The organism is Enterococcus durans (genome assembly GCF_002277935.1).
Taxonomy (GTDB): domain Bacteria; phylum Bacillota; class Bacilli; order Lactobacillales; family Enterococcaceae; genus Enterococcus_B; species Enterococcus_B durans.
On record NZ_CP022930.1, the window covers coordinates 1,349,040 to 1,464,382 of the forward strand.

Sequence of the window (115,343 nt, forward strand, 5' to 3'; positions counted from 1 at the left end):
AACTGCCGACTGCTGTCTTGGATACATATATCCGAGAAACAATGTTGTGGCATTATCGGCCCAGACGTCTAAAAATAAAGGAAGAAAAGGCTGTGGGTTATCAACTGGCACAAATCAATAATGAACTGTATTTTTTTGACGGGCATATGCTGATCTACGATCAAGAACATCTATTGGCACAACAAAAAAAGATGTTGGGACACTCCCTCAGTCAGTTACTAGAACGGCTAAAAGAAACAACCATTGAACAATTTTCTTCTAAAAAATTTGACGAGACACAATTAGAATATTTGATGATCCAATATGCGAATGTTTTGATGATGATCGATTTTTACATTGCCAAGTCTGTCAAAATCGGGATCGATATCGACACATTGCCGATTTATCGAATTGCGTTCCAACAATTTTTACTTAGAGAACTTAAAGGGATCAGTGGAATCGATATTGAAAATGTGCGTGCAGACAAATCCTATGATCTAGTAATCACTTTTAATCAAGAAAAACAAAATCAACACTATTATTATTTATCAGAGTTTGCTTCAAACTATGATATCAAAAGGTTAAAACAGAAAATTGAGCAAGAGAAAAAAGCTAAAAATTAAGAAAACTGTCAAAAAAAGTCCAAATCGCTATTTTTTTGGCAGTTTGTTTTAAATAAATGGGTGTAAGATAAAAGCAGATTAAGAAAGCGTTTGCAAAAAATGGAGGAGATTATAATGACTGAATCAACGTATATCATGGCCATCGACCAAGGGACAACTAGTTCACGAGCAATCATCTTTGACAAAAAAGGGAGACATATCGGCAGCTCACAAAAGGAATTTACACAATTCTTTCCTAAAGAAAGTTGGGTAGAACATGATGCCAACGAAATTTGGAATTCTGTTCAATCCGTCATTGCGGGAGCATTTATTGAATCTGGGATCAAGCCGAATCAAATTGCTGGGATCGGTATTACGAATCAGCGTGAAACGACTGTCATTTGGGAAAAAGACACAGGCCGTCCCATCTATCATGCAGTTGTATGGCAATCTCGTCAATCTGCCGCTATTGCGGATAACCTCAAAAACGAAGGCTATCAAGAATTTTTCCATAAAAAAACAGGCTTAGTGATCGATGCTTATTTTTCAGCGACAAAAATTCGCTGGATTTTAGATCACGTAGAAGGAGCGCAAGAACGAGCAGAAAAAGGCGAGTTACTTTTTGGAACAATCGATTCATGGTTGGTTTGGAAATTAACAGATGGACAAGCCCATGTGACCGACTATTCAAATGCGAGTCGAACAATGCTATTCAATATCCACGATCTTGATTGGGATCAAGAAATACTTGACCTATTAAATATCCCACGAGTGATGTTACCGAAACCAACTTCGAATTCTGAAGTTTACGGCTACACGCAAGGTTATCACTTTTATGGTAGTGAAGCGCCAATTTCTGGAATGGCAGGGGACCAACAAGCAGCTTTATTTGGTCAAATGGCATTTGAACCAGGAATGGTCAAAAATACGTATGGAACTGGTTCATTCATCGTCATGAATACAGGGGAAGAACCGCAATTATCTAAAAACAATTTATTGACGACGATCGGTTATGGGATAAATGGCAAGGTTTACTATGCACTTGAGGGGAGTATTTTTGTAGCTGGGTCATCGATCCAATGGTTACGTGACGGCTTGCAAATGCTCCAAAAAGCGAGTGACTCGGAAGAAGCTGCGAAACGTTCTACGAGTGACGATGAAGTCTACGTTGTCCCAGCTTTTGTAGGTCTAGGCGCTCCATATTGGGATCAAGCTGCTAGAGGTTCGATGTTTGGTTTGACGCGTGGCACAACAAAAGAAGACATCATCAAAGCTACCTTACAGTCAATCGCATATCAAGTAAGAGATATCATTGACACGATGCAAGATGATACAGGAATCAAAATCCCAGTGCTGAAAGTAGATGGCGGCGCAGCAAATAATGAATATTTGATGCAATTCCAGACAGATATCTTGAATGTACCGATCCAAAGAGCGGAAAATTTGGAAACTACGGCATTAGGTGCTGCTTTCCTTGCTGGTTTGGCTGTCGGTTACTGGAAAGACACAGATGAAATCAGAGAATTTTATGAAGCTGGTAAAATGTTTGAAGTCGAAATGCCAGAAGAACGAAGAGAAAAACTATATAGTGGCTGGAAAAAAGCAGTCGCTGCTACACAAGCATTTGAGTAAAGGGAGGGAACGTTATGTTTTCAAGAGGAACGAGACAAGAAAATATTGAAAAAATGCAACAAGAAGAATTAGATTTATTGATCATCGGTGGTGGGATCACTGGTGCTGGTGTAGCCATCCAAGCAGCAGCTTCAGGAATCAAAACCGGTCTGATCGAGATGCAGGATTTTGCAGAAGGAACTTCTTCACGTTCAACGAAATTAGTCCATGGAGGCATTCGTTACTTAAAAACATTTGATGTGGAAGTAGTTGCTGATACAGTAGGCGAGCGAGCTGTTGTACAAAGTATCGCACCTCATATACCAAAACCTGATCCAATGCTACTACCTATCTACGAAGATGAAGGAGCGACGACATTCAATATGTTTTCAGTCAAAGTCGCAATGGATCTTTATGACAAGCTAGCAAATGTGACCGGTACCAAATATGAGAACTACACATTGACTCCCGAAGAAGTCTTAGAACGTGAACCTTTCTTGAAAAAAGAAGGTCTAAAGGGTGCAGGTGTATACTTGGACTTTCGCAACAACGATTCCCGTTTAGTCATCGAAAATATCAAGAAAGCAGCAGAAGATGGCGCTTATCTGGTAAGTAAAATGAAAGCGGTTGGCTTTTTATATGACAACGATCAGATCGTAGGCGTCAAAGCGCGGGATCTATTAACAGATGAAGTAGTAGAAATCAAAGCAAAAATAGTGATCAATACAAGCGGTCCATGGGTAGATAAGATCCGCAACTTGAATTTCAAACGAGCAGTTTCCCCTAAAATGCGTCCTACAAAAGGAATCCATTTAGTGGTAGATGCCAAAAAACTACCAGTGCCACAACCAACTTATTTTGATACAGGAAAACAAGATGGTCGTATGGTCTTTGCGATCCCTAGAGAAAATAAAACCTATTTTGGCACAACTGATACAGATTATCAAGGAGACTACACCGATCCTAAAGTGACACAGGAAGATGTGGATTATTTGTTGGAAGTTGTCAACCATCGCTATCCAGAGGCGAATATCACGTTACAAGATGTTGAGGCAAGCTGGGCAGGCTTACGTCCTTTATTGATTGGAAATTCTGGTTCAGACTATAATGGCGGTGACAATGGTTCGATTTCAGATAAAAGCTTTGGGAAAGTGATCGATACAGTCACAGAATATAAAGAAAACAAAGTAACACGTGTAGAAGTCGAAGATGTATTGAATCACTTGGAAAACAGTCGCGACGAAAAAGCACCATCAACGGTTTCCCGAGGAAGTTCTTTGGAAAGAGAACCAGACGGATTAGTGACACTTTCTGGTGGGAAGATCACCGACTATCGTAAGATGGCAGAAGGGGCATTGAAATTGATCCGTCAATTGTTAAAAGACGAATATGGTGTGACAGCCAAAGAAATCGATTCGAAGCATTATCCAGTGTCAGGGGGAGATTTTGACCCAACTAAATTAGAAGAAACAGTCGAAGAATTAACAAAAATCGGTGTTGAAGCAGGATTAGCGGAGGAAGACGCTGGTTATATTGCGGACTTCTATGGCACGAATGCGAAGAAAATCTACGCACTTGCAAAAGATATGACACCATATCCAGGGTTAAGTTTGGCAGAATCTGCTCGCTTACGTTACGGATTAGAAGAAGAAATGGTCTTGGCACCAGGTGATTATTTGATTCGTCGAACGAACCATCTATTGTTTGAAAGAGATCAATTGGATGCAATCAAACAACCAATCATTGATGCAATCGCCACATACTTTGCTTGGTCACCAGAAGAGAAGAAACGTCAAGAAAATCGGTTAGAAGAATTGATTGCTGAGTCGGATTTACGTGACCTAAAGGAGGAGAAATAAATGAATGCAGAGATGACCCAGATCATGGGTGAATTTATTGGGACGATGATTTTGATTTTATTAGGTGATGGTGTTTGTGCGGCAGTCAACTTAAACAAGAGTAAAGCACAAGCTTCAGGTTGGATCGTCATTGCATTTGGTTGGGGCATGGCTGTAACGATGGGTGTCTATATTTCTGGATTTATGGGACCAGCACATTTGAATCCAGCAGTATCTTTAGCTATGGCAATGACAGGAGCAATCGGTTGGAACCTCGTGATCCCATTTATTATTGCACAGATGTTAGGAGCTTTTGTTGGGGCGATTCTTGTTTGGTTAGCATATCTGCCACATTGGGGCGTGACAAAAGACCAAGATGCTATTTTAGGTACCTTTGCAACTGGTCCAGCTATACGTAATTATCCAGCTAACTTTATTACTGAATTGATTGGCACATTTGTCTTGGTTTTAGGGCTACTTGCATTTGGACAAAATGCTTTTGCAGATGGTACAAATGTATTTGCTGTCGGTGGGTTGATCTTGGCTATCGGTCTTTCATTAGGCGGACCTACCGGATATGCGATCAATCCAGCTCGTGACCTTGGTCCGCGTATTGCTCATGCAGTATTGCCGATCGGAAACAAAGGAACTTCAGACTGGGCCTATTCTTGGGTGCCAGTAGTTGGACCAATGGTTGGCGCTATTGTAGCAGTGGGAGTATACATGTTGATGGTCTAAGACGTTTGAATGTAGGACAAATCTAAAAATCAGGTTTGCTACAGACTCTCGAATAAACGGCGGGAACAGAAGTAACTCCTTCGGAAATAAGCCGAAATTCACAAAAATTTGAAAAGCAATTTTCGTTCATTTCTTCTTATTTCTCGGAGTTAAACACTTCTGTGCCAGCCTCTCTCAAATAAACGACGTCCAAAAGTCAGTCCTCATAAAAAAGTTTAGTAAAATAAGAGCAAATAATCAGGTGCCGACGAATCGGTTCTGATCATTTGCTCTTTTGCTTGATTCAAATAGATTTGATTTGAGAAATCAGTTATTTGTTAATTTATTCAAGACATCTTTAGGGATTTTTGATTCTTCAATCGCAGATGGTCCCTTTGTTATTCGTTTTTTACTTACTTCAGCCGTGATGTAAGAGTTTGGTTCTAAAGGCTGTGGTTTTTCAGAAGAAACGGCGTAGGACATATCGATTTTTTGACCGCTCTCAGTGACAAAGGTCAATTGATAGTCATAAGACTTTAAGTTATCCACTTTTTTTCCTTGATTATCCAGTGTATCTTTTAGTGGTGGAACTGTTTCTGGTATTTTTGCGTAGGCTGTTTCACTTTTATAGGTTTCTTCATAATATTTATACCCTTTATATCCACCAAAGGCTAATAGCAAAAGGACGATTACAGCAATTACTTTTTTCATTTGATTCACACTCTTTTCGTTTTTTTCTATTATCTACTAAGTGCCAATTAAAGGAAAGCGAAACAGGTAACAATTTTGTTAGTTGAACGAACAAATTTCTTTGTTTGGTAAAAGCGATTTCTTGTATTAGTTGACAGGCAAAAACAAAGTTGATATAGTTGGGGTGAAAATAAATAAAACCTAGATGAATGAGGTATTTTGATGAGTGTAGCAGGTATCTAACGTAGTCAGTTGAATAGCCAATAAAGCAAGAAGCTTATTTGGCGTGCGTATAGATGATACCTGTCAAAACCAATAGTTTGTATTCAACAAGGACGGGACATGTCTTATTTAAGTGGATGTCCTGTTCTTTTATTTTATCACTAGGTCTTATTTATTTGGGACAGGTATCTCTTCAATAAAGGAGAGAATATGAAAGATACACTCAATAAATTACAATTCGAAGAAATTAAAAACGAAGTCAAAAAACGAGCTATCGGGAATCACAGTAAAGAACGAATCGATGAAATGACCATCCAAACAAATCTGCAAACTGTTCGAACCCGACAAACAGAAACGAAAGAAGCACGGCTCATCTTAGAAAGTAATCAGCATGTTCCATTCATGGGATTGACGAGGATCGATGCATTAACGGCACAAGTAAAGAAAGGCTTGATTTTGACTCCCTCAGAATTGATCGAGTATGCTGATTTTTTAAGAAGTAGTCGGTTGATTACGAAATTCTTTGAAAAAAATTGCTATCAGACACCGCTATTGTATGCGTATAGCAAAAATATGCCCAACCTAGTTGAAATCGAAGAGTTGATCTATCAACAAATCAAGAATCAAAAGGTAAGTGATGATGCTTCGCGACAGTTGCGAAAGGTACGAAAACAGTTGCAAGTGACAGAAAAGGAAATCCAAGATCGCTTGTTGAAATTTTTGCGGCATCCCGCGAATAAAGAAATGATCCAAGAAACGATGATTGTTCAAAAAGGAGATCATTATACGATTCCAATCAAGGCAAGTTACAAAAACAAGATACCTGGAAGTATCATCGAGCAATCCAACAAAGGAACAACTGTATTTATTGAACCGACAGCTGTTGAAAAAGCAAGTGGGCACTACCAACTGCTAAAAGCAGAAGAAATTGCAGAAGAGTACCAAGTGTTGGCAGCTTTGACTGGCGCATTGGCTGAGAAAGAATATGCAATTGATTTGATCATTGAGACTGTCACACGTTTAGATATTCTTTTTGCTCGAGCAAAGTATAGTCGGGAAATCAAAGGTGTCACGCCTATCGTCAATAAATCGGAATATATCAACATTAAACAGGGAAGACACCCTTTGCTGACAGGAAAGGCTGTCCCATTGGATTTTGAATTGGGGAAAGATTACCGTGGGTTAGTGATCACTGGCGCGAATGCCGGTGGAAAAACAGTCGTTTTGAAAACTGTGGGACTACTTACCCTCATGGGGATGTTCGGGTTGCAAGTACCAGCAGATGAAGGTACAGAGTTAGCAGTCTTTGATGGTGTTTTTGTCGATATTGGTGATCAACAGAATATTGAAAATGCCTTGAGTACGTTCTCTGGTCATATGCACAATATTGCAGCGATTTTAGGTAAAATCAAAAGGAATACGCTGGTTTTACTAGATGAGATCGGTAGTGGGACAGAGCCAAATGAAGGGGCAGCTTTGGCGGTGGCTATCATGGAAGCAATGTATGAAAAAGGCGCTTTGGTTGTTGCAACTACGCATTATGGGGAAATCAAAAAGTTTGCCAAAGACCATGAAGACTTTATTCCTGCGGCTATGGCATTTGACCGAGAAAAATTGAAACCGAAGTATCTTCTGCGAGTTGGTGAAACTGGCGAAAGCCAAGCGCTGTGGATCGCCAAAAAAATGGAGATGTCTCCAGAGCTTATTCAACAAGCACAACATTATATCTACAATAAGGCCTATCAAACAAAGAAAAAAGCATTCCAAACGCTCGTCCAGAAGGAAAACGTGAAAGAAGAATTGGAACGATTTTCAAAAGGGGATCGAGTATTCTCGACCATCCATCAAAAAGAAGGTCTGATTTTTGAAGATCAAGGAGAAAACACATTGATCTTTTACTTGGACAGTGAAAAAATCGAAGTACCACGTTCCCGTGTGACTCTAAAAAGGCGCGCAGAAGAATTGTACCCAGAAAATTATGATCTGGACAGTCTATTTACAGATTTCAAAACGAGAAAATGGCAGAGGGATATCGAACGTGGCTCGAAAAAAGCCCACAAACAATTAGCTAAAGAAGCGCGTGAACGACAGAAAAATCAGCGACAAACGTAAAATAGGGATATTCAGCGGCAAGGTAAAAATTGGCACATCTATTTTGTTAGGTTAGAATAGACTAAAGTCTATTTAAGGGGCTGTAAAAGATGAAGCAACTATCCAATTGGCGTAAAGAAATACGAACGATCCCCAACCTATTATCTCTTTTTCGTGTTGTGTTATTACCTGTTTATCTTTATCTTGTCGCGCAACATTCTTTTTATTTAGCTGGTGTGATCATCGCTATTTCAGGTCTTACTGATTTTTTAGACGGTTTTATTGCTCGCCGTTTCAATCAAATCACGGAATTAGGAAAAATCCTTGATCCTGTGGCTGATAAATTGACTCAATTGTTTTTGATTCTATCCATGGCATGGCAACGTCCACTGATTTGGCTCGTATTAGGTCTATTCATTGTCAAAGAAGGCTTTATGTTACTAGCTGGAATCATTGGTCTCAGGCATCATGTCAAATTAGATGGTGCAAAATGGTATGGAAAATTAGCGACCGCCGTCATCTATGCAGGAATGGCAATTTTGTTACTCTTTCCTGACCTCACCGGTAGATGGGTCAACTGGATATTTGGTGTGATCACTTATTGTTTGGCACAATCATTTGTGCTGTATATAGGCACCTACCAAAAATTATTAAAATCAGTCGATGATTAAAAACAGAGATTGAGACAAAAGTCATTTAGGTTTGAGAAATTGGAGAAAAAAACGAACAATACGTTTTTTGTATTGCTCGTTTTTTTAAAATTTCCGAAAAGCCTGACTTTTAGATGCCGTTTATTTGAGAGAGGCTGGCACAGAAGTGTTTAACTCCGAGAAATAAGAAGAAATGAACGAAAATTGCTTTTCAAATTTTTGTGAATTTCGGCTTATTTCCGAAGGAGTTGCTTCTTTTACCGCCGTTTATCCGAGAGTCTGTAGCAAAACTGATTTTTAGATTTATCCCATATTCTATTTTTGTTTCATTATGGTTTGATATAAGCAAAGCCTTTTTCTTGTAATTCGATCAGATCTAAAACACCCGCTGGTACGATGACCACTTGTTCAGGTAATGCTTTTTCGCTGATTTCATTCGCACGTAAAGCGTTAGCACAAGCATGGAATGTTACATCTGGTAATGCGAGGAAATCCGCATTCTGGTTATCAAGATAGCCTGTTATTCCGTGACCGTTAACAGTAACGATGATCTCTGTTTTCGGTGCTGCTTTCAGTAGATTTTTGACGTTTTGCTTCGTTTCGAGCCACTTTGCTGTTTCGTCGATGTGAAAGACAACTTTCATTGTTTCGCTCCTTACTTTTTGATGATCATATTGATTGCTTGTTCCATTTTTTTTGCTTGTTCCTCTGGACTATTCTCAGGGTGTTCCAAACAATCCTTGAGATTTTCGGCAACGATCATTCCCATGACACGATCAATACTGGAACGAACGGCGCTCAACTGCGTAATAACATCCATACATTCTTTATTTTCGTCGATCATTTTTTGGATTCCGCGTATTTGACCTTCCGTGCGCTTTAAACGATTCATAATGTTTTTGTTATCGATTTCCATCTTGAATCCTCCTTGTTGTTCTATTTGGATAATACCTTATATAGGTATAGTTTGTAAATAAATAAGTCAATTTTTAAATTTAGGAATCGAATAGTTGACAAATATCAGTATATTGTGTTGAATATACCCCGTGAGGTATTTTAAAAAATTAAACGAGGTGGCATAAAAATGATGTTGTTCCAAACGATACAATCTATTACAATTGCTGAATTAAAAGGAAAACTAACAAGTTCTATTCAATTGATCGATGTGAGAACGCCAAATGAATACCGGGGTGGGCATATTCGACAAGCTAAGAATTTACCATTGCAAAGAATCACTAGTTTTAAAGGTGATCAGGAAAAACCTGTTTATGTGATCTGTCAGTCAGGTATGCGAAGCAAGCAGGCAACGAAAGAATTGAACAAAATGGGCTATCAGGCGATCAATGTACGAGGTGGCATGAATCAATGGTTGGATAAAACAATAGGAGGTAAGTAAATGAAAGTAGTGATTATTGGTGGTGTAGCAGGAGGAATGTCTGCAGCAACTCGATTACGCCGCTTAAAAGAAGATGCAGAAATCGTCGTTTTTGAAAAAGGGCCATTTGTTTCATTTGCCAATTGTGGACTGCCCTATTATGTTTCGGGGGAAATTGACGAACGTGAAAAACTTTTAGTCCAAACTCCTGAGACGTTAGCTGCTCGCTTTCAACTTGATGTCCGTCCAAATCATGAAGTCACAGCTATTTTAACAGATGAGAAAAAAGTCGAAGTACAGCATGATGGAATACGGACAATGGAATCATATGACGTGCTGTTGCTTTCTCCAGGCGCAAAACCGTTTGTACCACCTATTGCTGGTCTGTCAGAAGCGAAAAACGTCTTCACCGTTAGAAATGTACCAGACATTGATAAGATAATGCACGTCCTTGATATCCAACCAAAACAAGCAGTAGTTGTCGGTGCAGGATTTATTGGGCTTGAGATGGCAGAAAATTTGACCAAACGAGGACTTGAAGTAACAGTTGTGGAGAGTGCACCACATATTTTGCCGACCTTAGATGAGGAAATGGCTGCATTCGTTCATGCAGAATTAGAAGAAAAAGGTGTAACAGTCAAAACCAATCAAGCGGTCATCGCTTTTGAAGAGGAAGGCCAGTTATTGCGTTTAGCAGATGGTACTGCTATTCCTTCCGAACTGACGATTTTATCTGTAGGAGTAGCTCCTGACAGTACATTGGCAAAACAAGCCGGTCTTGAAACTGGAATCAAAGGCGGTATTCTCGTTGATGAATATTATCAAACGAGTGATCCTGCTATTTATGCAGTAGGCGATGCAATCATCGTCAAACAACAAATCACAGGTGAAGACGCGTTAATTTCGTTGGCCTCCCCAGCCAATCGTCAAGGACGTCAAGTAGCAGATAATATCGCTGGCACTGCACGAAAGAACCAAGGAAGTATCGGTACAGCGATTTTACGCGTATTTGATCTGACTGCAGCTTCTACAGGATTAAATGAACGAGCAGCTAAACAAGCAGGTCTCTCTTATTCAGTTATCCATGTCTCAGGAAAGGATCATGCAAGTTATTATCCAGACGCATCTGATCTTCTTTTGAAATTGATCTTTGATCCAAAAACTGGTGAAATCTACGGAGCGCAAGGAATTGGTGAAAAAGGCGTGGATAAAAGAGTAGATGTTCTGGCTACTGCAATCAAAGGAAAGTTAACCATCTTTGATTTACCGGAATTGGAATTGACTTATGCGCCACCTTTCGGTTCAGCAAAAGATCCGGTGAACATGTTAGGTTATGCAGCCATGAATGTTGCGGAAGGATTAAGTGAGCTAATCCAATGGCATGAGTTACCTGAAGCTTTGGCCAATGGAAAAGTATTATTGGATGTGCGAAATGAAGGTGAATTAGCCAATGGCGCATTTCCGCATGCTACAAATATTCCTTTGCACGAGTTACGTTGTCGCTTGAGCGAGTTAGAGAAGAACCAAGAATATATCGTAAGTTGCCATAGTGGACTACGAAGTTATTTAGCTGAACGTATCTTAAAACAAGCTGGTTTCCATGTTCAAAATTTAGACGGCGCATTTGCGCTTTATCGTGCAGTACGCCCAAATGAACTTGTTTATCCCCATCAATAAAAAAATCCGCCTCATTATGTGCAATGCTTTTCAACTTAAAAAAATAAGTGAGGAGATTAGTAAGAGTAGCTAGGGAAAAAGCGTATCACTCCAATTTTTTAGAGTGATACGCTTTTTCCCACTTTATTTTCCACCTTTTCTCAGATGAGTCATCAGTTTTTGAAATCATTGTTCCTTTATTTCTCAACAAATGGCTCTACGTGGACATCCGTTTCGTGGACTTGAAATTTTTCGAATAAACGATGTTCAATAATATCAGAAACAGTATGGCTTTCTTTTACTGTTAGATCAGAATCCATCAAGACTGTGATGTCAACATAGATATTTGAACCATAGTTTCGTCCTCGAATATCTTTCACTTGTCTTACTTCCGGAATTTTTTCAATTGTTTCTTTGTAACGAACAAGTTCAGCTTGATCGAAACCGTCGGATAATGAAAACGAACTTTCCCTAAAAATATCAACAGCCGTTTTTAAAATCAGTAGTCCGACAACCATTGCTGCTAGTGTGTCTAACCAACCCAACTGAAAAGATGCAGCAAAAACAGCAATTGCTGTACCAATACTTGTCCAGGCATCACTTCGGTTATCTTTTGCTGCAGCCAGAAGCCCAGGACTTTTAACTTTTTCGGCTAACTTTTTGTTGAAGTAATAGACGATGTACATAAGGATAGCGGAAAAAATACCTACGATCGCAGCAGTAATATCGGGACTCCCCGTCTCCTTGTCCATGAAAGAACGAATGGACGAATACAGGACCTCAATCCCTACCAGCAACATGATAAAGGAAGTAACTAGGCTGGCAATATTCTCTGCTTTCCAGTGACCGTAACGGTGTTCATTATCTGCAGGCTTCCGAGAAATCCGGAGGCCGATCAATACAGCAATCGATGCAAGGATATCTGTAAAATTATTCAATCCATCTGCTCTTAAAGCTTCAGAATCTGCGATATTTCCGATAGAAAGTTTTAGGATCGATACGATAACATAAGCCAGAATGCTGATGATAGCACCTAATTCGGCTTGTTTCAATTGTTGGTATCTTTCGTTGTTCATAAATGTTCACTCCAAAATAAAAATATTTTACTATCATATAATATTTTGAGTGTCTATTTAGTAAAGTGTGTAAAATATAATAGTTTTGGAGTAGCGAAATTTTGTACTATGCATCTCTTGAATCCATTAATAGGAAAGTCGAAGGAAGCTTTTTTGCCAACTAGAAAATCAGCAATGGAACATTTCAAACATGAAAAGCTGTTTTTCTCTGTTCATTCTTATTGCTTGATGCAGAACAGCCTTTTCACAACCTAATCTACGGTGTTCAAGAAGCAACTCCTCAACAATAAGGCCTAGATTTTCAAAATATGAGAAGCTATTTTAAAAATCTAGTTCTTATTTGCTCGGAGCTGAGCGCTTCTTTCACAACCTTATCCACGGTGTTCAAAGAGCTGACCTTCGGCAATAAGTCAAAAAATCTCAAAATATGAGGAACTATTTCGAGATTTTCTTCCTTATTGCTCAGGTCAAAACGCTCTTTTCACAACCTATTCCACGGTGTTCAAAGGCCTGCATCTTCAACAATAAGCCTAAACAGATGAAAAACATGAAAAGCTGTTTTTCTCTGTTCATTCTTATTGCTTGATGCAGAACAGCCTTTTCACAACCTAATCCACGGTGTTCAAAGCCCAACTCCTTGAAATAAGTCTGGATTTTTCAAAACATGGAGAGCTGTTTCGAAAAATCCATTCTTATTGTCGGCGGAGCTGAACAGCCTTTTCACAACCTTTATGCATATGTTTTGAGCTTTGCTTTTCTCCGTGTTAGGGTGGGATTGTACCGAATAAGAAGGAGGAAACTGACACATGGCAAAAATAGATTTACCACAAGTCGAAACTCATCTTTATATCAACGGCAAATGGCTGGAGGGATCGGAAGGTACTTTTGAGGTTAAGAATCCTGCAACTGGGGAGATATTAGCCACTGTTCAAAAGGGTGGAGAAAAAGAAACGAAAGAGGCAATTCAGGCGGCTAATAAAGCGTTTGAAGGCTGGTCACAAACTTCTCCTGCAGAACGAGCAAAATTAATGAATAAAATGGCAGATCTAGTAGAAAATGATAGTGAACGATTGGCAAAAATCATGACGATGGAACAAGGAAAACCGCTAAGTCAAGCAGCAGCGGAAATTCAAACAAATGTGGAGAATCTTCGGTGGAATGCGGCGGAAGGACAGCGTATTTTAGGGGACATCGTTCCTTCACCAACTACTAATCAATGGCAAGTCCGGAAACAGCCAGTCGGAGTAGTAGGAGCCATTACTCCTTGGAACTTTCCTTCTAATATGATCATTCGGAAGATATCGCCAGCAATCGCAGCGGGGTGTACGGTGATTTTAAAACCCGCAAAAGCGACACCGCTTTCAGCACTAGCGCTAATGGAACTATTTGATCAAGCTGGATTTCCTGAAGGAGTCGTCAATATCGTAATGGGGGATTCTTCAACGATTGGTAAGATCTTATCAGAATCTGATGACATTCAAAAAATCACTTTTACAGGTTCAACAGAAGTGGGCCAAATCTTGAATGAACAAGCGGCTCCGACATTGAAAAAAGTTTCAATGGAACTTGGCGGACATGCTCCATTTATTATTTTCCCTGATGCGGATTTAGAATTAGCGACAGAGATGTTGATCAAAACTAAGTTTATCAACAATGGACAAGTGTGTACGTCACCTAATCGAATCTTTATCCATAAAGAGATCAAACAAAAAGCAACAGATCTTATCATGGAAAAGATGAAAGATGTATCTGTAGGTAATGGGTTAGACGACCCAACAACAGGTCCGCTGATCAATGAAGAAGGAATCCAAAAAATCGAAGAACAGCTGAAGGATGCAGTTGATAAAGGGGCACAGATTCTTTGTGGTGGAAAGCGCTTGACAGAAGGCGAGTATGCGAACGGCTTTTTCTTTGAACCAACTGTTTTAGACGGTGTAACAAAAGAAATGGCGATCTTTTATGAAGAAACGTTTGGACCGGTCATTCCACTGATTACATTTGAAGAGGAAGATCAAGTGATCAAGGATGCCAATGATACGATTTTTGGCTTGGCTTCTTACTTCTTCTCGACCAATATCCACACAGTCGATCATGTCAGCAATCAACTGCAATATGGGATGGTGGGAGTAAATGATACAGCGATATCTAACTCTGCTACGCCTTTTGGTGGGGTCAAACATTCTGGATTCGGTCGTGAGAATGGAACCTATGGTGTCGAAGAATATATTGAGGTAAAATTTGTGACGATTCGGACGGCTAAGTAAAAGCACAGCAAATAGAAGAATACGAAAATCAGAAGAGGCTAAGACAGAAGTGTTCAACTCTGAGAAATAAGCCGAAATTCACGAAATTTGCTTTTCAAATTTTTGTGAATTTCGGCTTATTTAAGAAGGTGTTGCTTTTGCTCCCACCGTTTATTCGTTTTTGAAGGGTGAGCCAAAAGTGTTTCTTACTTTTGGCTCACCCTCTTTTCGAATAATCGATGTACGTAGTTTCACTAAAAAAAGCCAAAAAAACCAAAAAACGTAAGAAGTAATTTTGGTTTTCTTTTGACTTTTTCTTATAAGTGAACACTTATTTCTGAGTCTTGCTGTCCATCAATTCTTTTCGATATTCATGATAAACATGATAAAGATTCAATTCGTATTCTTTTTTCGCGTTTGTTACTACGGTGTCTAAAATCAGCCCGGTAACTAGTGAAAGTAAAGCCAGTATCATCAATCCAGTACTCAAAATAGCCGAAGGTACCCGTGTGATGAAGTGGGTCAACATATATTCACGAAGAACTGGTACGCCAGTGAATAGACCAAATAAAAAGAAGAAAAGTGTCCAGATCCCAAAGAACATCAGCGGTTTGTAATCTTTGCACATTTTGATGATCATCATGATCACTTTAAAGCCATCGGAAAAAGTATTTAACTTTGATTCACTTCCTTCTGGACGATCGCGATAATCAATGGGGATTTCTACTAACTTGAATTTTTTATCTAATGCATGGATCGTTAGTTCCGTTTCGATTTGGAAACCAGAACTCATGATAGGAAAGCTTTTGACAAAAATCCGATTAAATCCACGATAGCCAGTCATGACATCGCGTATTTTCGTTTTATACAATTGCGTGATCGTATTTTTAACTAGATTATTACCGAAATCATGGAAAGGACGCTTGTTTTCATCAAAATACGTACCGTTCGACAGTCGGTCACCAATGACCATATCCGCTCTGCCTGAACGAAGTTGATCGAGTAACTCATGGGCCGCTTCTGCTGGATAGGTATCATCACCATCGACCATTAGATAATAATCTGCTTCAATATCAAAAAACATTTGCCGAATCACATTTCCTTTTCCTTGGCGAGGCTCTTTTTTAACGATTGCACCACACTGTAGAGCTAGATCATACGTGTTGTCTGTCGAATTATTGTCATATACATAAATGTCTGCTTGTGGTAATTCTCGTTTAAAGTCTGCAATGACAGTCGAAATCGTTGCTTCTTCATTGTAACAAGGAATTAGAACAGCAATTTTTTCTTGTTGTTCCATTTTTCACTCTCCTTAAATCATCGAAAACACATTTTCCTTTTAAGAATACCGTATCATTTTCGTAAATACTAGTATTCCTAGAGAAAATTAACTTCTTTTTTAGCGCAATTCATAAAGAAATCCCTACGAAAAAACGAAGATGTTTTTTCAGAGAAGGGATAAGGAATCAATTCTATACAGTTAAGCAAATTCACTTTTTTTTCGTGTAATATCTAAAACAGTACCTGTGTAGGCATCCGCTAAGAATTCATAGTAGACAACTTCACCATCTTCGATTCGTGATATACCACCTCGATATGCCTTCGAATGGATCGCAAATTTTCGAGTAGGTTCTTTTTCAAAGGAAATCCAGGAACCTTCAATAGAGCCTTCTTTTAAAAATGATTCTTTGATTTGATGCAAGACTTCATCCGCAGATAAGGTCTTTTTTCGATGATACCAAATAGTTGAAGCAACACCGCTTAACAATCCAAGTCCGATTCCCACAGCAAGACCGCCTTTAAAATAGCTTAGTTCGCTTTCTTCATACATACGTCTTACCTCCTTTTATATCCAATAGCTTCTTTGTGTTTATTCTACCATACTATGGGTTTTTCTTTGAAATAAATAACCACTACTTGTGAAAATAAGTTATAATAAATCCAAGTGATTGGCTAAAAGCGCTAAGGTTTGCGTCAATCAACAATAAGTTTGAGAGGAGCATAGTCTGAATTTTAGACGAACTTTATATGGACGAAAAAACATTTCAACGTATCAAAGAACTAACAGAACTTCAAGGAACAAGTGGTTTTGAGCAAGACATCCGGGAGTATATGGGCGCACACATGGAGCCTTTAGTGGATGAATTACAACAAGACGGGCTAGGTGGGATCTTTGGTTTACGTCACCATGATGATGCGGATGCTCCGCGCGTAATGGTTGCGGCACATATGGATGAAGTTGGCTTCATGTTGACCCAGATCCAAGAAAATGGCTTATTTAAAGTCGTACCTTTAGGCGGATGGAATCCTTACGTCGTTTCTGCCCAACGTTTTACGTTAAAAACATCAACAGGAAAAAATTATCCATGTATTTCTTCCTCTGTACCACCACATTTATTACGCGGTACCAGTGGCCAAAAAGCAGTTGAAGTCACAGATATTTTATTTGATGCCGGCTTTGAGTCACGTGAAGAAGCAATGAGCTTTGGCGTATTACCTGGTGATACGATCGTTCCTTATGCAGAAACAGTCAAAACAGCCAATGGAAAAAATATCATCAGTAAGTCTTGGGATAATCGTTACGGCTGTACAATGGTCTTAGAAGCTTTGGAAGCATTGCAAAATGAAACATTAGGGCATACTTTGATCGCTGGAGCAAATGTACAGGAAGAAGTGGGCTTACGTGGCTCTAAAGTTTCTGTCAACAAATTCAAACCAGATCTTTTCTTTGCAGTTGATTGTTCAGCAGCGGACGATACAAGAACAAAGAATGGCACTTTTGGTCATTTAGGGGAAGGGACATTGATGCGTATTCAAGATCCAGGTTTGATCATGTTACCTCGTCTACGTGAGTATTTATTAGATGTTGCTGAAACGAATCACATTCCTTATCAATACTTTGTTTCAAAAGGCGGAACTGACGCAGGTGCGGCACATACTCAAAATGAAGGAATCCCAAGTACAGTGATCGGTGTTGTAGGACGTTATATCCATACACATCAAACGATGTTCAGCATCCGTGATTTTGAGGCAGCCAGAGAAATGCTGATCCAAACATTAAAAGGGTTAGACAAATCAACTGTTGATACAATCGTATATGGAAAATAAAATATAAGAGAAATGGAAAGTAGCGTATTGCTGAAATATTTATTTTTAACGATACTCTAGGGAACCTTAAAGTATGAGACAAAATTGTTTCTTACTTTTGTCCCACGCTCAAACATACCGAGTCTATTCCATATCTCTTAGAAAATAAGCCTTAACAATCTGAACATAGCTTTTTATGTTTTTAGGATCGTTAAGGCTATTTTTGTAGGAGCGGGACACATTTTTTACAATTTAGGCTTTGGGTTGGTCAGTTTTGGATAAAGGTGTATAATCTAGATGTAAGAAAAAGAAAAGAGGTAAACAGATGATTATTCCTGAGGGTTTAGAAGAATTAGCTAGTTATGTAGAAAAAGGAAATAATATCTTTTTCTTTACTGCAGATTGGTGTGGTGATTGTCGCTTTATCAAACCGCAGATGCCAGAGATCGAAAATGATTTTTCTGGATGGAATTTTATTGAAGTTGATCGTGACAAATACATAGATGTAGCCGCTGAGTGGAGCATTTTTGGAATTCCAAGTTTTGTTGTCATCCAAGACGGAAAAGAATTAGGCCGTCTGGTAAACAAAGACAGAAAAACAAAACAAGAAGTCGAGGATTTCTTAAATCGTGTGATTGAGGGTTAACATCTGCTAGGAGGGATCAAGATGGAACAAGAATATCAAAATATTTTAGTCGGTATCGATGGTAGTGAACAAGCACTTTTAGCGTTTAAAAAAGCGGTCGAAGTTGCTCGAAGAAATCGAGGTACTGTATACGTAGTGAATGTGATCGATCAACAATTTTATAATTTTATGGGCTATGCCCCAATCGATCAAACAGTAGTGGATCAACAAACAGAAGCAGCAAAACAAATGATTGAAGACTGCAAAGCTTACGGGAAAACCGTTGATTATCAAGATATCGAAGGAATCATTGCCTACGGTTCGGTCAGAGAAACAATGGCAATCAATTTACCTAAAAAATATAAAATCGATTTGATCATGGTAGGACAATCAGGTCTAAATGCAGTTGAACGCTTTATGACTGGAAGTGTGGCAAGCTATGTCATTCGTCGAGCACCTTGTGACGTCTTGATCGTGTCAGATGAAGAAGAAGCAGCAACAAAAGAATAAGAACATGCAAGAAGCGTGTTAACGCATTGTTTATCTGAATTTTTAAGAGGCCGGGACAGAAGTGGCTAGATTCAAGAAATAAGAAGGAAATTCCAAAAAATGTTTCTGCAATGTTTGTGGGATTTTGGCTGATTTCTCGAAAAGGCTACTTCTGGAACGCCATTTATCCGCAAAAGAGAGTGTGACAAGGATTTTGTCATACCCCTTTATTTTTTTGGAATCAGAAAAATGCTATAAAGTATGGCAAAAAGGTTTTATTTTTTGGATGAAAAAAATCTCATGCATCGATCAACAATTTTTGTTAAGATAAGTGACAGCAAATGATACTGGAGGAAAAAACATGATTTTTGCTTACAATAAAGCACATGTCGGTGATACTTTGATGGTGATCATAGCCGATGATAAAGGAACGGAAAATAGCGTTATCCGCAAAGGAAATGTCGCACAGGTAAAGGATGAATCAGGACAAATCGTTGCCTGGAATTTTTTCCATCTCTCTGACCACCTCGTTATTGAAGGAAACGGACAAGTTGAAGTAACGAAAGAACAATTAGCCGAATTGAACCGATTGATAAAAGAAGCAGGCTTCACGGAAACACTCGTTGAAGATAATGAGCCTAAAATCGTTGTCGGCTATGTTAAAACTTGTGTCCCACATCCTGACTCAGATCATTTATCAATCACAGAAACACAAGTAAGCGATAGTGAAACATTGCAAATCGTGTGTGGAGCACCAAATATCGAAGCTGGACAAAAAGTTGTTGTAGCGAAACCAGGTGCGATGATGCCTGATGGAATGATGATTTGGCCAGGTACTTTACGTGGGGTAGAAAGTTTTGGCATGATCTGTTCTGCGAAAGAATTGCAGTTGCCAAATGCTCCAGAAAAGAAGGGCATATTGGTATTGCCAGCAGATGCAGTGATAGGGGAAGATTTCTTAAAGACCCGCAGTGTTTAATATAAAAAAATAAAATTGACATGAAAAAACCTCCCAAGAAAATGATGCTTTCTTTGGGAGGTTTTTCGTTTTGGGGAAGACGATAGTTTCTATAGTTAATGGAATCAGTTTCCTGAATTCGATGATTGGTTTTGTTTTAATGCAGATTGATCGATCGTCAATTCAACTGTAGCAGTTTTTTCATCTTTTTCTTGGTAATAAGTGATTTTTACTGTGTCACCAACTTTTTTCTTATAAAGAGCTGATTGTAACTCAACACCAGATGAAACTTCCGTGTCGTCGATTTTAGTAATTACATCATATTGTTTCAAACCAGCTTTTTCAGCAGGTGTTGCTGGTTGGACACTTGCCACGATCACACCATTTGTGACTGAAGAAGGAATCTTCAAGACTTGTTCTTTTTGCTGCGTTGAAACATAAGATAAATCGTACATCGTAATTCCTAATGCAGGACGTGTCACTTTACCATCTTTTTCAAGTTGGTTGATGATATTGACTACATCATTACTTGGGATTGCAAAGCCCATACCTTCAACACTTACGCCAGATGAAGATTCAGAAGTAGTAGCGATTTTACTTGAGTTGATCCCAATCACTTGTCCTTCAATGTTGATCAGTGGACCACCTGAGTTACCAGGATTGATTGCAGCATCTGTTTGGATCGCATTGATATTTACAGTTTCGTTGGATTCATTTGTACTTGTCACTTGTCGGTTCAAAGAAGAAACTATACCTGACGTCACTGAATTGGCATATTCGGAACCTAAAGGAGAACCAATTGCAATTGCAGGTTCACCAACTTTTAAAGCACTAGAGTCGCCAAATGAAGCAACTTTATCCACTTTATCTGATTGGATTTTCAATACAGCTAAATCAGAATAAGCATCAGTTCCAACTAATTCTGCTTTGACTTTTGTCCCATCTTTGAGCAAAACTTCTAATCCTTGTTGCCCATCAACTACGTGGTTATTTGTTACGATATATGAAGTGTTGCCCTCTTTTTTGTAAATCACGCCACTCCCTTCACTAGAAGCTTCTAGATCACTATCTTCAGTACTTTGCTGCTGTTGCCCAAATAGTTTGCCAAAATCGTTCGATTGATTTTGACTTTGCAAGTTGATAACGGAAACTACCGCATCTTGTACTTTATCTACAGCACTAGTAATATCTGAATCTACATTCACTTTGACATTTTCTACAACAGTTTCACCTGACGAATTCTGGTTACCCCCAGCACTCGTATTGGAGTGACCATTTCCTAATGCAGCATAAAAAATACCCGCTGTTAATAATCCTCCAATCACACCACCGACTAAACCTAGTCCAAGTTTGCGCCAAAGACCATTATTTTTCTTTTTCATTTTTGATGTCACATCTTTTCTATCCATGTGGCCTGCCTCCAATTATTATTTTCTTTTATTTAAGTATAGACCTATTTGTTAAATTTAGTCTACTTTGAGACTATGAACTTTTTATGAAAAAGCTTAGGAAAAATCATTGATTTCAGATGAAAAAAATAAAAAAATACTTTTCCACAAGATATGTGTAAAAAACATGGGATAAACTGAGGAAAAACAAGAGTATTTTTTATCCACAATATGTGGATAAAGTGGATAAATCTGTGAGAAACATATGTTTGCTTAAGAAATACTTATAAAATAAGCAACGAATACCTCTCTTTCTGTGGATAAACCTGTGGATGTTGTGCATAACTATGTGGGAATCTTTGTAAAAATAAATCCGTCATTCCATGTCCTATCCGGAACGAAATTCTATTATAATGGAAGAAGAAATCAAATAGAGGAGTACGAGAATGTGAATATCAAAATAATTTCAGTCGGGAAATTGAAAGAAAAGTACCTGATCCAAGGAATTCAGGAATATGTTAAAAGATTACAGGCATATGCCAAAATCGAATTAATCGAAGTACCCGATGAAAAAGCACCAGAAAATCTAAGTGATGCCCAGATGCGCCAAGTGAAGGAAAAAGAAGGGGCACGGATCTTAGGTAAAATAAAAGAACAAGAGTACGTCTATGCCTTAGCTATTGAAGGGAAAAATCCCACTAGTGAAGCATTTGCCAAGCAAATCAATCAATTAGGCATCCAAGGAAAAAGCCACCTTGTTTTTGTCATCGGTGGTTCATTAGGCCTAAGCGAGGCAGTCATGAAAAGAAGCAACACCCAAATCTCCTTTGGCAAAATGACTTATCCACACCAACTGATGCGTCTGATCCTCGTCGAACAAATCTATCGTGCCTTTCGGATCAATACGGGGGCGCCTTATCATAAGTGATGCGGTTTTTATCATTGATCCTAAAAATCTTAGCAAGACAAAAAGTACGTAAGAAAGTAAAGACTAAATACTTCGGAGGAACAAATGAATAACAATGATAGGTTATTGCGATTGCGTTATGCGATTGATTTGAAAGATACGGATTTGATTAAAGCTTTTGAGCTAGGCGGTGTACCACTGACTAAAGAAGAAGCTCAGGCGGTACTGACCAAAGTACAGGATAAGAACAAAGATAATGCAGAAAATAATGTGTATGAAAAAACCATCAACAACCAAGTTTTTGACGCATTCCTAAATGGCCTGATTCTCTTGGCGCGTGGTCCGCAAAAAGATAAGCCGATAGTAGACACGCCGCAAAAAAGCAAGGAAATCAAATATATCAACAATGTGTTGCTAAAAAAATTAAAAATCGCCTTGTCTATGACCACTGATGATATTTTAGACGTTTTTGCTGAGGCAGAAATCTATCCATCAAAAGGCGAAATCGGGGCATTTTTGAGAAAAGAAGGCCAACGAAATTTTAAGCCTTGCGGAGATAAATATATGCGTAATTTTCTCAAGGGGTTAGGAATTTATAATCGGAGAAAAGTATAAAGAAATTTCATGAGAAATCAAAACAATGGTTGTTTTGATGAGAGCTAGTTTTTGTATGAGATTAAAATATTATCTTAATCGAGGAGCTGGATTGGTTTTATGAATGATGAATATAAGAATGATGAAGATAAGATGCTTTTTGAAGAGATAGAGAATCGATGTAGGCTCAATTTTGAGCTTCGGGGAAAGATGTCTTTAATACAACAAAAAAAGTATTTAGCGAATAAATCAGAGTTTACTCTGGGACATGTTGAAAAATTAATCTCGGATTGGATTAGTAGTAGAAGCGAATTTACAAAAATAAAACAGCCGATTAAATTTGACATGAAAAAACTTTTGTTAAATAAGAGTGAGATAGGTAATAGAGATCAATATATTAGAGCTAAAGGGCAAGAAATAATTGATTCATTAGGTGAAATGAGGTCATACAATTATTTGTATGTAACACATAGAGCTGATGGAATGGTCATTACTGTGGGGAAATCTTCTTCTAATGATATTTTTTTAGATGGAGATCTTTTTTATCAACTCAATATAAATCACTTGTCTGGCACTGAAAATATAATTTTAAGGACGGAATATGGCAATGAAATATTTGCAAAATATGATGAGATTTTAAAAAATTATTTAGACTGGGCTTGGATAATTCCGGTTGAGTCAGGAGATGCTAAGAAACTGGAGAGATTATTGGGCGATGAACTAATTAATAAAAAAGTACCAATTTTAAATTATTATTCCCATAGACAATAAAAGGCTATTTTTCATGATAATACTAGTTATAACTGTAAAAATGGAAGAAAATCTGGGAAAGAAGTTTTTAAATAAGTGTATTGTTCGATTTTAATAAATAATAAGCAATACCATCCGTCTGTGTTGCGCAACATCGTACTACAATGAATATTTTTTCACAAAAAGAAAATCATCCATCGAATGAATGGAAGGTTTTAGTATACACGAGGTTAATGCCCCCTCTTTTATAATCAGAGGAGTGAGATTTTTTCTATGAATGTTTCTATTTTCTTATTGCTAGTCTAGTTTCTCTTACGATGAAATTGGGATTCTATTCCAGTTTTTATTGATTTGCTGATAAAATAACTTGAATGGTGGATATAAACATGATAAATAAGAGAAGAATAACAAAACGAGGTTGTGAAAAGATTCTCAAATGAGTATAATAGAAAGAAAAAGGAGGAAGAATCAATGAAAATAGCAATTGCAGGCGCTGGCGCAATGGGAAGTCGCTTTGGGTTGATGCTTCACCAAAGTGGGAACGAAGTATTATTAATCGATGGCTGGGCAGAACATGTCCAACAAATCAAAGAACATGGATTACAAGCAAATTTTAATGGTAAAGAGGTAGAAGCAAAACTACCAATCGTTCTTCAATCCGAAGTAGAAAAAGAAGATCAAGTTGATCTGATTATTCTATTTACCAAAGCGATGCAGCTGGAAAAAATGCTGCAGGATATCCAATCATTAATCAAAAAAGATACAGAGGTCTTATGTCTATTAAATGGTATCGGGCATGAAGATATTATTGAGAAATTTGTACCAATGGAAAATATCTATATTGGAAATACCATGTGGACGGCAGGTCTTGAAGGTCCTGGTCAGGTCAAATTATTTGGAAGTGGTTCAGTAGAATTACAAAATTTAGGTGATGGAAAAGAAGCAGCTGCAAAAAAATTAGCAGACAAATTGTCTGAATCAGGATTAAATGCTCATTTTTCTGACAATATTCACTATTCTATTTATCGCAAAGCATGTGTGAACGGAACAATGAACGGACTATGCACAATCTTAGACGTTAATATGGCTGAGCTAGGAAAAACATCGACTGCTCATAAAATGGTGGCGACGATTGTCAATGAGTTTGCCAAAGTAGCAGCAGTAGAGAAGATTGAACTAGATGTCCCAGAAGTCATTGCACATTGTGAATCTTGTTTTGACCCGGAAACAATTGGGTTACATTATCCTTCAATGTATCAAGACTTGATTAAGAACCATCGATTAACAGAAATCGATTATATCAATGGCGCAATTTCTAGAAAAGGGAAGAAATATGGTGTTGCGACGCCTTATTGTGATTTCTTGACTGAGCTTGTCCATGCAAAAGAAGATAGTTTGAACGTAAAATAAAGGAGAGATTGAATGGAAACTTCACAAAAAATATCACCGAAAATTTTTCTGAATAAAGTCCTCGCTGGTACAGCAACAGGAATCATTATTGGATTGATTCCTAATGCAGTATTAGGTGCCATTTTAAAATATTTTAGTGCGTATCCCTTTGCGGTAACGATCGCACAGTTAGCAGTTATTTTTCAACTAGCAACACCTTTGATCATTGGTGGTTTGATTGCCTTACAATTTGGATTTGATCCGATGAGAATGATGGTTGTAGCCGGAGCTTCTTTTGTTGGTTCTGGTGTAGTCAAATTCACACCTGATTTGGGTGAAACGGGTGTTTACGTTGGTGCTGGTACAGGCGATATTATTAATACGATGCTGACAGCATCGATTGCTGTCGGGCTGATTTTACTGATTGGAAATAGTTTTGGGTCAGTGTCGATTGTGTTAACACCGATTGTTGTAGGTGTAGGTGCAGGTTTACTTGGTTTTTATTTATTCCCTTTTGTAACAGCAATTACTTCTGCAATTGGATCATTGATTAATAACTTCACTACCTTACAACCGCTGTTAATGTCTATCTTGATTGGTTGTTCCTTTGCCTTTTTGATTATCTCTCCTATTTCAACAGTAGCAATCGGAATGGCAATCCAACTAGATGGTGTTTCTGCTGGTGCGGCTGCGATGGGCGTAGCTGCAACCACTTTTGTTTTAGTAGTGAACTCTTGGAAGGTTAATAAGTCAGGTGTGACAATTGCGATTGCTTTAGGCGCTATGAAGATGATGATGCCTAATCTATTTAGAAAACCTGTGATTCTTATTCCTTGTTTAGTTAGTGCAGTGATTACAGCTATTCCTGTCGCTCTATTTTCTATTTCAGGTACGCCTGCTTCTGCTGGTTTCGGCGTGGTCGGACTTGTTGGTCCGTTGGCTTCTTTAGATGCAGGGCTAAATGGCTTTCTTGTTGTTCTTTGTTGGTTAGTCATCCCTGTTTTTGCGGCACTAATTACTCAATTTTTATGCGAGAAAGTATTTAAACTGTATGATCGAGAAGAAGTCTTCAAATTTTTAGGCTAGTAGATTTTACTAAGAAATTTTCAATCAATGGATGCGTAAGTGAGATGTCAACAACATCTGACTTACGTTTTTTTGCCTTTTTGAGTAGGAGATTGATGCTGACAACTGAACTCTTCAGTGCCATTCGATTTTTTAAAATGTAGAAGAAACTCACCTTTATGTTATTGATTGTTCAAAAGGCAACTAGAATAAAAATATGTGTTAAAATGAGAAAAAATTTGATTGTTGGATGTATCGAATAATCACTAAAAAGTAGGGGAAGAAAATGATTTTTTTGCAAAAATATGGTTTTTATTTTTTATTATTAGGTGTGATTAGTGATTTATCGACACCGTATATCCTTGGCCTTTTTTATCCCAAACTGAATCAAATGACTACCGTAATTAGTGTGTTTGGTGACGTAGATAGTCCAGTCAGACGTGCTTTCTTGGTCTGGTCAGTTGTATCTGGACTTTTTTTTGTTCTTTCGTTGCCTGCGTTGTATCACCTATTTGTTGGAACATCAAAAACACTTGCAATACTTGTTGTTGCAACAGTTGGTTTATATGGGATAGGTGATTGTATTTTTACTGGCTTATTCAGTATCAATACGAATGAAAGCTCTTGGAATCTATCGACTTGGATCCATAATATAGGTTCTGGGCTAGGCTATGCAGGCTTTCTACTTTTCCCATTGTTACTTGTTCTGCTTTATCGTCAAAGTGGTCAAGGTACGCTTAGCCATTTTTATCTTGTTTTAACAGTTATTAGTTTACTAATTGCAGGTCTTTACGGATTAGCACGGATTCCGTCGATTAGTCAGTTTGCCTTCTTTAAGCAATTGGGCTTCTTTCAACGATTAAGTTTTTTCTTTAACTATTTGCCGATGATTTGTTTAAGTTTTTTTCAACTACGAAAGTAGAAAAAGCAGTGTGAAGCTGATTAAGTGGTTCTATGATATTTGGTGTTGTTACTCAAGGCGAGTAAGGACACCAAATATCATAGAACCCTTCTTTTTTTGTATAGATAAACTGCTTCTATCACTGATCATCGATGTTGTCTAACTGATGTCGCCGAATGCAAGCATTACCTTTGTCAGATTAAAAAATACTCGTTACACTTAATATAGAACGACGAAAGAAAGGATGATCTCAATGAAAAAAATGTACGAAACAGCAATGATCAATCGTGGAGGCCGTGATGGCGAAGTTGAGGCACCAAACGGAAGTATGCACATGAAGATCGACCGCCCAGGAATCCATAGTGAAGGGACAAATCCGGAACAACTTTTTGCGGCTGGATACGCATCTTGCTTCAACGGCGCGGTTCAACACATGCTGGAAGAAAATAATCTTGAGTCTGATTCTGAAGTCAAAGCACGGGTATCTTTATTTCAATTAGAAGATGGGGGCTACCAAATCGGGGTCGTTTTAGAAGTTTCTTTGCCAGGACTTGAGAAGGACCAAGCAGAGAAAATCGCAGAAGAAGCCCACGCATTTTGCCCATACTCTAAAGCAACAAGAGGCAATATTGATGTGGAAGTGACTATAGTAGAATAAGGGATTCTTAATGTTACTATAAATGAGATTATGAAAGATCCTATAAAGAAACGCTAGTAAAAGAAACATGTAGTTACGGTAATTAATAGCGGTATATGGACGATTGATCGAATAGAACAAGGAGGCAAAAAAATGACACAGCGGGTAGCAATAATGATTTTAGTGTTGCTGGTCATTGGCCTCCTTGTTTACTATGTCCTAAAGTTTAAGCATTGGAAGCAGCAACGGATACATCAGGATATTGAAAAAAAGTTAAAACGGTATCCTATTGTTCAAGCAGCTTGGGAAAAGGCTGAAGCAAAACAATATAACATTCCTGGATTAACAGAAACAAGAATGGTGGTGCCGGAAACCGGCGAAAATGAGGTTTGTCAATGGATGACGCCGCAAGGGTTGGCTTTTTCTCAAGATTTTGTGTTTATTTCTGCCTACTGCTATGACCATCAGCATCATTCTATTATTCATGTACTGGATAGAGAAACAGGACAGCCGATCAAACTGCTGATTTTACCTAAACGGCCACATGTAGGGGGCTTAGTATATGATACAAAACGGGAACTTTTATGGTTGACAATCACAGGATCTGCTACTGGACGAGTAGCCGCTTTACGTTTGATCGATATCTTAGCAGATACATCTGAAGAGACGGGACAGCCAATCGCTTATTGGCTGACAACTGATCTCTCAGAGATTCCACAAGCATCGTATTTGACTCAAAACAATGATCAACTGGTATCTGGCAACTTCACACTAAAAGGTGAAGGACAGTTGACTTTCTATCTATTGCCGACGATAGCTGAAATGAAAACAGCAATTCGCCGCAAAGACAAAATCCAACCAACCGTGACAATGAGCAGAAAAACATCTGATAAGATTCAAGGTGTGGCTTTTTATGGCCATTATCTCTTAGCCAGTCGTTCTTATGGTCCTTATACCTCGGAACTCTTAGTGTCCGAGCGGGACTCTCCTAGCCGGATCCTAAAACGAATCAAATTTCCACCGTATTTGGAACAAATCGTTGTTGTAGAAGATCGTCTAGCAGTATTGTTTGAAAGTGGCGCCGCAGCGTATCGCGAGAAAGCCAATCCTGTGTTAGCCAATGTTTTATTACTAGACTTAGCAACGTTGCTTCATGCAAATAAGCGTCCCAAAAAGATTGCTGCAACTAAAAAATAGTCGGACAACTCAAGATGATCACTGTTGTTCATAAAGAACGACAAGAAAAATCATCTAGCGATGTTCAACTATGGGTTTATTTAGGAAGTATTTCTACTAAGATTCAATATGGCTATACAGATTCGGCGAAAAAAAAGGCAATGTTAAGTTTTTAAGAATCACAGATATACAAGAGGGACGTGTAAATTGGTCCAGTGTGCCTTACTGTGATATTAGTAATTCTAAACTAGTTGATTTAAGATTGGAAGAAAATGACATTTTGATAGCAAGGACAGGAGGAACTATGGGAAAAAGTTTCTTGGTTAAGGAAATAAGTGAGGAATCTGTTTTTGCTTCTTACTTGATTCGAATTAGGTTAGTTGAGAAATTATTATCAGAATACGTAGACTGCTTCTTAGACTCGCCATTATATTGGAAGTTATTAGAAAAAATTTCTTACGCAACTGGGCAACCAAATGTAAATGGTACAAATTTATCTAAACTACTTATACCATTACCACCTTTAGAAGAACAACAACGCATGACTACTAAAATAGAAATGATAAGAAGATCTATTCGTAGAATCAATTTTGAGTAAATATAACGGACCTAGCATCCATTTTATACCAGATGATGCTAGGTCTATTATTTATATTTTATGGAATTTAATTGATTTGTTCTAGTGTTTTAATATTATTACGACAGTAAAAAAATAGTTTGATTCTTCTAACATGAATAACCATCTAGAAGTGGAAATGTATAAAAGATTTATTTTATGAAGTTTTCCTAATATCATTCACTCATGATACGCAGCTCCGTATCATAAGTGATGATATTTTTTAAGAGAAAAAATTATCCCTATTTTAAATAATAGCAATAGGTAGTGGTAGGGAGAGATTTATAAATAACTTTTTTATTTGCTTTGGTAGCCAAGTAAGTTGCAAAAGAAAAATAGATACTGTTAAAAAGATAATGTAGACATAGAAACAAATACGTAAAATTTTAGTTAGAATAATGGCAAGGAGAAAAAACATGATAGATGAAAAAAAGTGTTTAAAAAATCTATTGGAGGATATTGATGATATTGAAGAAAGACTATCTAAATGGACTGGGAAAACAAATATATTTCAGATACTTAAGCTATCTAAAAATGAAATAAGACATAGTAATTTTTTAGCTTTTTTGTTTGCTCCAAATGAAACCCACAATTTATCTGATGAGTTTTTTAAAATGTTTTTGAAAAGGTATATAGATTCTAATGATGATACCAAAGCTGCTATCAATTATTTTGATGCTTTACTTAATAGCTATGAAGATTTAATTGTTTACAGAGAAAATAAGAATATTGATATTTTATTGGTATCGGAAAAAAATAAAATAGTGGTGTGCATCGAAAATAAAATTCTGTCTTCGGAGTCTAGAGGGCAACTTAATAAATACCAAAGATATATAGAACGCAATTATTCTAACTATAAAAAAATTTTTGTTTTTTTAACTCCAGATGGAAATGAACCCACAAATCCTAATTGGGGCATAATTACTTACAAGGATATCGTTGAAATACTGGAGCAATTAATGCAAAAAAATAGTATGGAAAAGAAAGTATATTATTTGATAAAAGACTATGTTGATATTTTAAGGAGAGATGTCGGAATGGATGATGAAATCAAAGAAATCGTTAGAAAAATTTATCAACAACATAAAGAAGCATTGGATCTAATATTTGAAAATATACCAGATAATTTAAGTTTAATGAGTGAATTATACATTGAAGCTTTGGAACAGATTGCTAAAGAAAATGAAATAATTTTTGATCCCAAGTATAGCGGAAAATCTATAGTGAGATTCCAAATACCAGAATTCACTGATTTATTTCCAGATTTGCCTTTGTCTCACCCAGGTGGATGGAGTAACCACAAAATGTATGCTTTCGAAATATTAAATAAAGGAGGAAATAGTGTCGGAAAGATAAAGCTTGTATTTACTGGTAAGATTCCAGAAGAAAATAAAAAATTTGTTGAAGAATTAATGTTAACGACAGGAGTAAAAATGAAGAAGGAAAATTGGGAATGGTGGAACGTTGCCGAATGGAAAATTAACAAAGTGAATATGAGATTTATTGAAGACCTTTATACAAAGTTAGAGAATGAAGGAAGGGATCAAGTTGTAAAAGAAATCAAGAAATCGCTTGAAAAAAATTTAAAGGATATAAAAGAAAAAGCACGTGAATATGAAAAGATAAAAAATAATTTTTATACAGAAAGAATATAAGGTATGTATACTATTCTTGGTCTAATTGTTGTTGTAATACTGGTAAGCTTAGGAGTTATTTACGTTGCATTCAAATGTATTCACGTTAGTGAAGCTAACGCAAAGTTAATTACGCTAGCTGGAGAACTATGTTTAGTGTTAAGTGCGGTCTTATTTTTTCTAATAAATACTAACGTATTGGGATCATATAAAAATAGCGACTTAGACTTGATAAAGGAGTCGCTAAAACAAGTTGAGATTCGATTAATAGATATAGAAAGAAATCAACATTTAGAAGAACCAAATAAAAACTTTCATAGCTTTAATACAATTTCAGAAATGGAAGAAAGTATTGAATATTCAAAATTGCAGGTTATTATTGCTGAATGGATTACATTATTTTTATCAACTCTGGGTTCAATTTTTTTATTTGTTGGAAAAATATGTACTTACAAAATTTTTCTAGAGAAGAGACAGGAGAAATTGACATGAAAAAAGTCTGTGTGATTAAAATATTTGTTTACTAGGTTGTCTACTCTATTTACAAATATACAAAGATAAGTAAATATATAGTATATTCATGTATGCAATATATAGTGATGATTTCGTTTTATATTGTTCACGTAAAAGAAAAAGACAGATATACTCATCACGTGGAAACAAGAATTGTTAAATAGGGATTAGCAGAGCAAATATTTTTGTTCTTAGTTTGATAATCTAATAATTTTGTATCTTCATTTTAGGAATAGTTTTAATAAAAAAAGGAAGTTTATTATGATGTTAAATTTATCTTATGAGAGTTGGTATAAAGCAAGTACAATGATTCAAGCAATGGGAACTAAGGTACAAAAGATGTACTTACAAATGTATCCTTTTTCTTTACTTGGTGGACATTGGGAAGAAATTTCATCCAGAAATTTTTTTGATAGGTATATTAAGAATGGGCAATTTTTAGAATTGGATTCTACTTATAAAAAAGCAATTAGGTATATTCAAAAAGGTGATGGCTCACTAAGGAGAACGTCTTTGATTTCTCCGCTTAATTATTTAATTTTACTTTCTATTGGTTGCGAAGTGGAAAAGTATTATAAACATAAGCGAAAGACTGATGATAAACATGCATCGGTATATTGTTCTTCTTCTTTCGGATTGGAGGCTACAGAACAATATAAAAAATCATATAATGAATATAGAACTAGTATTCAATACGGTCATGATAGTTATTCTTATTATTTTAAGATTGATATTAAGAATTTTTACGATTTTATAGATGTAGACAAACTATTTAATTTAATTGAGGAAGAGAAAATATTCGATACAAGAAGTATTTTGCTTCTTTCGACGTTTATTAAACTAATTGGAGATGGAAGATTTCCTACTGTAGATGGGCATGGAGGATTATCATACCTTGCTACAAATGTTTACTTGGATACTTTAGATTTCTCCACACAAAAATGGATAGAAGATAGATTGGAAAGTAAAGATTATTATCTTGTACGTTATGTTGACGATTTATATATTTTCTTTAACAGTGATACAGATGAAAGAGCAGAATTATTTGCAACAGATTTATTGGATTATGTAAGAGATTTATATATTGGTTTTAATCTTTATTTAAATGAAAGTAAACAAGTCAGATTGGGCAAAACATCTGAAGTATCAGAAGAAGTTTCAGTTAGATTTTATGATTTTTTTATTAATGGAGAGCATTTAAATTATGAATTATATTATTCAACTAAAGACTTACTTGAATTCTTTAAAAGGATTAATGAGATGCCTAAGCATGCTTCAAGCGATAACTTTAGCTATGCATTAGACGCTTTCAAGAAAAAAGATTTAGAAATATCTAGATCAGATATACTAAATGGATTTCTATATAATAATAGTAAAATTTTTGAAAATGATGAGATAGTAAGACAATTAGATTCTATCATTCTAAGAAATATCCGGTTTTTAAAATTATCTGTTAAGCAGTTGGTTGTAGCAATTTTAAACACAAAAAATAGAGAACTGATTAAAAAAATGTTGAATCAAATTTTTGAAAACTATCGTGAAGGAAGGCAAACAAAATATGACGAATTGATAATTGTAGAATATTTGATTCAACGAGGTCTTAAGCACAAAGAGTTAATCAGCAAACTTAATGAGAGCAACGTTGAAGTAGGAGAATATATAGAAACGTTTTGTTCAAGTAAATCAATGACTGAATTATTGAGCGATGAGCGAAATAATAAAATAGTTTTTGATACTAATGGGAATTCGAAGATATATGATGAGGATACAATTTTACATTTTATGATGCTAATGTTTAGTTTTTATAGACAACAAAATAACATAATGGTAGCCCATTCATTTTTAAAATCTTATTTTGATCGTTACGTGGCGATAGTTTCTTTATTTAAAGGAGAAGTAGGAAAGAAAAACGGGATGCCAGACTATAAAAAATATTATAAGGTGCAGGAACAAAAAAATTTTTTGAAACGATGTAATTTAGATAAATATCAAAAAATAGTCGAGAATTTACATAATTCAAGAAATAAAAATCCGCTGAATCATAGCTCAGCAGAGATGTTAAATCAAAATCAAATATATGCAGCTGAGTACAAAAAAAATATTTCAGACGTAATTATGTTAATTCAAAAGTATAGAGAGCATATAGTAGCTAGATAGCGCAATAAATTTTTCGCATACAAAAACAATTAGCAGGACGAATTTATTAAGAAAGTTCAAGGTTGAGAGATAGAGAAATATAAGAAATAAAGCAGAAAAATCATCATAAAAAGTATAAATAAAATAATTGAAAGAATAGATTGTGAGCATTACTACGATGGAATGTAAATAGAAAAGGAAGTGTGTGACGGAGATATCTAACAATTTATCTTTTTTGGAAAAAATATGTAGTACTGACGTCAATGAAAAATATATTTTTGAGACCGGACGATAAGTAATAAGTGTTGAAATGACAGTATGCAAACGACCGGACGAAAAATTGAACGAATACGTAAGGAGATCATTTTTTCTATACCGTTACTAAACTTGCTTATTCATATTCCTAAAAAATAAAATTATACTACAAATAATATGAAAACCAGTTAAATACCAAGTATCGATTATAGACGATACCATCAGCCATGATATTTAGCTTATAATGCTACTAACTTTTGTATTTCCATAATGTGTTAATGAAAAATTGTAGAAATATCAACTATTAATGATACCCAGCTCCGTACCATAAGTGATGATTTTTTTGACAGTACAATATTGTTGTAATGAGAGATGCCCTTTGTACCCGTAGTGTTTCAGTAATAGAAAAAATCATTCAAAAAAATGGATTTATTGAAAGTCTACAAGAACAAGCCTACTGATGAATTCCGCCTAGAATCTAACCTATTCTTTATTTCAAATCAATAAATCATCATTTCGTTAATTTTTTCCCCACGTTCGTGGGAAAAAGTAAGAAACACTTTTGTCTCATTCTTTAAAAACGGATAAACGGTGGGAGCAGAAGTAACTCCTTCTTATTTCTCGGAGTTAAACACTTCTGTCCAATCCTCTTTAATAGTTTGAATTTTTAGAAAGTTTATCTTTTATTTCTATTTTAGAGATGTTAAAATGATGGTTAAACTATATAGGGGTGATTATTTGTTAGATAAGTTTTTGGATATGTCTTTAGTTCAACGAATTGGTTGCGGTATCATAGTTGGTATTATAGTTGGTATTTTTTTACCCTCATGGACGTTTATCACCATATTGGGGACTTTATTTGTTAGTTGCTTAAAAGCCATTGCTCCTCTCTTGGTATTTTTTCTGACGGCAGCTTCGATTGCAAAACATAAAGTTGGGAATGAAACCTATGTCAAACCTATTTTATTTTTATATTTAGGTGGAACATTCCTCTCTGCGTTAGTTGCAGTAGTCGTTAGTTCGATTTTTATGATCCCAATCACTTTGCAAGAACAGGTCTCTGAAAAGGCGCCACAAAATATCGGCAGTGTCTTATCTACGATGTTGACTAACGTGACACAAAACCCGATCCAAGCAATCATTGAATCAAATTATCTAGGCGTTTTGTTCTGGGCTGTCTTGTTAGGGCTGGCTTTGCGTAGTCGTACGGAAACAACTAAAGAAGTCGTGGATCAAGTTTCTGTAGCCTTGTCACACGTAGTGCAGCTGATCATTGCGTTTGCACCGATCGGTATCCTGGGATTAGTTTATCAATCGATCGCAACGACAGGGTTGTCTGGCTTAGCAGAATATCTTCAACTAGTTCTGGTATTAGTAGGAACCATGTTATTTGTCGCTTTAGTTGTTTATCCACTTCTGACTTTCTTATTTATCAAAGAAAATCCCTATCCATTGATTTTCTTTTGCTTAAAAGAAAGTGCGGTTCCCGCCTTCTTTACACGTAGTTCAGCAGCTAACATCCCTATCAATATGATGTTAGCCGAACGATTGAAATTAACGAAGGAATCCTATGCGATCTCGATTCCGTTGGGAGCGACCATCAATATGGGGGGCGCTGCTGTAACGATTACCGTGATGACATTGATGACGGTACAAACATTAGGGATCGAAGCGTCCTTTGCTTCAAAATTGATCCTTAGTCTGTTGGCAGCCGTTGCTGCTTGTGGAGCTTCAGGCGTTGCGGGAGGTTCGTTGCTATTGATTCCTTTGGCCTGCAGCTTGTTTGGTATTTCGAATGAGATTGCGATGCAAGTTGTAGGGATAGGATTTATTATCGGTGTGATCCAAGATTCGGTAGAAACAGCTTTGAACTCTTCTAGTGATCTGTTATTCACAGCGATTGGGGAATTAAGCGCGCGGAAACGTAACGGAGAAGCAATCTCCTTAAAAGATTCCTTAAGTGAATCAAACTGATTGCGAATGGGTGATCATTTTTCGATGATTGGTTTTCTGAAGTGATGATTGACCGAAAATAAAAAGCTTTTATCCTAACTTCAAGTATAGGGGAAAGGTTTTTTTATTTTGAATTTATGCAGAACCAAAATGAGCGTGGGACAAAAGTAAAAGACACTTCTGTCCCAGCCTTATTTTGGTTCGTTTTTTCTTTTATAGGGAAGAAAAAACGAACTGTTTTTTTTGAGAGAAGGCTATTTTTTTATGGGTCAAACGCTCTTGGCACAGAAAATAAGAATAAATTCCCATTAGAGCACGCTTTTTGTTTTTTCACTATAAAAAAGTGAACCCAGTTTACATTGTCAAGTAAGGCGGAGGAACTTATAGTATAGACGTGCACAAGTAATAAATGAAATAGAGGCGAAATAAGTGTTAAGTAAAGTAATCAAAGATGAATATATTCAACTAGATGTTCAGGCAAATAACTTTGAAGAAGCAATAAGAAAAGCTTTGCAACCTTTCTTAGAAGCAGATGTAGTAACTGAAAAATATGTCGAAACAATTTTGAAGATTTACGAAGAGACCGGTCCATATATCGTTATTACTGAAAATATTGCTTTACCTCATGCAACGGTGGAAAGTGGAGCAAAAGACATAGCTATTGGATTTACGCGATTGAAGGCCCCAGTTACTTCAGGTCATCGTACCAATGATCCAGTTAAATATCTTTTTCCATTAAGCGCCAAGAATAACCAAGCGCATATTGAATTGCTATCAGAATTGGCAAATTTATTAGGAAATCCAGATTTTTTAAAATTTATCAAAGTCGTTTCATCTAAAGAAGAATTTAAAAACTATATTGAAAAAGCAGAAGGAGAGAATAACCATGAATAGTCATAAAGCTTTAGTAGCTTGTCGTGCAGGAGTAGGATCAAGTTTGATGCTAAAGATCAAAGTCAATGAAGTTGTTAAAGAAAATAACTTTCCATTAGAAGTAGAACATTCATCTTTAGATGGTGTGCCAGGTTTTCAGGGAGATATGATCATTACTTTGCCTGATGTTGCGAATGAATTAATAGAAAAAATTTACCACAGAAGATTGTTGGCATTGCGAATATTGTGGACAAGAATGAAATTAAGACAAAACTTGAAGAAGCATTTATTGAGTTAGAAAAACAGTAGTTAGAAAGGAAGGCTGAAAAATGGATTTTATTATTAGCTTCTTAAGTACGCCCGCAGTACTTTTAGGGCTTGTGGCTATGATAGGCTTATTGGCACAAAAGAAGTCTGGAACGGAAGTCTTGACTGGAACCTCCAAGACAATTATTGGCTTTTTGGTTTTTAGTGCAGGCGGCACGATCATGACTGGGGCTTTGCAGAACTTCAATACGTTGTTCCAAACTGGGTTTCATATCAAAGGAGTTGTTGCTTCTCCTGAAGCAGCGACAGCATTAGCGCAGACAGAATTTGCATTTGTTACGAGTAGTACGCTGATTTTGGGATTTATCATGAACTTAGTAATTGCTAGGATCACTCCTTTCAAAAATATCTTTTTTACGACTGGTCATAGTTTGTTCTTTGCGTGTGTGTTATCTTTGATTTTGAAAGCGCATAACTTCGCGGATGTAGCCGCAATTATCGTTGGTGGATTATTACTTGGATTCTTCTCTGCAGCATTGCCTCAATTATGCCAGCCCTTCATGCGTAAGATTACAGGAAGTGATGCAACTGCTATTGGCCATTTTAATATGGTTGGCTATGCACTGTCTGGTTATATTGGCAAGTTATTTAGTAAATATAAAGACCGCACAACCGAAGACATCAATTTTCCTAAATGGTTGTCCTTTTTTAGAGATTTTTTAATGGGTGTTGCAGTTGTGATGTTATTTTTGTTCTATATTTCAGCGCTAAAAGCTGGTCATGAAGTCACACAAGAACTTGCTGGGAAAATCCACTGGTTGGTTTTTCCTTTTGTACAAGCGTTTACCTTTACGGCTGGTATGTCTATTTTGATGACAGGGGTGCGGATGTTCTTAGCAGAGATCACCACGGCATTTGTGGCAATCTCTGAAAAATTTATTCCTAATTCTCGGCCCGCACTGGATGTACCAACAGTCTTCCCATTTGCACCTACTGCTGTTATTGTCGGCTTTCTTTCATCTTATGCAGCTGGATTGTTAGGTGTACTGATAATGGTCATTTTTAAATTTCCGATCGTCATCATTCCAGCAGCCCATATCTGTTTTTTCTCTGGTGGTACAGCAGCTGTATTTGGAAATTCAACTGGAGGTTGGCGTGGTGCAGTTGTTGGATCATTTACTGTAGGACTACTGTTAGCTTTTCTCCCAACGGTTCTATATCCATTGTATGGTAGTTTAGGAATCGAAGGCTCTACTTTCCCTAATATTGATTACAATGTTTGGGGGATTGTATTAGATAAACTATTGAATGTGTTCGGAATGTAGTTACTTTGGAGAGAGGGTAATTTTTTGGAGACGTATAAATTAGATTATTTTATTGAAACTATTGAAAAGGAAATACACGATTTTATCAATAAAATTGATAAAAAAGAATTAGTTTCCGCAGCAGAATTGATCAGTAGTAGTAAGAAGAAACATGGACGTGTTCATATCACAGGAGTAGGAAAACCTAGTCATGTTGCAGAATACATTGCCGCATTGAATTCATCAATTGGAACACCCACTTATTATTTGGATACAACGGAGTCTGTTCATGGATCAGCAGGACAAGTTTTACCCCAAGATATTGTGATAGCTATCTCAAATAGTGGACAAACAGAAGAACTAAAACAAACAATTCTAGCATTAAAAAAAATTGGAGTGAAAGTCATTGGCGTAACAGGAGGAGTTTCTTCATGGTTAAGGGAGAATGTAGATGTGTACTTATTTGCTGGTGTACTTAAAGAAGGGGATGATCTAAATAAGCCACCAAGAGCTTCGATTTTAGCTGAAATCATTATTTTACAGAGTTTGTCGGTTCTTTTACAACAAGCAGAAAATATTGACTTAAATGATTACTACTTATGGCATCCCGGTGGTGCTTTAGGTCAATCTATTCTGAAAGAAAAGGGAGTACAAACAACATGAAAATAAGCGGAATTGTTACAGCAATGGTTACACCTCTAAATGAGCATGGAATCGATGAGTATGCAACTCGAGTATTAGTCAATCGTTTGCTTGATTCTGGAGTATCTGGATTATTTATTCTAGGAACAAATGGTGAGTTTTATGCATTAAGTGAAGCAGAAAAATTGATGTTAGCAGAAATCGTAGTAAATGAGGTGGATGGACGTGTACCAGTATTTGCTGGTTCAGGAGGCATTTCTACAGAAGCGACGATCGATTTAACAAATAAGCTAAAAAAAGTTGGTGTGACTGCAGTTTCTATTATTACGCCATTCTTAATAAAACTAAACGAGAATGAACTGACTCATCATTATGAAACAATTGTCAAAAATACCGATTTACCGATTATTTTATATAATATTCCTGCAAATACAGCAATTAATATCAGTGAAGAAGTTTTTAAAAGGCTAATAAAAAATGAGAAGATCGTCGGTATCAAGGATAGTAGTGGGGATATTGAAAATATCAAGATGTATATCCGTAATAGTCAAGAAAGAAAAGATTTTTCTGTTCTAGTTGGGTCAGATTCAAAAATTTTATCTGGGCTATTGCTAGGAGCAGATGGAGCAATAGCAGCTACATCAAATATACTAACAAAAACGGATGTTGGAATTTACCATCAATTTCTAAAAGGAAATATCCAAAAAGCTAGAGAACTACAAGAAAGTATCGAAGAATTTCGTAGAATATTGAAACTTGCGACAGTGCCTAGTGTTTTAAAATATTGTTGTGCAGTTATTGGAAATTCGGTAGGGGACCCTAAATTACCTGTCATAAGAATAAATAAGGATCATCATGAAGAAATCATGGATGTTTTATCGGGATATCAAAAGATCGAAGGGTTTGATATAGAAAATGAAAAAAAATAGAATTCTTTCTAGAATTGAATCAGAAAAATTAATGGCAATCATTCGTGTACAGACAATAGAAAGAGCAAAAGAAATTGTCAATAGTTGTTTAGTAGGAGGTATCTCATGCCTTGAGATCAGTTATACGAATGAGAATGCCGGGGAGATTATTTCGCAGTTAAAGAAAACCTATAAGGATGAGGTGCTCATTGGTGCAGGCACGGTACTAGATAGCGAAACAGCCAAACAAGCGATTTCAAGCGGCGCTGAATTTATCATTGCCCCTAATTTTCAATTGTCAGTAGCGAAACTTTGTCATAGATATCAAATTCCATACATGCCTGGATGTACGTCAATGACAGAGATAGTGGAGGCGTTGGAAGCTGGTGCAGATATGATCAAAGCTTTCCCGACAGCTAGTTTCTACGGACCTAAAGTTGTATCTACGATTAAGACGCCAATGCCACAGGTTCCAATTCTTTCTTCCGGTGGTGTAACAATAGATAATGTGTCTGAATGGTTAGAAAGCGGAGTCGATTGTATTGGAGTAGGCACTTTATTATCTAAAGGAACTGGAAAAGAAATTGAAAGACATGCGACTATGTTAAGAAATAAAGTGATAGAATTTTATGGGTAACTGAAAGGAATGAGTATGGATAATGATAATTGATCGAAGAACCCGCCTTTTGATGAAAAAGTTGATAGAAAAGCCGATTAATAGTCAGCAAAATCTTATGGAACAATTATCATTGTCTAAGTCTCAGATTGACTATGCTTTGGAGAAAGCCAGTAGTATTTTAATAGATGCTGGCTTCACTCCATTGTTTGTAGACAATCTAAATGTAGAAGTAAGCGAAAAAAATAATAACTATCTTTTAGAGCTCTTCTCACAAAAAAAGATTTATGAGTATTATGAGCTGAGTTTTGAGGAACGAAAAAAATATATTTTTATGAGTTATTTTTCCATTGTAAAGAATACTTATCCCTTAATCATTTTATCCAGGTTTTAAATGTTGGAAAAACTACTTTTACTAGAGATATAAAAAAATTAGAAGAAGATTTAAAATTTCATAGTTTAGAAATTGTATATACTAGAAAAAATGGGTATCAACTAGTTGGAGATGAAGCAAAAATCCGCTACTTCCTTATGAAAATGATTTTAGAGGATTCCAGTTTAGGGGATGATCTATTTCTTTATAATTATTTTTTGTGGCAGGAAAGTGATATCGATGTGGTAGAAATATCAAAGACAATAAAAGAATTGATGGATGTATTTGATATTCGATTAGTTGAAAATAGATTCAATGAATTTTGTTATATGTTCATCTTTCTAGTTCCTCGTCTAAATAGAGAGTGGCCCGAATTTTATACTAAATACAATTATCAAACTTTCTTTAGAATGAAAGAATATCAGTTTTCTGTATTGCTATTAAAATCCTTTGAAATCACGAATAAGTACGCCAGTTTATATGTCTGTGGATGGATATTAGGAATGGCTATAGGAACAGCAGATCAAACGACTGCTGATTACTCCGTTATCAATGAACTAGTTGAGCGAATATTCCATCGTTTCGAAATGTTATCTGGTATCCGGTTTAAAGATAAAAAAATGGCAAAAAACCAGCTTTTTAGTCATTTTAGACCAGCATATTACCGATTGTTTTTTCATTTACCAATTGTAAACTATCTTCACGATAAGATTTTAGTAGAGTTTCCAGATTTATTTGAAATCGTCAAAGAGACAATGAATCCTATTGAGACTCTTTTTGGCACTGAAATACCAGATAAAGAGCTCTCTTTTTTAACTATCCACTTTGCTTCTTTACTAAATGATTATGATGAATATCCTGTTCAACAGAAAGTTGGTTTGATTGTCTGTCCAAATGGGATTGGCAGCGCAGCAATCATTTATAATGAACTAAAAAGTATTTTTCCCGAAATGATTTTGATCGGTCCAGTAGAAACCAACGAACTATCAACTGTTGCAGAAAATTATGATATGATCTTTACGACAGTTCCCAACATACGTCTTTATTCACAAAAAAAGCCGATTTATGTAGTCAATCCAATTATGAGCATTGATGAAAAATATCACTTGATCCATGAAATACAAAACTCTAGTGAAGCGCCCTATCGAAAATATAAAATGGATGAATTGTTAGATATCATAGATAGATATGCGGATATAAAAAATATGGAGCAACTTGGAAAATCCTTAGAGTCATATCTACATAAGAGCGAATTTTCGATAGTTAAAGAAAACAAGAGATACAAATCTTTCGTGTCTTCAGAGCTAAATCTATTGGATATTTTAAGACCAGAATATATTCAATTAAATGTAGTGGCACGAAGTTGGGAAGAAGCTTTTTACGTAGCAGCGTCGCCTTTAGTTCAAGCTAACATTATAGATCGTCGCTACATTGATACAATCATCCAGACTACTAGAAGAGAAGGGCCATACATGGTAATAATGGACAAAGTGGCATTGCCACATGCTCGTCCAGAAGATGGAACAAGAAAAGTTGGTCTAGGTATCACTGTGTTGAAAAACGAAATCAAAGTAATGGGAAAGACACCAGTAAGATATATCTTTACACTTTCAGCTGTAGACAATAAAAAACACATAGCGGCTATTGCAGAGTTAGTTTCGTTACTAGATAACAGAGCATTTTTCAATCAATTAGATTATGCGAAACAAGCGAGTGAAGTATATCATTGGTTGGAAAAAGTGTTAAAGGTAGAATAAAAGTTCGTCCACTATCTTTACAGTTTTGATATATAAATTTTTGTCATTTTCAGGAATATTAAAAATGAGTATTTATCGCGAGAAGAGAGCCAAAAAACTTACTATGGCTCTCTTGTTGATTGGCGAGAAATCAGTGAAACAGGAACAATCAGTAATTTATTCGTCTCATTAGGATGCTGAATAAGATTCAGTAAATTGCTTACAGCAATTTCAGCGATTTTTTCCGTGTGTTGTTTGACGGAAGAAAGTGGAGGAAAAGAATATTTTGCTGCAGGAGTATCATCAAAGCCAATGATTTTTATGTCTTTGGGAATGACTTTGCGCAGTTGGCGTAAAATGAGCATCAATTCTAAGGCGATAGAATCGTTAACACAAAATATCCCATCAATTTCAGGATTTTTTGCTAAATGAGTTTCAATAAGTTGAGAAAGATCGTGTTTATCTGGGTCAATAGTTAGTAAATATTTTTTAGAAGAAAAGGAAATATTATTTTTTTTAAGAGCATCCTTAAAGCCGTTGAACCGTTCTTTTGTTGATGTAGATTTTCTATCATGCATAACAATCAAGGGGTGTTTGCAACCTACATGAATCAATTCTTCTGTTGCTTCAAAAGCTCCTTGATAATGGTTAGACGAAATAAACACAGTATCTTCTCTGGTTTTTGGTTCTCTATCTATACAAATGTAAGGAATGTGTTTCTCATTTGATGAGTAATCGAAGTCAAAAGCTTCTGCTCCAGAAATCACGACTAAACCGTCCACTCCTTTACCTTCAAGCATTTTTAAGTAGGCAGTTTCCTTCGCTTGACTGCGTGCGGTGTTACATATTATCGTAGAATACCCTTTATCAAATAGGATTTCTTCGATTTTTTGTACAACATCAGAAAAGAAATAATTACTAATATCAGGAACAAGGATGCCAATCGAAAAAGATCGGTTCATCCTCAAACTTTTCGCATTATAATTCATTTTATAACCAGTTTCTTCAATAACTTTCAGGACTTTTTGACGTGTTTCTTCAGAGAATCGCCCATTATCATTGATTACTCTGGAAACAGTGGCAACAGATACGCCACTAAGGATTGCGATGTCTTTCAACGAATATTTTTTCAAATGCCTCACCTCTTTGGGTAAACGATATCTCGTTAGTGTTTTAATTACGCATATTTTCTCATATATAAACCCATATTACAATAATTTTAGAAAATAAAACGTTGACATTGCTCGATTAAAGTGCTAATTTTTAGTTAAACGATTACTCAAATATTTTTTTAAATATTGAGAAATCGATTACTCAAGGAGGTTAAAAAATGAAGAAATTATTATGTCCATCATTAATGTGTGCAGATTTTTCTAAGCTGCAAGACGAGGTCGAAAAATTGGATAAAGCTGGTATAGATATTTTCCATATTGATTTTATGGATGGTAGCTTCGTTCCTAATTTCGGTATGGGATTACAGGATTTTGATATGGTTCGAGCTTCTACACAAAAGAAAGTAGATGTCCATTTAATGATTCAAAATCCAAGTAAGTACGTAGAAATGTTTGCAACTAGAGGAGCAGATATTATTTATATTCATCCTGAAGCAGATCAACAGGCCGCTCGAACGTTAGAGGATATTCGAAAATTGGGAAAGAAAGCCGGAATTGCAATTAATCCTGGGACAGCAGTAGAAACTATTTTTGAACTATTACCTTTGGTTGATTATGTGATGGTAATGACAGTAAATCCTGGATTTGCAGGACAAAAATATCTGGAGTACGTTAATCCTAAAATTGAAAAATTGATTAAATTAGGTGCAGATTTTGATTTTGAAGTGATGGTGGACGGAGCTGTTTCTCTAGAAAAGATCCGGAAACTGAGCGAGAACGGTGTAAGCGGTTTTGTTCTCGGGACTTCAGCTTTATTTGGAAAAAAGGAAAAATATAAGGAAATTATATCCAAAATTAGAAATGAAAAAATGGAGGTATAAGTAATGAAATTAGCAATTGGAAGCGATCATGTAGGATTTGAGTTAAAGCCAGCAATCATTGGATATTTAGAAGAATTGGGTCATGAAGTAACTGATTTTGGAGCGTTCTCAACTGAAAGAACTGACTATCCGATTTATGGCAAGAAAGTGGCGGAAGAAGTTGCAGCAGGCAATTTTGATGGGGGGATTCTTATCTGCGGTACCGGAGTAGGAATTTCCATCTCTGCTAATAAAGTCAAAGGAATTCGTGCGGTTGTATGCAGTGAACCATACTCTGCAAAATTATCTAAAGAACACAATAATACTAATATTCTTGCTTTTGGATCACGAGTTGTCGGTAGTGAACTTGCTAAAATGATAGTTAAAGAATGGTTAGATGCGAAATTTGAAGGTGGCAGACATTCAAAAAGAATCGAGATGCTTAATCATATTTAATTTTGTAAAAAAATAAAAAAATATGAAAAAATATGGAATAAAATGATTTTTCGTGGTAATATGATGGCATGTAAGATTAAAGGAGGAAGTATCAAATGAAACTAGCTACAAGAATTAACTCGTTTTTACCAAAGTGTGACAATAATTTAGAAAAAGTATTTGTGGAGTTTAAAAATGTGGGATTGACTCATGTAGATTTAAATTATCCAGAGCATGTCGTGGGTTATAGTCCAGAAAAAATGAAAAAGATTTTAGCTGAGAACCATTTAGAATTAAATGGAGTGGCACTTCGTTTTAGAGATCAATTTATTAATGGTGAAATTGGAAACGCTAATAAAAAAGTTTCTAATGAAGCTTTACAACTTTGTAAAGATGCTGCAGATTATTGCCGCGCCGTTGGTGGTGAAGTAGTAACGATTTGGTTAGGTTTTGATGGATTTGACTACTCTTTTCAAATAAACTATGAAAAGGTTTGGAATCAAATTAGAGATTGTTTTATTGATATGGCAGATTATGCACCAGATATTAAATTTAGTATTGAATACAAACCATTCCAACCACGAGCATATGCTTTTATCGACTCATTAGGTTTAGCCATGGTAATGATGAATGAAATTAACCGAGATAATTTAGGCATTACTTTAGACTATTGTCATATGCTAATGAAACATGAGAATCCTGCTTATGGTGCAAGCGTTTTAGGCAGTCGTAACAAATTATATGGAGTCCATTTAAATGATGGATATGGATTAAACGATGATGGTTTAATGATTGGAACAAGTAGTTTGGTGAAGACAATCGAATTTCTATATTATATAAAACTACATGGATATAATCAGGCAATTTATTTTGATACATTTCCAGTAATTGAAGACCCTATTGCAGAATGTGAACGTAATATTAATATGATAAAGAAACTGGACCAATTAATTGATAAAGTTGGTATGTCACATATCCAATCGGTAATTGATAAAAATAGTGCTGTAGCAGCGAGCGATTTGGTACTTAAATTTTTAGCATAATATTTAAGGAGTGTAAAAAATGATAGATTATAAGGTTCTAGCAAAAAATATTTTAGATGAAGTTGGCGGACCAGAAAATATTTCAAATATGACTCACTGTGCTACACGATTACGACTAACATTGAAGGATGATAAAAAAGCGAATGACGAAAATATTAAGCAATTAGCAGGCGTTGCTAATGTTGTCAATAAAGCGGGGCAATACCAGATCTTGATCGGTACAGAAGTCCCTAAGTTATATGATGAATTTGAAGCTTTAGTTAATAACAACGGTCAAGTGCAAGTAGACACAAGTAATGTAAAAAGTGGTAGCGTTATCACAAATATTTTTTCAGCTATTTCAGCTATTTTTGCACCATTATTACCTGCGATGGCTGGATCGGGTATATTACGTGGTTTGATCATTTTAGCTGTTCAAATGGGTATACTTAGTGAAAAGAGTGGCACGTATACCATTTTATATGCTACTTCAATGAGTGTTTTCTATTTTTTGCCGGTATTGTTAGCTTTTACATCTGGACGACGGTTTGGTGCAAGTCCCTATTTATCCGCTCTAATTGGAGCATCATTATTGCATCCTGATTTTATTGCATTACTAGGAAGTCAAGGAAATGGCGCAACTACAAGTTTTTTAGGGGTACCGGTAGTTTTGATGAACTACAATTCAACAGTTGTACCGATTATCTTATCTATTTGGGCATTTTCTTATCTATATAAATTTTTAGACAAACATGTTCCGGAAACATTAAAGCTGGTTATTGTGCCACTTGTTTCACTTGTGATAATGGTTCCATTAACTGTTATTGTCATTGGTCCGTTGGGTGTGTATGGTGGTGAAGGAATAGCTAATATTGTAAACTGGTTGATCGAACGTAGTAGTATTTTAACCGGAGTACTTGTTGGTGGTGGTTGGAGTATCCTAGTAAGTTTTGGAATTCATTGGGCAGTAAATCCAATTATGATCAATAATATTTCGATGCATGGATTTGATTATATTGTGCCATTTACTTTTGCTTGTAATTTTGCTGTAATTGGTACTACTATTGGGGTCATTTTTAAAGCCAAAAATAAAAAGTTAAAAAACTTTGCCTTAACAGGACTTATTACAATCGCTTTGTCGGCTATTATAGAGCCTACACTCTTTGGTCTATTAGTTAAAAATAAGAAGTTGTTTTTAGCACAAATCATTGGTGGAGCTATTGGCGGAGCTTACTTAGGTCTTATGAAGGTTGTTACTAATTCTTTTGTTTTTGGTAGCGTTACCACTTTCCCGGCATTCGTTACAGAAAATAGTTCTAATTTTCTGCATGCGATGATTGGTCTGTTAATCGCATTGGTGATTTCAGCTATATTAGGATACTTATTTACAAACAAAGATGATCAATTGGCTTAGAAAATATAAGTATTAGTCGTGACTAATTTAAACTATGCTATTATTATAGTAATAGTAAAATTAGAAACGAGGAAAATGAATTGATTCCGTATGAACGACAAGAAAAAATCGTAGAAATTCTAAATCAAAAAGAACTTCTTCGAATAGATGAATTGCAAAAGTATATACCAGAAATCTCGATTTCTACTTTAAGAAGAGATTTAAAAGAATTAGAAAAAAAAAATAAGGTACATCTTTTAGCAGGTGGTGCCGTAAAATTAATGTCTAGCACTACTGAGTTACCGGTTTCTGCTAAAACTAATTTACAAAAAAAAGAAAAGGATTACATTGCTCAGGTTGCTGCTAAACAAATTAATGATGGCGATACGATCTATTTAGATTCTGGTTCGACTTGTTCTGCATTACTAAGAGAGATTGTTACAAAGAAGATACACATCATTACAACTAATACTGATGCCTTATCTTTGAGCGGTGATTTTTCTTGTGACATTACTTTGTTAGGAGGAGCATTTAACCCAATTATTTCATCTCTTTCAGGTCCTTTGACAGAAGAAAATATAAAAAAATATATTTTTGATAAAGCATTTTTAGGTGCTAATGGGATTGATCTGAAATTTGGAATAACGACACCAGATTATATAGAAGCCTCTAAAAAAATAGCAGTTTTAGGGCAAACAAGAGTACCTTATTTACTATGTGACAGTAGTAAATTCCATAAAGTTTCAACAGTTAAAGCCTTTGATTTGAAGGATGTTACTTTAATTTCTGATAAATCGGATAAAAAACTAGCTAAAGAAATGAAGATTATTTCAAAATAAGGAGTCTTAAAAATGAGACTATTTAAGAAGAAAAAAACGATTGAATTATTTAATCCCGTAAATGGAAATGTAGTTGCCTTATCAAGTGTTCATGATGAAGTTTTTGCGAGTGGAGCAATTGGAACTGGCTTTGGGATTTTTCCGAGTAATGGTGACATCTATAGTCCTACTGAAGCAACTGTGACAGCAATATTTCCGACTAAACATGCGATTTCTCTAGTGACAAAAAATGGGATAGAGATATTGATTCATATTGGAATTGATACAGTTGAATTGAATGGTGAAGGGTTCGAAATTTTAGTCGACATAGACGATAAGGTTGATAAAAGTACTTTACTAGCAAAAGTCGATTTAAATTATCTAAAAATGCAAAATAAAAAGACAGATATTATGGTCATATTTACAAATTTAAACGATGAGAAACTAAGCTTAGATTTAGGAGAAAATCTAGCAATGAAAAAAATTGGTACAATAGAATAGAAAATAAAAATCCGTTGTTTAGAAAATAGATGGATAATAAGAAGTTCCAGTTTTTGCCGAATAGTATGAATAGAGTGATCAAGAACATCTAAAGTAGATTTGTTTCTACTCTAGATGTTCTTTTAGTACAATAAATAAAAAATCAAAAATGTAACATGATATACTGCAATGTTAGTACGATGTATTCTTATTATCCAGCAACCAGAAACATCAGCAAAACAAAATCTGATTGAATGGGAAGTAATGTTTTGTCTTATTGTTTTCTAGCCGAATTTCCAATGGAAAACGTATAGAAAGCATCTTTGTTTTCGTTAGTTTTCTTCTTTTAGGTAGCGCCACAATGTTGTTCGGCTGATGCCAAGTTGGTTGGCTGTTTTTGTTTGGTTGCCCTCATTTTGGTCTAATACATGTAAAATGATTTCTTTGGTATAGTCAAACAAAGTGGGGTGATGCAAGGGACTTTTGGCGGTAAAGTGATCCTTGAGATGAGTGAAATTTTGTACCACTCGTTCCTTGTTCAGCAATTCTGTAACTTGGTGTTCTGAAATATAATGGGTGCTTGCATCGACGACAAGTTCTTTGATACAGTATTGCAACTGATCGAAGTTTCCAGGCCAGTCAAAAGCTAGAAATAATTCGAGGGCTTTTGGTTCAAAGCCCATGATTTCTTTTGTGCATTCGATGTTCATTTTATTCAAAAGCAGTGTCGTGATGATACTTAATTCATTTCTGCGTTCTCGAATTGCGGGTGCATAGATCTTTGCACAGTTTAATTGGCTTACTAGTCGATTGAAGATCGTCTGGTCTGTTGCTTTATTGCTGTCATAGGTAAAGATCAATTGATTGTGGTTGAGTACATTGGTGGTTTTGATCAACGTGACGAGGCGTTCGGTTGCTGCTGTACTTAATTGTTCGACATTTTCAAAGAAAATCGTATTGTGGATATCCACAAATGGACCATTCGTGGCATTGACCAAAAACTTCCATAATTTTTCTGTAATGAGTTTACAATTGATCGAGATCAGGTAGTTGGTATTTTTTGTCTGATCAAGATAAATTTGGTAAGCGATATTTTTTTTGGCAGTGCCGCTTTCGCCAAAGATAAGATAGGAAGAATAGTAAGGCTCATATTGTTTGATTTCATGTTTGATACGTTCAGGGATAAATTGGGAAAAAAACAGTTTTTTTGCGAAACTATCGGCGACTTCTGGCTTTTTCTGATAGGAAATATCTGGTTTATTGGTTACTGGTGGCGCGCTGTTCTTATGAATGAAACAACTGAAATATTTTTGTCGATCAACAGTATAGGATTTTATTGTTAAGGTCACATATCTATTTTGAGTGCGGGAATAGTGATGGATCTCTTTTTTTTCTGGTTTCATCTTGAGGACTTTGATGATTTCTTCTGCAAAAGTTGGCGCCAAGGTTGAAAATTCAATGGTATATGTAGCATCGTAAAGCAGTAGCTCTTGGTGTTGACTCAAGATTCCTTTTTTCATGATTTCTTTTTTGTGTTTGACTTGTTCCACGTGATCAATGATCGATAATGCATCTTCGTAGGCACTTTTGATACTTTCAAACCCCGAAGTAATCAAAATCGTATTAAGAGATTTTAAGAGGGCGATGCGATTAGTGATGGCATCGCATAATATCAATTCATAGTTTTTACCTACTAATGTATCAAGGAGCGCATCTGCATCAAGTGTTTCATCGATCGTATGGATCTCGATCTTGTAGCCCAAAAGGTCACAGAGTAAGTGAGCTTTTTCGGTGATGCTGGGATAGCCGACGATCGCAAAATTGTTGGTATAGTTTTCTGCTAACCGAATCGAGCTTAGTACATCATAAATGGACAATGAGACATCGATGACCGGCAAAGAAACGACTTGACGAATCAGTTTGGCGGTTCCTCCTCGGGAGATGATGGCATCGTAGCCATCGGTATACAGTTCAGCAGCAAGGGTTTGTCCTTCAACTAAATCAGCTGTGTAGATGGTTGTTTCCACTTCAGGATATTGTTCACTGATAATATGCATGGAATGGTTCAATTCTTCATAAGGCGCAATGCCTAAAATCTTTCGTTTCATTTTCTTACTCCCTAAATCATACGACTGTTTCATATATGAACAATAATACCATGTAAAAATTAAATATGAATATTTATTTAAGAAAACGTTTCGAAATTAAACGTTTTTTTGCTTTTTTTAGAATGTGAACGCTTTATTATTCCAACTATAATCAAACCATGAAGTAGGAGGTGGTGAGTAGATGTTAAAGTTGTTAGTTATAGCGGACGACTTTACAGGAGCTTTGGATACTGGGGTCCAATTTTCGAAACAAGGTATCCAGACATTGGTCTCTACGGAAACAGTCGTCCAATATGACGCACTTCCACAGGAAATCGAAGTGTTAGTTCTCAATACCGAGAGTCGACATCTGACTTTTGAGCAGGCATATGAGAAGACAAAAAAGATTTTGGAAGATGCAAAAGTTTCCCAGATTCCATTTATTTATAAAAAAGTAGATTCAGCATTAAGAGGAAATATCAGCGCTGAGTTAAAAGCGATTCTTGACACTAGTGAACAAGTGCCTGTCCCTTTTTTACCCGCATATCCTGAAATGAATCGGGTGGTGATCGATGGGCATTTATATATAGAAGATGTTTTGGTATCAGAAAGTGTTTTTGCAAAAGATCCTTATGAACCTGTGACTGAAAGCAATGTGATGCGGCGTTTGCAGTCGGAGGCGGGAATTGAGTCGGTGCTAGTTAAAGAGCAGGATTTACCAAAAAAAGGCGTAGTGATTTTTGATGCACAGACAGATGACATGTTGCTGACTCATGCAAAGCGTTTAGCAGATGAAAATCTTCTGGGTGTGACGGTAGGATGTGCTGGGTTTGCCAAGATCTTAGCAGAACAATTATTTCCTGACGGTAAAGAAGTAGCATACAAACTACAAAAGCCGGTGATAGTTGTTTGCGGGAGTGTCAATCCAATTACAAAAAAACAAATTGAGTATGTCGAGAAAGAGTATCCGCGAATCTCGTTAACTGCGCAACAATTATTAGATCCTACATATTGGGAAGCAAGCGTAGGGCAAAATGAGATCAAAGAGTACCTTCAGTTGATGGAAACACAGCCATTGGTGATTTTTGAAACATACAGCGATCAAACAACCGCTGAAATTGTGAAGTATAGTGAAGAAAAGGCTTTATCTGCGGATGTATGTCGGTTTAGAATAGGAGAATCACTTGGAAAGTTAACGAAAGCACTATGGTCAAAGCATCAAGAGAATACCTTCTTGTTTACAGGAGGCGATACATTGTTCCAAGCGATGACTGTTTTAGGTGTGACTGGGATCAAGCCTCTGACGGAGATTAAACCTGGCGTTGTTTTGTCTGCCATTGAATGGAATAGTCAAGAAATGCAAGTGATCACGAAATCAGGCGGTTTTGGGACAGAAGAATTATTTGAAGAAATCAGGTTGTACTAAAGGATCGAGGAGGATCTATTATGCTAACAGATTACAGTTTGAAAATGCCAAAGAATATCCGGGCAGGAGAACATGCCATTGAACAATTGGAAGAAATCATCAGCAACGGTGTCCATAAAATCGTTGTTTTCACAGACAAAGGTCTTTTAGGGTTAGGTTTGGTGGATCTGCCAATCCAGATCATTGAAAAAGCAGGAATCGATTACACGGTTCTTTCTGATATTCCTGCAGAACCAACTTATCATGAAGCGCAAGCAGTGATCGATACCTTCAAGAAAGAAGCGGCTGACTTAGTCATCGCTGTTGGTGGTGGCTCGGTGATGGATGTTGCGAAATTGGCTTCGATCTTAGCGACAGATGACTATACAGTCAAAGATTTGTTAGATGATCCATTATTAGCGAAAAAACAAGTGCCAAGTTTGATGATTCCAACAACTGCTGGAACTGGAGCTGAAGCTACCCCGAATGCGATTGTGGGAGTGCCAGAAAAAGACTTGAAAATCGGGATCGTCAATCCTGAAATGATTGCTGATTTTGTGGTATTGGATGGACGAATGATCAAAAATCTACCAAAACCAATTGCAGCTGCCACAGGTATAGATGCGCTATGTCATGCGATTGAATGTTTTACTTCAGCAAAAGCGAATCCAATCAGTGATACCTTTGCGCTAGAAGCGCTTGATTTGATCATGAACAATATCATTGAAGCCTGCACAGATCCAGAAGCATTGGACGCAAAACGTAAGATGCTGTTAGGTTCATTTTACGCAGGTGTAGCAATCACCGCATCTGGAACTACAGCGGTGCACGCATTATCGTATCCTCTAGGGGGGAAATACCATATTGCCCACGGTGTATCAAATGCGATTTTGTTGACACCGGTCATGAAATTCAATGAACCAGCAATCAAAGATTTACTAGCTGTTGCGTATGATCGTGTGATCAAAGATGGTCATAAAGAGTGGTCTATCGACGAGAAGTCAGGCTATATGATCCATCAACTGGATGAAATCGTCAAAGTTTTAGAGATTCCAACGAGTCTTAAAACATTCAATGTCCCAGAAGCAGACTTGGATGGCTTAGTAGCAGCTGGAATGGAAGTGACTCGTTTACTTGTCAACAACAAACGGGAAGTTACACCAGAAGATGCTCGTGCCATCTATCTACAGATATTATAATTTGAATCTAGAAAGGATGGAGCATGTCATGAAAAAAATCGTTGGCATTACAATGGGAGATCCTGCAGGAATCGGACCTGAAATCTCCCTCAAAGCTTTTGCAAAACCGGCACTTTATGATGAATGTAACCCTTTGTTAGTTGGAGATAAAAGTGTCATCGATCACTATCTAACAGAACATCCCGAATTAGCTTTGGCTGTGAATGTGATCAGTCAGCCAAAAGAGGGGCGCTATACTTTTGGGACGATCGACTTGATTGATTTGAAGATCGTGGACATGGCAAACTTCCAAGTTGGCGAAGTTTCTGATGTGGGAGGCGATGCGGCCTTTCAATATGTGAAGAAGGTTATTGAGTTAGCTTTAGCGAAAGAAATCGATGCGACAGTAACGAATCCATTGAATAAAGAGGCAATGAATGCTTCCGGACATCACTATGCCGGACATACCGAGATCTATGCCGATCTGACAGGTACGGATAAATATACGATGATGTTGGCGGATGGCAATTTACGGGTAGTCCATGTCTCTACACATGTGTCCTTACGGGAAGCTTGTGACCGAGCGACCAAAGAACGTGTACTAGATGTGATCCGTATCGCAGATCAAGCTTGTAAAGATTTAGGGATCGAAAATCCTCGTGTCGCAGTCGCTGGGTTGAATCCACACTGTGGGGAAAATGGGTTGTTCGGTCGTGAAGAAATCGATGAGATTAATCCTGCAGTTGAAGCGGCCAAAGAAGAAGGAATCAATGTATCTGGTTCTTTACCTGCTGATACCCTTTTCTCAAAAGCAAATGGCGGTATGTACGATATTGTCGTAGCTATGTACCACGATCAAGGACATATTCCTTTGAAACTTTTAGGGTTTGTCTACGACCAAGAAGCACAAAGCTGGAAAGCTGTGCAAGGGGTCAATATCACGTTGAATCTACCAATCATTCGTACATCTGTGGATCACGGAACAGCCTTTGACCAAGCAGGAAAATGGACAGCTAGCGAAGCCAGTTTAGAAAATGCGATCGACTACGCTATTCGTCTGGCAGAACACACAAAATAAGCACTAGCACAACATAAAATTTTAGGGGGAGAAATACGTTGACACATTTAGAACAAGTACGACAATCAGAGCCAAATGGCGTCATGTACCGAGATGCATTTTTAAATGTTGATTTTGGTCTGATCCCAACTGGAGGCAACAACACGGCTCATGCACCTGCTTTGATCGAAACAGCAGATGGCGGGATGTTGTGTGCGTGGTTTGCAGGTAGCTTTGAAGGAAGTGGCGATATCTCGATCGTCGTCTCGAAGTTAGATCCAGAAACACAAAGATGGTCCATTCCTGTCACTGTCTCAGAAGGTGTAGACCGCAGTGAACAAAATCCTTCTTTCTTCCGAGCACCAGATGGCAAGATTTGGCTGATCTATACTTCTCAAGTTAGCCGTCAAGAAGGAAAAGACAATATGCAGTTTACTTCGATCATCATGGTACAAAAATCAGCTGATGAAGGACAAACATGGGGAAAGCCAGAAGTTTTATTTGACAAAGAGGGCACCTTTGGACGACAAGGAATCCAGATCCTAAGTAATGGTCGTTGGCTTTACAGTACATGGTTGTGTGAAGATTCAGCTGATGGATTGACGAATGATCCGACAGAGTTCCAAGTATCAGATGATGCAGGAAAAACATGGCAAGCTGTGCGCATGCCAGATAGTAATGGTCGAGTTCACGCAAATGTCGTGGAAATGGAACCTGGTCATTTAGTTGCTTTCATGAGAAGCCGCTTTGCTGATTTTGTCTATAGCAGTGAATCCTTTGATTTTGGTGATAGTTGGAGCGTGCCAGAAGCAACTGTTTTACCGAATAATAATGCCAGTGTTAGTGCCATCAAACTGGCAACTGGGGAAATTGCGTTGGCCTATAACGTTAATTCAGCACCTCATGCGGCTTTTGGGAAAGTTGCTTGGCCGGGCTTGCGAAATCCAGTTGCTGTCTCCGTAAGTGAAGACTTTGGCAAGACATGGCCGATTGGTCGGGTTTTTGAAGCTGCAGAAGGCTACATCGGTGTTGAAAATAAAACCAACAATTCACAACATGAATACCCAACCCTTTATCAAGATAGTCAAGGGAACTTACATCTTGTTTATGCCTATCGCAATCGGCTCTGTGTAAAGTATGTCCGCTTTACTGTCGCAGATTTGTTTGGTGAAAAAAGAGAAGCGGTCGGCATATACAATCCAACCTCAGGTGAAGGGGTAGAGAAATAACCAAAGTTATAAATTGCTAATAGAAAATCAGTTGGCAAATGCGTGTTGCCTCCGACAAACGGAGGTAGCGCAAGTGTTTGCCAAATAATAGAAATGAAACCGTATTCCATTGAAAAAAGAGGAGAAAACTACTATGAAACCAATCGAATTAAAAGGCATCATCAGCCCTATTTTGACCCCCATGTATGAGGATGAAAGCATCAATTTTGATGAATTACGTAACCAAGTAGACCGCATGATCGATAATGGCATCCACGGGATTTTTCCTTTTGGTACAAATGGCGAGGGCTATATTTTATCTGCTGACGAGAAAAAACTTGTTTTAGAAGTCGTAGTCGATCAAACGGCAGGTCGAGTACCGATCTATGCAGGGTCAGGAGCAATCTCTACAAAAGAAACGATTGCCCAAAGTAAAATGGCACAAGCCGCTGGTGCAGATGTTTTGTCGATCATTGCGCCAAGTTTTGCAGCAGCTAGTCAAGAAGAAATCTACACGCATTACAAAACGATTGCCGAAGCAGTTGACATGCCGATCGTGCTTTATAATATCCCTGCTCGAACTGGCAATGCCATCGCACCAGCAACAGTTGCTCGTCTTGCGCAAATCGAAAATATCATTGGAGCAAAAGATTCAAGCGGAAACTTTGCCAATATTTTAGGGTATATCGATGCAGGAAAAGCAAAAACAAATGGAGAATTCTACACGCTGTCAGGAAATGATCAGTTGATCATCTGGACGTTGTTAGCAGGAGGAACTGGTGGTATTGCTGGTTGTGCCAATGTCTATCCAAAAACAATGGCATCAATCTATGATCTGTTCGTAGAGGGCAAGGTCGAGGAAGCAAAAACGGCGAATGAAAGTATTCAAGCTTTCAGAAATTGCTTCAAATATGGTAATCCCAATACAATCGTTAAAACTGCGGCAGCGTTACTTGGAACTAATGTAGGAAAATGCCGTGCGCCATTCAATCAGATTCCAACAGAAGGCATCGAGGCACTGAAAAAAGTATTAGAGGAAACCACAGCAAAAGGCATGCGCTAAGAAGTTTATAAACATTTATTTGCTTGTTTGTAGGTGAAAGCAGTGAGAAGAGAGATATGTGACATAAGTGAATACGAAGACTGTCTGAACAGGAAGAGGCTGGGACAGAAGTGTTTGACTCCGAGAAATAAGAAGAAATTAACGAAAATTACTTTTCAAATTTTTGTGAATTTTGGCTTATTTAAAAAGGAGTGCTTCTGCTCCCACCGTTTATCCGTTTTTAAAGAATGAGACAAAAGTGTTTCTTACTTTTGTCCCACGCTGCAATTCTACCTGTTCTAGAAAATAGTGATCCTTTGTATTTTTTCTTTTTAGCCTATGTCATCCTCTCCTGCTACTTATGCATATGACTAGAGGAGGACACAATGACTATTCAAATGATGATTGCATTAGCAATTACCGTAGTAATGATTGTTTTAGTAATGATTGAAAGAATTCCCTTCGGGGCAGCGCCATTATTTGCTTGTTTGTTGTTAGTCATTTTTGGTATTACTGATATCAAAGGCGCATTTGCCGGTTTCTCAAATTCGACCATCATCATGTTGGCTGAGTTCATGGCGATTATTGCCGCCCTGGAGAAGACCAATTTTATCGTCTTCTTTAAAAAAGCAATGTTTTCGATGGCGAACAAAGGTGGCTTCAAGTCTTATATTCTCATCATTCTAGTAGTGATGTTAGGGTGTAGCTTGTTCGGCACAGGGTCAACTGCTTATTATGTATTGACACTTGGATTGTTATCGACGTTGCCTTATTCGGAGAAATTACCACCATCAAAAGTGATCATAACGGCAGGATTCGCGACGAATCATCCATTGATTCCTTTCAACACAGCCTTACAATATGGTATCGTGATCGCTGTCTTGAATTCTGCTGGAATCATGACAGAAGTTCCTGTTTTCAAATTTGCAATTGTTAATTTATTTTTATCCATGGGCTTTTTAGTCAACTGTATCATTCAGTATAAGTTTCTTCCTGATCACCCTACCTCAGAGGACTGCAAAGATGTAGATGTGGTCAACACAAATGAGAACGCTTCCCAGTTGCCAAGATGGAAAGAACTAACCACTTATGGTGTGTTTATTTTTGCAGTGATCGGTATGTTGCTACAAAGTAGAATTGGCGATGCCGGCTATGCAATGGCGGGTTTGTCTGTTGCCGTGATTTTATTGATCGGTGTCTTAGATTTCAAAGAGATCCGCAATGCAATCAGTGCGCCAATCATCTTGATGTCTGCTGGTGTTATTGGTGTGGCGGATGCATTAGGTAGCACTGGATTGACCAATCTAGTTGGGACCTCTGTTGCTAGTATGTTGGGAGACAATGTGAATCCGTTTGTGATGATCTTAGTATTCTGTATTTTAACTAGTCTACTGGCTACACTGACAGGTTCGACCATAGGAACTGTCTATGTATTTACACCATTAGCAATCGCCACTTGTCGAAGCTTAGGGTTAGACCCAACTGCGGCAGCTTGTGCCATCGTTATGGCAGGTTGGTGTGGACACTTCTTGCCAATTGATGGAATGCCAGCGATGATTTTAGGAACAGGCAAGTATACAGCAGCTCAATTCTGGAAATTCACGATCCCCCAATATTTTATTCGTCTCATCTTTGTAACAGTCGGAGCAACCTTGATGTTCCCAATGTAACAATGAAAAAAGCAGAACAACTACGATGAAGGAGATGTAAGACAATGGAAAATCACTTTGAATTAGAACATATTGGTATCAATATGGAGAATGAGACCGAAGCACAAGAACTTGCAAACCAATTGAGTATGATCTTTAATTTGACACCGCGACATGGACAAAAATCAGAATTTGCTGGTGATTATTTTGAATGTATGAAGTCTCCTTTCTTAGGAAAAAATGGACATATTGCTATGCGGACTACCAATTTGGAAAGTGCAGTAGCAGAGCTAAAAGCTAAAGGACTTTCCTTCAATATGGAGACAGCAGCTTATGACGAAGAAAACAAACTAAAGAACATATATCTTGCCGAAGAGTTTGGCGGGTTTGCTATTCATATCTTAAGAAAGTAAAAACATACTTTACGATTTTCTCCTTATTGAATATGAGAGGCTGGGACAAAAGTAAGAAACACTTTTGTCTCATTCTTTAAAAACGAATAAACGGCGGGAGCAGAAGCAACTCCTTCTTAAATAAGCCGAAATTCACAAAAATTTGAAAAGCAATTTTCGTGAATTTCTTCTTATTTCTCGGAGTTAAACACTTCTGTCCCAGCCTCACTTTTTTGATAAAGAATGAGCGGATGGTAAAAAAAGGTTAAAGAACAATGGAACTAGAGGAGATGGAAGTAGTGGAACTATGGTTTACCAAATCGAAAGAGGAAGTCTTGCACTCACTGGACACTGATGTAAAAGAAGGCTTATCCAGTCAAGAAGCTGAAAAGAGACTGCAGTCTTTCGGAAGAAATGAATTGGATGTAAAAAAGAAAGAAAGTATAGTGAAAAAAGTGATCGGACAATTAGAAGATCCAATGATCATCGTGTTGTTGATCGCCGCTTTCTTGTCGTATGTTTCCAGTGGTTTTAAAGATTGGACTGATTCAGTCATCATTTTGCTGATCGTGGTGATCAACGCGATCATTTCGATTTCTCAAGAGAACAATGCCAATAAATCTTTAGAAGCATTGCAAAAAATGTCGGCGCCATTGGCTAAAGTTATCCGTAACAAAAAAATGGAACATATCGAAACAGCGATGTTGGTCCCAGGAGATATCATTGAATTAGAAGCTGGCGATTTAGTACCGGCAGATGTGAGGATCTTGTCAGCAGCAAATCTAAAAGCAGATGAGTCTGCCATGACGGGAGAATCAGTTCCGGTGAATAAAAAAGCATTGGAGGGATTACCTGATGATACGGTTTTAGCCGATCGTAAGAATATGCTGATCTCCTCTACTGTGATCACTAATGGTCGTGCAACTTGTGTAGTCACTAACACAGGAATGAACACCGAAGTTGGTCGAATCGCGAATATGTTGATCACAGAAGATAATAATACGACTCCATTACAACGTAAAATGGCAGAAATCTCTAAATTATTATCGATCATTTGTTTAGGTATCTGTATCTTGATGTTTGTCGTAGGAATTTTGTATAGTCGCCCAATCCTAGAAATTTTCATGATGGCAGTTTCTCTTGGCGTAGCTGCTATTCCAGAAGGTCTAGCAGCGATCGTAACGATCGTGTTAGCTTTAGGAGTGCAACGTCTTGTTAAACGTCATGCGATTGTCAAAAAGTTACCTGCTGTTGAGACGTTAGGTGCTGCTTCAGTAATCTGTAGCGATAAAACAGGAACACTGACTCAAAACAAAATGACGGTAGTTGAAACTTTCGTTCACGGCAATGAAACACAAGAACAGTTGTTGGAAATCGGAACATTATGTAATGATTCTAAGCTGACTGTTGACGGTAGTGAGTTCCGTGTGACCGGCGATCCTACAGAAACGGCATTTGTAAGTAAAGCATATGAAGAAAAATTAGACAAAAATGAGTTAGAAACAAGTCTGCCACGTGTGGCAGAAATTCCTTTTGATTCGGAACGTAAACTGATGAGTACGATCCATAAAACTGAACAAGGCTATCGCGTCATGGTAAAAGGGGCACCAGACGTTTTATTGAATCGTTGTACGATCGATGAAGCAGACGCACAAAAAATTGCTGCTAAAAATGCGGATATGGCGTCGAATGCTTTGCGAGTACTAGGTGTTGCTTATAAAGATATCACTGAGATCCCAGAAGAATTACTCTCAGAAGATATCGAAAACCAATTAACATTTGTTGGACTAGTTGGGATGATAGACCCGCCTCGTCAAGAAGTCAAAGAAGCGGTCGCTCAATGTTATGATGCAGGGATCCGTCCAGTTATGATCACTGGCGATCATAAATTGACTGCTGTCGCAATCGCCAAGGAATTAGCTATTTTCCGTTCAGGCGATCTTGCGATGACAGGGGTAGAATTAGATATGATGCCGCAAGAAGTGCTGGAAGAAGAAGTAGCGAAGTATTCTGTTTATGCCCGTGTTTCTCCAGAACATAAAATGAGGATCGTTAAAGCTTGGCAAGCCAATGGCATGGTCGTTGCGATGACCGGTGATGGTGTCAATGATGCTCCAGCCTTGAAAGTTGCTGATATTGGCTGTGCAATGGGAATCACTGAAACAGATGTGGCGAAAGGTGCTGCAGATATGATCTTGACGGATGACAACTTTGCAACGATCGTCCATGCTGTAGAACAAGGAAGAGGAATCTTCTCAAATATCAAAAAATCGATTCAGTACCTATTGAGTTGTAATATCGGTGAAATCATCACCATCTTCGTTGCTACCGCTTTGAATTTCCATCAAATGCCATTGGTAGCGATCCAACTACTGTGGTTGAATCTTGTGACTGATTCACTGCCTGCATTGGCGTTAGGAATGGAACCAGTGGAACCGGGAGTGATGAAACAAAAACCTCGCGATTCCCGTAAAAGCATTTTTGCTGATGGTTTTGCTGCTAGTATGATTTTTTATGGTGTGCTAGTCGGAGTCATCACCTTGGCTGCGTATTGGTTAGGGGAATATGTCTTGTCTAATCCGAACGTCGCCGATGGTACGGCAAACACGATGGCATTTGCCACACTTGTCTTTGGTGAATTGACCCGAGCATTTGCTGTACGTAGTGAAACACGTTCCATCTTCAGCATTGGTGTGTTCTCTAACAGTGCCATGAACAAAGCCTTTTTGGTTAGCTTAGCATTGCAATTAGCTGTTTTGTTCATTCCATTCTTGCAAGAAATCTTCAAAGTTCAAAGTCTTACGGGCATGGAGTGGTTGATCGTGATCTTGCTATCATTAGTGCCATTGATTGTCAGCGAAATAACCAAAGCTTTTCGTAGCAAAGAATTACAGGTTTCAGATAACAGAGAGTTTTCAATGTAAACGTTAATGAAAAAAACAGGGTATCATCGAATAGGATAGTAGAATATAAGGGGAATTTGACCTATCTATTATAATCATGAAAAGGTCGAGACAGAAGTATTCAACTCAAGAAATTAAGAAGAGATTCAGAGATTTGTTTTTCAAATTTTTGTGGATTACGGCTTATCTTTCGCAAGAGTGCTTCTGCTGTTTATACGTATCTAGAGCTTGAGACAAAAGTATTTCTTACTTTTTGTCTCAAGCTCTATTTTTTTATCCGATAGTTCAGAGTAAAGAAAATGGCTATATTGCAATGGGTTGAAAACAGATGGTTGAAAAAGCCTAAAATGATTAGACTTCATCTCGAATTTTAGCTTTCCAGTGGATAATGAGGCTGGGACAGAAGTGTTTGACTTCGAGAATTTCGGCTTATTTAAGAAGGATTTGTTTCTGCTTCCACCGTTTATTTGTTTTTAAAGAATGAGACAAAAGTGCTGCTTACTTTTGTCCCACGCTCTTAGTAAAAAGAAAAACGAAGAAAAAAACTGATTTGATTTTGTGTGCTCTTAGAATACTATATTTTAATAGAATTGTTTTCTCAATAATAATCAAACATCAAACGGATATGCTTGATTGTCTGCCAGTTCAAGTGGCACAAAGTTCTACTTTTTTATTTGTAAGCGCAAACATATACTTAGCACAGAAAGGAAAATCAAATGATGAAAACGAGAACGGTGGAATTACTTCAGAAGTTTAGAGAATATCACTATCCGGTCAACGCGGAGCAGTTAGCGACAGAATACCATGTAAGTAAGCGAACGATTCGTCAAGACATCCTTGAGGTTAACAGCTGGTTAAGGAACCAGAAGTTGTCAGAAATAAAATCTATACGAAATAAAGGATTTTTATTATGTTTGACTGAGGATGAAAGAAAAAAGTTAATGACAAAATTAGCTACATTTCATGAGGAGATATTGAGTCGAGAAGAACGGATCTTTGCGTTAGTCTTAGCCATCGCATACGACACTCAACCTGTTTTTCTTAATCGTAAAGAAGCAGCTTTTATGGTTTCAAAGAGTACGATGGATGAAGATATCCGCCGTTTGAGAGCGGCGTTGAACAAATATGGTATCGAAATCGTTAGTTATGGAAAACAGGGGTTGGTATACAAAGGAGCAGAGCGTACGATCCGTACGATGCTTTATGATTTGATCAACAAACAATTAGGAAGGATCGATTTTTCTTTTACGGATGCACTCAAGGTCACGCCTTCACAAAAGATATTCTATCGTTATTTTTCTACAGAAGACATCAAAAAAATAGAAAGAATCTATTCCCATATACTAGCAAGACAAGAAGATGAGATTTATAAAAGTCAACTTTTATTGCTTACATTGATCTGGATTCAGAGGGTGAAAAAGCATGAGTGGATTTCGACATTGACTTGGAAAAATTTTGATGATGAACAAGCAGATTTTTCTGAATTTATCGAGCAGATACGACGAGAATTCCAGTTGGATGAGATTCCGCAGGTGGAACGTAATTACTTGCGATTTATGATCGAAACATTCAATTCACGAGATATTTCCAATACGTTTGAGTGGGTCCAAGCACAATTGTTGACGATTCAATTGATCCAGTTCGTTGAAAAAACAACAGAGATCCCATTCCATCTAAAGGAAGAACTACTATTTGAGAATCTCTACAAGCACATCGCTGCACTGATCGTGAGGATACAAAACAATGTGCAAGTCATCAACCCACTAAAAGAAAATATCCGTACGACATATGAACCGATTTATCGTGTGGTTGCCCAATTTATGCCCGTAATCGAGGAAGTAGCTTCTGGTAAAGTGATCGAAGATGAAATCGCCTTTCTAGTCATTCACTTTTCAACTATCGCTAGTGCACTTCGACAAAATGTCATCGCTAAGTATAGATCGGTGGTTGTCTGCAATCATGGGGTGGCCACGGGAAATCTTTTAGCAGAGAATCTCAAAGAAAAATTTCCACAAATCGAGGTTCTCGCAGTATTGAGTTCGAAAGAAGTACCATTAGTGGATAAATTAGACGTTGATTTGATTTTCAGTACATTCAATTTGGCTTATCAAAATAAACCGGTGCTTGTTATTGATCCAATCTTAACGGAGAATAATCGGCCAATAGTAGCAGAATTTTTAAAAGTTCATCATAACTTTCAGCGAATAAGGCCTGAAACGAAAGAATCAACTAGCTTGTTCACTGATATTTTAGCGATAGTAGAAGGAAGCGGAGGAAAGATTGATCGTCATATCTACTCTCGTTTAGAGACATTATTTGAAAAAAACGATTTAGAGATCAATAAAAGGGAGATTCAACCAATGTTAAAAGATATATTGACTGACAGTCATATTCTGATTCAAGAAAAAGCAGAAACATGGCAGGAGACGATTGAATTAGTCGCTAAGCCCTTAGTAAAGGAAAACATCGTTGAACCACGCTATGTCGATGCGATGGTCCAGGCGGTAGAGGAATATGGTGCTTATATCGTGATTGGGAAGCACTTAGCGTTAGCTCATGCACGACCGGAAGACGGAGTGAATCAATTAGGCGTTAGTGTCACTACGCTAAAACAGCCGATTGCTTTTGGAAATCAGGATATGGACCCTGTAAAAATCATTTTTTGCCTGGCTGCTGTAGATTCTTATTCACATCTGACAATCATGAAAGAATTGATTGAACTGATCAACAATGAGGAGAAATTAACCAAACTGATCAAATGCCAAACAATCGAAACGTTTAAAACACTACTGTTTCAGTAGTTAAAAAGGGGAAGAAGAAAATGAATAAACTGAATATTTTATTTGTATGTGGTGCAGGTTTAGGAAGTAGTTTTGCAGCTCAAATGTCCGCAGAAGATGTTTTGAATAAGCTAGGAGTGCAAGCTAAATTGGATCACTGTGATATTTCATCCGCTGTCTCCATGAGACCAGATGTGATTATCACTGCTGAGAATTTCCGCTCACAATTTGAAAAATTTACGCTTGATCCGAGTACTGCGATGGTTTATTTGAAAAATATCGTTTCAAAAAGTGAAATTGAAGAAAAATTAACGCCAGTTTTACTGAACAAGGGAGCTATCTAAAAATACCATACAGGGGGAGAGACAATGGGCGTCATCAATTTTATCATAGAAAATATTTTGACACAGGCATCGATCACTATTGCGTTGATTGCGATGTTAGGACTAGTGTTACAAAAGAAATCCACTGGTCAGATCATCTCGGGAACGTTGAAGACATTGTTGGGATTCCAAGTATTAAGTGCAGGTTCAAGTATCATCGTAGGGAGTCTGACCTACTTTGGTCAAATCTTTACCGAAGGGTTTCAAATGCAAGAAATCATTCCATCTATTGAGGCAATCAATGGACAAGCAATGAATGAACTAGGGCTAGGTAGAGATATTGCGTTAACTTTTTTAGCTATTTTTATTTTTAATATAGTACTGGCACGCTTTACAAAGTGGAAATATATTTTCTTGACAGGTCAAGCAATACTTTGGATGGCTACTATGACAACTGTTTTTGGTTATTTTGCTGGATTACGCGGACTTGTGCTGATACTGGTTGGTGGATTTATTGGTGCAATTTTTGCGATCGCCATGCCAGCATTGGCTCAGCCGATCATCCGTAAAGTCACAGGTTCTGATGACATTGCGTTAGGACATTTTTGTACGATCGGATATTTGTTTGAAGCAGGAGTAGCCAAGCTTTTTGGTGAACGTGGCGAGAATAAAAAGTCGATCGAGGACATCAAATTACCTGCTCATTTTGAATTTTTACAAGATACCTACTTATCGGTCATGGTGGTCATGGTTCCTCTTTATATCATCACGGTATTATTTGCCGGAGAGTCTTTTGCTACAGAATTATCAGGAGGGCAAAATTACATTATGTTTGCTTTCTTACAAGCAATACAGTTTGTTGTCGGGGTCTATGTTTTATTAGCTGGTGTTCGATTATTGCTTGGTGAGATCGTTCCAGCCTTTCGCGGGATCGCAATGAAATTAGTGCCAGATGCCATCCCCGCTTTAGATTGCCCAGTGTTCTTTCCATATAGTCCAAATGCAGTGATCTTAGGGTTTATAACGACGACGATTGGGACAGTCATTGCAATGTTTACTTTACCATTGTTTGGATTAGCGATGATTCTACCAGGGATGTTGACTAACTTTTTTGCAGGTGGTACAGCAGGAATCTTTGGAAATGCTGTTGGTGGACGACGCGGTGCCATCATTGGCGGGATTGCCCATGGATTTTTTATTACATTATTGCCTGCACTACTCGTAACGATCTTCAATTCGATGGGATTCATCAATGCGACTGCAACAGATGTCGATACAGTCGCTGCAGCTTTATTCTATGCGTGGATCTTAAGTCCTATCTTAAAAGTATTTTAAAAGGAAAGTAGGAAAAGAAAATGTTTGGGTTTAAAAAAAAGAAAAAAGAAGTACCAAAAGAAATGCCTAGTCTTTCTGAGGAAGAATGTACTAGACTCCAGCAGGAGATCAAAAAGCTTGAGCAAGAACTTGCTAGTTGTGAAGAGTCAGAAAAACAGGCAAAACTATTTGAACAAATAGGGCTTGACTATGCTGATTTGGATGAAATCGAACAAGCAATATCTGCTTTAGAAAACAGTTTGGCACATAAAGAAAGTATCGGGGATGGGTATAAGCGATTGATGTCCCTTTACAACAGAAAAAGAGGTGAGGCTGCGCGTAAAGGTGATGATCAAGGGATTGATTATTATATGGGGAAAATGGACGATATGCGGCAAATAGCCAAAAAAGTCACGATCAAAGGAAACAACTAATACGATAAAGGTGGATGAACAAATGTATACAACATTAAAAGAAGTAACCAAAACAGCAGAAGCATTGAATTTTACAGTAGGTGCCTTTAATACGCATAATCTAGAAATGTTGCCGGAAATGTTACGTGCAGCGAAAGAGATGGGGGCACCGATCATTATCCAAACAAGTGTCGATACGGCAAGATATATTGGGATGAATGTATTGGTCAACGTGGTAAAAACCATTGCCAATGAAGAAATGATCGATGCAGTTCTTCATTTGGATCATGCACGTGACTTTGACGATATCAAGCAAGCAATCGATAGTGGCTATACGTCTGTGATGTATGACGGCTCTCATTTACCTTTTAAAGAAAATATTCTAAAAACAAAAGCTGTGGTGGAATATGCCCACGCTCACGGTGTTTCTGTAGAAGGAGAACTAGGGACGATTGGAGGTACGGAAGAAGGAATTCACGTAGCTGAGAATGATAAGATCTATACAAAACCAGCAGATGCGGTAGAGTTTGTGGCAGCAACAGGGGTGGACGTTTTAGCAATCGCAATCGGGACGAATCATGGTCAGTTCAAATCAAAAACGGAAGTGAATCTTCCATTATTAAAAGAAATAAACGCTGTAGTAGATGTTCCATTAGTTATTCATGGTGGAACAGGCGTAAAAGAAGAAGATTATCCAGAATTGATCAACAATGGCATTCGCAAATTCAATGTTGGAACAGAATTATTAGTAAACTGGACCAAAACGGCTAAAACAACTTTCGGTGAAACAGAAATCAGCAAATCTCTGCGCTATAATGTTATCCCAGCCAATGAAGCTGTAAAGGAAATCATCAAGCATAAAATCGGGTTATTTTTAAATGTAGGAAATGGGATCTATGCAGAAACAAAGTAAACGAAAAAAGTATTTCATTCTTTTGGCTGGGAGTCCTGGAACTGGCAAAACCTACTTAATGAGCAAACTTCGTGAACGATTTCCTACCATGTATACGATCACACTTGATGAAATCAAGGAATATTATGCAGAATCGCTTGGTTTTAATAATTTAAGAGAACGAGCAGAACAAGAAAAAAACAAAGTCTATCCATTCTTTTATCACGCATTGGAATTATATATGGAAGCTGGTAAAAAAGTGATCGTTTCCGAATATCCATTTAGTGACAAACAAAAGGAGAAACTGCAGTTTTTAGCAAAAAAATATGAGTATGAAGTGATTACCATTCGTTTGGTCGCTGATTTTGAGGTTTTATGGGAACGTCGTCATCAAAGAGATCGCGAACCAGAACGCCATCTTAGCTATATCATGGATCATTACCACTATGGGGACCAATTAGAAGATCGATCATTGGGCACGAATCACATCACAAAAGAAGCATTTAAAAAAATAATTAATGCGCGACAATATGATCGTTTCGCACTAGGAACCCTTTATGAATTTGATGTTACTGACTTTACCAAAGTAGATTATACACCGCTACTCGATCGATTAGAGTGGCAAGTTGCACATGATGAATGATCAAGAATGTCATTTTTGATGTACGTAAAGAAAGTGAAAAATCGGCAGGATAGCATGCATATGATTTAGCAAAAAGTCAATTTATTTCTTACTAACTCTGAATAAACGGCGGGAATAGAAGTTGCCTCTTTTTGAGGAATACTTCATTCCTGCCGCTTTTTTCTTTAACAATTCAGACTGTATTCATTCCAATTCTATTCTCCAAGCATTTTCTGCAACTAGGGGGAGTGAGACAAATCTAAAAATCAGTTTTGCTACAGACTCTCGAATAAACGTTGTCTTGACCTCAAATAAAAAACAAAGAGAGGCGTATATTATTTTGAGCAATAAAATAGCAAGTGGATAGTCAACACGTTGAGAGGGGGGAGAACGGTGTCAAGAGTAATTGCAGTCACACCAGAACAGTTAAAATCTCAAGCAAAAGTTTATTCGCAAGCATCAACACAACTACAGGAGGCAATGCTAAGAGTCAATACGATGAATCAGCAAATTGCCCAAGAATGGAAAGGTCGAGCCTTTCAAGCATATCTTGAACAATACAACCAACTAGAAGGAAGTATCAAAAAGATGGAGGAGCTACTAAAAAACATTGATCGGCAACTAACGAATTACGCGACTACAGTTGCACAACGAGACCAAGAAGATGCGCATTCCTTTGGGTTTTAAACGTAGTCGTGTGTGCATAGCGGCATAGCAAAATGAGTGAAAAAAAGCTTTGTTAGGTACAGTTACAGTTGCCACCCTCTTTTGACTTAGTGATAGTAAATAAAGCGATTCGACTGAGGGAAGAGGATGTCCTAGCTGATGATCCATTAGGAACTGGTGATTCTTTCGCAATAAAAGAAAGCTGAATAATCGAGGGGTTGGTGTTTTGAATGGACAAAGCAAAAGCACAGAAGAACTTACCTTGCAGGATACACAAGATTATGTGGTGATAACTTTAAAAGAAACACAATATCAACTAGAAAGATTGGATCAATACCGTTTATTTTTAGAGAAACAAAAAAATTTCATGGTCGGGGAAATCCTCTCCTCTACAGAAGAAAAATTAGTGATTCGATATCACAAAGAAAAAGGTATGCAGTCTTTAGCACAAATAGGAAGGGGGATCGATCCTTACCAACGATTGGTGATTGCCCAAAAAATGGGAGATCTAGTGGGTTTCTTAGGTAGCCCAGTTCAACCGTATCTCCATCCTGACAATCTATTTATTTTTGGTGAAGAATTGAGGATCGCACATCGGGGATTCATACAAGCCATAGTTCCTTATGTGGCGGAGCAGTCCTTATTTATTAAACAGTATCGTGCGCTGCTCTTGGCTATCTTACATCCTGAAACTGATTATCGAGGATTGATGGAAGGTATCAGTGTATTTAGGGACGTTTTTTCCAAAAAAATACAAGAAGCAGGAACGATCAACGAGCTCCATCAATTGATAGGGACACGGATCGTCCAACAAAAAAATAAACGTCAAACAGAAAATTTCTTTGTGAAAAAACGTAAGTATAGGTTATACAAATGGGGAATGGTGATATTTATTTTCCTAACAAGTTGTTTTATGGGGATAGTTGGCGACTATCAGCTAAAACGAATACCCACACTCGAACGTCTCAGCCAAGCAAAAGCATTATTTATTGATGAGGATTATCCAGGTGTTTTAATGATGTTACGAGAGGATAAAATCGCTGATCTTTCGGAATCTACTCGATATGTATTGGCGGTAAGTTCAGTCCATGTAGCCACATTAGCTGACAAACAAAAAAGAGGGATCTTAGAGCTACTATCAAAAAAAGCAAGTGATGATTTGTTGCTTTATTGGGTGTATATCGGGAAAGGAGCTTTAGAAAAGGCGTTAGAGATCGCCAAGAAATCTGAAGATAAGCCGGCTATTTTATACGTCTATACCAAATTATACGATGAGTCACAAACAAAGTAACAGATGGAGAGTAAGAAAAAACAGGAACTACGTACAGAGTATAGAGAAGCAATTGAGTACTATTCCGATTTAGTAGAAGGGAAATTTATCACTGATTAAAAAAACGTTCCAGTATTCCTATGGATGATAAGCGCCATTCCTCGTTTCACTGACGGGATAAGAAAAAAGCCTGATCGGTCCTCTGAAATCGATGCAAATGAACGTCAATAGCAAACTACAACAAAGGATGTCAAACTAAGCAATGGTACAACGAATGAAAGAATCATTGAAAATAGAACAAGATGAACAGTATCATTTATTCAAAAAAAATTTAGATAAATGACTAGTTGAGATTGTGAAGCAAATCCCACACGGGTATAATGTTCAAAAAAGGAGGAATAAGAAATGAGAATTGCTATTGCAGGTGCTGGCGCGATGGGCAGCCGCTTTGGTTTAATGTTACAACAAGGAGGAAATGAGGTCTTGTTGATCGATGGGTGGGCAGAACATGTCCAACAAATCCAAGAACATGGACTAAGAGCGAACTACAACGGAAAAGAAGTAGTGGCCCATTTACCGATCCTTTTGCAATCAGAAGTAGGTGAATCTGACCAAGTTGATTTGATCATTTTATTTACGAAAGCGATGCAGTTGGAAAAAATGTTGAAAGACATTCAATCGTTGATCAAAGAAGATACGGAAGTATTGTGTTTGCTGAATGGTATCGGTCACGAAGATATCATCGAGAAGTTTGTTCCAATGGAGAATATCTATATCGGGAATACAATGTGGACAGCCGGCTTAGAAGGTCCAGGCCAAGTAAAATTATTTGGTGACGGTTCAGTCGAATTACAAAATTTAGGTGCTGGGAAAGAAGCAGCAGCGAAAGAATTGGCGCGTAAATTAGCGGAATCTGGTTTAAACGCTAAATTCTCTGACAATATTCGTTATTCTATTTATCGAAAAGCATGTGTGAATGGGACGATGAATGGGCTATGTACGATCTTAGACGTGAATATGGCTGGATTAGGCAAGACCACGACCGCACATAAAATGGTTGAAACGATCGTCAATGAATTTGCTAAAGTTGCTGCATTTGAAAATATCCATTTAGATATTCCAGAGGTGATTGCACATTGTGAATCATGTTTTGACCCAGCAACGATTGGAATGCATTATCCTTCCATGTATCAGGACTTGATCAAGAATCATCGCTTGACTGAAATCGATTATATCAACGGTGCTATTTCTAGAAAAGGTAGGAAATACGGCATAGTTACGCCGTATTGCGATTTCTTAACAGAACTTGTTCATGCAAAGGAAGATAGTTTAAATGTAAAATGAGGAAGCGAGATTATATGGAAGAGACAAAACATCTATCACCAAAAATTTTTCTAAATAAGGTACTGGCAGGAACCGCTACAGGAATCATCATTGGTTTAATCCCAAATGCAGTATTAGGAGCCATTTTAAAATATTTTAGTGATTATTCGATAGCAGTGACAATCGCACAAATGGCAGTTGTTTTTCAGTTAGCAACGCCATTGATCATCGGCGGTTTGATTGCATTACAATTTGGGTTTAATCCAATGAAAATGATGGTAGTTGCCGGAGCAGCTTTTGTAGGTTCAGGGGTAGTCAAATTTGCGCCTGATCTTGGGGAAACAGGAACTTATGTAGGTTCTGGAACAGGAGACATCATTAACACGATGCTTACTGCCTCGATAGCGGTTCTTTTGATCTTATTGATTGGTGAACGTTTTGGCTCTGTCGCAATTGTATTGACGCCAATTGTTGTTGGGGTAGGAGCCGGTTTGATCGGGTATTACTTGTATCCTTATGTGACAGCTATTACTTCAGCAATCGGTACATTGATCAATAATTTTACCACGCTACAACCTCTATTGATGTCGATTTTGATTGGTTGTTCTTTCGCCTTTTTGATCATTTCACCGATTTCTACAGTAGCAATCGGTATGGCGATCCAATTAAACGGCGTTTCTGCGGGGGCAGCTGCTATGGGTGTTGCAGCTACTACAATCGTTTTAGTTGTGAATTCGTGGAGAGTCAATAAACCTGGAGTAACGATCGCCATTGCGCTCGGAGCGATGAAAATGATGATGCCTAACCTGTTTCGAAAACCAATCATTCTAGTTCCATGTTTGGTCAGTGCGGTGATTTCCGCTATTCCAGTTGCACTGTTTTCTATTTCTGGAACACCGTCATCTGCTGGATTTGGCGTCGTTGGTTTAGTCGGACCTTTAGCTTCTTTAGATGCAGGATTGAGTCTCGTTCTTACTATTGTATGTTGGCTAGTTGTGCCTTTGATTGCGGCTTTACTGACCCAATTCATCTTTGAAAAAGTATTGAAACTCTATGATAGAGAAGATGTATTTAAATTTTTAGGTTAGTCTGTGAAAAAGTCAGAAAAATTTCCAAGAATATCCACTGACGATAAACTCGTGGGGCTCTGATCAAAAACAATCAATAAGAGTTCTGCTACTGAAAACAAAAAAGGTCGGTTGTTCGGATCAAGTGGAAAAGAAAGTGATTTTTTGCCTCACTTAAGACAGAAAATCTGTTGGAGCCATTCTTGGAAACCCTCTTGGGAAAATTTGGTTTAAGCACAGCTAATAATAAGCTTGGATGTTGATTTTTTCGATTATAGAAAGTCCTTCTATAGTGAATCAATCGTTCATCCAAGCTTATTTTATAGGGAGAATAGCAAAATAAAAGCTATCGTTTGAAAATGTTTAATCGATTTCCTCCGACAAGGAATAAGGTAAAGCACTTTCGTGGTGGTAAGCTGCGTTTGGCACAATACCTAATCTGTAAGAAATCGTTCCGCCTTCTAACAAGTCTTCGTGAGTAAAGAAAAGATCTGTGTGAGGGAGATTTTTTCTTTTTACTTCATGAATAAATTGATGCTGCGGCTGATTAGGTGACGTTTCGATAGTCAGCGTCTTTCCGTTAGATAAGGCAATGGTTGCTTTATCTAGCAGTGGCATTCCAATAACGTATTCGCCTGTTCCTGGCGTTACAGGGTAAAATCCTAAGCTATTGAAGATATACCAAGCAGCCATGCTGCCATTGTCTTCGTTTCCTGGATAACCGGTCGTCGTATCATCAAAAGTCTGTGTCAACAATTGTTTGAGCAAAGGTTGAGCCATTTCTGGTTTTCCGATATAGCTAAAAAGATAAGGATAATGGAAACTTGGCTGATTCGAGATAGCTAACTGACCAAATTCGATAGCGGCCATTTCACTCATTTCATGGATCTCAAAACCATAGCCTCCCACTTCAAAGCTTGGTGCTTGGTTGCATAATTCGATCAATTTTTCTTCAAATTTTTGCTTTCCGCCATGGGCGTTGATCAGGCCAGCGAAATCGTGGTAGACAGCAAAGCTACTTTGCCAAGCACTACCTTCTGCATAATCTTGGCCCCAACGGATAGCAGAAAAAGGTTCTCTGAAAGTTCCGTCCACATCTTTGGCACGCATAAAACCTGTTTTTTGATCGAAAACATTTTGGTAATTCAATGCCTGCTGCTGATAATGTTGGTTGATTTTTTCTTTTCCTAGCACTTTAGCTACTTGGCTGATACAAAAATCACTGTAGGCATAATCCAATGTATGGTTGATCGACTCATGATAAGTGCTTGGTACATACCCATATTCAAGATAGTCTTTTGTTCCTTGTCGTCCATAGTTTTGGTTCGCACTTTGAACAGTAGCACCTTTATGCATCGCCTCTAAAAATTTTTCCATCAAATCTTCTCGAATACCTTTCACCGCCGCATCTGCGATAACTGCATCGATCAATGTACCTGGCATCAAACCACGTTCATCAGGCGAGAGCCACTTTGGTAAGAAGCCGGTTTCATTATAACTATTTAAAAAGCCTTCGAGCATTTCCTCATATTTCTCCACGGCAATCAAGGAATAAAGAGGATAAACAGTTTTATACGTATCCCAAAAGCCATTATTTGTGTAGAGTACACCAGACTTTACAGTGCGGCTAGTCGTATCATAATGGATTTTTTGACCATTAGCATCGATCTCATAGAAGGTCTGTGGGAATAAGAAAGTCCGATACAGATTATGATAAAAGGTACGTGTTTGTTTTGGATCATGATGTTCGATTTTTATGCGATCAAAGTAGTCTTGCCACTGGTTTCGGCTATTTTTCAAATAATCAGCAGCTTCTTGATGAAGCTCTTGGTTCAAATTATAGTGAGCTTGTTCTTCACTGATAAAAGAAGTTCCCAGTTGAGCAACTAAATTCCTAACATCACCAAAATACAATGGAATGGAATCGGCTTGTTCACCGGAATTTGTTACACGAGTTTTCGCTAAGAGCGGCTGATTGAATTTTAGAACAAAATAAAACGTAAAATCAGGATCTTCTGAGCCGGCAAAATGCGTGATCTGGCCGAAAACGGTATGACTATCTTTTACATTTAGAGAATATTTTCCAGGAAAAGTCAGAAGTAAACCGCTTTCTTTTTTGCTATAATCAATCGTTAAGATCCCGCCATACATACTTGGAATGAGGGTCGATTGTGTTCCGTCACGCAATTGACGAATAGATACGTGTGTTGGTGCAAAGATACTTTCTTCTGGTCGATAAGAGCTTTGCGCATGGAATAACGTATTTTCTGGCAATTCCCCTGTGAAAGGGGTCATGACAAAATGACTGAAATCACCCATCCAAGGACTTGGCTGATGGGTAAGACGGTAGCCTTGAAACACACGATCTTCTGGATGGAACCACCAACTGCCTTTTTGATCTGTTGTTTGTGGTGCAAAATAGTTCATTCCAAAAGGAACGCCAGTGTAGGGCTGGCAATTCCCGTTGGAGAAATTTGGTTGATTCGCGGTACCGTGTCGGGTATCGATTTGTTGGATGTCCATATTACATCTCCTTTGTTGAGTGTCGTTTGATAAATGAAACTGGATAACTACTATCAGCGGGTATCTCTTTTGTCTGTAGCCATTCAATGAGCGATCTTCCTGCAATTTCCCCTAATTTATGAAAATCCTGAGCTACGGTGGTTAATGGAGGATCGACCAGAGCAGCGGCCTGGATATCATCAAAGCCGATAACTGAAAAGTCATTAGGAATGTCATAACCATGTTGTTTCAAGTAGTTCATCGTTTGAATGGCGACAAGATCGTTTTCACAGACAAAAGCTGTTACTTTATGGTCATTGACATAGTTCATCAAGGTATCGATCGTGGCACTTTTATCATCTAAAGGGGTATGGAAAGGCAATTTTGCTTTATTCAATGCCTCTAAGTAACCCAAATAACGTTGGCGTACAGATTGTGGATGAGTCTGTTCGCCAAAAAGATACGCAATTTTTTGATGTCCTTCTTTTATTAAGTGTTCCGTAGCTAGAGAACCGCCTTGGAAATTGTCTGAAAGAACAGTAGGAAAAGGCAATTCATAGATTTTCTTATCTAAAATGACCACTGGAAATTGCTTCAATGAAAGTTCAAAGAGCAAATCGAGGTGATGATCTGTATCAAAAGCATAATAGATCAAACCATCAAATTCCTGCATAAGTTCATGTGCTGTTTTATTCGTGAGAAAATCTAGGGTAGTCATCATGACTTCCAACTGCTGTTCTTGCATGACAGGATTCAATCCTTTGGTAAAGTCACCTACGGAAAGATCTGACAAAAAAGGCAATAGGAATAAAATACGACTATTTTTAGGAAGCACTGCATGTTGTTCCACACTAGTTGCGGCCTTAACAAAGCTTCCTTTTCCACGTACCCGATAGATCAATCCTAATTGCTCTAATTCTGTAAGGGCTCGTTTCGAAGTGATTCGACTTACTTGATATTTTGCTGATAATTCTTTTTCTGTAGGGACTTGGCTATCGACTGGCAACGAACCGTCAGCAATAGCAGCTTTTAGGTCATTGAATATTTTTTGGTATAACGGTTGATCCATAAAAACACCTTCTTATATGATATATCATAGATAAATGATAGCATAAAAAAGGGAAAAGTAAATAAGAAAAATCTCATTTTGAAAGCGTAGACATTTTTCTGGCAGAGAGGTATAATTCGTTTGTGATATACCAAACCGAAAAGAGGGAAAATAATGGCTTATAAAGATATACCAAATTCAGTTAAACAATTTATGGAAGAAATAACAGAAAAATGCGGAGATAAACATGCGGATTGGGCGGAAAACTTTTCTGCGGCATTTGCGAATACACTGTTAACGACTGTAAAACGTCATGAGGATGGAACGACTTTCTTATTAACTGGCGATATTCCTGCGATGTGGCTACGTGATTCTACTGCACAGGTACGTCCGTATCTTGTACTGGCAAAAGAAGATGAAGATTTAGCCGACATGATCAGTGGGTTAGTTAAGAAACAGTTCAATTACATCAATATCGATCCTTATGCGAATGCATTCAACGAAGAGGCGAATGGGGCGGGCCACCAAAACGATCATACGAAGATGAATGACTGGATCTGGGAACGAAAATATGAAATCGATTCCTTATGCTATCCGGTGCAATTGGCCTACCTATTATATAAAAATACAGGACGCACAGATCAATTCGATGCCTCTTTTGTAGAAGGTATCAAAAAAATATTAGGCGTCTTCAAAACAGAACAGGACCATGAAAAATCGCCGTATACATTTGTGCGTGACACGACACGCAAAGAGGATACTTTAGTAAATGATGGGCGCGGTGCCAAAGTTGCGCCGACTGGCATGACTTGGTCAGGGTTCCGTCCTAGTGATGATGCATGCCAATACGGCTATCTAGTTCCTTCCAATATGTTTGCTGTTGTGGTCTTAGAGTATATAGAAGATATCTTTACAAACATTCTTTCAGAAGAAGCATTGGTAAAAGAAGCGAGAAAATTAAAGTCAGATATCCAACAAGGCATTGATGATTTCGCCTATACACAAAATCAAAATGGGGAAAAAATCTACGCTTACGAAGTGGATGGTCTAGGAAATACATCGATCATGGATGATAGCAATGTACCTAATCTGATCTCTGCACCATATCTAGGCTATGGTTCGATGGATGATCCACAGTACCTTGCAACTAGAGCGACTCTATTGAGTAAAGAGAATCCATATTTTTACGAAGGAGAATATGCGAAGGGAATAGGTTCTTCCCACACACCTGAAAACTATATCTGGCCAATTGCTTTAGCGATGGAAGGGATGACGACTGAGGATAAAGCAGAAAAAGAACGGATTTTAGATTTGTTAGTAGCGACAGATGCTGGGACACACTTGATGCACGAAGGCTTTGATGTGAACAACCCGCAAAATTACACGAGAGAATGGTTCTCTTGGGCAAATATGATGTTTTGTGAATTAGTCATGGATTATTTTGATATTCGAGTAGCGAAATAGGAGGAAACATATGAAAAAGAAAGTATATATCATTTCTCATAGCCATTGGGATCGAGAGTGGTACATGGCGTACGAACAACATCACATGCGATTGATTGAATTAATGGATGATCTTCTGGAATTATTCGAGAAAGATCCAGAATTCAATAGTTTCCATCTTGATGGGCAGACGATTATTCTAGATGATTATCTGCAAGTTCGACCTGAAAAGAGAGAGTTGGTTCAGCAAGCAATCACGGCAGGAAAATTACGGATCGGTCCGTTCTATATTTTACAAGATGACTTTTTGATCAGCTCAGAATCAAATGTGCGCAATATGCTGATTGGCATGGAGGAAAGTCAAAAATGGGGAACACCTGTCATGCTTGGTTATTTCCCAGATACCTTTGGCAATATGGGGCAAACACCGCAGATGATGAAACAAGCTGGATTAGAGGCAGCCGCATTTGGGCGAGGTGTTAAGCCGATTGGATTTGATAATCAAGTATTAGAAGCGGAAAATTACTCTTCTCAGTATTCTGAGATGTGGTGGAAAGGACCTGATCAAACAGAGATTTTTGGGTTGCTTTTTGCGAACTGGTATAGTAATGGCAATGAAATACCATCAGAAAAAGAAGCAGCAAGAGTTTTTTGGAAGCAAAAACTGGCAGACGCAGAACAGTATGCTTCGACAGACCATCTTTTGATGATGAATGGGGTCGACCATCAACCAGTTCAAAAAGATATATCAAAAGCAATCCGTTTAGCAAATGAACTATATCCTGATTATGAGTTCGTCCATTCTAACTTTGTGGATTATCTTGAGGCAGTCCAAAAAGATCTACCAAAAGATCTGGGGGCTGTTGAAGGTGAGTTGACGAGTCAAGAAACGGATGGATGGTACACTTTAGCAAACACAGCTTCAGCACGAGTATACTTGAAACAGTGGAACACAAAAGTCCAAAGACAACTTGAAAATATTACAGAACCGTTGGCGACGATGGCGTATGAGGTAACAGGAGAGTATCCGCATGATCAACTAGACTATGCTTGGAAGACACTGATGCAAAATCATCCTCATGACAGCATCTGCGGTTGTTCCGTTGATTCTGTGCATCGAGAAATGATCACACGATTTGAAAAAGCCAATGAAGTAGGGAAGTATCTGGCAGATGAAGCACTGAGACAACTAGGCGAAGCAATCGATACGAGTGGATTACCAGAAGCTAGTTATCCATTTGTTGTGTTCAATACTGCTGGATCGCCTAAAACAGGTGAAGCAGAAATCTGCATCGAATTAGAAAGAAAACGGTTTGCAGAAGGAATACCAGAAGCACTTTATGCGGAATTGGAACAGCGACCAAAGAAAGTGTATCATGTCGAAACAGTCGACGGGAAAAAATTATCCGCAATGATCTCAGAAGAGAAAGTCGCGTTTGGCTATGACTTACCAAAAGATCGGTTTAGGGTACCATATATGGCACGAACGATCACAATTCGTTTACCTATAACTGAAATGCCTGCTTTTTCTTGGGAAACATTTGTTTTAGTTGAAGGGGCGGCCGAAGAACAAGCTGGTACGCTGATCGAAGATGCTGGACGAGTGCTGAAAAATGATCAAGTTCAGTTAGAGATCCAGTCAAACGGGACACTCACTTTGACAGACAAAGTCACTGGGGTTGTATTAGACGACTTATTAGTTTTTGAAGATGTGGGTGATGTTGGGAATGAATATATCTTCAAACAACCTGAGAATGACCAAGCGATTTTATCTAAAGAAATAAGCAATAGTACAATTGAAATCGTGACCGATACAAAAGAACTCGCACAAATCCGATTGACGCAAGAGATGGTGATCCCAGTTGCGGCAGATGAGCGTCTAGAAAAAGAACAAGAAATGGTCATCGAATTTCGGCATAGAAAAGCAGGGCGTTCCACAGAAACAGCGGTATTAGAGCTGACTACACTGATTACTTTAAGAAAAAATAGCAAGAAAATCGATTTTGAAACAACTGTGGATAATCAAATGAAAGACCACCGTTTGCGTGTCTTATTCCCGACAAAGTTACATGTGGAACAACATGAGGCAGATAGTATCTTTGAAGTAGTCACACGTCCTAATACTGTCGCAAAAGATTGGGAAAATCCTACGAATCCACAACACCAGCATGCATTTACTCACTTAGAGGATCAAACGTACGGTGTAACAATTGGAAACTATGGACTGAATGAATATGAGATTGTCGATGACGGTGTGATTGCTTTGACATTATTACGTTGCGTAGGTGAATTAGGTGACTGGGGATATTTCCCAACTCCTGAGGCACAATGTTTAGGAGAATATCGATTTAACTATAGTATCGAAGTACAGCCAACGGCAGAAAAATTCGTTAGCTATCAGCATGCCTATACTGCACAGATTCCTTTCTCAACAAAACAATTAGCAAAACAAAAAGGAACACTTCCACAAAAAAATCAATATTTATCTTGTACAGGTGAAACGTTTGCAATTACAGCTTTGAAACGGAGCAAATTTAGTGATAAAGTAGTAGTAAGAGGATTCAATATGTCTAGTCATTTAGAAAAACTACAGATAGAAAAAAATGGTCAATCTGGACACTTGTTGAATCTACTTGAAGAAACATGGGACGAAACGGTTGATCCAAATCTTAAGCCTTATGAAATTCGGACAATCGGATTTAAGGAGGAATAGCAAATGTATGGTGGGATAGAAGCAGGTGGAACAAAATTTGTTTGTGCGGTGTCTGATGAAGGCGTTATCGTAGAAAAAATCAGTATTCCTACAACAGCGCCGGAAGAAACATTGAAGCAAGTCTTTGACTTTTTCGATCAATATGAGTTAGAAGCGATGGGCATCGGTTCTTTTGGTCCTATCGGTATTGACAAGAGTACAGATAGCTATGGCTATGTTTTAGCCACACCAAAAAAAGGTTGGACGAATTACAATTTTTTGGGGAGCATCAAAGAACATTATGATATTCCAGTTGCATGGACGACAGATGTGAATGCTGCAGCTTACGGCGAATTATTGAAAGGCGCGGCTATTGGCAAAAAAAGTTGTATTTATTTGACTGTTGGAACTGGAATTGGGGCAGGCGTAGTGATAGATGGAAACATCTTTTCAGGGATCGCACATCCAGAAATGGGGCACATTTGGGTCAAGAGACATCCAGACGATACGTATGAAGGGACCTGTCCTTACCATAAAGATTGTTTAGAGGGATTAGCCGCTGGACCTTCCATTGAAGCACGAACGGGGATCAAAGGCCAAGACCTTCCTCAAGATCATCCAGTCTGGGATATGCAAGCTTTTTATATTGCGCAAGCTTTAGTCAACTATACACTAACCTTGGCTCCTGAAAAGATCATTTTAGGTGGCGGTGTCATGAATCAGGACCACTTGCTTCACAAAATCCGCCAACAATTTGTTGAACTGATGGGTGGTTATATGGAAACACCACCAGTCAGTGAATATATCGTTCGTTGGGGACTACCTAATGAGAGTGGCATCATCGGTAGTTTGTTATTAGCAGAGCATGAGTTAGCTCAAACAAAATAATCAGGGGATTTCTGTCCTCTAAAAATGAAAACACGACATATCAGCGAAAGTAAAGCTGACATGTCGTGTTTTTTTACCATAGACCAGGGGTTGCTGTTCCTATGATTTTTTCTTGAGTGAATGGGTGGGTCATATGCAGTTCTAAAGCATGAAGCATTAGACGTTTATCAGGACGCTCTTGGTAAAGCGGATCACCAACGATCGGATGACCATAGTTTGCCAGATGTACTCTGATCTGATGAGTTCGACCAGTTTCTAATACGCAATAGACTTGGGTTTGCCCATGACTTACTTGGTCGACTGTCACACGTGTCAGTGCGGTTTGGCCATTTCTGTTATCGACGACTCGTTTTCTTCGATCATGACGGTCACGCCCGATTTTGTCTTGAAGAACCAAGTCATGATTGATCGTTCCCCAAACAATTGCTTGATAGCGCCGGTAGATTTTCTTTTGTTCTAACATTCTTCCTAAAATGGGCAAAACAAAAGGGTTTTTGGCAAATAAAATAGCGCCACTTGTTTCTTTATCCAAGCGATGGACAACATATGGCTGTTGCCCTTTATCTGCTAGATAGGCAGCCAGATGATTGAGCAAGGTATCATTTTCTGTGGGTTCGTTGGGATGAGTTTTCATTCCAGCAGGTTTGTTGAGGATGATCAAATGGTCATCTTCATATAATGGATGGATATGTTCTGCCGCTCCTAGCTGGATTTGTTGATAATTGTAATCTGTTTCCTCGAAACGTAAGGTGATATGATCGCCACCGTGAACTTCAAAATGAAACAAGGCTGGTTCTTGATTGATCCAAACATTCCGTCGTGTTCGTAAGAAATGGCGGACTTTTCTTGGAACAAGCCATTCTTGCTCTAACAATTCTCGAACGGTTGTTGTAGGATGAGTGCTAGGTAAGGTAATCGTGATTTCCATAAATTTACTCCTTTTAGTCAAATGCAGTTTCATTGTATCATTTTTAAAATATATTTAAGAAAAAAATGAACGATTTCTGACATTTGGTATGCTAAACTAACGGCACGATTGCAAAAAGTCGATTTTATACATCTTAAGCAGGAAGTAACACAAAATAACTTGTGTTAAAATAAGACGATTGAATCAAAAAGATAGGAGAAGTAACTATGGATTTTCAAAGCATTTTAAGGAAAATAAAAGCTGCTTTGATCAGTTTTTGGCAATGGATCAGGCCTTATCTCGGACAGTTTCATCGATGGCGAAAACGGATTTGGAAAAAATACCACATCAATAAAGTCATCTTATTACTCGGGCTCATTGTTGTATTGATCACCAGTATCTATCTTTTTATTTTAGCAAAACAGGCAAATGTTGAGACGCTGAAATCTGGCTTAAGCCAGTCAACAGTTATTTATGATAAAAAGAATGAAGAAGCAGGAACACTTTATGCACAAAAAGGAACGTATGTCGAATTACAAGCAATTTCCCCTCATATACAAGATGCGGTGATTTCAACAGAAGACCGAAATTTTTACCAGCACCATGGATTTGATATCAAAGGGATTGCCAGAGCAGCAGTGAGAATGGTTTTATCCGGAGAAACATCCGGTGGTGGCGGAAGTACGATCACACAGCAACTTGCAAAAAATGCGTACTTGACACTTGACCAAACCTTTGATCGAAAAGCAAAGGAACTTTTCTTAGCAATCGAAATCGAGAAGAAGTATAGCAAAGAAGAAATTTTGACAATGTATTTGAACAACGCCTATTTCGGTAATGGAGTGTGGGGAGTACAGGATGCTTCACGAAAATACTTTGGCGTTGATGCAAGCCAGGTAACGATCTCTGAGGCAGCAACCTTAGCGGGAATGTTAAAAGGTCCCGGAATCTATAATCCGATTGATCACCCGGAAAATGCAAACAATCGAAAAAATACCGTATTAAGTGTAATGGAAGAAAATGGGAAGCTGACAAAAGAACAATATCAAGCAGAAAGTCAAACCGATATCAGTCAATACCTCAACGACACATATGATAATTCTGAATCGGGTTATCGCTACCCTTATTATTTTGATGCGGTCATTGATGAAGCGGTAAAAGAGTATGGTTTAGATGAAGCGGATGTGATGAATAAAGGCTATAAAATCTATACCGCATTGGATCAAGACTATCAGAAACAATTAGAAGCAACATATCAAAATAATGCCATATTCCCAGCCAATGCTGCAGATGGCGCAATGGTCCAATCCGCCTCCGTTGCTTTAGATCCACAAAGTGGTGGCGTTGAAGCACTGGTCGGGAGACGTGGGGAACATGTTTTCCGTGGATTTAGTTTTGCCACGCAAATGGAACGATCACCAGGTTCAACGATCAAACCGCTGAGCGTCTATGCGCCTGCGTTAGAAGCAGGTTATACGCCGTCAAGTGTATTGAGAGATGAACCACAATCGTATTACGATGCGCATAACTTTGATGGAACGTATCAAGGTAGTGTTCCAATGTATCAAGCAGTCGCCAATAGTTTGAACTTGCCAGCTGTTTGGTTGCTCCATGAGATTGGCTTGCAAAAAGGATACGACAAAGCAGAAGAATTTGGGTTACCTTTATCAAAATCAGACAAATACTATGGTCTGGCATTAGGTGGTCTGGAAAAAGGGGTATCACCATTGACGATGGCAGGTGCTTATAGTGCTTTTGCCAATAAAGGAAAAATGTATACACCACATTTAATCACTAAAATCGTTGATTCTACTGGTGCAGTGATCGTTGACAATACGAGCAAAAAGCCAAAACAAGTGATTTCTGAAGAAACGGCTGATCAAATGACAAGTATGCTTTTAGGTACATTTTCAAATGGAACAGCGGTTGCGGCAAATCCAGCCGGGTATACAGTGGCCGGAAAGACAGGAACTACTGAAACCAACTTTGATTCTACCAAAGCCAACGACCAATGGATCGTAGGGTATACCCCTGACGTAGTGATTTCTACTTGGATGGGATACGAAGAATCGAGTGAGATCCACTATTTAGAAGGTACCAGTGGGAATGTTGTCGGGAGAGTCTTCAAGTCAGCAGCAGAAGGAATCCTTCCTTACACGGATAAAAGTAGTTTTAGTGTGGCGGATGCATATGCCACAGGCGGACAAGTCGTTGCTGCCGATCAAGTGAACAATGACACGCAATCTAACGGAGAAACGAGTCAGTGGCAAGATAACCTGAATCAGTATGGCGAGCAGGCAAAAGATGGCCTGAAAAAATTTGGCGATCTAGTGAAAGATGGTGTCAAAGGAGTCGGAGAAGCAGCCAAGGATCTTTGGCGTAAATACCAAGGAGAGTAGACTCTATGAAAACGGATAAACAAATGTTACAATAAAAGGGAATAAAAAAAGAAAAGAGGCTAATTATGTCAAATATTTATGATAGCGCAAATCAAATTGAACGTGAAATCCGCGAACTACCAGAATTCAAGGCTTTGGAAGAAGCTTATGCAAAAGTAAAAGCCAATGAGGAAGCGCATCAGTTGTTTAAAGATTTCCAAGCAATGCAAATCGAATTGCAAGAAAAACAAATGAGCGGCCAAGAATTCAGTGATGAAGATGCAGCCAAAGCCCAAGAGATGGCAATGAAAATCCAAGCAGAAGAAGTCATCAATGATTTGATGCAAAAAGAACAAGGATTCAGCACGATCATCAATGATTTAAACCGAATCATCATGACACCAGTCAGAGATTTATATAGTGAATAGAAGTCTTGAATAGTATGGACTGAAGCTAAGAATGGAAAAATAGGTCGAGACAAAAGTCGTTTAGGTTTGAGAAATTGGAGAGAAAAACGAACAATACGCTTTTTGTATTGCTCGTTTTTTTCGAAATTTCCGAAAAACCTGACTTTTGACCGCCGTTTATTCGAGAGTCTGTGGCAAACCTGATTTTTAGATTTGTCCCATTCTTTAAAAACGAATAAACGGTGGGAGCAGAAGCAACTCCTTCGGAAATAAGCCGAAATTCACAAAAATTTGAAAAGCAATTTTCGTGAATTTCTTCTTATTTCTCGGAGTTAAACACTTCTGTCCCAACCTCTTTTTTTTGAATGGATTTAGCGTGGAAAATGGCTTTTCCAGATTTTAAGATGGTCGAAACATGAGGTATAAAATATGAGAAGTAGAGAAAATACGTTTATTGTTTTGACTGCTTCAATGAGCAATTCTGAGGGAAGATTATTTTTTTCGTTTGAAGAAAAAAGAGTTCTGCGATTGCCACTATTCTCCAACATTTTTTGCTATGGTTACTTAGATAGTAACTAAAATGCAGAATATTAAGGGGAGCTAGCGATGGAGCAGGAAAAATATTTTTTAGGTATTGAGAATACGCCATGCTTTAATTTCAAACGAATGACGGAACTATGCGCAAAATCTAAGACTAAAACACTCTTGACGTATCTGATGAAACTGGAAAATACGGTACAAGATGCCGCATGTCAGTATGCACAGAAGCAGACTGTGGATAGCTTTACCAACTACGAAAGCAGTATCAATTGGATAGCTAGTTTAAATAAAGAAGTTTCTAGAAGGCGCCAAAACAAGAAGAACTTTCTGATGAAATACATACGAAAAAATAAATATACTAAACTCAACGAACGAGTAGAACAACATGTGAACTACTTTAAATCCTGTAAAACAGCTCGGCAAACTCATCATCAAATGAAGCAAGCAAATCAGAACCAGCAGTCTGAACAGTCAAAATACCCGATGGGGCGATCAAATACGCAACGGCACCCAAGCACTTCTCTCCAAACGTCTGAGCCACCAAAAAAGAGGATCGATCTAAGAAAAATACCGCAACGTTCAGATAGTAGAGTCTCCAGAAAAACTGTGATCCTTCATGGGATAGCAGTCAAAGAATTGCAGATTAAGCAAAGAGCTTCTCTTGTCCGTTCTCTTGATTCCGATTCAAGATAAAACAAAAAAACTCTGTATAGACGATAACAATCGATCGTTGTATGCAGAGATTTTTTGTTTATGCTGAAAGTAGTTGGAAAGACAGGTTTGTTTCTTAACTATCAAGGTGTATCTGCTATACTAGAGATAGTTTTCCAGATGATTCTCGTTTAAAGATTCAGTTGACGATTTAAAGTAAGGTGGTGTATCAGAATGAAAAATAAAAAATTTTCTTGGAAAGATTTTTGGGAAATCATCGGTTCATATCTTTTCACGATTCTCTTACTCCCAGCAATTTATTCTTTGACAACTGCCCAAGTAGTTTCTTCTGTATTTGATGAAAAATACCTGATAGACATCATTGTCTTATTTTGTGTCATCATTGTGCCGTTTGCTGTCTACAAAGGAATACGAAAACGAAAATAAGTACTTTTCGTTATTCATGTTGCATCTGATAAAAATACCCCTTGTTAGCCATTAATTCTTCGTAGGTACCAGTTTCGATGATTTTTCCTTTCTCGATCACAATGATGCGATCTGCTTCTTTGATGGTAGAAAGTCGATGGGCAACAATAAATGTGGTCGCTGCTTCGGTCAAATAATCCAGAGCGTGTTGAATCTTTTTTTCCGATTGTGTATCTAAGGCTGAAGTAGCTTCATCCAATAAAATGATTTTAGGGTTACGAATCAAGGCTCGTGCGATGGAAATCCGTTGTTTCTGGCCACCAGATAATTGACTGCCATTTTCTCCGACTAAGGTGTCCAATCCATTGGGAAGCTCTTCGATCAATGAACGTAGTTGTGCAGCTTCGATCACGGCGTCTAATTGCTGTTCTGAAATGTTCGTCAGTCCATACGTAATATTTTCTCTGATTGATGCAGAAAAAAGCAGCGTCGTTTGTGGAACGACAGCTAAAAATTGCCGAACAGATCGCATATCCACTTGCGTCAACGGTTGCTCATCTAAATAGATCGTTCCTGAAGTAGGTTGGATGAAGCCAATCAATAAATTCAGTAGCGTAGATTTGCCTGAGCCTGACGGTCCAACAAAGGCGATTGTTTCTCCAGGTTGGACATCTAGGGTGAAATCGTTGATGACGGGGTGTTGTTTATCTAAATAATGAAAACTGACATGATCGAAGTAAAAATGGCCGTCTATTTTTTTTATTTTCTTTTTTCCTTGATAGCGCTCTACTTCACCAGCACCCATGATTTCCCCGATAGAACTAATTGATTCCATTCCCTTTGAGATCGTTGGAACGAGGGTGATGATCCCCGAAACTGAGTTGACGACAGTTGTAAAGTAAGTTTGGTACATCACTACGTCACCTGGTTGGATTTTTCCTTGTAGCGCTAATAGTCCAGTAAATATCAAACAGATCAATTGGAAAATTTGAAAACTAGCCCAACTCACGGAACCAAAGACCGATTGCAATATATCTAATTGGAATCCTTTTTTATAGATTTGAGAAAAATGGGTATTCAAACGTCTTGTTTCATGATCCTCTAGTGAATGAGCTCTAGCAATCGGAGCTAGTTCGATTACTTCAAACACTTTTGCTGAAGTTTCTTCCATTTCTTGACGGAATTCTGAGTTTGACCGTTTGATTTTCTTGCGGAAGAAAACAACAACTAATGCGGCAAATGGAACGGTTGCTAAAAAGAAGAGAAAAACTACTGGGCTTTTGTATAAGGTGATTCCCAGAGCTACGAATAAATTCACTGAAATATTCAATGCACTTACAAAGACTTGCGACGAGAGAGTCTGGATAGCTTCAACATCACGAATGATCTTTGATTGGATCCTCCCAGACTGCATCTCCTTCTGATAGGGGATCGATAATTCTTGGATTTTCTTGATCAATGCTCCACGGAGCCCAGCTTCTACTTGGCGAATCGAAGAGCTATGATATTTGACATGAAAGTAATTGGTCAAAATATTTTGGCCAATCAGTAAAAACATAAATAGAGCATTTACATAAATTGTATGGATCTGTGTAGTATCTCTTGATGTTGCTACATTGATCACGTTCGCAATGGCTATTGGCATGAGCCATGAAGGCAAGTGTTTGATCACAAAAAATAGACTGGATAGAGCAAAGCGTCCATAATTGCCTTGATAAAGTGTCAATAAAATATAAAATGGATTCTTTTGTTCTTTTAGATAACTCTCTTTGATATGTTCTTCCATCATTCATACCTCAGCAAATGTCGTAAAGACGTTCTAAATGGATTACTGCCTGGACAACCGATTTTTCCGGTGTTGCTTCAAGGGTCGTATACAGCAGAGGACGGTCGTATTTTGCAAAGTGCAACAAAGGGCGGAAATCTAAACAGCCTTGGCCTACTGGAACCATCTGGATGGTTTTGTTTTTGATGATGTAGTCCTTAAGATGCAACGCTGCTAAATGAGGACCAAGTTCTTCTAAGGCATTTTGAATGATTGCTTTTTGTTCTCCGTGATTTTGAGGACAAATCAAATTTGCGCAGTCTAATATGAGCTTTAGATTTGGAGAAGCCACATCATGGATCAATCTTTTAGCTAATTGATAAGAGTAGAGCGGATGATTGATGCCGGCTTCGATTGCGACGGTTACACCAAACTTTTCTGCTTCTTTGACCATTTCGATGACAGAATCTCGAGCAATTTGATACGCTTCTTCGGTAAAATTTCTTGGAGTATAGCCAGTCCCAACACTACCAGTTTCTGTAGCAATCATCTTTGCTCCATAAGCTGAGCAAAGCGAAATCTGATGTTTGAACGTAGCTAACGCTTGTTTTCGAATATGACTATCTTCACTGGAAATATTGACATAACACCCCAGTATAGAAAGTTCAATATCGTTTTTTTGGAAATAAGTGCCAAAGTGACTAGCTGTCCCTAAAGTCATGTTGCCTAACGTCAATTCTTTCGGAAACGCTTTTTGTGGTGCAAATTGGATATGAGAAAGGCGCAACTCTTGCAACTTTTGAACCAAGTTTTCTTTTGTAGTGATGGTTAAGTCATGTGCTCGAATCCCTAAATTAAGTGGGAAAATCTTAAACACCTTCTTTCAATAACTCAGCAAGCGGTAGTTGTTGTGCTTTTATTTCTTGAACGATCAAGTGTGCTATTTTTTCTGCTCCTAATGGACTGAAATGGGTATTGTCCTCCAAACCATCTGGATAATTTTTGTTTACTTCTGGTTTTAGATGCAAATAAAATTCTTTTGTTTGTTCCTCTGTGTAGGTGTGTAAAAGCTGCTGTGATAACGAAAAGATATCTAACAACGGATAATTATTTTTTTTTGCAAATTGTTTCATTGCGCTAGGATATTCGCCTAAACAATCGGCATCTAACCTGCCATTGGGCAAATAATTTCGCCGAGTGACCGGAGTCAGAAAAACTGGATGGACATTTACTTTTATGGCTGTACGGGCAAAAAACGCAAGATTCTCAATGTACTCTCCGTATGGAAGGGTTCCTTTATCTGCGTGTATTTTTTGATCATTATGTCCAAATTGAATCAACAAAAAATCGCCTGGTTTAAATGTAGTAACTAGACGAGCTAAACGTCCTTCCTCAATGAAGGATTTGGTGCTCCGACCGTTCATTGCTTGATTATTGAGGGAAACAGCTGGAGCGAAATAGGAAGCAAACTTTTCTCCCCAACCGGTTTCTGGTCGTTTTTGTTCTTCTTTTATTGAGGCAGTAGAATCTCCAGCAATATGGATAGTTGGCATTTTTTCACTACTTTCTAACCGTATTTTTTCTGAAATCTAGGTAGGAACGATACACTCATGGTAAAGGGAGTAGTTGCTAGTACGAGTGTCTTTTTTATCTATTTACGCTTTTTCTTCAAAAAGAATCGAGAGTGGGACAAAAGGAAGAAATACTTTTGTCTCATCCTTTAAAAACGAATGAGTGGCGGGAGCAGAAGCAACTCCTTCTTAAATAAGCCGAAATTCACAAAAATGTGAAAAGTAATTTTCGTGAATTTCTTCTTATTTCTCGGAGTTAAACACTTCTGTCCCAGCCTCAAGCATATAATCAAAGAAATAGGGAACAGTAGACATAGCAAAAACTGTCCACTATTTATTAATCAAAAAAACCAAAATAGTGCTGGGCATTGTGGTAGCTGATATTTTCTACAAGGTTGCCGAGTAGTTCAACATCTTCTGGCGCTTCACCGCGTTCGACCATTTCCCCGATAAATTCGCAAAGTACACGACGGAAATATTCATGCCTAGTGTACGAAAGAAAACTTCTGGAATCTGTGAGCATACCAACAAAATTACCTAAAGCACTTCCATCAGCAAATTGTGTGAGCTGTTCTCTCATCCCCGCACGCGTATCGTTGTACCACCAACCTGATCCTAATTGTAATTTACCAGGTGCTTCTTTTTGAAAGCATCCCATCAAAGCAGTGATGATCGGATAATCATTTGGATTTAATGAATAAAGGATCGTTTTAGGTAATTGATCGGTACTTTCAGCACGGTCCAATAGCTGTTGTAATGGCACAGTTAATGACAGGTCATTGATCCCATCATAGCCAGTATCTGGTCCTAATGTCTCAAACATCCGTGTATTACAGTTCCGGTAGGCATGGATATGCAGTTGCATCGTCCATTTGTAGGAATGATAGAATTGGAATAGTCGGCTTAGTGTTTCTGTACGATAAGCATCGATATCCGCTTTTTCTAATGGTTTGCCAGCCAGAGCTTTCTGGAAGATCGCTTCTAATTGCTCCTCGTCTGCCTCTGCATAACGCAATGTATCTAGCGCATGATCGGAGACACGGCAGCCATGTTGATGGAAATAATCTACTCGTTGTCCCAAAGCTTCAACAAACTGTGTGTAGGTTGTGATTGGTTGTTCCGTTTCTTCCGCTAGCGCTGTGACCCACTGCTCAAATCCTTCTCTATCGACATTCAATGCTTTGTCGGGTCTAAAAGAAGGGAGAACGCGCAATTCTGTTTCTTCTTCAGCTAATAAGCGGTGATAGTGGAGGTCATCGATGGGATCATCGGTCGTACAGATAACTTTAACATGCGCATTTTTTGCAATTTCTCGTCGCTTGAATTTAGGTGTTGCTAAACATTTGTTTGCTTGATCCCAGATTTCTTGGGCATTTTCTTCGTTAACAAGGAGGTCGATATCAAAAAAACGTTTTAGTTCAAGATGGGTCCACGTATAGAGTGGGTTGCCAATGACCTTTGGTACAGTTTGACACCATGCTAGAAATTTTTCGAAATCAGAAGCGTTACCAGTAATCTTTTCCTCTGGCACACCACAGGCACGCATCAGACGCCATTTGTAGTGATCGCCACCTAACCAAGCTTCGGTGATATTTTCAAAATTTTTATTCTCGTAGATTTCTTTTGGGTCTAAATGGCAATGATAATCAATGATGGGCATTTTCTTTGCATAAGAATGATACAATTTTTTTGCCCATTCATCTTTTAATAAAAAATCTTCTGATAAAAACATTTGTCGTCCTTCTTTCTTTTTTTATGATCGTAAGCTTTATAGTGTCACACCATTTTTGAAGATGGCAATTTCTCTTACATCATTCTGCTCATTTCTAGTTTCTTCACCGCTAGCAACAGCAATGATTTTTGTAATAAAGCGTTCTAAAATGCTTTCCATAGGTTCCTTCAGCAGTTCGCCAGCATTGAAATCCATCCAATGTCCTTTTCGATCGAACAATGTTGTATTCGTCGCAACTTTTAAAGTTGGCACATAAGAGCCGAAAGGAGTACCACGACCAGTTGTAAATAGGACCAACTGACAATCAGAAGAAGCAAGGGCAGAAGCAGCAACTAGGTCATTTCCAGGAGCCTGTAATAAACTAAGCCCATTTTTTCGGATCTTTTCCCCATATTGAAGAACATCTACAACTGCGGAACTTCCAGATTTTTGGGTACAACCCAACGATTTATCCTCTAAGGTCGTTATCCCTCCGGCTTTGTTCCCTGGAGAAGGGTTTTCATAAACTGGTTCTCCATAAGAAAGAAAATATTGTTTGAAGTCATTGATCAGATGAACGATAGAGTCAAATACTTCCTCATTTTCTGCACGTGCCATCAATACTTGTTCCGCCCCAAACATCTCAGGTACTTCAGTCAGGATCGTACTGCCTCCTTGAGAGATAAGATAATCTGAAAATGCACCAAGGAGTGGATTAGCTGTAATACCTGATAGACCATCTGAACCACCACACTTCAGGCCCACGTTTAATTTATTCAAAGGAACTGTTGTGCGTTGATCCCCAGCAGCAGCTTCTAACAATTCTTCTAGTAAGGCAACACCTTGTTCAATCTCATTGTAGACTTCTTGGGCAACGAGAAATTTAACTCGGTCATCGTCATATTCTCCGAGAGTTTTCTTGAATTCTGGGACTGTATTGTTCTCGCAGCCTAATCCAAAGACGAGAACTCCGCCAGCATTCGGATGATGGACTGCATCGGCTAAGATATCTCTTGTTTGCAAGTGGTCTTTTCCTAGTTGGGAACAGCCATAGGGGTGTTTTAAAATCGTTACGTGATCGAAATTCCCTAGGTCAGGATGTTTTTGCTTGAATTCTTTGACGATCAGCTCTGCAACCCCGTTTACACAACCAACTGTTGGAACGATGAACAGATCATTTCGAATGCCTACCTTTCCGTTCTTTCGGACATAACCTTGAAAAGTGCGGTTCTCAAAAGGATAGCTGATAGGATGGACATCTTGCTGAAAATGATAAGTCAATTCACCTGAAAGATTAGTTTTCACATTATGGGTATGCAACCATTCTCCGGCTTTGACATCTGTAGTGACATGACCGATCGGATAACCATATTTAATGACATTTTCGCCTTCTTTTAAATCTACTAATGCAATTTTATGACCTTGTGGAATATCTTCCAATGTTGTGACGATTTGTTGATCTACGACAAGCTGTGTTGCTTTAGGAATAGGGGATAAAGCTACGACTACACTATCTCTTTGATTTAATTTCATGATGGGTAAAGGAGTGACAGTAGTTTCAAGCATTCATCATCGTTCCTTCCATTTCACTGACGACTTGTCGAATATCGGCAGCCTCAATTTTTTCGATCAGTGATTCGATCGTTGCTGTTAGGCTATTTATTTTAGATAAATCAGTGCCCCAGAGAGTCTCGTCTTGCAATAATGTAGCTACAGCAGTAGTTGGTTGTTCCCAAGCGGATTTAAAGCGCTCAACGATCACCGGATCATCATGAACAGTTACTTGGTCATTGCGATACATCAGTAACAAAGCAGCTAAAGAAATGCTCATAAGCGGTGGTAATTGATTTTTTTCGTCCGCATATCTTCTGAATACTGGTAACAGGCGTGTAGTGAATTTAGAGATACTATTCAATGAAATCGCTTCTAATTTATGATTAGCAAATGGATTTAAAAAGCGTTCTTTGATTTGCTCTGCATATACGATCAATTCGCTTTCTGGTAAAGCGAGCATCGGGATCAGTTCTGTTGCAAACAATTGATCGATGTAGCCTGAAAAAAGTGGATCTTTCATTACATCTTCAACCGTTTCTAACCCAGCTAATCTAGCTACAGGGACCATAGCAGTATGCGGTCCGTTCAAAAGATGGACTTTTCGTTCACGATAAGGTGTCATATCTTCTGTAAATACAACGTTCAATCCAGCTTCAACTAATGGTAATTTTTCTTTTACTGTTTCAGGTCCTTCAATCACCCATAACATGAATGGTTCTGCTTTGACCATCAGCTGATCTTCATAACCATGTCGTTCGTTGAAGACTGAAGCTGATTCTCTTGGATAGCCAGGAACGATCCGGTCAACTAAACTGCAGCAAAATATATTTTCTTGATCGAGCCATGTGATGAATTCTGTTCCCAAATCCCACTGGTGTGCATAACGCAAGATGATTTCTTTTAATTTTTCTCCATTTCGATCAATCAACTCGCAAGGAATGATCGTCAATCCTGCTTTGCCTGCCGCAAATCTCCTATATAAGAAAGCAGTCAATTTCCCAGGGAAACTTTCTGGAGGCATATCTTGGAGTTGATCGCTTTCCAGATATTGGATACCTGCTTCTGTTGTGTTGGAGAAGATGAATTCTAAGTCCTCATTTTCAGCTAATGACAAAAAGTGGTTCCATTGTTGATAAGGATTGATCACATCATCAACCACTGTGATGACTTCTGAGGAATCGATGATTTCTCCATCCAATAATCCTTGCAAAATAACCGTGTATAAATTATCTTGATTGTTCAGCATTTCCCCAAGTCCCATGGGTAACGGTTGGACGATTGTCACGTTTCCGCGATAAAGCTCCTGATTATTTAGTTGCTGGATCTGCCAATCAACAAAACCACGCATAAAGTTGCCATCTCCAAATTGTAAAATTTTTGTAGGAGCATTGTTTTTTTGAACCAGTTCTTTCGTTAGTTTTTTCATTTTTTATTGTCCTTTCTGTGTTATGCACACGTTAACATTTTTATGTAAAAAAGTAGAAGATTCTACTTTTTATCTCGGGTGTATTATTTTCCGTTTGCCAAGTTTTCGTCGTATACTTTGACTGATTCTCGTATCATTAGTGTAGTTGCTAATTGGATTTTTTTATCCTCTATTATTTGATTGTTTATTCGATTTTGGAGTATCTTCGTCCCTTGTTCACACATTTCTTTTACAGGTTTGTGGACACTTGTAAGGGGAGGAGTGAGATACGACACAACTGGCGAATCGTCAAATCCGATCAAAGAAATCGATTTGGGTACTTGCAGATTCGCGACATTGATTGCTCGCAGTGCACCGATAGCAGTATCATCATTCCCACAAAAAACCAAGGTTGGTCGTTCAGGAAGTGCAAGTAACCGGTTCATATTTTGCCAGCCGCTCTCTAAGCTGTAGTCCCCGTTTAAAAACAAAGATTCGTCAATTGGGAGGTTCGCTTTTTTTAAACTATGCAACACCCCTTTTTTTCGTTCATTCGTTGAATGGAAATTTTCTGAGCCGCCAATGTACGCAATTCTTTTATGTCCTAAGCGGATCGCGTAGTCGACTGCTTGAGAAACGCCTGCAGAGTCGTCAGCGACTACATTGAGAATTTCTGGATCTTTTACATGTCGGTTGATCACGATAAAAGGGAAATTTTTATTTTTCAGATAATCGATCAACGGTTGATCTTCGTCACTTTGACTCAGAATGATCACTCCATCATAGCGTTGCAGATTGATTTCAGAAAGAACCAACGTATCAATACTTTCGACCGATAAACTATAATTTTTATCTAAAGCTTGGCGGACACCAGAAATCGCCTCTGCTAAAAAGCTTGAGCTTGTTCCTTTTTGAAGGCTGGAGAAGAATAAGCCAATCAAATATTTTTTTTGATTGACGAGACCTTTTGCACTGAAGTTTGGTACATAGTTCAGCTCTGCCGCAATCGCTCGGATTTTTTCTTTTGTTTCTTCTTTTATCAAACGGCTGTCATTTAATGCGCGAGAGACAGTCGTGTGGGAAACTCCCGCTGTTTTTGCAATATCTTTGATAGTTACCATGGAATCATTACTTTCATTATCGACTTTTGTTAACGCATTCATCATATTATGTTAAGGGTAATAAGTCAATAGAGCCTTGGTAATAGTATGTTGCACACGTTAAAAATTTATTTGGATATTCCATTTGAGATATGCTATTCTAATAGAGGAACATACTCATCTGATTAGATGAGTATCAATTTTACATAAAATGTAAGCCTTTTATTTCTTAGGAAAAGAGGGAGAAAATGAAGAAAAGTACATTATTTTATAAGATTTTTTTACCGATATTTTTACTAGGTACGTTTTTAGTGTTAGGGTTTAGTCTATTTATTTATAAAACGACTTATGAATCGATCGAGACAAATTATTTATCTGATAAAGAAAGCTTACTCAGACAGATCAAAACGAATATTGAATGGAAAATCCGTACCATTGAGTATTCTTTCTCGACTTATGGCTCGACAAAAAATTTTTCGGATATTTTTACAAAGCCTCTTTCCTATAAGGAATACCCTGTATATTCTGAAGTACGAAAAGAATTGAATTTTATTGAAACGATTGTGATGGATGATAATACCTATGATCTGATCAGTTTAAAAGGAAAATGGGGAGTAATCAATGGTTCGTTAAGTCAGCTTTCAGAGGAAGAAATCAGCAATTATCGAAATAAATACATAAATAACAATAATAATTTATTCTGGAAAAAACAGCCTAAGGGAATCGAAATGATCATTGCATTACCAATGTTTGTCCAAGATAAATATGCACTGGGAATTGCGTCGATCGACAATTATACACTCAATAAAACCATTGAGCAAAGTGGTGATGATGTCCTCAAGATCGAAAATGATCAAGGGATACTATTTAATGAAGAGCATTCTTCCCAAAATGATTTAACGTATCAAAAACTAGACGATTTACTTGAATACAATAAGACAAAGGTACTGCATCAAGACGGAAGAAACTATGTTTTACTGAAATCAGACTATAACAATTGGATCTATAGTTTAGAAGTCGACCAAAGTACTGTCGGAACAATGATCAGAAATCTAAGAATCGGTTTGCTTACCGTTTCTATGACCTTAGTTGGTTTGGTTTGCTTCTTGTCTTATTCTTTTTCAGAGCGATTTTCTCGACCGATTTCTCAAATCCAAGAGCGTTTGAATCTCAAATCTCAAGGGTTCAACCAAAAAGAATTAGATGATGTAGCCCATTCAGTCAGTCAAATCATTGGTGAGAATGAGTCATTAAGCGCAAATCTAGTGACACAAAAACCACAACTTGAAACGTTGTTCGTTCTTAGTTTATTCCGAAATCGAGTAGAAAAACGGGAGTTGGCGCAGCGACTCCAGCAATTTGGTTACAGTGCAGAGGATGAATGTTATTACACGGCACTTGTTCAAATCGATCTATTAGAAGATAGCCATGGCGGTGAACGTGATCTATTGCTTTTAGCGATCAATAATATGATTGCGGAAATCGTTCCAAAAGAAAATCGAATGATCCCAATAGTATTGAACGAAGAAATGCAAGCAACGATCTATCGAATGAAAAAGGGACACACTGAAGCAAGAAAAGAAGTGATGGCTTATTGTCGCCAGATCCAAAAGGCGATTAAAGAGTACTTGAATTTGACGGTAAGCATCGGTGTCAGTGAACAATTTGAAACGTTGAATGAAAGTAAACAATCCGTTGACCGTGCAAAAGAAGCACTTTATTATCGGGTAAACACAGGACCAAATTCAATTATTTTTTATCAGGAAATCGTGTCTGCTGATCATGAAAAAACATTGATCCGCTATCCGGTAGAAAAACAAAACCGCTTATTTGAAGCCATTCGGTCAGGTGAGCAGGAAATCGAAGAACCTTTGCATGCGCTGATAGTAGAAATGTTTAGTCAGAATAAAAATCCGTTAAGTAGAGAAGTAGTAGTCATCCGCTTGATCAATGAGTTAGTTCAATTAGGACAATTATTAGGTGTGGATACAACGGATTTTGAAGATTTAAAACAACTCTATATAAAAGTCCTAAATACTTATCACCCCAAAGAATTAGAAAAAGTAGTACTAAATCAATTAGTTATACCGATCACACGAGGATCTCAAGAAATCACTGAGCAAGAGTTCAAGACGCTCTCAGAAAATATCATCCATATCATCTATAATGAGTATGATCAAGACTTGTCTTTGGATGTTATCGCAGATCGCTTGCACTACAATCCAAATTATTTAAGTAGTGTATTTAAAAAAGAAACTGGCGAAAATTTCGGCGATTTTGTTCAAAATCATCGATTAGAAGTCGCGAAACAGTGGTTGCGGGAAACGAATTTTTCGGTAAAAGAAATCGCAGAGCGGTTACGGTATCGCAATCCACAGAATTTTATTCGTTTCTTTAAAAAGAAAGAGCAGATCACCCCTGGAGAATATCGTAAGAAGAGCAGCTGATGATTCCTTGTAAGAATATGGATGGGAGGCTGGGACAGAAGTGTTTTTTACTTTTGTCCCACGCTCTTGCTCAAAAAAGCCGTATCATCTCGAAAATAAGAACTTCGAGTGATACGGCTTTTTAGTGGCTTGAATGAAGAGCCTCGTCCATACGTAGCTTTATTTTTGTAAAATCAACCTTTGACAGAACCGACCAAGGCACCTTTTACAAAATATTTTTGAACAAATGGATAGGCAATCAGCATTGGGACAGTCGCAATAACAATAACGGCCATTTTGATTGTCTGAGCCGGCGGGACAATGTCAACAGCGCTGCTTTCCGCTTGCATCCCGCTTGAAACGATAACGATCTGACGAAGTAAGATTTGGATCGGCCATTTCGCAGAATCATTGATATACAAGATTGCTGTCATGTACGTATTCCAGTAAGTAACTGCGTAGAATAAAGAAATCGTTGCGATAGATGGTAAAGCTAAAGGCAACATGATTTTGAAGAATACACCAAAATCAGTACAACCATCCATTTTGGCTGATTCTTCTAAACTATCAGGTAGTGCTTGGAAGAAGTTTCTCATAATGATCATGTTCATCGCATTGACAGTCACTGGTAGGATCATGGCCCAGTAAGAATTGACTAGCCCAAGTGATCGGACAACTAAGAATGTAGGAATCATCCCGCCGCTAAACAACATTGAGAATACAACCATAAAATTGACGAATCCTCTACCAAATAAATATCTTCTTGATAAACCATAAGCCATCAATGAGGTAACACACATACTCACGATAGTTCCAACACCTGTGACACCAATTGACACGCCTAACGCTTTAAAAATAGTTGGTGTAGACAAAATGTACCGATAGGCATCCAATGAGAAGGTCGTGGGAAATAAGATGAATTTTTTCTCAACGACCTCTTGGGTGGAAGCAAATGAGGTAGCAATGATGTTTAAGAATGGCACGATACAGATTAAAGCAAGTAAGATTAAAAAGGTATTATTAAAAATGTTAAAACTTCTTTCTCCAATTGAGACTTTCTTTTTCATAATCGTAGAATGTCCTCCTTTAATAAATAAAATATTTGTATACGCTTAATTTATCATTTGGATAAAATTACGTACATAATCATTTTTTTGGTAGTCTGAAAAGGGGAGAAAAAGAACAAATAAGAAAAAATGCAAAGTATCATTAATTGTGAAAAGATTCATTAGTTGTAGCGTAAAACGCCTCTTTGAAAGCGTTTTACATACAGTGGAAATGATTATATACGTAATTAAATGGATTCTTTATGATAATACCATAAGCTAAAAATCACAAAACAAGGAGGGGCTTATGGAAAGTGTAAAAAAACCAGAAACGTTTCAATTGGCACTATCTAAACAAGAAGAAAAAATACGAAAGCGAAGAAAGACGATTGCAGGAATCAAAACAAATAAACTTTTGTATTTGATGATTTTACCTGGAATACTGTACTTTGTGATCTTTAAGTATTTGCCGATGGGGGGGCTAGTCATTGCGTTTCAAGACTACCAACCATACCTTGGTATTTTAGGTAGTCCATGGGTAGGGTTCAAACATTTTATTCGTTTATTTACAGAACCGACATTTTTTACTTTATTAAGAAACACGTTGATTTTATTCGGACTGAATATTTTTGTTTTTTTCCCGATGCCGATTGTTCTATCTCTTCTATTAAATGAAGTGACAAACAAACGCTTGAAAAATGGGATTCAAACAATCATCTACATTCCTCATTTTATGTCTTGGGTAATCATCGTATCGATCACGTATGTTTTCTTAAATGTGGACGGCGGGGTATTGAATGAACTTTTTGCCAATGTAGGTTTGGGTAAAATCAGCTTTTTGACTTCGCCGGATTGGACAAGAACTGTTTATATCGGTCAAGTAATCTGGAAAGAGTTAGGATGGTCGACAATCATTTATTTATCTGCCATCACAGCAGTCGATACACAATTATATGAAGCAGCTGAAATGGATGGAGCTGGACGTTTACGAAAGACATGGCATGTCACGTTGCCAGCCATCAGACCGGTGATCATCACCTTATTGATTTTAAAAATCGGACAGACACTGGACTTAGGATTTGAACATATGTATCTATTGTTAAATTCATTAAATCGTAGCGTAGCAGAAATTTTTGACACGTATATCTATACCGCAGGATTAAAAAATGGACAGTTGAGTTTTAGTACGTCGATGGGCCTATTCAAAGGTGTAGTTGGCCTGTTCATGGTAGTGATTGCGAACAAGATTGCCAAGAAACTAGGAGAAGATGGTGTGTATTAAACACAGGAAGGAGTGAAAGACATGCTGCAATCATTGGATAAGATAAATGGTCGTTTGAACCGTTTATTGCAGTTAGTGTATTTGAATTTTTTATGGGGCGGTTTGGTCATTGCAGGCCTGGGGATTTTTACCTTGGGACCAGCAACTTATGCAATGGTCGCAGTAATTCGTCAATTATTACGCTCTAAAGAATCATTTCCAGTAACACGAACCTATTTCAACTATTTTAAAGAAGGTTATCGCGAAGCATTGATAATGAGCTGGATCTATAGCATCATCGGCGGGATACTGTTTGTTGATCTGCTATTTGTACAGAATTGGTATTTGCGGATTGCACTATTTGTCATTGTATTTTTTTACTTGCTTTCGGCAATCTACATCTATCCAATCATGGCTCATTATGAATGGAAAGGGTACTTTTTCAAAATGAAAATGGCATTTTTGTTCGGCTTTTCCCACTTGCACTATTCACTTGTTCTAATGGTAGTTGTAGGAAGTGTTTATTTGCTCTTGATACAAGCAATACCGGGTGTTTTAACTTTTATTGGTGGTAGCTTCTTCTTTTTCGCGATTACTTGGACAGCCAACCAAATCTTTTGTCGTCTGGAATTGAAGAACTCATATATAGAAAAAACAGAAAATGACAAAAAAATACTAACAATAGTGAAGGAGAAAATTTATGAAAAAAGCAACGCTCGTAAAATTAGGTCTTAGTTTCGCCGGGATACTCGCATTAGCAGCATGTGGTAGTAACTCAACAAAAAGTGCATCAGAAACAGAAGATGGGAAAACGAAAGTCACTTGGTTGAATGTACTGCACACAGCTTCTCCACCAACTGATAAAATCGTTGATCTGATCGAAGAAAAAACAGATACAGAAATTACGTTCAACTGGATACCTGATGCTTCGAAAGAGGAACGCCTAACTACAGCTTTAGCTTCAAATGAACTGGGCGATATTGTTACATTGCAAATCGCTATGCTGAAGAATTCCTCTGTACGTAACGCACTAAAATCAGGCGTTTTCTGGGATGTTTCTGATTATATTTCTGATTATAAAAATTTAAGTAAAATATCTGAAGACAGAATAAATGCTGCCAGCATCGATGGAGCTTTGTATGGTGTGCCTTTACAAAAAGATTATGCACGTGCGGGTTTAGTTATCCGTAAAGACTGGTTAGATAATTTGGGATTAGACGTTCCGACAACGACAGAAGAATTATATGAAGTAGCAAAACAATTTACAGAAAACGACCCAGATGGTAACGGTGTTGCTGATACTGTAGGGTTTGGGGATCGTGCACCAAGTGATATCCGTTATACTAGCTTCAAATTATTTACTTCTTATTTTGGAGCGCCAAATGGCTGGGCAGTCGATGATAAAGGGAAATTCACACCAGAATTTGATACAGAAGAATATATGAAAGCAATGAACTATTCAAGAGACCTATATAAAAACGGCTATCTTGCTCAAGATTTTGCGGTAACGCAAAAGACTGACCAACAAGAGCAATTTGCACAAGGTAAAACAGGGATTTACACTGGAATGATCGACATCAAAAACTTGAAGAAAATGGGTCAAGGCATTCAAGAAGGAATGGAATTAGTACCAGTAAATAAAATCTCTGATGGTAAAGACGGCGACTATCATGTATGGTCCGAAGGAAACGGTGTAGGTGGATTGTTGGCATTCCCTAAATCTTCTGTAAAAGATGAAGCACAGCTGAAAAAATTATTGAAATTCGTAGATGATCTATTGGAAGAAGACGTGTACAAGTTGATGACTGGTGGGATCGAAGGAACGCATTATGAACTTCAAGATGATGGCGCGATCAATTTTATCGACATGGATCTATGGCAACAAGATGTGCAACCGTTATCAAGTTCAAGACCAAGTGAAATCACATTCTCATTCAAAGATGCTGATCCTGAAAAAGAGTTATCGAATCAGTTAGTTGAAGAAAATACAAAATTTGCTGTTCTTGATCCAACAGTACCTTTAGATTCAGAAAAAAATAATGAAGTTGGTTCAGAAATCCAAAAAATCGTAGTCGATGCCACTGTGCAATATATCATGGGTCAAACCGATGAAGCTGGGTTCAAAAAAGCCGTAGCTGATTGGAAAGCACAAGGTGGAGATCAAATCACGAAAGAATATGAAGCCGCATACAAAGCAGCGCAAAAGTAAGACTAGGATAGAAAGAATATGAAAAATTCTTAATTGTGTTGAATGAGCGTGAGGCAAAAGTAAGTAACACTTTTGCCTCACGCTCTAAATACGAATAAATGGCAGAAATAGAAACAGCTCCTTGGAAAATAAGCCGAAGTTCAGAAGAATTTGCATAGTGATCTTTCTGAATATCTTCTTATTTAACGGAGCCAAATCCTTCTTTTCTAGCCTCTAGTTTTTTTAATTGAACGATAAAGGAGAAAAATAGTGGAAAAATTGTCACAAAAATTAGCGCAAAGTATCATGGAACGAACACCTCTTTTATATGAAGAAAAATGGTACAAAGGGAAATGGTCGTATGACTATGGTGTTGTCTTAAAAGGATTTCAATTATTATGGAAGAAAACGAAGGAACAGGAATATTTTGATTTCATCAAAACGAATATCGATTATTTTGTTCAAGAGGATGGATCTATTCGTGGCTATAGCGTGAAAGAATTCAATATTGATCATGTGAACACAGGAAAATTGTTCTTTCTACTTTATCAAGAAACTGGTGAAGTGAAGTATAAAAAAGCTGCGGAATTATTGATGCAACAGTTGGACAATCATCCACGGACATCGGAAGGTGCGTTTTGGCACAAAGAAATCTATCCGTACCAAATCTGGTTAGATGGATTGTACATGGGGGCACCTTTTTATGCAGAATTCATCCATCAGTTTGCGGAAGAGAAAGAGTATCAAGATGTATTACAACAATTTGAAATCAGCTATAAACATTTATTCGATGCTAAGACGAAGTTGTTGATCCATGCATGGGATGAGAAAAAAGTCCAACCTTGGGCGGACCCAGAGACAGGTTTGTCACACCATTTTTGGAGTCGATCAATTGGTTGGTACTTGATGGCAGCTGCTGATACGTATGAACTTTTACATGAAGAAATCGATTGTTCATTACTGAAAGAGATCTTAGTTACAACGCTGCAAGCATTATTACCTTACCAAGAAACGAATAGTGGAACGTGGTATCAAGTAACGACTGAAACCCAGCGTAAAGGAAATTATTTGGAGGCATCAGGAAGTAGCATGTTCGTCTATGCAATGGCGAAAGCAGTCCGTCTAGGCATTTTAAAGAAAGAAGAATGGTACGACCAAATCAAGAAATCACATCAAGGGTTACTTGATGAGTTTGTATTAGAAACAAAAGAAGGGTGGCTTAACCTAAATAAGAATTGCCAAGTCGCTGGTCTTGGAGGTGCTGATCAAAGAGATGGTTCTTATGCTTACTACATCAGTGAACCAATTATTTGTAATGATCAGAAAGGTGTCGGTGCTTTTCTACAAGCATTGATTGAAGTGGAGGAATTGTAATGTATGACATTCTAGAATTTGAGGCATCTACAGAAAAAATGAATACCGAAGCCATTCAACAGGCAATTGATCAAGCAAATAAAAATGGTGGCGGTTGTGTGTTCATACCGACAGGCGAATTTTTAACTGGGGCATTATTTTTGAAAAGTAACGTCGAATTGCACTTGTCAGCTGGAGCTGTACTGAAATTTTCAGACGATCCGAATGATTACCCAGTTGTTTCCTCTCGGTGGGAAGGGGTGCATCAAAAAGTTTATGCTTCTTGTATTTATGCTGAAGGACAAACGAATATTTCGGTAACCGGATTTGGAAAATTAGATGGTAATGGAAAGAAGTGGTGGGATACTTTTAGAAATGATCGACAGAATTTGGCATATCCTCGTCCTAAGTTGATTAGTTTCCACCATTGTCAACGTATTACTGTTAAAGATATCCAACTAATCAATTCCCCTAGTTGGACAATCAATCCAATTTTATGTGAGAATCTTACCTTTGACAATCTGACTATTTTGAATCCAGCTGATTCTCCAAATACAGATGGAATTGATCCAGAATCTTGTAAGAACATCCGAATCAGTAATTGCCATATCGATGTGGGAGATGATTGCATCGCTATCAAATCTGGCACGGAAGACACTAGTGAAAAAGTTGCGTGTGAAAATATCACGATTGTCAATTGTACGATGGTCCATGGTCATGGTGCAGTGGTATTAGGGAGTGAAATGAGTGGAGATATTCGAAACGTAGTCATCTCGAATTGCGTATTTCAAGAAACAGACCGAGGAATCCGACTGAAATCGAGACGTGGTCGTGGTGGTATCGTGGAAGATGTGCGTATCAATAATATTGTCATGGACCAAGTGATGTGTCCGTTCATCTTGAATCTGTATTACTTCTGTGGGCCTCGCGGTAAGGAACCATATGTTTGGGAAAAAACACTTTATCCAATTGATGAACGTACGCCGAAGTTTCGCAGAATCCATTTTTCCGATATTACAGCAAGAAATGTTCATGCATCAGCAGGATTTATTTATGGATTGGCAGAGCAGTTTATTCAAGAAATCACCTTTGACCGCATTGCTATTTCAATGGCAGAAGAGGCGATTTCGGGAGTGCCAGCAATGATGACCGGGTTAAGTGAGATGAGTAAACAAGGATTTTACCTAGGGTTTGCAAAACAAGTGACATTCAACCAGATTTCTATAGAAAATCACGATGGACCGGCTTTTGTGTTAGAAAATACGGAACAAATAGAAATTTCTGGATTGCATTCTACACAATCAGACGATCCGGAAGAATTGATCGTGAAAAAGCAGTTTTCTTATGAAACTAATTGAGTTATTAGGTACATCTTCTTTCCGAAAAAAACCGCAAGGAAAAAAATTGACTCGTCGGAAGCAAGATGGGTATGTAGTTGAATGTTATCAACTAGAATTGAATGAATTGGAAACGGTACCTGCGATTTTTGCATTTCCAGATAAATCGGGGCCGTTTCCAACGGTGATCTACCTTCATTCACACGGCGGTGATTTTACTAAAGGTAAAAGCGAGTTGCTGTATGGTGAAAAATACCTTGCATCCCCTTCTTTTGCAAAGGAATTAACAGACATGGGGTACGCCGTTTGGGCAATTGATGCTTGGGGATTTGAAGAACGTGGAGGAATTTCAGAAAGTGAATTATATAAGCGTTTTTTGTTAACTGGTAAAACATTATGGGGCATGAGGATCTTTGATGTCATCAGTTTGATCAACTATTTAGCGACAAGAGAGGATGTTGATATAAATAGATTAGCGACCATCGGGATGTCTATGGGAGGTTTAATGAGCTGGTGGACGAGTGCGTTAGATGACAGAGTGAAGGTGTGCATTGATCTAGCGGCACAAGTGGATATTGAAACGTTACTCGAACATCGTCGACTTGATCATCATGGCTTTTATTATTACGTACCTAATTTACTAACAGAATATTCAACTTTAGAAATACAAGAGCGGATTGCACCAAGACATAGGCTGAGTCTAGTGGGGAAAAACGATACGATGTGCTTAGATGAAGGTGTTGTAAAATTACGACAAGGATTGAATGAAAAATACGAACGACTTGGTTATCCTGAAAAATTCGTTTCCCAATCAGTTACTGGTGGTCACATGGAAACCCAGGAAATGAGAAAAATATGGAAAGATTTTCTAAAGGAGCGGTTGTAGTATGAAAATTGAAAAATGGGTCAGCAAGAAAAGTGAGAAAAATCCCGCGGCTTTTTCAACGATTCAAGAAGGAGTCGCCTATATGGCGAAACAGCCAAACGAAACTAAGAAAGTTTTGTATATCGAAGAAGGAGTGTATCTGGAAAACGTTGCGTGTCGCTTAGCTAATTTTACTATGAGTGGTCATGGAAATGTTGAGATACGAGGAAATCATTACGCTAAGCAGAAATTATCTGATGACTCTGAACGGGGAACTTTTCGAACAAGTACTGTTTTAATAGAAGGAAATAGCATCACTTTAGAGAACTTAACCATTTCAAACACGGCTGGTCCTGGCGAAAAGGTGGGACAAGCAGTGGCGTTATTCAATATGGGTCATCAAACAGTGGTTAAAAATTGTCGTTTGAGTGGCTACCAGGATACACTTTGCACTGGTCCATTACCTCTGCTTCAAAAAGATGGTACTCCTTTCGTTACACCGGCAGATGACGTGCATCGTTTTTGTAGACAATTATACGAAGATTGTTGGATCGAAGGGACGATCGATTTCATTTTCGGTGGAGCACAAGCTGACTTTATTCATTGTACGATCCATAGCCGTCAGAGTAACAATGTTGGGTATATTACAGCCGCCTCCACTCCTCAAGATCAAGAAAACGGCTATCACTTTAAAAATTGCGTAGTAACGGCAGATGAAAATACAGCGCCGGTTTATCTAGGCCGTCCATGGCGCCCCTTTGCTAAGGTCGTTTTTGAAAGTTGTAAGATGGCGAACCATATCCATCCAGCAGGTTGGGACAATTGGCAAAATAAAGAGAATGAAAAGAGTGCTTACTTTTTTGAACGGAACAATTGGTATCCAGGAACGGTAATAAGACCATCTTGGATACACTTTGAAAGGAGGGAATAAGATGAAAAGAAAGTGGGAAGCAATAGTAGGTATAATTGGCGGAATACTGGCGCTAGTCTTTTTTGGCGGTTTAGCAGTAACACTGAAAAAAATGTCCGTAAAAGATTTTGAAACAAGTTATCAGGCATTGAAACTGGAAAAAACAGGAACGCTAGACAATACATTTCACTTATTACAAGATATGACGGGGCTGTTCGCCATCACCTTGTTTATTTCATTGATTTTTCTTGTAGTCGCTGTATTCTTTTCAATAAAAGAAAAATATTTGATCATCGCTGCTAGTTTATACCTTGTTGCAGGATTGATATTATTACTGGGTACGCAATTTATTGCTTTTCCATTTACCTTCTTCTATTTTATGGCTGCTGTTTTAACAGTCTATCGAATCAAGATCAAGAAAGGACAAGTGGGGAATGTATGAAGTAAAAGTTGAAAATCCTATTTTAAGAGGATTTAATCCAGATCCTAATATTTTGAGGGTCAATGATATGTATTACATTGTTGTCTCTTCATTTGAGTGGTTGCCAGGTGCAAGAGTTTATGGATCTACAGATTTAGTCAATTGGCATTATGTAACAGATATCTTGCACCACCAAGTAGGTTTAAAGGGGAATCCAACGAACGGCAGCATCTGGGCTCCGCAACTTAGTTATGCTGATGGACAATTCTACTTTGTTTTTACAGATGTAAAAAGTGTTGCTCGCCCTTTTAAAGATGCGCATAATTATTTGATGACAGCAAAAGATATCAATGGGCCATGGACTGATCCAATTTATTTAAATAGCAGTGGTTTTGATCCTTCCTTGTTTCATGACATACACACAGGGAAAAAATGGCTCTTAAATGAACAGTGGGATTATCGGATAGAAACTCCTAATAAATCAGCAGGAATTGTTTTGCAAGAATATGATCCTAAAGAAGAGGCGCTAATAGGCGAAATCTACCCAATATTTTCTGGTACTGTTCTTGCAAAAACAGAAGCACCACATTTGTATTTTGTAAATGGCTATTATTACTTATTAACGGCGGAAGGTGGAACGGGAAGAGGGCATTCGGTTACTGTCTGCCGGAGTAAAGCAATAACCGGTCCTTATGAACTAGCCCCCAACTCACCAATATTAACAGCAAGTGATAAACCGGATTCTTCTCTACAGTGCACAGGTCATGGTAGTTTAGTCCAAACGGAGAATGGACAGTGGTATATGGCCTATCTCTGTACAAGACCTCTAAAAGATGCAGCGATTTTAGGGCGGGAAACAGCTATTCAGGAGGTATATTGGACAGAGGATCACTGGTTGAGTCTAAAGAGTGAGGGAAATTCGCCACAAAAAAATACGACAGTTCAGACAGTAGATAAAGTCGAACAACAGGTAAATCATCATTTTTTGGATACTTTTGAACGAGGTATCAGTCCGATATGGAATACCCGTCGTATTCTACCAGAACGTACATGGTGTGATGTAAATAGTCGTCAGGGCTACTTGAGAATCCATGCTGGAGAATCGATCCAATCTACATTTGATCATCATTTGCTTGCTATACGTCAAACAGATTTTTCTTTTGAAGTGACTACCTCATTTGAGTATGAACCAACACACTTTAACCAGATGGCTGGATTAACATTGTATCTTAATGAAGAAAATTATTACTACTGCTATGTTACTTGGGATGAAACGGTAGGGAAATGCTTGCGTATGATCCAATCAGTGAAAGGAGAAGTGTATTTAGATACTTGGGCAATTCCTTTACATGGAGAGCAAGTCTATTTAAAAGTTGATGTGAAGGATACTCAGGCTTTTTTCCAAGTGAAGGAAAAAAAGAGTGAACGGTGGGAAGTGGTAGGATCTGCAAAAGACGTGACCACTTTATCTGGAGGCTTTACAGGGAACTTTGTTGGAGTTGGGGTCCATGATCTCAATAAAAAGAAAGGCAGCTACGCAGATTTTTCTTTCTTTGAATACAAAGGTAGAGATTAAAAGAATAAGAAGAAAAAAATAAGGTCTAGCTAAAATTTATTTTTAACTTGACCTTTTATTTTTTTAATGGTAAAGTAAACAACGTTGTTGAAACGTGAAAACTTCAATGAAATTTATTTAGAAAAATTCATTGACAAACATAAAAGCACGTGATAAGATAACTAAGTCGTTTGAAAAGAACCTATTGAAAAGCTTGATCTAATCAAGAAAAACTTCAAAAAAGTTCTTGACAAATAACAAAAGATAAGTTATGATATACGAGTTGCTGAAAGATTTCTAAAAACGAAATCAAAAATAACTTTTAAAAAACAGTTGACATTCACTTGTCACTCTGATATGATATAAAAGTTGCTACGGCAATTCAAGTAGACCTTTGAAAACTGAACAAAGTAAGACAAACCAAATGTGTAGGGCGTCTTGATTGATTCAAGACAACAAACATTTTTAACAAGCAAGCAATATGCTAGCAAACAAATTGAGCTTAACAATCGCAAGATTGTTCTAACTTTTATTATGAGAGTTTGATCCTGGCTCAGGACGAACGCTGGCGGCGTGCCTAATACATGCAAGTCGTACGCTTCTTTTTCCACCGGAGCTTGCTCCACCGGAAAAAGAAGAGTGGCGAACGGGTGAGTAACACGTGGGTAACCTGCCCATCAGAAGGGGATAACACTTGGAAACAGGTGCTAATACCGTATAACAATCGAAACCGCATGGTTTTGATTTGAAAGGCGCTTTAGGGTGTCACTGATGGATGGACCCGCGGTGCATTAGCTAGTTGGTGAGGTAACGGCTCACCAAGGCCGCGATGCATAGCCGACCTGAGAGGGTGATCGGCCACATTGGGACTGAGACACGGCCCAAACTCCTACGGGAGGCAGCAGTAGGGAATCTTCGGCAATGGACGAAAGTCTGACCGAGCAACGCCGCGTGAGTGAAGAAGGTTTTCGGATCGTAAAACTCTGTTGTTAGAGAAGAACAAGGATGAGAGTAACTGTTCATCCCTTGACGGTATCTAACCAGAAAGCCACGGCTAACTACGTGCCAGCAGCCGCGGTAATACGTAGGTGGCAAGCGTTGTCCGGATTTATTGGGCGTAAAGCGAGCGCAGGCGGTTTCTTAAGTCTGATGTGAAAGCCCCCGGCTCAACCGGGGAGGGTCATTGGAAACTGGGAGACTTGAGTGCAGAAGAGGAGAGTGGAATTCCATGTGTAGCGGTGAAATGCGTAGATATATGGAGGAACACCAGTGGCGAAGGCGGCTCTCTGGTCTGTAACTGACGCTGAGGCTCGAAAGCGTGGGGAGCAAACAGGATTAGATACCCTGGTAGTCCACGCCGTAAACGATGAGTGCTAAGTGTTGGAGGGTTTCCGCCCTTCAGTGCTGCAGCTAACGCATTAAGCACTCCGCCTGGGGAGTACGACCGCAAGGTTGAAACTCAAAGGAATTGACGGGGGCCCGCACAAGCGGTGGAGCATGTGGTTTAATTCGAAGCAACGCGAAGAACCTTACCAGGTCTTGACATCCTTTGACCACTCTAGAGATAGAGCTTCCCCTTCGGGGGCAAAGTGACAGGTGGTGCATGGTTGTCGTCAGCTCGTGTCGTGAGATGTTGGGTTAAGTCCCGCAACGAGCGCAACCCTTATTGTTAGTTGCCATCATTTAGTTGGGCACTCTAGCAAGACTGCCGGTGACAAACCGGAGGAAGGTGGGGATGACGTCAAATCATCATGCCCCTTATGACCTGGGCTACACACGTGCTACAATGGGAAGTACAACGAGTCGCGAAGTCGCGAGGCTAAGCTAATCTCTTAAAGCTTCTCTCAGTTCGGATTGTAGGCTGCAACTCGCCTACATGAAGCCGGAATCGCTAGTAATCGCGGATCAGCACGCCGCGGTGAATACGTTCCCGGGCCTTGTACACACCGCCCGTCACACCACGAGAGTTTGTAACACCCGAAGTCGGTGAGGTAACCTTTTGGAGCCAGCCGCCTAAGGTGGGATAGATGATTGGGGTGAAGTCGTAACAAGGTAGCCGTATCGGAAGGTGCGGCTGGATCACCTCCTTTCTAAGGAATATTACGGAGACTACACTGGTTGTTTTATACTTTGTTCAGTTTTGAGAGGTCTACTCAATAATTGAAGAGTCAGCTTATGACTTTGACATTAGAAGATACTCTCAAGAGAATACTTTGTTCATTGAAAACTGGATATTTGAAGTAAATTAAGTAATACAAACCGAGAACACCGCGTTGAATTTGAAGGCTAAACACTTGTTTAGCTGGATAGAGTTTTTTAATAAGTTCAATTGCTTATTTTCTTGATCGGACTTCTATCGCTAGAAGAAAGATCAAAACCCAACCGCAAGGTTGATAAGGTTAAGTGAATAAGGGCGCACGGTGGATGCCTTGGCACTAGGAGCCGATGAAGGACGGGACTAACACCGATATGCTTTGGGGAGCTGTACGTAAGCTATGATCCAGAGATTTCCGAATGGGGAAACCCAACATCTTTTATAGGATGTTACGTTTGCGTGAATACATAGCGCATTCGAGGTAGACGCAGAGAACTGAAACATCTAAGTACCTGCAGGAAGAGAAAGAAAATTCGATTCCCTGAGTAGCGGCGAGCGAAACGGGAAAAGCCCAAACCAATGAGCTTGCTCATTGGGGTTGTAGGACTCCAATATGGTAGTTCTTTCAGATAATCGAATGACTTGGAAAAGTCAGTCAAAGAGGGTAAAAACCCCGTAGATGAAATTTGGAAGGCACCTAGGAGGATCCTGAGTACGGCGGAACACGAGGAATTCCGTCGGAATCCGGGAGGACCATCTCCCAAGGCTAAATACTCCCTAGTGACCGATAGTGAACCAGTACCGTGAGGGAAAGGTGAAAAGCACCCCGGAAGGGGAGTGAAATAGAACCTGAAACCGTGTGCCTACAACAAGTCAAAGCCCGTTAATGGGTGATGGCGTGCCTTTTGTAGAATGAACCGGCGAGTTACGATTGCATGCGAGGTTAAGTCGAAGAGACGGAGCCGCAGCGAAAGCGAGTCTGAATAGGGCGTTTGAGTATGTAGTCGTAGACCCGAAACCATGTGATCTACCCATGTCCAGGTTGAAGGTGCGGTAAAACGCACTGGAGGACCGAACCCACGTACGTTGAAAAGTGCGGGGATGAGGTGTGGGTAGCGGAGAAATTCCAAACGAACTTGGAGATAGCTGGTTCTCTCCGAAATAGCTTTAGGGCTAGCCTCGGATTTGAGAATGATGGAGGTAGAGCACTGTTTGGACTAGGGGCCCATCTCGGGTTACCGAATTCAGATAAACTCCGAATGCCATTCATTCATATCCGGGAGTCAGACTGTGAGTGATAAGATCCATAGTCGAAAGGGAAACAGCCCAGACCACCAGCTAAGGTCCCAAAATATATGTTAAGTGGAAAAGGATGTGGGGTTGCACAGACAACTAGGATGTTGGCTCAGAAGCAGCCACCATTTAAAGAGTGCGTAATAGCTCACTAGTCGAGTGACCCTGCGCCGAAAATGTACCGGGGCTAAACATATTACCGAAGCTGTGGAGTACACCATTAGGTGTATTGGTAGGAGAGCGTTCTAAGGGCGTTGAAGGCAGATCGTGAGGACTGCTGGAGCGCTTAGAAGTGAGAATGCCGGTATGAGTAGCGAAAGACAGGTGAGAATCCTGTCCACCGAATGACTAAGGTTTCCTGGGGAAGGCTCGTCCGCCCAGGGTTAGTCGGGACCTAAGCCGAGGCCGACAGGCGTAGGCGATGGACAACAGGTTGATATTCCTGTACTCGTTGTTTTTGTTTGAGCAATGGAGGGACGCAGGAGGCTAAGGAATGCAGACGATTGGAAATGTCTGTCCAAGCAGTAAGTCTTGATAGGAGTCAAATGCTTCTGTCTACACGGATAAGCTGTGATGGGGAGGGAAATAATAGTACCGAAGTTCCTGATGTCACACTGCCAAGAAAAGCTTCTAGTGAGAAAACAATGACCCGTACCGCAAACCGACACAGGTAGTCGAGGAGAGAATCCTAAGGTGAGCGAGAGAACTCTCGTTAAGGAACTCGGCAAAATGACCCCGTAACTTCGGGAGAAGGGGTGCTGATTTTCGATCAGCCGCAGTGAATAGGCCCAAGCGACTGTTTATCAAAAACACAGGTCTCTGCAAAATCGTAAGATGAAGTATAGGGGCTGACGCCTGCCCGGTGCTGGAAGGTTAAGAGGAGTGCTTAGCGTAAGCGAAGGTACGAATTGAAGCCCCAGTAAACGGCGGCCGTAACTATAACGGTCCTAAGGTAGCGAAATTCCTTGTCGGGTAAGTTCCGACCCGCACGAAAGGCGTAACGATTTGGGCACTGTCTCAACGAGAGACTCGGTGAAATTTTAGTACCTGTGAAGATGCAGGTTACCCGCGACAGGACGGAAAGACCCCATGGAGCTTTACTGTAGTTTGATATTGAGTGTCTGTACCGCATGTACAGGATAGGTAGGAGCCGTAGAAATCGGAACGCTAGTTTCGATGGAGGCGCTGGTGGGATACTACCCCTGCGTTATGGCCACTCTAACCCGCACCACTGATCGTGGTGGGAGACAGTGTCAGATGGGCAGTTTGACTGGGGCGGTCGCCTCCTAAAAGGTAACGGAGGCGCCCAAAGGTTCCCTCAGAATGGTTGGAAATCATTCGAAGAGTGTAAAGGCAGAAGGGAGCTTGACTGCGAGACCAACAAGTCGAGCAGGGACGAAAGTCGGGCTTAGTGATCCGGTGGTTCCGCATGGAAGGGCCATCGCTCAACGGATAAAAGCTACCCTGGGGATAACAGGCTTATCTCCCCCAAGAGTCCACATCGACGGGGAGGTTTGGCACCTCGATGTCGGCTCGTCGCATCCTGGGGCTGTAGTCGGTCCCAAGGGTTGGGCTGTTCGCCCATTAAAGCGGCACGCGAGCTGGGTTCAGAACGTCGTGAGACAGTTCGGTCCCTATCCGTCGCGGGCGTTGGAAATTTGAGAGGAGCTGTCCTTAGTACGAGAGGACCGGGATGGACTTACCGCTGGTGTACCAGTTGTTCTGCCAAGGGCATTGCTGGGTAGCTATGTAGGGAAGGGATAAACGCTGAAAGCATCTAAGTGTGAAGCCCACCTCAAGATGAGATTTCCCATTTCTTTAAGAAAGTAAGATCCCTGAGAGATGATCAGGTAGATAGGTCAGGAGTGGAAGGCCAGTGATGGTTGGAGCGGACTGATACTAATCGATCGAGGACTTAACCAAATGGTTAAAAGAAAAGAACTCGGACATTACTTAAACTTCAAATCCAGTTTTGAGTGAGCAAAATGCAAACTCAATAAAAGATAACACCACAGTGTGGTGGCGATAGCGAGAAGGATACACCTGTAACCATGCCGAACACAGAAGTTAAGCTTCTTAGCGCCGATTGTAGTGAGGGGTTGCCCCTTGTGAGAGTAGGACGTCGCCACGCAAATGGTAAAAGCAGATGAACAAAGTTCATCTGCTTTTTTGTATTTTTTTTGATTAGAGAAAAAACGATGGGAACAAATTTTCGGTTTTAGATGAAAAAAATGAAGGAAAATGGTATGATAAATAGGATAGATAGCTCGAAATATCACTAGTTTTATTAAATAGAAAAATGAAAAATGCTCTAGAGGAGCTTACTTTGATCAAAAAGGAGGATTTTCGATGATTCAATTCATTCACGCAGCTGATTTACATATGGACCGTTCATTTGAGGGATTAGTAAATTTGGATAAGCGAGTACAGGAAAGGTTATTAATAGCTAATCTAAATGTTTTATCAAACATTGTGGATGAAGCAATAAAACATGCGGTTGATTTTGTTTTATTGGCTGGAGATAGCTTTCACCAACCTCGTCCTTCATTGAAAATCCAAAAACATTTCGTTGACCAAATGGAACGCTTGAACCAAAGTAATATTGATGTATATATGATATTTGGGAATCACGATTATTATCAACAGGAAAGGTATTGGTTTAAATTCCCTGATAACGTACATCTCTTTACTTCAGAGAGTGTTGAAACTAAAAAGTTGATCAGTAAATCAAAAGAAGAAGTAGCAATCAGTGGATTCAGCTATCTTCATCAGTGGATCCAGCAGAATAAAGTAGTGGATTTTCCATTGAGGGATTCAGTAGACTATCATATAGGGATGTATCATGGGGAAATAGGAGCAAATGAAAAAGGAAATTATGCTCCTTTTCATGTTTCACAAATGCAGGATAAAGGCTATGACTATTGGGCATTGGGACATATTCATGTGCCTATGGACTTAAATGAGCATGGAACGATTAATTATCCTGGAGCACCTCAAGGACATACACAAAAAGAAACGAGTGCGCGCTCAATTTTACTTGTGGAATTAGACCAAGGGAGAAGTCAAATCGAAACGCTCGAAGTGGCAGAAGTTTATTGGGAAGAGAAAACGATCTCTTTGAAATTGGCGAAAACTACCCAAGACATTTTGAGTATCTTCAAAACACAACTTGAAACTACTTCCACCAAACTGTCTTTGCTAGATATCAAAGTGGTTGATTACACTCATTTGAGTCATGAAGTCATCGAAAGGATCCAATCAGGAGAACTATTGGACTACTTAACAGATAAATTGTCTGCCAATCTGATAAATATCTATGTATGGCGTATTTCTATTGTGAATGAAGAATTGC

The 115,343-nt window shown here is 38.3% G+C and carries 94 protein-coding genes, 3 rRNA genes and 5 pseudogenes (2 of these 102 cut by a window edge); 81 read left to right on the forward strand and 21 right to left on the reverse strand.

All coding sequences use genetic code 11. The annotated features are described in order from the left end of the window. From CJZ72_RS06470 to CJZ72_RS06485, 4 genes are all read left to right on the forward strand, one after another. Positions 1–602: the 3' end of a helix-turn-helix domain-containing protein gene (locus CJZ72_RS06470; RefSeq protein ID WP_081133831.1), read on the forward strand. 859 nt of this gene lie to the left of the window's left edge; 602 of the gene's 1,461 nt are visible here — the last part of the coding sequence; its start codon lies off the left edge, out of view; the stop codon is at positions 600–602. Positions 603–716: 114 nt separating this feature from the next. Beyond that, complete coding sequence (gene glpK, locus CJZ72_RS06475) at positions 717–2,213, forward strand: glycerol kinase GlpK (RefSeq protein WP_005875467.1); 1,497 nt, start codon at positions 717–719, stop codon at positions 2,211–2,213. Positions 2,214–2,227: 14 nt separating this feature from the next. Beyond that, entirely contained in the window at positions 2,228–4,051 is a 1,824-nt protein-coding gene (glpO, locus tag CJZ72_RS06480; protein WP_081133832.1) for a type 1 glycerol-3-phosphate oxidase, read from the forward strand. After that, positions 4,052–4,768: an MIP/aquaporin family protein gene (locus CJZ72_RS06485; protein ID WP_005875469.1), complete on the forward strand. Its 717-nt coding sequence runs from the start codon at positions 4,052–4,054 to the stop codon at positions 4,766–4,768. Positions 4,769–4,816: 48 nt separating this feature from the next. Here CJZ72_RS06485 and CJZ72_RS15240 read toward each other — a convergent pair. Then, positions 4,817–4,936: pseudogene (locus CJZ72_RS15240) on the reverse strand (DUF3788 family protein); the annotation flags it as partial. A 138-nt stretch (positions 4,937–5,074) separates the two neighbouring features. Further along, complete coding sequence (locus CJZ72_RS06495) at positions 5,075–5,458, reverse strand: DUF1093 domain-containing protein (RefSeq protein ID WP_005875471.1); 384 nt, start codon at positions 5,456–5,458, stop codon at positions 5,075–5,077. A 411-nt stretch (positions 5,459–5,869) separates the two neighbouring features. Between CJZ72_RS06495 and CJZ72_RS06500 the strand changes: the two genes are divergently transcribed. The 3 genes and pseudogenes from CJZ72_RS06500 to CJZ72_RS15065 all read left to right on the forward strand — a co-directional run. Further along, on the forward strand, positions 5,870–7,771 hold the full coding sequence (locus CJZ72_RS06500; protein ID WP_081133833.1) for an endonuclease MutS2: 1,902 nt from the start codon (positions 5,870–5,872) through the stop codon (positions 7,769–7,771). Between the two features lie 89 nt (positions 7,772–7,860). Further along, on the forward strand, positions 7,861–8,421 hold the full coding sequence (locus CJZ72_RS06505) for a CDP-alcohol phosphatidyltransferase family protein (RefSeq protein ID WP_081133834.1): 561 nt from the start codon (positions 7,861–7,863) through the stop codon (positions 8,419–8,421). 134 nt (positions 8,422–8,555) lie between these two features. Beyond that, positions 8,556–8,675: pseudogene (locus CJZ72_RS15065) on the forward strand (DUF3788 family protein); the annotation flags it as partial. Positions 8,676–8,729: 54 nt separating this feature from the next. Here CJZ72_RS15065 and CJZ72_RS06515 read toward each other — a convergent pair. Both CJZ72_RS06515 and CJZ72_RS06520 read right to left on the reverse strand, forming a co-directional pair. Beyond that, complete coding sequence (locus tag CJZ72_RS06515; protein ID WP_005875478.1) at positions 8,730–9,044, reverse strand: DsrE family protein; 315 nt, start codon at positions 9,042–9,044, stop codon at positions 8,730–8,732. 11 nt (positions 9,045–9,055) lie between these two features. After that, positions 9,056–9,316 (reverse strand): metal-sensitive transcriptional regulator, encoded by a 261-nt coding sequence (locus CJZ72_RS06520; RefSeq protein ID WP_081133835.1) that lies wholly within the window; start codon positions 9,314–9,316, stop codon positions 9,056–9,058. Between the two features lie 168 nt (positions 9,317–9,484). On the opposite strand from CJZ72_RS06520, the gene CJZ72_RS06525 reads away from it, so the two are divergent. Further along, entirely contained in the window at positions 9,485–9,796 is a 312-nt protein-coding gene (locus CJZ72_RS06525; protein ID WP_081133836.1) for a rhodanese-like domain-containing protein, read from the forward strand. Further along, complete coding sequence (locus CJZ72_RS06530) at positions 9,797–11,452, forward strand: FAD-dependent oxidoreductase (RefSeq protein ID WP_081133837.1); 1,656 nt, start codon at positions 9,797–9,799, stop codon at positions 11,450–11,452. A gap of 176 nt (positions 11,453–11,628) precedes the next feature. Here the strand turns inward: CJZ72_RS06530 and CJZ72_RS06535 are convergent, their stop codons facing one another. Then, positions 11,629–12,507 (reverse strand): cation diffusion facilitator family transporter, encoded by an 879-nt coding sequence (locus tag CJZ72_RS06535; RefSeq protein WP_081133838.1) that lies wholly within the window; start codon positions 12,505–12,507, stop codon positions 11,629–11,631. A gap of 806 nt (positions 12,508–13,313) precedes the next feature. Here CJZ72_RS06535 and CJZ72_RS06550 point away from each other — a divergent pair. Continuing rightward, positions 13,314–14,771: an NAD-dependent succinate-semialdehyde dehydrogenase gene (locus tag CJZ72_RS06550; protein ID WP_095443698.1), complete on the forward strand. Its 1,458-nt coding sequence runs from the start codon at positions 13,314–13,316 to the stop codon at positions 14,769–14,771. A 310-nt stretch (positions 14,772–15,081) separates the two neighbouring features. On the opposite strand, the gene CJZ72_RS06555 is transcribed toward CJZ72_RS06550, so the two are convergent. Together CJZ72_RS06555 and CJZ72_RS06560 are read right to left on the reverse strand one after the other, a co-directional pair. Further along, positions 15,082–16,050 (reverse strand): glycosyltransferase family 2 protein, encoded by a 969-nt coding sequence (locus CJZ72_RS06555; protein WP_081133841.1) that lies wholly within the window; start codon positions 16,048–16,050, stop codon positions 15,082–15,084. A gap of 180 nt (positions 16,051–16,230) precedes the next feature. Beyond that, a complete protein-coding gene (locus tag CJZ72_RS06560; RefSeq protein WP_005875490.1) occupies positions 16,231–16,581 on the reverse strand; it encodes a PepSY domain-containing protein in 351 nt (116 codons plus the stop codon). Between the two features lie 197 nt (positions 16,582–16,778). Between CJZ72_RS06560 and pepA the strand changes: the two genes are divergently transcribed. From pepA to ytpR, 4 genes are all read left to right on the forward strand, one after another. Further along, positions 16,779–17,858: a glutamyl aminopeptidase gene (pepA, locus tag CJZ72_RS06565; RefSeq protein WP_081133843.1), complete on the forward strand. Its 1,080-nt coding sequence runs from the start codon at positions 16,779–16,781 to the stop codon at positions 17,856–17,858. A gap of 304 nt (positions 17,859–18,162) precedes the next feature. Then, positions 18,163–18,483, forward strand: a complete 321-nt coding sequence (locus CJZ72_RS06570; RefSeq protein ID WP_005875492.1) for a thioredoxin family protein — start codon at positions 18,163–18,165, stop codon at positions 18,481–18,483. Between the two features lie 21 nt (positions 18,484–18,504). Continuing rightward, entirely contained in the window at positions 18,505–18,972 is a 468-nt protein-coding gene (locus CJZ72_RS06575) for a universal stress protein (RefSeq protein WP_081133844.1), read from the forward strand. A 340-nt stretch (positions 18,973–19,312) separates the two neighbouring features. Then, a complete protein-coding gene (ytpR, locus tag CJZ72_RS06580; RefSeq protein WP_081133845.1) occupies positions 19,313–19,930 on the forward strand; it encodes a YtpR family tRNA-binding protein in 618 nt (205 codons plus the stop codon). Positions 19,931–20,034: 104 nt separating this feature from the next. On the opposite strand, the gene CJZ72_RS06585 is transcribed toward ytpR, so the two are convergent. Then, complete coding sequence (locus CJZ72_RS06585) at positions 20,035–21,318, reverse strand: S1C family serine protease (protein WP_081133846.1); 1,284 nt, start codon at positions 21,316–21,318, stop codon at positions 20,035–20,037. Positions 21,319–21,745: 427 nt separating this feature from the next. On the opposite strand from CJZ72_RS06585, the gene rlmH reads away from it, so the two are divergent. The 22 genes and pseudogenes from rlmH to CJZ72_RS06685 all read left to right on the forward strand — a co-directional run bounded on the left by rlmH (position 21,746) and on the right by CJZ72_RS06685 (position 42,563). Next, positions 21,746–22,225 carry a 23S rRNA (pseudouridine(1915)-N(3))-methyltransferase RlmH gene (rlmH, locus tag CJZ72_RS06590; RefSeq protein ID WP_081133847.1) on the forward strand — a complete coding sequence of 160 codons (480 nt, stop codon included), beginning with the start codon at positions 21,746–21,748 and terminating at the stop codon, positions 22,223–22,225. Between the two features lie 84 nt (positions 22,226–22,309). Further along, complete coding sequence (locus tag CJZ72_RS06595) at positions 22,310–22,819, forward strand: YehS family protein (protein WP_002296569.1); 510 nt, start codon at positions 22,310–22,312, stop codon at positions 22,817–22,819. 99 nt (positions 22,820–22,918) lie between these two features. Further along, entirely contained in the window at positions 22,919–23,569 is a 651-nt protein-coding gene (locus tag CJZ72_RS06600) for a hypothetical protein (protein WP_002312640.1), read from the forward strand. Positions 23,570–24,019: 450 nt separating this feature from the next. Beyond that, a complete protein-coding gene (locus tag CJZ72_RS06605) occupies positions 24,020–24,958 on the forward strand; it encodes a 2-dehydropantoate 2-reductase (RefSeq protein ID WP_002291914.1) in 939 nt (312 codons plus the stop codon). Positions 24,959–24,970: 12 nt separating this feature from the next. Further along, the gene (locus CJZ72_RS06610) at positions 24,971–26,023 is read left to right on the forward strand and encodes a PTS sugar transporter subunit IIC (protein ID WP_002291912.1); all 1,053 of its coding nucleotides are present in this window, start codon (positions 24,971–24,973) and stop codon (positions 26,021–26,023) included. 265 nt (positions 26,024–26,288) lie between these two features. Continuing rightward, the gene (locus CJZ72_RS06615) at positions 26,289–26,924 is read left to right on the forward strand and encodes a DUF998 domain-containing protein (protein ID WP_002330002.1); all 636 of its coding nucleotides are present in this window, start codon (positions 26,289–26,291) and stop codon (positions 26,922–26,924) included. Between the two features lie 232 nt (positions 26,925–27,156). Continuing rightward, complete coding sequence (locus CJZ72_RS06620; protein ID WP_002292291.1) at positions 27,157–27,561, forward strand: organic hydroperoxide resistance protein; 405 nt, start codon at positions 27,157–27,159, stop codon at positions 27,559–27,561. Positions 27,562–27,693: 132 nt separating this feature from the next. Next, positions 27,694–28,737 carry a YncE family protein gene (locus CJZ72_RS06625; RefSeq protein WP_002292292.1) on the forward strand — a complete coding sequence of 348 codons (1,044 nt, stop codon included), beginning with the start codon at positions 27,694–27,696 and terminating at the stop codon, positions 28,735–28,737. Between the two features lie 14 nt (positions 28,738–28,751). Continuing rightward, positions 28,752–29,314, forward strand: a pseudogene (locus CJZ72_RS06630) (restriction endonuclease subunit S). Positions 29,315–29,748: 434 nt separating this feature from the next. Continuing rightward, entirely contained in the window at positions 29,749–30,987 is a 1,239-nt protein-coding gene (locus CJZ72_RS06635) for a PDDEXK-like family protein (protein ID WP_095443699.1), read from the forward strand. 3 nt (positions 30,988–30,990) lie between these two features. Next, entirely contained in the window at positions 30,991–31,458 is a 468-nt protein-coding gene (locus CJZ72_RS06640) for a hypothetical protein (protein WP_095443700.1), read from the forward strand. A gap of 282 nt (positions 31,459–31,740) precedes the next feature. Further along, positions 31,741–33,636 carry an AbiA family abortive infection protein gene (locus CJZ72_RS06645; RefSeq protein ID WP_095443701.1) on the forward strand — a complete coding sequence of 632 codons (1,896 nt, stop codon included), beginning with the start codon at positions 31,741–31,743 and terminating at the stop codon, positions 33,634–33,636. A gap of 942 nt (positions 33,637–34,578) precedes the next feature. Further along, positions 34,579–35,844 (forward strand): serine/threonine transporter SstT, encoded by a 1,266-nt coding sequence (sstT, locus tag CJZ72_RS06650; RefSeq protein ID WP_081134695.1) that lies wholly within the window; start codon positions 34,579–34,581, stop codon positions 35,842–35,844. A 408-nt stretch (positions 35,845–36,252) separates the two neighbouring features. Continuing rightward, positions 36,253–36,717 carry a PTS sugar transporter subunit IIA gene (locus CJZ72_RS06655; protein WP_081134694.1) on the forward strand — a complete coding sequence of 155 codons (465 nt, stop codon included), beginning with the start codon at positions 36,253–36,255 and terminating at the stop codon, positions 36,715–36,717. Then, a pseudogene (locus tag CJZ72_RS06660) lies at positions 36,710–37,005 on the forward strand (PTS sugar transporter subunit IIB). The gene CJZ72_RS06655 and the pseudogene CJZ72_RS06660 overlap by 8 nt, the downstream one beginning before the upstream one ends. Before the next feature lie 20 nt (positions 37,006–37,025). Further along, positions 37,026–38,288 carry a PTS ascorbate transporter subunit IIC gene (locus CJZ72_RS06665; RefSeq protein ID WP_095443702.1) on the forward strand — a complete coding sequence of 421 codons (1,263 nt, stop codon included), beginning with the start codon at positions 37,026–37,028 and terminating at the stop codon, positions 38,286–38,288. A gap of 24 nt (positions 38,289–38,312) precedes the next feature. After that, positions 38,313–38,930, forward strand: a complete 618-nt coding sequence (locus CJZ72_RS06670; protein ID WP_081134690.1) for an SIS domain-containing protein — start codon at positions 38,313–38,315, stop codon at positions 38,928–38,930. Continuing rightward, positions 38,927–39,838 carry a 4-hydroxy-tetrahydrodipicolinate synthase gene (dapA, locus tag CJZ72_RS06675; RefSeq protein ID WP_095443703.1) on the forward strand — a complete coding sequence of 304 codons (912 nt, stop codon included), beginning with the start codon at positions 38,927–38,929 and terminating at the stop codon, positions 39,836–39,838. The genes CJZ72_RS06670 and dapA (CJZ72_RS06675) overlap by 4 nt, the downstream gene beginning before the upstream one ends. Further along, entirely contained in the window at positions 39,825–40,454 is a 630-nt protein-coding gene (locus CJZ72_RS06680; protein WP_081134687.1) for a bifunctional 2-keto-4-hydroxyglutarate aldolase/2-keto-3-deoxy-6-phosphogluconate aldolase, read from the forward strand. The genes dapA (CJZ72_RS06675) and CJZ72_RS06680 overlap by 14 nt, the downstream gene beginning before the upstream one ends. A 22-nt stretch (positions 40,455–40,476) precedes the next feature. Further along, the gene (locus CJZ72_RS14700; RefSeq protein ID WP_232509795.1) at positions 40,477–40,827 is read left to right on the forward strand and encodes a hypothetical protein; all 351 of its coding nucleotides are present in this window, start codon (positions 40,477–40,479) and stop codon (positions 40,825–40,827) included. Beyond that, positions 40,815–40,907 (forward strand): annotated as a pseudogene (locus tag CJZ72_RS14705) (hypothetical protein); the annotation flags it as partial. The gene CJZ72_RS14700 and the pseudogene CJZ72_RS14705, both read left to right, overlap by 13 nt. A 57-nt stretch (positions 40,908–40,964) precedes the next feature. After that, complete coding sequence (locus CJZ72_RS06685; RefSeq protein ID WP_232509796.1) at positions 40,965–42,563, forward strand: BglG family transcription antiterminator; 1,599 nt, start codon at positions 40,965–40,967, stop codon at positions 42,561–42,563. A 101-nt stretch (positions 42,564–42,664) separates the two neighbouring features. On the opposite strand, the gene CJZ72_RS06690 is transcribed toward CJZ72_RS06685, so the two are convergent. Further along, positions 42,665–43,675 carry a LacI family DNA-binding transcriptional regulator gene (locus tag CJZ72_RS06690; protein ID WP_081134684.1) on the reverse strand — a complete coding sequence of 337 codons (1,011 nt, stop codon included), beginning with the start codon at positions 43,673–43,675 and terminating at the stop codon, positions 42,665–42,667. A 197-nt stretch (positions 43,676–43,872) separates the two neighbouring features. Between CJZ72_RS06690 and rpe the strand changes: the two genes are divergently transcribed. The 6 genes from rpe to CJZ72_RS06720 all read left to right on the forward strand — a co-directional run bounded on the left by rpe (position 43,873) and on the right by CJZ72_RS06720 (position 48,683). Next, entirely contained in the window at positions 43,873–44,535 is a 663-nt protein-coding gene (gene rpe / locus CJZ72_RS06695) for a ribulose-phosphate 3-epimerase (protein ID WP_095443704.1), read from the forward strand. 3 nt (positions 44,536–44,538) lie between these two features. Further along, complete coding sequence (gene rpiB, locus CJZ72_RS06700) at positions 44,539–44,970, forward strand: ribose 5-phosphate isomerase B (protein WP_081134681.1); 432 nt, start codon at positions 44,539–44,541, stop codon at positions 44,968–44,970. Between the two features lie 95 nt (positions 44,971–45,065). Further along, positions 45,066–45,992, forward strand: coding sequence for a sugar phosphate isomerase/epimerase family protein (locus CJZ72_RS06705; protein WP_081134679.1), 927 nt, complete (start codon positions 45,066–45,068; stop codon positions 45,990–45,992). Between the two features lie 19 nt (positions 45,993–46,011). Then, positions 46,012–47,385: a PTS transporter subunit EIIC gene (locus CJZ72_RS06710; RefSeq protein WP_095443705.1), complete on the forward strand. Its 1,374-nt coding sequence runs from the start codon at positions 46,012–46,014 to the stop codon at positions 47,383–47,385. 80 nt (positions 47,386–47,465) lie between these two features. Further along, on the forward strand, positions 47,466–48,203 hold the full coding sequence (locus tag CJZ72_RS06715) for a DeoR/GlpR family DNA-binding transcription regulator (protein WP_081134677.1): 738 nt from the start codon (positions 47,466–47,468) through the stop codon (positions 48,201–48,203). 12 nt (positions 48,204–48,215) lie between these two features. Further along, the gene (locus tag CJZ72_RS06720) at positions 48,216–48,683 is read left to right on the forward strand and encodes a PTS sugar transporter subunit IIA (RefSeq protein ID WP_081134676.1); all 468 of its coding nucleotides are present in this window, start codon (positions 48,216–48,218) and stop codon (positions 48,681–48,683) included. Between the two features lie 311 nt (positions 48,684–48,994). On the opposite strand, the gene CJZ72_RS06725 is transcribed toward CJZ72_RS06720, so the two are convergent. After that, the gene (locus CJZ72_RS06725; protein ID WP_081134674.1) at positions 48,995–50,770 is read right to left on the reverse strand and encodes a sigma-54-dependent transcriptional regulator; all 1,776 of its coding nucleotides are present in this window, start codon (positions 50,768–50,770) and stop codon (positions 48,995–48,997) included. Between the two features lie 181 nt (positions 50,771–50,951). Here CJZ72_RS06725 and CJZ72_RS06730 point away from each other — a divergent pair, with 181 nt between their 5' ends. From CJZ72_RS06730 to CJZ72_RS06820, 18 genes are all read left to right on the forward strand, one after another. Beyond that, positions 50,952–52,175: a four-carbon acid sugar kinase family protein gene (locus CJZ72_RS06730; protein WP_081134673.1), complete on the forward strand. Its 1,224-nt coding sequence runs from the start codon at positions 50,952–50,954 to the stop codon at positions 52,173–52,175. Positions 52,176–52,195: 20 nt separating this feature from the next. Continuing rightward, the gene (locus CJZ72_RS06735) at positions 52,196–53,353 is read left to right on the forward strand and encodes an iron-containing alcohol dehydrogenase (RefSeq protein ID WP_095443706.1); all 1,158 of its coding nucleotides are present in this window, start codon (positions 52,196–52,198) and stop codon (positions 53,351–53,353) included. Between the two features lie 28 nt (positions 53,354–53,381). Further along, positions 53,382–54,410, forward strand: a complete 1,029-nt coding sequence (gene pdxA, locus CJZ72_RS06740; RefSeq protein ID WP_081134669.1) for a 4-hydroxythreonine-4-phosphate dehydrogenase PdxA — start codon at positions 53,382–53,384, stop codon at positions 54,408–54,410. An 83-nt stretch (positions 54,411–54,493) separates the two neighbouring features. After that, positions 54,494–55,618: a sialidase family protein gene (locus CJZ72_RS06745; RefSeq protein ID WP_081134708.1), complete on the forward strand. Its 1,125-nt coding sequence runs from the start codon at positions 54,494–54,496 to the stop codon at positions 55,616–55,618. A 133-nt stretch (positions 55,619–55,751) separates the two neighbouring features. Continuing rightward, entirely contained in the window at positions 55,752–56,660 is a 909-nt protein-coding gene (gene dapA, locus CJZ72_RS06750; protein ID WP_081134667.1) for a 4-hydroxy-tetrahydrodipicolinate synthase, read from the forward strand. A 365-nt stretch (positions 56,661–57,025) separates the two neighbouring features. Continuing rightward, the gene (locus CJZ72_RS06755) at positions 57,026–58,309 is read left to right on the forward strand and encodes an SLC13 family permease (protein WP_081134665.1); all 1,284 of its coding nucleotides are present in this window, start codon (positions 57,026–57,028) and stop codon (positions 58,307–58,309) included. A 44-nt stretch (positions 58,310–58,353) separates the two neighbouring features. Further along, a complete protein-coding gene (locus CJZ72_RS06760) occupies positions 58,354–58,701 on the forward strand; it encodes a VOC family protein (RefSeq protein WP_081134663.1) in 348 nt (115 codons plus the stop codon). Positions 58,702–58,955: 254 nt separating this feature from the next. Further along, positions 58,956–61,604, forward strand: coding sequence for a calcium-translocating P-type ATPase, PMCA-type (locus CJZ72_RS06765; RefSeq protein WP_232509797.1), 2,649 nt, complete (start codon positions 58,956–58,958; stop codon positions 61,602–61,604). Positions 61,605–62,302: 698 nt separating this feature from the next. Next, positions 62,303–64,384: a BglG family transcription antiterminator gene (locus CJZ72_RS06775; RefSeq protein WP_095443707.1), complete on the forward strand. Its 2,082-nt coding sequence runs from the start codon at positions 62,303–62,305 to the stop codon at positions 64,382–64,384. A gap of 20 nt (positions 64,385–64,404) precedes the next feature. Further along, positions 64,405–64,707 carry a PTS sugar transporter subunit IIB gene (locus CJZ72_RS06780; RefSeq protein WP_081134657.1) on the forward strand — a complete coding sequence of 101 codons (303 nt, stop codon included), beginning with the start codon at positions 64,405–64,407 and terminating at the stop codon, positions 64,705–64,707. Between the two features lie 24 nt (positions 64,708–64,731). Beyond that, positions 64,732–66,021, forward strand: a complete 1,290-nt coding sequence (locus CJZ72_RS06785; protein WP_095443708.1) for a PTS sugar transporter subunit IIC — start codon at positions 64,732–64,734, stop codon at positions 66,019–66,021. A 20-nt stretch (positions 66,022–66,041) separates the two neighbouring features. Continuing rightward, positions 66,042–66,434, forward strand: a complete 393-nt coding sequence (locus tag CJZ72_RS06790; RefSeq protein WP_081134653.1) for a hypothetical protein — start codon at positions 66,042–66,044, stop codon at positions 66,432–66,434. Positions 66,435–66,456: 22 nt separating this feature from the next. Next, on the forward strand, positions 66,457–67,326 hold the full coding sequence (locus CJZ72_RS06795; RefSeq protein WP_081134651.1) for a class II fructose-bisphosphate aldolase: 870 nt from the start codon (positions 66,457–66,459) through the stop codon (positions 67,324–67,326). Next, positions 67,310–67,948 (forward strand): AAA family ATPase, encoded by a 639-nt coding sequence (locus CJZ72_RS06800; protein WP_081134649.1) that lies wholly within the window; start codon positions 67,310–67,312, stop codon positions 67,946–67,948. The genes CJZ72_RS06795 and CJZ72_RS06800 overlap by 17 nt, the downstream gene beginning before the upstream one ends. A 372-nt stretch (positions 67,949–68,320) precedes the next feature. Next, entirely contained in the window at positions 68,321–68,614 is a 294-nt protein-coding gene (locus tag CJZ72_RS06805) for a WXG100 family type VII secretion target (RefSeq protein ID WP_081134648.1), read from the forward strand. Positions 68,615–68,819: 205 nt separating this feature from the next. Beyond that, positions 68,820–69,884 (forward strand): type VII secretion protein EssB/YukC, encoded by a 1,065-nt coding sequence (locus tag CJZ72_RS14710; RefSeq protein WP_095443709.1) that lies wholly within the window; start codon positions 68,820–68,822, stop codon positions 69,882–69,884. Between the two features lie 384 nt (positions 69,885–70,268). Beyond that, positions 70,269–71,207, forward strand: coding sequence for a 2-dehydropantoate 2-reductase (locus tag CJZ72_RS06815; RefSeq protein WP_005876117.1), 939 nt, complete (start codon positions 70,269–70,271; stop codon positions 71,205–71,207). Positions 71,208–71,221: 14 nt separating this feature from the next. Next, a complete protein-coding gene (locus tag CJZ72_RS06820) occupies positions 71,222–72,274 on the forward strand; it encodes a PTS transporter subunit IIC (protein WP_081134644.1) in 1,053 nt (350 codons plus the stop codon). 342 nt (positions 72,275–72,616) lie between these two features. On the opposite strand, the gene CJZ72_RS06825 is transcribed toward CJZ72_RS06820, so the two are convergent. Continuing rightward, positions 72,617–74,776, reverse strand: coding sequence for a GH92 family glycosyl hydrolase (locus CJZ72_RS06825; RefSeq protein ID WP_232509799.1), 2,160 nt, complete (start codon positions 74,774–74,776; stop codon positions 72,617–72,619). Position 74,777: 1 nt separating this feature from the next. Continuing rightward, positions 74,778–75,824: a GntR family transcriptional regulator gene (locus CJZ72_RS06830; protein ID WP_081134642.1), complete on the reverse strand. Its 1,047-nt coding sequence runs from the start codon at positions 75,822–75,824 to the stop codon at positions 74,778–74,780. A gap of 153 nt (positions 75,825–75,977) precedes the next feature. Here CJZ72_RS06830 and CJZ72_RS06835 point away from each other — a divergent pair, with 153 nt between their 5' ends. The 3 genes from CJZ72_RS06835 to CJZ72_RS06845 are packed head-to-tail and all read left to right on the forward strand — an operon-like array spanning position 75,978 to position 80,826. Beyond that, positions 75,978–77,267: a glycoside hydrolase family 125 protein gene (locus CJZ72_RS06835; RefSeq protein WP_081134640.1), complete on the forward strand. Its 1,290-nt coding sequence runs from the start codon at positions 75,978–75,980 to the stop codon at positions 77,265–77,267. 10 nt (positions 77,268–77,277) lie between these two features. Beyond that, positions 77,278–79,959, forward strand: a complete 2,682-nt coding sequence (locus tag CJZ72_RS06840; protein ID WP_095443710.1) for an alpha-mannosidase — start codon at positions 77,278–77,280, stop codon at positions 79,957–79,959. A gap of 3 nt (positions 79,960–79,962) precedes the next feature. Then, a complete protein-coding gene (locus CJZ72_RS06845; RefSeq protein ID WP_081134636.1) occupies positions 79,963–80,826 on the forward strand; it encodes an ROK family protein in 864 nt (287 codons plus the stop codon). 73 nt (positions 80,827–80,899) lie between these two features. Here the strand turns inward: CJZ72_RS06845 and CJZ72_RS06850 are convergent, their stop codons facing one another. Beyond that, complete coding sequence (locus CJZ72_RS06850) at positions 80,900–81,754, reverse strand: RluA family pseudouridine synthase (protein ID WP_081134634.1); 855 nt, start codon at positions 81,752–81,754, stop codon at positions 80,900–80,902. A gap of 206 nt (positions 81,755–81,960) precedes the next feature. On the opposite strand from CJZ72_RS06850, the gene CJZ72_RS06855 reads away from it, so the two are divergent. From CJZ72_RS06855 to CJZ72_RS06870, 4 genes are all read left to right on the forward strand, one after another. Continuing rightward, positions 81,961–84,132 (forward strand): PBP1A family penicillin-binding protein, encoded by a 2,172-nt coding sequence (locus CJZ72_RS06855; RefSeq protein WP_081134632.1) that lies wholly within the window; start codon positions 81,961–81,963, stop codon positions 84,130–84,132. A gap of 65 nt (positions 84,133–84,197) precedes the next feature. Further along, complete coding sequence (locus CJZ72_RS06860; RefSeq protein WP_005876101.1) at positions 84,198–84,539, forward strand: YlbF family regulator; 342 nt, start codon at positions 84,198–84,200, stop codon at positions 84,537–84,539. A gap of 585 nt (positions 84,540–85,124) precedes the next feature. Then, on the forward strand, positions 85,125–85,751 hold the full coding sequence (locus tag CJZ72_RS06865) for a hypothetical protein (RefSeq protein WP_095443711.1): 627 nt from the start codon (positions 85,125–85,127) through the stop codon (positions 85,749–85,751). 192 nt (positions 85,752–85,943) lie between these two features. Beyond that, positions 85,944–86,156 (forward strand): hypothetical protein, encoded by a 213-nt coding sequence (locus CJZ72_RS06870; protein ID WP_005876099.1) that lies wholly within the window; start codon positions 85,944–85,946, stop codon positions 86,154–86,156. A 10-nt stretch (positions 86,157–86,166) separates the two neighbouring features. Here CJZ72_RS06870 and CJZ72_RS06875 read toward each other — a convergent pair whose 3' ends face one another. The 7 genes from CJZ72_RS06875 to CJZ72_RS06905 form a co-directional block, all read right to left on the reverse strand. Next, positions 86,167–87,921 carry an ABC transporter ATP-binding protein gene (locus CJZ72_RS06875; protein ID WP_095443712.1) on the reverse strand — a complete coding sequence of 585 codons (1,755 nt, stop codon included), beginning with the start codon at positions 87,919–87,921 and terminating at the stop codon, positions 86,167–86,169. Positions 87,922–87,931: 10 nt separating this feature from the next. Further along, positions 87,932–88,768, reverse strand: coding sequence for a sugar phosphate isomerase/epimerase family protein (locus tag CJZ72_RS06880; RefSeq protein WP_198324552.1), 837 nt, complete (start codon positions 88,766–88,768; stop codon positions 87,932–87,934). 1 nt (position 88,769) lies between these two features. Continuing rightward, a complete protein-coding gene (locus CJZ72_RS06885; RefSeq protein WP_081134625.1) occupies positions 88,770–89,453 on the reverse strand; it encodes a rhamnogalacturonan acetylesterase in 684 nt (227 codons plus the stop codon). Positions 89,454–89,808: 355 nt separating this feature from the next. Further along, complete coding sequence (gene uxaC / locus CJZ72_RS06890; protein WP_095443714.1) at positions 89,809–91,203, reverse strand: glucuronate isomerase; 1,395 nt, start codon at positions 91,201–91,203, stop codon at positions 89,809–89,811. A 36-nt stretch (positions 91,204–91,239) separates the two neighbouring features. Beyond that, positions 91,240–92,748 carry a UxaA family hydrolase gene (locus CJZ72_RS06895; RefSeq protein WP_005876090.1) on the reverse strand — a complete coding sequence of 503 codons (1,509 nt, stop codon included), beginning with the start codon at positions 92,746–92,748 and terminating at the stop codon, positions 91,240–91,242. Continuing rightward, positions 92,741–94,162: a tagaturonate reductase gene (locus CJZ72_RS06900; protein ID WP_095443715.1), complete on the reverse strand. Its 1,422-nt coding sequence runs from the start codon at positions 94,160–94,162 to the stop codon at positions 92,741–92,743. Before CJZ72_RS06900 ends, CJZ72_RS06895 begins: the two co-directional genes overlap by 8 nt. Before the next feature lie 83 nt (positions 94,163–94,245). Continuing rightward, positions 94,246–95,262 (reverse strand): LacI family DNA-binding transcriptional regulator, encoded by a 1,017-nt coding sequence (locus tag CJZ72_RS06905; RefSeq protein WP_005876088.1) that lies wholly within the window; start codon positions 95,260–95,262, stop codon positions 94,246–94,248. Between the two features lie 227 nt (positions 95,263–95,489). Here CJZ72_RS06905 and CJZ72_RS06910 point away from each other — a divergent pair, with 227 nt between their 5' ends. Next, positions 95,490–97,688 (forward strand): helix-turn-helix domain-containing protein, encoded by a 2,199-nt coding sequence (locus CJZ72_RS06910; protein WP_081134618.1) that lies wholly within the window; start codon positions 95,490–95,492, stop codon positions 97,686–97,688. A 173-nt stretch (positions 97,689–97,861) separates the two neighbouring features. Here the strand turns inward: CJZ72_RS06910 and CJZ72_RS06915 are convergent, their stop codons facing one another. After that, positions 97,862–98,734, reverse strand: coding sequence for a carbohydrate ABC transporter permease (locus CJZ72_RS06915; RefSeq protein WP_016177309.1), 873 nt, complete (start codon positions 98,732–98,734; stop codon positions 97,862–97,864). Between the two features lie 286 nt (positions 98,735–99,020). Here CJZ72_RS06915 and CJZ72_RS06920 point away from each other — a divergent pair, with 286 nt between their 5' ends. The 13 genes from CJZ72_RS06920 to CJZ72_RS06980 all read left to right on the forward strand — a co-directional run. Continuing rightward, positions 99,021–99,995, forward strand: a complete 975-nt coding sequence (locus tag CJZ72_RS06920) for an ABC transporter permease (RefSeq protein ID WP_081134616.1) — start codon at positions 99,021–99,023, stop codon at positions 99,993–99,995. Positions 99,996–100,016: 21 nt separating this feature from the next. Next, a complete protein-coding gene (locus CJZ72_RS06925; protein ID WP_095443716.1) occupies positions 100,017–100,709 on the forward strand; it encodes a YesL family protein in 693 nt (230 codons plus the stop codon). Further along, entirely contained in the window at positions 100,675–102,183 is a 1,509-nt protein-coding gene (locus tag CJZ72_RS06930) for an extracellular solute-binding protein (RefSeq protein WP_081134612.1), read from the forward strand. Before CJZ72_RS06925 ends, CJZ72_RS06930 begins: the two co-directional genes overlap by 35 nt. A gap of 249 nt (positions 102,184–102,432) precedes the next feature. Continuing rightward, positions 102,433–103,536 carry a glycoside hydrolase family 88/105 protein gene (locus CJZ72_RS06935; protein ID WP_081134610.1) on the forward strand — a complete coding sequence of 368 codons (1,104 nt, stop codon included), beginning with the start codon at positions 102,433–102,435 and terminating at the stop codon, positions 103,534–103,536. Beyond that, on the forward strand, positions 103,536–104,873 hold the full coding sequence (locus CJZ72_RS06940; protein ID WP_081134608.1) for a glycoside hydrolase family 28 protein: 1,338 nt from the start codon (positions 103,536–103,538) through the stop codon (positions 104,871–104,873). The genes CJZ72_RS06935 and CJZ72_RS06940 overlap by 1 nt, the downstream gene beginning before the upstream one ends. Continuing rightward, positions 104,860–105,738 (forward strand): alpha/beta hydrolase family protein, encoded by an 879-nt coding sequence (locus CJZ72_RS06945; protein WP_081134606.1) that lies wholly within the window; start codon positions 104,860–104,862, stop codon positions 105,736–105,738. Before CJZ72_RS06940 ends, CJZ72_RS06945 begins: the two co-directional genes overlap by 14 nt. A 1-nt stretch (position 105,739) precedes the next feature. After that, positions 105,740–106,648 (forward strand): pectinesterase family protein, encoded by a 909-nt coding sequence (locus CJZ72_RS06950; protein ID WP_081134604.1) that lies wholly within the window; start codon positions 105,740–105,742, stop codon positions 106,646–106,648. 1 nt (position 106,649) lies between these two features. Continuing rightward, positions 106,650–107,069: a DUF4064 domain-containing protein gene (locus CJZ72_RS06955; protein ID WP_081134602.1), complete on the forward strand. Its 420-nt coding sequence runs from the start codon at positions 106,650–106,652 to the stop codon at positions 107,067–107,069. Further along, on the forward strand, positions 107,062–108,624 hold the full coding sequence (locus CJZ72_RS06960) for a glycoside hydrolase family 43 protein (RefSeq protein WP_143348106.1): 1,563 nt from the start codon (positions 107,062–107,064) through the stop codon (positions 108,622–108,624). Before CJZ72_RS06955 ends, CJZ72_RS06960 begins: the two co-directional genes overlap by 8 nt. 509 nt (positions 108,625–109,133) lie before the next feature. Beyond that, a 16S ribosomal RNA gene (locus CJZ72_RS06965) occupies positions 109,134–110,693 on the forward strand. A 307-nt stretch (positions 110,694–111,000) separates the two neighbouring features. Further along, a 23S ribosomal RNA gene (locus CJZ72_RS06970) occupies positions 111,001–113,914 on the forward strand. A gap of 92 nt (positions 113,915–114,006) precedes the next feature. Beyond that, a 5S ribosomal RNA gene (rrf, locus tag CJZ72_RS06975) occupies positions 114,007–114,122 on the forward strand. Together the 16S, 23S and 5S rRNA genes form the textbook arrangement of a ribosomal RNA operon. Before the next feature lie 218 nt (positions 114,123–114,340). After that, on the forward strand, positions 114,341–115,343 hold the 5' portion of the coding sequence (locus CJZ72_RS06980) for a DNA repair exonuclease (protein WP_081134870.1). It continues 218 nt past the right edge of the window; the window shows 1,003 of its 1,221 coding nt (coding positions 1–1,003); its start codon is at positions 114,341–114,343; its stop codon lies beyond the right edge, outside the window.

Excerpts from the sequence above, each read along its gene's own strand:
- glpK (WP_005875467.1), top strand. The coding sequence starts at position 717 with ATGACTGAATCAACGTATATCATGGCCATCGACCAAGGGACAACTAGT.
- glpO (WP_081133832.1), top strand. The coding sequence starts at position 2,228 with ATGTTTTCAAGAGGAACGAGACAAGAAAATATTGAAAAAATGCAACAA.
- CJZ72_RS06485 (WP_005875469.1), top strand. The coding sequence starts at position 4,052 with ATGAATGCAGAGATGACCCAGATCATGGGTGAATTTATTGGGACGATG.
- CJZ72_RS06495 (WP_005875471.1), bottom strand. The coding sequence starts at position 5,458 with ATGAAAAAAGTAATTGCTGTAATCGTCCTTTTGCTATTAGCCTTTGGT.
- CJZ72_RS06500 (WP_081133833.1), top strand. The coding sequence starts at position 5,870 with ATGAAAGATACACTCAATAAATTACAATTCGAAGAAATTAAAAACGAA.
- CJZ72_RS06505 (WP_081133834.1), top strand. The coding sequence starts at position 7,861 with ATGAAGCAACTATCCAATTGGCGTAAAGAAATACGAACGATCCCCAAC.
- CJZ72_RS06515 (WP_005875478.1), bottom strand. The coding sequence starts at position 9,044 with ATGAAAGTTGTCTTTCACATCGACGAAACAGCAAAGTGGCTCGAAACG.
- CJZ72_RS06520 (WP_081133835.1), bottom strand. The coding sequence starts at position 9,316 with ATGGAAATCGATAACAAAAACATTATGAATCGTTTAAAGCGCACGGAA.
- CJZ72_RS06525 (WP_081133836.1), top strand. The coding sequence starts at position 9,485 with ATGATGTTGTTCCAAACGATACAATCTATTACAATTGCTGAATTAAAA.
- CJZ72_RS06530 (WP_081133837.1), top strand. The coding sequence starts at position 9,797 with ATGAAAGTAGTGATTATTGGTGGTGTAGCAGGAGGAATGTCTGCAGCA.
- CJZ72_RS06535 (WP_081133838.1), bottom strand. The coding sequence starts at position 12,507 with ATGAACAACGAAAGATACCAACAATTGAAACAAGCCGAATTAGGTGCT.
- CJZ72_RS06550 (WP_095443698.1), top strand. The coding sequence starts at position 13,314 with ATGGCAAAAATAGATTTACCACAAGTCGAAACTCATCTTTATATCAAC.
- CJZ72_RS06555 (WP_081133841.1), bottom strand. The coding sequence starts at position 16,050 with ATGGAACAACAAGAAAAAATTGCTGTTCTAATTCCTTGTTACAATGAA.
- CJZ72_RS06560 (WP_005875490.1), bottom strand. The coding sequence starts at position 16,581 with ATGTATGAAGAAAGCGAACTAAGCTATTTTAAAGGCGGTCTTGCTGTG.
- pepA (WP_081133843.1), top strand. The coding sequence starts at position 16,779 with ATGGACGAAAAAACATTTCAACGTATCAAAGAACTAACAGAACTTCAA.
- CJZ72_RS06570 (WP_005875492.1), top strand. The coding sequence starts at position 18,163 with ATGATTATTCCTGAGGGTTTAGAAGAATTAGCTAGTTATGTAGAAAAA.
- CJZ72_RS06575 (WP_081133844.1), top strand. The coding sequence starts at position 18,505 with ATGGAACAAGAATATCAAAATATTTTAGTCGGTATCGATGGTAGTGAA.
- ytpR (WP_081133845.1), top strand. The coding sequence starts at position 19,313 with ATGATTTTTGCTTACAATAAAGCACATGTCGGTGATACTTTGATGGTG.
- CJZ72_RS06585 (WP_081133846.1), bottom strand. The coding sequence starts at position 21,318 with ATGGATAGAAAAGATGTGACATCAAAAATGAAAAAGAAAAATAATGGT.
- CJZ72_RS06595 (WP_002296569.1), top strand. The coding sequence starts at position 22,310 with ATGAATAACAATGATAGGTTATTGCGATTGCGTTATGCGATTGATTTG.
- CJZ72_RS06600 (WP_002312640.1), top strand. The coding sequence starts at position 22,919 with ATGAATGATGAATATAAGAATGATGAAGATAAGATGCTTTTTGAAGAG.
- CJZ72_RS06605 (WP_002291914.1), top strand. The coding sequence starts at position 24,020 with ATGAAAATAGCAATTGCAGGCGCTGGCGCAATGGGAAGTCGCTTTGGG.
- CJZ72_RS06610 (WP_002291912.1), top strand. The coding sequence starts at position 24,971 with ATGGAAACTTCACAAAAAATATCACCGAAAATTTTTCTGAATAAAGTC.
- CJZ72_RS06615 (WP_002330002.1), top strand. The coding sequence starts at position 26,289 with ATGATTTTTTTGCAAAAATATGGTTTTTATTTTTTATTATTAGGTGTG.
- CJZ72_RS06620 (WP_002292291.1), top strand. The coding sequence starts at position 27,157 with ATGAAAAAAATGTACGAAACAGCAATGATCAATCGTGGAGGCCGTGAT.
- CJZ72_RS06625 (WP_002292292.1), top strand. The coding sequence starts at position 27,694 with ATGACACAGCGGGTAGCAATAATGATTTTAGTGTTGCTGGTCATTGGC.
- CJZ72_RS06635 (WP_095443699.1), top strand. The coding sequence starts at position 29,749 with ATGATAGATGAAAAAAAGTGTTTAAAAAATCTATTGGAGGATATTGAT.
- CJZ72_RS06640 (WP_095443700.1), top strand. The coding sequence starts at position 30,991 with ATGTATACTATTCTTGGTCTAATTGTTGTTGTAATACTGGTAAGCTTA.
- CJZ72_RS06645 (WP_095443701.1), top strand. The coding sequence starts at position 31,741 with ATGATGTTAAATTTATCTTATGAGAGTTGGTATAAAGCAAGTACAATG.
- sstT (WP_081134695.1), top strand. The coding sequence starts at position 34,579 with ATGATGGTTAAACTATATAGGGGTGATTATTTGTTAGATAAGTTTTTG.
- CJZ72_RS06665 (WP_095443702.1), top strand. The coding sequence starts at position 37,026 with ATGGATTTTATTATTAGCTTCTTAAGTACGCCCGCAGTACTTTTAGGG.
- dapA (WP_095443703.1), top strand. The coding sequence starts at position 38,927 with ATGAAAATAAGCGGAATTGTTACAGCAATGGTTACACCTCTAAATGAG.
- CJZ72_RS06680 (WP_081134687.1), top strand. The coding sequence starts at position 39,825 with ATGAAAAAAAATAGAATTCTTTCTAGAATTGAATCAGAAAAATTAATG.
- CJZ72_RS14700 (WP_232509795.1), top strand. The coding sequence starts at position 40,477 with ATGATAATTGATCGAAGAACCCGCCTTTTGATGAAAAAGTTGATAGAA.
- CJZ72_RS06685 (WP_232509796.1), top strand. The coding sequence starts at position 40,965 with ATGAAAATGATTTTAGAGGATTCCAGTTTAGGGGATGATCTATTTCTT.
- rpe (WP_095443704.1), top strand. The coding sequence starts at position 43,873 with ATGAAGAAATTATTATGTCCATCATTAATGTGTGCAGATTTTTCTAAG.
- rpiB (WP_081134681.1), top strand. The coding sequence starts at position 44,539 with ATGAAATTAGCAATTGGAAGCGATCATGTAGGATTTGAGTTAAAGCCA.
- CJZ72_RS06705 (WP_081134679.1), top strand. The coding sequence starts at position 45,066 with ATGAAACTAGCTACAAGAATTAACTCGTTTTTACCAAAGTGTGACAAT.
- CJZ72_RS06710 (WP_095443705.1), top strand. The coding sequence starts at position 46,012 with ATGATAGATTATAAGGTTCTAGCAAAAAATATTTTAGATGAAGTTGGC.
- CJZ72_RS06720 (WP_081134676.1), top strand. The coding sequence starts at position 48,216 with ATGAGACTATTTAAGAAGAAAAAAACGATTGAATTATTTAATCCCGTA.
- CJZ72_RS06725 (WP_081134674.1), bottom strand. The coding sequence starts at position 50,770 with ATGAAACGAAAGATTTTAGGCATTGCGCCTTATGAAGAATTGAACCAT.
- CJZ72_RS06730 (WP_081134673.1), top strand. The coding sequence starts at position 50,952 with ATGTTAAAGTTGTTAGTTATAGCGGACGACTTTACAGGAGCTTTGGAT.
- CJZ72_RS06735 (WP_095443706.1), top strand. The coding sequence starts at position 52,196 with ATGCTAACAGATTACAGTTTGAAAATGCCAAAGAATATCCGGGCAGGA.
- pdxA (WP_081134669.1), top strand. The coding sequence starts at position 53,382 with ATGAAAAAAATCGTTGGCATTACAATGGGAGATCCTGCAGGAATCGGA.
- CJZ72_RS06745 (WP_081134708.1), top strand. The coding sequence starts at position 54,494 with ATGTACCGAGATGCATTTTTAAATGTTGATTTTGGTCTGATCCCAACT.
- dapA (WP_081134667.1), top strand. The coding sequence starts at position 55,752 with ATGAAACCAATCGAATTAAAAGGCATCATCAGCCCTATTTTGACCCCC.
- CJZ72_RS06755 (WP_081134665.1), top strand. The coding sequence starts at position 57,026 with ATGACTATTCAAATGATGATTGCATTAGCAATTACCGTAGTAATGATT.
- CJZ72_RS06760 (WP_081134663.1), top strand. The coding sequence starts at position 58,354 with ATGGAAAATCACTTTGAATTAGAACATATTGGTATCAATATGGAGAAT.
- CJZ72_RS06765 (WP_232509797.1), top strand. The coding sequence starts at position 58,956 with ATGGAACTAGAGGAGATGGAAGTAGTGGAACTATGGTTTACCAAATCG.
- CJZ72_RS06775 (WP_095443707.1), top strand. The coding sequence starts at position 62,303 with ATGAAAACGAGAACGGTGGAATTACTTCAGAAGTTTAGAGAATATCAC.
- CJZ72_RS06780 (WP_081134657.1), top strand. The coding sequence starts at position 64,405 with ATGAATAAACTGAATATTTTATTTGTATGTGGTGCAGGTTTAGGAAGT.
- CJZ72_RS06785 (WP_095443708.1), top strand. The coding sequence starts at position 64,732 with ATGGGCGTCATCAATTTTATCATAGAAAATATTTTGACACAGGCATCG.
- CJZ72_RS06790 (WP_081134653.1), top strand. The coding sequence starts at position 66,042 with ATGTTTGGGTTTAAAAAAAAGAAAAAAGAAGTACCAAAAGAAATGCCT.
- CJZ72_RS06795 (WP_081134651.1), top strand. The coding sequence starts at position 66,457 with ATGTATACAACATTAAAAGAAGTAACCAAAACAGCAGAAGCATTGAAT.
- CJZ72_RS06800 (WP_081134649.1), top strand. The coding sequence starts at position 67,310 with ATGCAGAAACAAAGTAAACGAAAAAAGTATTTCATTCTTTTGGCTGGG.
- CJZ72_RS06815 (WP_005876117.1), top strand. The coding sequence starts at position 70,269 with ATGAGAATTGCTATTGCAGGTGCTGGCGCGATGGGCAGCCGCTTTGGT.
- CJZ72_RS06820 (WP_081134644.1), top strand. The coding sequence starts at position 71,222 with ATGGAAGAGACAAAACATCTATCACCAAAAATTTTTCTAAATAAGGTA.
- CJZ72_RS06825 (WP_232509799.1), bottom strand. The coding sequence starts at position 74,776 with ATGGACATCCAACAAATCGATACCCGACACGGTACCGCGAATCAACCA.
- CJZ72_RS06830 (WP_081134642.1), bottom strand. The coding sequence starts at position 75,824 with ATGGATCAACCGTTATACCAAAAAATATTCAATGACCTAAAAGCTGCT.
- CJZ72_RS06835 (WP_081134640.1), top strand. The coding sequence starts at position 75,978 with ATGGCTTATAAAGATATACCAAATTCAGTTAAACAATTTATGGAAGAA.
- CJZ72_RS06840 (WP_095443710.1), top strand. The coding sequence starts at position 77,278 with ATGAAAAAGAAAGTATATATCATTTCTCATAGCCATTGGGATCGAGAG.
- CJZ72_RS06845 (WP_081134636.1), top strand. The coding sequence starts at position 79,963 with ATGTATGGTGGGATAGAAGCAGGTGGAACAAAATTTGTTTGTGCGGTG.
- CJZ72_RS06850 (WP_081134634.1), bottom strand. The coding sequence starts at position 81,754 with ATGGAAATCACGATTACCTTACCTAGCACTCATCCTACAACAACCGTT.
- CJZ72_RS06855 (WP_081134632.1), top strand. The coding sequence starts at position 81,961 with ATGGATTTTCAAAGCATTTTAAGGAAAATAAAAGCTGCTTTGATCAGT.
- CJZ72_RS06860 (WP_005876101.1), top strand. The coding sequence starts at position 84,198 with ATGTCAAATATTTATGATAGCGCAAATCAAATTGAACGTGAAATCCGC.
- CJZ72_RS06865 (WP_095443711.1), top strand. The coding sequence starts at position 85,125 with ATGGAGCAGGAAAAATATTTTTTAGGTATTGAGAATACGCCATGCTTT.
- CJZ72_RS06870 (WP_005876099.1), top strand. The coding sequence starts at position 85,944 with ATGAAAAATAAAAAATTTTCTTGGAAAGATTTTTGGGAAATCATCGGT.
- CJZ72_RS06875 (WP_095443712.1), bottom strand. The coding sequence starts at position 87,921 with ATGGAAGAACATATCAAAGAGAGTTATCTAAAAGAACAAAAGAATCCA.
- CJZ72_RS06885 (WP_081134625.1), bottom strand. The coding sequence starts at position 89,453 with ATGCCAACTATCCATATTGCTGGAGATTCTACTGCCTCAATAAAAGAA.
- uxaC (WP_095443714.1), bottom strand. The coding sequence starts at position 91,203 with ATGTTTTTATCAGAAGATTTTTTATTAAAAGATGAATGGGCAAAAAAA.
- CJZ72_RS06895 (WP_005876090.1), bottom strand. The coding sequence starts at position 92,748 with ATGCTTGAAACTACTGTCACTCCTTTACCCATCATGAAATTAAATCAA.
- CJZ72_RS06900 (WP_095443715.1), bottom strand. The coding sequence starts at position 94,162 with ATGAAAAAACTAACGAAAGAACTGGTTCAAAAAAACAATGCTCCTACA.
- CJZ72_RS06905 (WP_005876088.1), bottom strand. The coding sequence starts at position 95,262 with ATGGTAACTATCAAAGATATTGCAAAAACAGCGGGAGTTTCCCACACG.
- CJZ72_RS06910 (WP_081134618.1), top strand. The coding sequence starts at position 95,490 with ATGAAGAAAAGTACATTATTTTATAAGATTTTTTTACCGATATTTTTA.
- CJZ72_RS06915 (WP_016177309.1), bottom strand. The coding sequence starts at position 98,734 with ATGAAAAAGAAAGTCTCAATTGGAGAAAGAAGTTTTAACATTTTTAAT.
- CJZ72_RS06920 (WP_081134616.1), top strand. The coding sequence starts at position 99,021 with ATGGAAAGTGTAAAAAAACCAGAAACGTTTCAATTGGCACTATCTAAA.
- CJZ72_RS06925 (WP_095443716.1), top strand. The coding sequence starts at position 100,017 with ATGCTGCAATCATTGGATAAGATAAATGGTCGTTTGAACCGTTTATTG.
- CJZ72_RS06930 (WP_081134612.1), top strand. The coding sequence starts at position 100,675 with ATGAAAAAAGCAACGCTCGTAAAATTAGGTCTTAGTTTCGCCGGGATA.
- CJZ72_RS06940 (WP_081134608.1), top strand. The coding sequence starts at position 103,536 with ATGTATGACATTCTAGAATTTGAGGCATCTACAGAAAAAATGAATACC.
- CJZ72_RS06945 (WP_081134606.1), top strand. The coding sequence starts at position 104,860 with ATGAAACTAATTGAGTTATTAGGTACATCTTCTTTCCGAAAAAAACCG.
- CJZ72_RS06950 (WP_081134604.1), top strand. The coding sequence starts at position 105,740 with ATGAAAATTGAAAAATGGGTCAGCAAGAAAAGTGAGAAAAATCCCGCG.
- CJZ72_RS06955 (WP_081134602.1), top strand. The coding sequence starts at position 106,650 with ATGAAAAGAAAGTGGGAAGCAATAGTAGGTATAATTGGCGGAATACTG.
- CJZ72_RS06960 (WP_143348106.1), top strand. The coding sequence starts at position 107,062 with ATGTATGAAGTAAAAGTTGAAAATCCTATTTTAAGAGGATTTAATCCA.